Source organism: Pseudomonas sp. M47T1 (assembly GCF_000263855.1).
Lineage (GTDB): Bacteria > Pseudomonadota > Gammaproteobacteria > Pseudomonadales > Pseudomonadaceae > Aquipseudomonas.
Map to the genome: position 1 here is coordinate 1 of NZ_AJWX01000009.1, position 112,364 is coordinate 112,364.

Below are 112,364 nucleotides of genomic sequence, written 5' to 3' on the forward strand. Positions count from 1 at the left end.
AGCCCGTACGCCAAGCCGTCGGACCTGAAAGACCCGTTCGGCCACCCGTTCGGCTACCGCTTCCCCGGTGAACACGGCAGCTTCGACCTGATTTTCTATGGTCAGGACGGCCAGCCAGGTGGCGAAGGGTACAACGCCGACCTGGGCAACTGGGAATAACCCCGCGCATGCCATTGAACAGGCGCGCCTGCGGCTTCACCCTGCTGGAAATGCTGGTGGTGATCGTGCTCATCGGTGTGGCGGCGGGGCTGGTGGGCTATGGCCTGCAGCGCGGCCTGCACAGTGCCGGCGAGCGCAAGGCCGTGGCGCAGATGGTCGAGGCCCTGCGCGCTACCCGCGTGCGGGCCATTGTCACCGGGCAACCGGCGCGCACCCGGTTCGATCTGGCTCAGCGACGCTTCGCAGCACCGGGCACACCGGTGCGTGATTGGCCTGCCGACATGAACGTGCAACTGCACACGGCGGCCGAGTTGGGTTCGTCCTTCGAGTTCTACCCTGACGGCGGCGCCAGCGGTGGCCATCTGTTGCTCAATGACGGCCCCCAGCGCTGGCGCATCGACGTGTCATGGCTGACCGGTGCCGTGCAATTGCAGGCGCTGCGATGAAAGCGCAGCACGGTTTCACCTTGCTGGAAATGCTCGCCGCACTGACCGTGCTGGCGGTGTGCAGTGCCGTGCTGCTGATGGCGTTCGGGCAGGCGGCGCGCTCGCTCAAGCAGGTGCAGGCCAGCGACCGCCTGAGTGCGGCCGCGCGGTCGATTCTTGATGAGCAGGCCGACAGCCCCTTGCAGGCTGGCCGCCGTGACGGCACCTGGGCCGGCAACATTCGCTGGCAGTTGGATATCCGTCAGCTGCCGGTGGCGGCCAACCGCCTGCGGTTGTTCCAGCTCGATCTGAAGGTGAGTGAAGACCACCGCCAGGCGCACGTTGGCACCGTGCGGGTGCTGGGCCCCGAGGCGTTGCAATGACCCAGCAACAGCGCGGTTTCACTCTGTTGGAAATTCTTTTGGTGCTGAGCCTGCTGGGGGTGCTGCTGGCCCTGGTCGGCGGCGCCATTCTGGGGGCCAACCGCGCGGTGGCCAAGGCCGGGCACTACACCGAGCGCCTGGATGAAGTGCGCGCGGCCCAGGATTTTCTGCGCCGCGCCATCGGCCAGGCATTGCCGCTGGACGATGGCCAGCAACGGGTGTTCATCGGCAGTGCCCAAACTATGGCGTTCATGGCGCCGCTGTCGGCCAACCTGGGTGGCGGAATAGTGCTGCACAGCCTGGCGCTGCACGGCCGGCACCTGGATGTGGCGTTGAGCCAGAACGGCCAGCCCTGGGGCGAGCCCCAAGTGCTGTTGCATCAAGTGCGCCGCCTGCAATTCAGTTACCGCGGCTATTCCCCCAAAGGTGAACTCACTGCCTGGCTGGACAACTGGCCCTGGCCAGGGCGCCTGCCGCGCACGGTGCAGATCGCCGCGCAACTGGGCGGCCCGGTGCCCTGGACCACGGAAAGCGTGACCCTGCGGCTGGACCTGTCGACGGTGGCCGGGCAATGAATCAACAGAAAGGCGTGGCCTTGTTGCTGGTGCTGTGGGTGCTGGCGCTGCTGAGCATTCTGCTGGCTGGCCTGGCGGGGTGGGTGCAGCTGGAAAGTCGCCAGGCCTTGTGGCAACGCCAGCACACCGAGGCGCTGCTGGCGGCCGAGGCGGGGGTCAACCTGGCGGTGGTGAGCCTCACCGACCCGGCGCAGAAACGCGCCTGGGCCGCCGATGGTGGCCCCCATGCGCTGGCGTTCGAGCGGGCACGGGTGCAGGTAAGCGTGGTCAGCGAACGCGGCAAGCTCGACCTCAACGCAGCCAGTGCCGAGGACTTTGCCCGTCTGGTGCAGGCCTGCGGGGGAGCGGCCCGGGCTCGCGGCCTGGCAGAAGCCCTGGACCAGCGCCGGGGCAACGGCCAGCCGCCGTTGCGAGTCATTGAGGAACTGCGCCAACTGCCCGGCATGAACCAGGCGCTGTTCGCCTGCACCGTGCCGCAGGTGACCCTGTGGAGCGGCCAGGAACGTCCCGACCCGGCGTTCACCTCGCCCTGGCTGCGCCGGGTATTTGCCCTGCCGAACCTGAACATCACCGGTGGTGATCCCGGTCCCATCCTGACCCTGACCAGTGTGGCGCAGTTGCCTGGCGGCTTCAGCGCAACCCTGGCGGTCACCCTGCTACTCAACCCGTCCACGGAGGGGGCCCGACCGTATCGGGTCCTGCATTGGCAAGAATGAACCTGAATACACTCCACGCCCAAGGGCGCGCCGCGTTGCACCGGCACTGGCATGCCAGCCCGGCGCAGCGCCTGTGGCACGCCTGGCGCGATGAACTGCTGGGCCTGCTGCCCGAGCGCTGGCGCCAGCGGCTGACCGGCCGCATGCCATTGCAGGTGCTGCACTGGCCGCTGGACGAGCCGGCAGACCCCACGCCAGCACGGGTGCTGGTATTGCCGCGCAGCGAGGTGCTGGTACAGACCTTGACCTTGCCCCTGGCCGCCGCCCGTGACCTGCAAAACGTGCTGGGGTTCGAGCTGGACAAATACACCCCGTACCGTGCCGACCAGGTGAGCTTTTGCGCCCAGGTACTGGGGCAGGGTGGCAGCACCCTCAAGGTGCGGCTGGTGGTTATTTTACGCCAGCGTCTGGAACAGATCCTGGCCGAATGCGCCGGTTTCACCCTGCTGGGCGTGGACGTGCGTGACGGCGAGCGCTTGGGCGTCAACCTGTTGCCCGAGGCGTTGCGCCCGAAGCGTGAGCGCGGCGGGCGCCTGAATCGCGGCCTGCTGCTGGCCTGTGCCGGCTTGCTGTTGACGCTGATGGTGCTGTGGCTGCAATCACGCGATGCGTTGCTGATTGAGATGCAGGCCCAGGTGCGCCAGCAACAGGCGCAGATCGGTCAGTTGCAACAGGTGCGCGACACCCTGGCCAACACCCAGGGCGCGGCGCACTACCTGATTGCGCGCAAGGCGGCGCAACCGGCGCTGGCCAGCCTGATCGCCGATCTCAGCCATTGTCTGCCCGACGGCACGTGGCTGGAGGAACTGGAAGTGGACGACGGCGGCCAGGTTACGCTGGCTGGCCAAAGTACCCAGGCCAGCGCCCTGATCGGTCAATTGAAGCAATGCCACAGCCTGGACGACCCGCAATTCCAGGGCGTGATCCAGCCCGACGGCGAGACCGGCAAAGACCGCTTCAGCCTGCGTGCCCACCTGCATCAGGAGGCCAGCCATGCGTCGAGCGCTGAATGAACGCGAGCGCCGCGGCGCCGCACTGATTGCCCTGGCGCTGGTAGTGGCCGGCCTGTATTGGCTGTTGGTGCAAAGCTGGTTCGCTGGCCCGTTGAGTGACGTGAATGCGCAGATTGGGCAACTGCGTGAGCAGCAGCAACGCTATGCCGGGCAGTTGGCCCAGCGGCCCGCGCTGGACCAGCAACTGGCCGATGCTCGCCAGGACCCGGCCAGCAGCACCAGCCTGCTGCCCGGCGGCGACCCCAGCGCGGTGGCGGCCGACCTGATGCAGCGCATTGCCGACCTGATCAAGGCCAACGGTAACCAGGGTGCCGGCTGCGCGCTCACCCAGCGCATGCCCATCACCCCCGAGCAGGACAGCGCCCAGCCGTACCGGCAAATCAAGGTCAGCCTGACCCTGGAGTGCGGTATCGAGCCGTTGATGACGGTGCTGCACACCCTGGAGTTTCATCGCCCTTTCCTGTTTGTCGACAGCCTCAGTGTGCGGCGTGGCAACAGCGCGCCGGCCGCCGGTGGCGCCGGGCGGCTGACCGTGCACCTGCTGGTGCGCGGTTACCTGGCCAAGGCCGCCCCAGCCCAGGAGGCGCCATGAAGCCTGCCTTGAGCCCCGTGCGTGGCGGCCTGCTGCTAGTGGCGGCTGTCCTGTTAGCCGCCGTGGTGGCGGTGGCCAGTGGTGCCGGCAGTGCGCCGCAGTGGTTGCCCGCCCCCCGGCCCGGCCGGTGCCGGTGTCGCGCGCCGCCACGCCCGAGCTGCCAGATGTCAGCCTGGCAAGCCTGGCCCAAGCCTGGCAAAAGCCGCTGTTCAGCCCCACCCGCAGCCCCGACCAGGGTGCCCAGGGGCCCAGCGCCGACCTGGCCGGCCTGGTGCTGACCGGCGTGGTGGTAAACGCCGACCTCAAGATGGCCCTGCTGCGTGACGGCAGCGGCCACAGCTTGCGCGTGCATCAGGGCCAGGCCATGGCCAATGGCTGGACCCTGCAACAGCTTTCCCCCCTGGAGGCGCAATTCACCTACCAGGGCCAAACCCGCAGCCTGCGCTTGCCGGCGCCGCGTCTTCCAGCCCCTTCACGCGCGGCCATGCTCACGCTGCCGCCGGTAACTGCACCATGAAATCCTTCATTCCTGGAGTCACCCCGTTGCGCACCCCCTTGCTTTGCCTGGCCACGGCCGTCGCCCTCGGCGGCTGTGCGACCACGCCCGACCACCGTTTCCAGAATGACCCCGGCCTGATGCGCGAAGGCCTCAACGGCACCGGTGACCAACGCCAGCCCGTGGCCGATAGCACGCCAGTGCTGTCAGCGGCCAGCAATGGCCCGGTGGCGCCGAAACGGCAAATCATCAGCGGTAACCAGCGCTTCGTCCGCCCGCCCGCGGTAGGCAAGCCTTCGGCCGACGATCAGGGCAGCGGCGACATTGTCTTCAACTTCACCAACCAGCCCATCGAGGCGGTGATCAACACGGTGATGGGCGACCTGCTGCACGAGAACTACAGCATCGCCCAGGGCGTGCACGGCGATGTCAGCTTTTCCACCTCCAAGCCGGTGAACAAGAAAGAGGCGCTGTCGATCCTGGAAACCCTGTTGTCCTGGACCGACAACGCCATGATCCGCCAGGGCAACCGTTACGTGATCTTGCCCGCCACCCAGGCAGTGGCCGGCAAACTGGTACCGGAAATGACCGTGTCACAGCCCTCCGATGGCTTGTCGGCGCGGTTGTACCCGCTCAAGTACATCTCGGCCACCGAGATGCAGAAACTGCTCAAACCGTTCGCTCGTGACAACGCCTTCCTGCTGGTGGACCCGTCGCGTAACGTGTTGAGCATGGCCGGCACCCCGCAGGAGCTGGCCAACTACCAGGACACCATCGACACTTTCGACGTCGACTGGCTCAAGGGCATGTCCATTGGCGTCTACGGCCTGCAGCGCGCCTCGGTGGCGGAGTTGATGCCGCAGTTGCAGAAAATGTTTGGCCCCGACAGCGGCATGCCCCTGGCCGGCATGGTCAAATTCCTGCCCAACGAACGCACTAACTCGGTGGTGGCCATTTCCGCGCAGCCGCAATACCTGAGTGAGGTGGGCGACTGGATCAAGACCATCGACGAAGGCGGCGGCAACGAGCCGCAGATGTACGTGTACGACGTGCGCAACATGAAGGCTACGGACCTGGCCAAGTACCTGCGGCAGATCTACGGCAATGGCCAGATCAAGGACGACAGCGCCGCCAAGGTCGCACCCGGCCTGCGCACCACCACTTTGTCTTCGCTCAATGGCAGCAACAGTTCGGGCATCGGCAGTACCGGCACCGGCACCACCAGCCTGACTAGCAGCACCCAGGGCTTGAGCGGCGGCACCTCGCTGAACAACAATACCCAGCAGAACGCCGATGACGACGGCGAAGACGATCAGCAGGACGACGGCACCGGCGCTGACGCCAGCGCAGGTACCGGGCAGAAAAAGAGCCTGGACGACAGCACGCGCATCACCGCGCAGAAGGCCAGCAATCAGTTGTTGGTGCGCACCCGTCCTGCCCAGTGGAAGGAAATCGAGTCGGCCATCAAGCGCCTCGACAACCCGCCCATGCAGGTGCAGATCGAGACGCGCATTCTCGAGGTCACGCTCAGTGGCGAGCTGGACCTGGGCGTGCAGTGGTACCTGGGCAAACTGGCCGGCAATTCGTCGAGCACCACGGTGGCCAACACCAAGGGTAGCCAAGGTGCGCTGGGCAGTGGCGGGGCAGGGCTGGGGTCCACGGACACGGCGTTCTATTCCTTCGTCAGCAGCAATTTCCAGGTAGCCTTGCATGCCCTTGAGACTAACGGCCGCACCCAGGTGCTGTCGGCGCCGTCGCTGGTGGTGATGAACAACCAGCAGGCGCAGATCCAGGTGGGCGACAACATCCCCATCAGCCAGACCACTGTCAACACCAGCACCTCGGACACCACGCTGAGCAGTGTCGAATACGTGCAGACTGGCGTGATTCTCGACGTCACTCCGCGCATCAACCCGGGTGGCCTTGTGTACTTGGACGTGCAGCAGCAGGTGAGCGACGCCGACACCAGCAGTGAAACCACCACCCAGACCAACCCGAACATTTCTACCCGCTCGGTTTCTACTCAGGTGGCTGTGCAGAGCGGCCAGACGGTATTGTTGGGCGGCCTGATCAAACAGGACAACAGCGAGACCGCCTCAAGCGTGCCTTACCTGGGCCGCATCCCCGGCCTTCGCTGGTTGTTCGGCAGCACCACCAAGTCCAAGGACCGCACTGAGCTGCTGGTACTGATCACCCCACGTGTGGTGACCAGCAACAGCCAGGCACGGCAAGTGACCGACGACTATCGCCAGCAGATGCAGCTGCTCAAACCCTGAAGCCCCGGTGACGCGGCTTGCGCCGCTGCTACGGCGGCGGTGTGATCATCCGCTGCACCTTGTGCACCAGGTCGCTGATCTGGAACGGTTTGATGACCATGTCCATGCCCTGGCCCAGAAAGTCCTGGCGGCTGACGGCGCTTTCGGCGTAGCCGGTCATGAACAGTACCGGCAGCTCGGCGCGGTAGCCCCGGGCGACGTCGGCCAGGTCGCGGCCGCTCATGTGCGGCAAGCCTACGTCGGTCAGCAGCAGGTCGATGCTGGAATCGTTTTCCAGCAACGCCACGGCATGCTGCACGTCGTCGGCCTGGGTGCAGCGGTAGCCGTTATCCACCAGCACTTCGGTGACGAACAGGCGTACCGCAAGCATGTCCTCGACAATCAGAATGTGCTCGCCATTGCCCGGCCGCGATGGTTGCAGCGGCGTGCTGTCCTGGATGTCCACGTTCACCCCGGCCGGCAACAGCAGGCTCACTTCGGTACCGTGGCCCACCACACTGCGGATGCGCGCGTCACCGCCCGACTGGCGGGCGAAGCCGTAGATGGTCGACAATCCCAGGCCAGTGCCTTGGCCAAGCGGCTTGGTGGTGAAGAACGGGTCGAAAACCTTGCCGATCACCCCATGGTCAATGCCCACGCCATCGTCCTGAACGCTGAGCACCACGTAATTGCCGTCAGCCAGCTTGACGTCACCATGGGAGTGGGCGGCGAAGGTACTGACGCGGATATGCCCGCCAGTGGGTAACGCGTCGCGGGCGTTGATCACCAGGTTGAGCACCGCGCTTTCCAGCTGGATAGGGTCCACCAGGGCGATGGCCGCCTTGCTGGTCAGGTCCAGCGTCAGCTGGATGTGTTCGCCGATGGTGCGGCGCAACAGGTCTTCCAGCGACAGGATGTGCTCGTTGACGTCTGTGGGGCGGGTATCCAGGGGCTGCTGGCGGGCGAACGCCAGCAACCGATGGGTCAGGGCCGCGGCACTGGTGGCCGACCCCAGCGCAGCGTCGGTGTAGCGTAGCACGGCATCGCTACGGCCTTCGCTGATGCGTTTGCGGATCAGCTCAAGGCCCGTGATGATGCCGGTCAGCAGGTTGTTGAAGTCGTGAGCGATACCCCCGGTCAGCTTGCCCAGGGCGTCCATCTTCTGTGCCTGCAACAACTGCGCTTCAGTGCGTGCGCGCTCGGCCACTTCACGGGCTAACTGATCGTTGGCGCTGTCCAGTTGCTGGCGGTGAGAACGCTCGCGCTGGCGGTGCTCGGTCACATCCTCGATGAACACCAGGCTGTGCCCCGGCGTGCGGTAGGGCGTGATCTGCCATTCGGTCTCGCGCACCTGGCCGTCCACCAGCATGTTCAGGGTGCCGCGCCAGCGCTCACCGATGGCCAGGCGTATGCGCAGTTCGGTGAGCACGCCGTCCTGCTCGGCAGCAAAGCAGCCCAGTACATGTTCGCCGCTGCGGTTGCCCTGGATCAGTTCGCTGAAGGCCTGGTTGCACTCCACCACGTTCAGGCTTGCGTCCATCACGGCAATGGGCGCGGCGATGTTGACGAAAATCTCGCGGAAACGCGCCTCGCTCTCGCGCAACGCATGTTCGGTGTCACGCACTCGCAACAGGGTGCGCAGGGTGGCCAGCAGCACGTCCGGGTCTACGGGGTGAATCAGGTAGGCGTCGGCGCCGTTGTCCAGGCCGGTGATGATGTCGCCGGTCTGGATCGAGGCGGCCGACACGTGGATCACCGGCAGCAAGGCGGTGCGTGGCTCGGCACGCAACTGCCGGACAATGTCGAAACCGCTCATGTCCGGCAGGTTCACGTCCAGGATCAGTGCATCGAAGGTGTGCTCGGCAATCAGCGCCAGGCCATCGGTGCCGGTGCCGGCCTCCAGTATGCGATAGCCATGGCGCTCGAGGCGTCGGCGCAGGGCGTAGCGCGTGGCTGCGTTGTCGTCGACGATCAGCAGGCAGGTGTCAGCCTTCATCGGCAGTGTCCTGGGCCATGGCCAGTGGAATGATCACATAGAACGTGGAACCGACGCCTGGCTCGCTGAGCACACCGACACGGCCGCCCAGCAGCGCCGCGAACCGCTTGCACAGCGACAGCCCCAGGCCCGTGCCGCGCAGGCGTTTCTGCAGCGGCGAGTCGATCTGGCTGAAGTCTTCGAACAGCGTGTCGTGCAGCTCCGCGGGGATCCCTATGCCCGTATCGCTGACAGCGAAGCGCACCTCGTGGTCGTTTTCCAGGCGGGCCGAAACCCGCACGTGGCCGCGCTGGGTGAATTTCAACGAGTTGGAAATGAAGTTGCGCAGGATCTGCGCCAGCTTCTTGTCGTCGCCGTACAACCGGGGCAGGCCCACCGGTTCTTCGAATATCAGGTCCACGGCGGTGGCGTCGACGATTGGGCGGAACATGCCGCGCAGGGCCGAGAACAGGTCGAACATGTCGAACCAGGCTGGGGAAATGGTGATACGCCCAGCCTCGATTTTGGCCAAGTCGAGCAGGTCGTCCACCATGTCGCTGAGTTCGCGCGCCGCGCCGCTGACGAAGGCCACCTGCTTGTGCTGCTCGGGGCTGAGCGGGCCGTCCAGTTCATCGCTGAGCAGGCTGGCGATGCTCAGGATCGAGCCCAGCGGGGTGCGGAATTCGTGGCTCATGTACGACAGAAAGCGGCTTTTCAGGTCTGAGGCCTGGCGCAATTGCTCGGCCTGGTTGTCCAGCTCGGCGTACAGCGCCAACACGCCCTGGTTGGTTTCTTCCAGTTCCACGCGCAAGGCCTCTGCTTCACTTTCCAGCTGTGCGATGTGGGAGGCGTGGGCGCCGTCAGGCATGGCGGGTAAGTCAGGCATGGGGCAACTCCAGGTGTATGACCAGCACGGTCACGTCGTCGCGGCCGCGGCAAAAGTCGCGGTGCAGCACGCTGGCAATGACGGCTGGGTGGCGGAAAATCAGGCCTGGGTAATCGTGCAGGTTCCAGCGCGATTGCAGGCCGTCGCTATACAGAATCAGGCAATTTCCGCTGACCTGAGCATAGTCGAAGCTCTGTGCCTTGCGAAACTGGCCGCCGACAATGCCCGGGTGCGAGGCCAAGCCGCGCCCGCGCTCGGGGCTCAACAGGCTGCCGCCGATGTTGCCGATGCCGATGAACTGCAGGCAGTCGGCGGCGGCATCGAATTGCGCGATGGCCACCGCGCCGCCGCGGCTGCCGATCATCGCCCGGTGCAGGTCATCCAGCAGCAGCGCCGGGCTGGCGAAGGGCGCCAGGGCAAAGGCCTGCACCCCGGCGCGGGCGGCCTGCTCGGCATGTTCGCCGTGGCCCAGGCCGTCGATCATCAACGCGCTGATGCCGGCGTCGGTAATGCTCACATAAAAGGCGTCGCCGCAGGCCGGGTCGTTGTGCAGCGAGTGCTGGGTAACGCCCACGGCCAGATCCGGGGCCTTGTCGCCACGTCTGAAAAACCGTGCCAGCACCACGGCGCCACGGCTGTCGGCGTGCACATCGAACACTTCGGCCATGCGGCTAATGGCCCCCAGGCCAATGCCCTGGGTGCCACCCGTGGAATAGCCGTCGGCCAGGCAGGCGTGCACGTCGAAGCCCTGGCCGCGGTCCACGGCAATGGCTTCCATACCTTGGCCGTCGGGGCGCGGCAGCGGGCGCAGGTGCAGCTCGCCATGGCTGGCGTGCTTGAGAATGTTGCTGCACAGCTCGGTGACCACCAGGGCCACGCGGCCGGCGTCGGCTTCATCAAAGCCCAACTGCTCGGCAAGTTTTTGCGCGGTGCGCCGCGCATGGCCAATCTGACTGCTGTCCTCGATCAACAGCACCTGAGTGATCGAGCTTGGGAAAGTCACGTCCATCGTGTGATCGTTACCCGGGTGCCTGCGCCCGGGGCAGTGTCCAGTTCGAAGTCGTTGACCAGGCGTTTGGCCCCCGTCAGGCCAAGCCCCAGCCCGCCACCGGAGGTCCAGCCATCGGTCATGGCCAGCTTGAGATCGGGAATGCCCGGGCCTTCGTCGCGGAAGGTAATGCGCAGGCCGGTACGGCCATGTTCTTCGATGATCTGCCAGTCCATGTCGCCACCGCCGCCGTAGACCATGGTGTTACGTGCCAGCTCGCTGACGGCCGTGACCATCTTGGTCAGGTCAATCAGGCGCATGCCGCAGTCCTGGGCCAGTTTGCGTGCGGTCTGGCGGGCCAACACCACGTCCTGCTCGATGCGTACCGGTTGGGTGCCGCTTGAGGCCACGGTCATTGTTGAGCCACTCGTTCGCGCAGCAGTTTCATGCCACGCTCCACATTGAGGGCGGTGCTGACCCCGGGCAGGGTCAGGCCCAGTTCCACCAGGGTGATGGCCACGGCCGGCTGCATGCCCACCAGTACCGTCTCGGCGTCCATGATGCGCGACAGGCCAGAGATAGTGCCAATCATGCGGCCGATGAACGAGTCGACGATGTCCAGCGCCGAGATGTCGATCAGCACGCCGCGTGCCGAGGTGCGGCTGATGCGTTCGGACAGGTCGTCTTGCAGGGTCAGGGCCAACTGGTCATGCATGTCGACCTGAATAGTCACCAGCAGAAAGCCGCCCATTTGCAGAATCGGGATGCGCTCCATGGGCTCATACCGCCTTGCTGACGGTCATGCCCAGGCGGCGCAGGGCCAGGGCCAGGGCGTCGGCAAGGTTAGCCTTGGTTACCACGCCTTGCAGGTCCAGGCCAAGGTGCACGATGGTTTGCGCGATTTGCGGGCGCACGCCGCTGATGATGCAATCGGCGCCCATCAGGCGGATGGCGGTGACGGTCTTGAGCAGGTGCTGGGCCACCAGGGTGTCCACAGTGGGCACGCCGGTGATGTCGATAATGGCGATTTCCGAGCCAGTGTCGACGATGCGCTGCAGCAAGGACTCCATCACCACCTGGGTGCGCTGGGAGTCCAGGGTGCCGATCATGGGCAGCGCCAGCACGCCTTCCCACAGCTTCACCACCGGGGTAGACAGTTCCAGCAGTTCTTCCTGCTGGCGCTTGATCACCGCTTCGCGGGACTTCTGGAAGGTGCGGATAGTGTGCATGCCCAGGCCGTCGAGCAGCTCGGACACTTCCCAGAGCTGCTCGGCGAGGGTGGCCGGGCTGTCTTCGTATTCACGTTGCAGCAGGGTGAACAGCGGGCTTTTCAGGGAGAAAATGAACCCGGCTGTCTGCTGCGAGTCCTGGCCGGCCATGGCGCGGCTGTGGGACAGCTTTTCGAGGAATTGCCGGGCGGCGTCCCAGTTGCTGCTGCCCAGGTTCCTGGAGTCGCCGTTTTGCGAGCCGTTGACTATCAGGGTCAGGAATTCACCGGCTTGTTGGCGAACGTCGTCGTCCTTGAGGTTGCGCGTGGCGCCGCTGGCTTCCAGGTCGCGGAACCACTGGCTGCGCAGTTCGCCGTGGGCCTTGTTCAGTGCGTCTAGCGTGCGTTGCTGCAGTGCTGCCATGTCCATGTGCTCCTGAATGGTTTTTTCTTATCGGTGCGGTGTGTGGTCGTTGCACTGATTATTAGTCCAAGAGTGACAGTTTCGGAGGGAATTAGTTGTGGTGCGCTGAAATATTTTGCGGGGTGGGGCGGTGGCAACCTTCGACAGCTCTATATCGCCCCCCCTGTAGCTGCCGTCAGGCTGCGAAGGCGCGCGCAGCGTGCCCGCGATCGACATGGCGCCGGCGAAGGCCCTGCGGACCTTTTCGCAGCCTGGCGGCAGCTCGGGGGCGCTCCGTAGCAAGCTGCCGAAGGCTGTGTCAGGGGCTAGGCCGCCGGGGCGGCCGGCTGTTGCATGATCACCATCTGCGCCGGCATCGGTGCCGGGAAGCCGGCGTCGCCCAGGGCGTCCTTGATGGTGCGGTTGGTGTCGAAATACACTTGCCAGTAGTGCTCGTTATGGCAGTACGGGCGCACCGCCAGCACCGGGCCTACCAGGTTGAACTCCAGTATCTCGACGTCCACCGCAGGCTCGGCCAGCACATTGGGCAGCGCGGCGATGTGCTGCTTGAGCAGCGCCGCAGCCGCCTTCCAGTCGGCACTGCCGGCCAGCTGCGCCTTGAGCTCCACGCGACGGAAGGGGTTATGGGTGAAGTTCTGGATGTTGTCGGTGAAGATCTTGTTATTGCCCACCAGGGTGAGCACGTTGTCGGGGGTGTTGATGCCGGTGGCAAACAGGCCGATCTCGGTCACCGTGCCGGTTACGCCGCCTGCGCAGATGAAGTCGCCGACCTTGAACGGCCGCAGCACAATAATGAAAGCACCAGCAGCCAGGTTGGCCAGCAGCCCTGACCACGCCAGGCCGATGGCCAGGCCCACAGCGGCCAACAGCGCGGCAAAGGTAGTGGTCTGCATGCCCAGGTAACCGAGAATGCCAATCACCAGAATGATGTTCAGCGTTACCGTGATGGCCGAGCCCACATAGCGCAACACCGTGGGGTCGACTTTCTGTCGGCCCAGGGACTTTTGTACCAGTCCGACCGCAAAGCCGATCATCCAGCGGCCCACAATCCAGAAAGCAATTGCACAGAGAATCTTGACTGCGAAAGCGGCGCCATACTGCTGCACCAAGGCGATGAGCGCATCGAATTTCGCGGTTGTCACGTTGACAATGGTTGCGTCCATGATCGGACTCGCACATGAGGGGGTGGATTGAAGACGCTAGCACAGCGCGGCAAGCTCGCCCGTCCTGTTGACCAGCCGCTTCAACTCACTGATTTGGCAATGAAAATATTTGCACAGAAAGACGCCAGGCCGCAGCGACCCTGGCGCGTTACGGGGCCTTGAATCAAAGCCAGATCAACCGCAACGTCAAAAGCCAACGTCGCCAGGCGCGCGGCCTGATGCTGGCCATTCGTGAGGGCCATAAAAAGCCCGGCTCACAGGAGCCGGGCGATTTTGTGTGGCATCAACCGTTTCAGGCCAGTTCAGACTTGATCATGGCGATCTTGGTGTTGATGTCTTCCTTGGCAACCTCAGCTTTCTGCTTGGTCAGGTCCGCCACTTTCTTGTCGACATCGGCCTGCTGCTCCGGCGTCATGGCGTCGTACTCGTCCTGAGTGACACCGGTCAGTTGCTCACGGGCCTTTTGCGCATCGCTCTGGCTCATGTAATCGGTGAACTGCTGGCTGGCAGAGCTGGTGCTGCTGGTGCTTCCCGACAGGTCCGATGCGGCAATCGCCACGCTGGCCGAGTTGGCCTGCGAGTCCTGGGTGGCCGCAGTGGTCACTTGCGCGCCGCTGTTGTCCGCAGCCGCCACGGCCGACGCCACCGACGAGGTCGCCGCCTGGGTGGCGGTGGTGTCGTCGACGTCGTTGGCCATCGCCGCCTTCAAATTGACCATCATCTTGGCGAACGCTTCGTCGTAGCTGGAGCTGTCGCTGCTGGACGCCGACGAATCGGTGCTGCTCGACGTTGCCGCAACCGGCGTGGCCGAGGTCGCAACGGTGGTGTACTGATCCGGCTGCTGCGACGTCAGCGAAGTGACGGCCGGCGTGGTAGTTGTCGTCGTGTGACGGATGGTACTGTTGTTGATGAACATCCTTCACCTCCTGTGGTGTGTAGGTGGTGGCTTGATACAGCAAGATGAGTGCCAAGGGCGTGGAAAGATGGTTTTGCCCAGTAAAAACGGGCTTCTGGCATTTTTTGCCGGGGCTGACGGCTGGCGAAAGCGGCAGAACCTCGCCGCGGGTAGCCAGCCATTGCCGCTGTTGTCCCTCGCTGGGGGCGGCTATCCGATGCTCAGTTGCACCATGCCCCATACCACTGTCGTCACGACGCTGATCCAATACCACGGTGTGGGGGATAGATGTCCTGATAAAAAAGTTGCCAGCGACCGGCACACGCCAAAGCCCAGCAGTGTAATGACCAAGTAAGCATTGGTCAGGAGCGGTTCACTGCTGGACACGTTTTTCGAATGCCTGCCGCATGGATTCCAGGATGTCAGGAGTTGCAGGCGCGGTAGCGCGGGCGGCGCTCGATCAAGCACGCGAAAAAAAACTTTCGCCTCACACCCCAGGCCGATCAATAACGATTATTACACCCAAGGAAATAGTGATTTACGAAAACCAAACCTGATTTTTCTTGCACCAATCGCCCATTCCTATACGCTCGCGACACTCTGCCGCACCTGTTTGTGCGCCAGTTGGCTGGAAGCCACCTCGGAACCCAAGGATGACCTGCCCGGAAACCGCCGTGCAGGTTTTTTTTGGTCTGCTTCTGAAACCGGTTTCAGTCGATAAAAACAGAGCCATTATGCCGCCGTGGCCGTGCACCGCCTGACCAGGAATATACCCATGCAAACCCTTGAACCCGATCCATCGCAAACCGCCTCGTGGCATGCGCCGCTCAAGCGCCGCACGGTGTTGACGGCCTTTGCCGTGGCCGCCGTCCAGGCGGGCCTGGCCAGTACCCTGGGCTGGTCGCCGCTGGCCCTGGCCGATGGCCCGGATGTGGATGCACAAGGCTTTTTCACGGTGTCCCAGGTGCTGACCGGCTACGACGACCTCGACCCGCTGATTGCCGGCCGCATCGCCCGCGCGCTCATTGCCCAGCAGCCGACCATGACCGCGTCGCTGGCCAACCTGAGCAAGCTGGCCGCGCTGCCCGCCAACCGTGACAGCGCCGAAGCGCTGCTGGCCGCAGCCAAGGCGATCATTGAAGGCGACGCCGCGTTGGCCGTGGTGGCCGCCTGGTTCAAGGGCACCGTGGGCCATGGCCAGAGCGCAGTGCTGATTACTTATAAGGATGCATTGATGTACCGCCCTGTCAGTGATGGATTGATCGTGCCTACTTACTGCGGCAACGGCCCGCTGTGGTGGACAGCCCCCGTTCCCGATGCCAGTGCATCCATCTACGGCCCAAGGAATGCAGCATGAGAAAGCCAGTATTTGACGCCAATGGCGACGTGACTGCCGACGTGGTGGTGGTGGGTTCGGGCGTGGCGGGCGCATTGATCGCCAATCAGCTGGTGGCCGAAGGGCACTCGGTGCTGATCCTCGAAGCCGGCTTGCGCATTCAGCGCGCCCAGGCAGTGGAGAACTGGCGCAACATGCCGTTCGACAACCGCATCGGTTCGGACTTCCAGGGCCTGTATCCGCAAGCGGAGCACGCGCCGGCGCCTCTGTACTTCCCGAAGAACAACTATGTGGGCCTCAGCGGCCCGAGCGGCAGCAGCTTCCAGCAAGGCTACCTGCGCACCTTGGGCGGCACCACTTGGCACTGGGCAGCGTCGTGCTGGCGCCACCTGCCGGTGGACCTGCGCATGCAGTCCGAATACGGCGTGGGCCGCGACTGGCCCATCAGCTATGACGAACTGGAACCCTATTACTGCCGCGCCGAGGAAGCCATGGGCGTGGCTGGCCCCAGTGACCCGGACATGCAGAGCCCGCGCGAGCGCAGCCAACCATACCCCATGGACATGGTGCCCTGGGGCTACGGCGACAAGCGTTTTGCCGAAGTGGTGAACGCCCACGGCTACAAGCACATCCCCATTCCCCAGGGCCGCAGTACGCGCCCCTGGAAAGGCCGGCCGACCTGCTGTGGCAACAACAACTGCCAGCCGATCTGCCCGATTGGCGCTATGTACAACGCCATCCACACCATTGAGGAAGCCGAGCGCAACGGCGCCCTGGCGCTGACCGAGGCGGTGGTCTACAAGATCGACACCGACGAGGGCAACCGCGTCACCGCGGTGCACTGGCTGAGCGCCGACGGCAAGTCGCACAAGGCCAGCGGCACGGTCTTCGCCCTGGCCTGTAACGCCCTGGAAACCCCGCGCCTGCTGCTGCTGGCGGCTAACGAGCGCAACCCCCATGGCATTGCAAACTCCTCCGACCAGGTGGGGCGCAACATGATGGACCACTCCGGTTTCCACTGTTCGTTCATTGCCAACGAGCCGCTGTGGATCGGCCGTGGCCCGGCCCAGAGCAGCTGCATCGTGGGCCCGCGTGATGGCGAGTTCCGCTCCAAATACTCGGCCAACAAGATGATCCTCAACAACATCACCCAGGTTGCCAAGGCCACCGAACAAGCCTTGGCCATGGGCCTGGTGGGCAAGGCGCTGGAAGCCGAGATCCGCCGCCGCTCCACCCACGGCGTGGACCTGTCCATCAGCCTGGAGCCGTTGCCGGACCCCAACAACCGCCTGACCCTGAGCACCACTCGCAAGGATCCGCACGGCCTGGCTTGCCCGGACATCTACTACGACGTGGGCGACTACGTGCGCAAAGGCGCCGAAGCGGCCCACGCACAGCTTGAGCACATTGGCAGCCTGTTCGGCGCCACCGAGTTCAACATCACCACCAGCCTCAACGCCAACAACCACATCATGGGTGGCACCATCATGGGCAAGGACCCGCGGGATTCTGTAGTGAACGGCGACTGCCGTACGCACGACCATGCCAACCTTTGGTTGCCGGGCGGCGGCGCCATGGCTTCGGCCAGCGTCGTCAACACCACCTTGACCATGGCGGCGCTGGCGATCAAGGCCGCCGACGACATGAGCAAAGCACTGGCGCGGGGTTAAGCACATGACCTTTCCCCTGAAAGCCCACCTGCTGGTGGCGATGCTGGCGGCCAGTGGCCTGGCCCATGCCGAAGAAACGGTGCCAGCCCCGGCCGTGACTCCGGTGGGCGGCGTGCTGTCGCAAGAAGAGCAGGGCCGCCGCCTGGCGGTGGCCGGCGACTGCATGGCGTGCCACACCGTGCCCGACAGCGGCAAGTCATTTGCCGGTGGTTATGCGATCAACTCGCCATTCGGCTCGATCTATTCGACCAACATCACCCCGTCGAAAACCGCCGGTATCGGCCACTACACCGAGGCGCAGTTCGCCCACGCCGTGCGTGACGGCGTGCGCGCCGATGGCAGCTACCTGTACCCGGCCATGCCGTACACCTCGTACGTGCACCTGAGCGACAGTGACGTGGCGGCCCTGTACGCCTACTTCATGCACTCGGTGGCACCGGTGGACACACCGGCGCCGACCACGGCGTTGAACTTCCCCTTCAACATCCGCCTGTCCATGGCCGGCTGGAACCTGCTGTTCCTCGACAGCCGCAGTGCCACGGCGGCGCCGTTGCCGGCCCCGGAACTGGTGCGTGGCGAGTACCTGACCAACACCCTGGAACACTGCGGCGCCTGCCACACCCCGCGTAATCCGCTGATGGCGGAGATCAAGGACAAGGCCCTGTCGGGCGGCATGGTGGGGCCGTGGTTTGCGCCCAACATCACCTCCGACAAGGTCAGCGGCATTGGTGGCTGGACGGACGAAGAGCTGGTGCAGTACTTGCGCACCGGTCACGCCGAAGGCAAGAACCAGGCTGCCGGCGGCATGGCCGAAGCCGTGCAGAACAGCCTGCAGTTCCTGCCCGACAGTGACCTGAAAGCCATCGCCCTGTACCTGAAAAGCACCGTGCCGGTACGCAGCGAGGGCGAAACACGCCCCGCCTACGACTTCGGTGCCAAGCACAGCGGTGAAGACCAGGTACGCGGCATGGCGCCGTCCAACGCCCATGACAGCCTGCACTCGGGCGCCGAACTGTACAGTGGCTATTGCGCCAGCTGCCACCAGCCGGGTGGGCAGGGCAGTGCCAACCAGGCCTACCCGTCGTTGTTCCATAACACCGCCACCGGCATGGCCAACTCGGCCAACCTGATCTCGGCGATCCTCTATGGTGTGGACCGCCAGGAAGGCGGGCATCACGTATTGATGCCGCGGTTTGACGAGGTCAGCTACGTGGCGCAGTTGAACGACCAGCAGGTCGCCGACATTGCCAACTACGTGCTGCGCAACTTCGGCAATGCCTCCCATGAGATCAGCGCCCATGACGTGATGGTTGCGCGCCAGGGTGGCGAGAAGCCGCTGTTGGCGGTGGTACAGCCGTACATCATCCCGGCGATGGGGGTGGGGGTGTTGCTGGTGTTGGGCCTGCTGGCCTTGTGGCTGCGCCGCCGTCGCCGGTAACGCGGTATCTGGTGTGGGAGCGGGCTCTGCCCGCGAAAAGAGCGGCGCAGCATGTCAGATATACCGTGGCGTTGCGTTCGCGGGCAGAGCCCGCTCCCACAGGTGTCCTGTATGATTGCGCAAGCCATTCGGGACGAAGGATTTATGCCGTGGACTACTTCGCCGCACTCACCGCCTTCGTCGAAGCCGCCGACGGCAACAACTTCAGCCGCGCCGCCGAACGCCTGAATATCAAGGCCTCGACGGTGTCGCGCTACATCAAGGAACTGGAGCAGGACCTGGGCATTGCCCTGTTCAACCGCTCCACTCGCACCCTGCACCTCACCGAGGGCGGGCAGACCTTCCTGCATCACGCCCGCCGGGTGCTTGCCGAACTGGAACAGGCGCGGGCGGCCACCTCGGCGCTCAATCAGCAGCCGCGTGGCCTGCTCAAGGTCAGCGTGCCGCCGGCGTTCTCCCGTCATCATGTGCTGCCCTGGCTGGGCGACTTCCTGCAGCGTTATCCGGATATTCGCGTTGAACTGGTGCTGGACGAGGCGCGAGTCAACCTGATCGACGCCGGTATGGACCTGGCCATCCGCATCGGCACCTTGCCCGACTCCGGGCTCAAGGCGCGCAAGATCGCCGATCAGCAATGGGTGCTGTGCGTGGGTGGGGATTTTGCTGCGCGCCATGTCAAGCCTTCCGGGCCTGACAGGCTGATTGATTACCCGGCCATCCTGGCCAGCGCGCAGGGCGATGAACTGATGCTGCGCCAAGGCGAGCGCGAGCGGGCGGTCACGCTCAAAGGTGCGCTGCGCCTCAATGACCTCGACGCCCAACGCCTGGCCGCCGAGCAGGGCCTGGGCATGGCCTTGCTGCCGTTGTGGTTGGCGGCCGAGGGTTTGCGTGCTGGCCGCCTGCAACGCTGGTTACCGGACTGGCAAGTGCCCGCCGGCGAGGCGGCCTTGTGGTTCGTGTACCCGCCCAAGCGCATCGTCTCATCGAAGGTGCGCAGCTTTATCGACTTCATGCTCGAGCGCATCGGCACACCGCCTTACTGGCTCAGCTGAAGCGGATGTCCAGGGCGCGCAGGTAGGTTTGCAGGCCGGCGTCCTGGATCGGGATCAGGTACGCCTCGCGGCCGGACTCGTTGTAGTGCGCGTGCCAATACCCCGGCGGGGTGACGAACGCCAGCCCCGGGGTCCAGTCCACCCGCGTGGGGTTGCGGATCTGGCCGCTGTCGTCCAGTTCGGTGCCCACCAAGGTGTAGCAGCCTTCAGGGGCGTCGATGATGAAGTCCAGGGCAATGGACTGGTGGCGATGGGGTTTCTGCACAGAGCCCGGCGGCAGTATCCCGTACATCGCCCATAGCACGTGGGTTACCGTGCGGGTTTGCGGGAAGTGGCGGTTGCCCAGCAGGATGCTGATGCGGCTGCGGTCCTGGGCGCGCGGGTCATCGGCGGCGTCGCGCAGTTTGGTGTTGGCCACCTCGGCCGGGTACAGCGTGGCGCCGAAACGGTCCTCGCTGGGTGTGACGCCCAGGTAGCGCAGCAGCGGTTCGTCATGCACGTAGTAGAAACGGCTGTCTTCGCTGGCGCTCAGCTCGGTGGCGTGCAGGCCGGGCAGGGCGATGAAGCAGCCCCTGGTCCAATTGAATTGCTGTTCACCCTGGCGCAAGCCGCCGGCACCGGTAATCACGTACAGCACTTGCGAGGTGGCCTTGGGGGCCAGTTGCAGGGTGTCGCCGGCGTTCAGGCGGATGAAGTTGGCGCACAGCCCGGGGCCGGTGGCGGGGCCTTGGCAACCCAGGGTTTGGCTGAGGTCCAGGGGCACTACCCGCGACGGGCCATCGGCGCACAGGGCGGCGGGAAAGCTATGGTAAGGGATGCGGCTGATCAGGTTGGCGCTGATGGGGTTGGCGGCCTTGCTGTATTCGAAGTACTCGGCGTCCAGGGTGGCATCGGGTTTCACGGCGCTGTTCATGGCGGGTGGCTCTTGTTGTGGGCGATGGGGCCACTATACGAACGGCGCGCTCCGGGATTAACTGCCCGGGCGGCATAGCAGTTGTGCGAAAAAGGGCATTTGACCGCGTAGGGATGGGGGCGGGCTCTACCCGCGAAGGCCGCACTGCGGTGTACCTGAACCAACGCGGCGTCTTCTTCGCGGGTAGAACCCGCTCCCACGGCATAAATTGTCCGAAAACCCTCGGCGGGAGTCGGTTGCGCCCATTCCGGTCTGCGTTCGCGCCTTGCACACTGCGCACACATTCTCCAAGGAGCATCGCCATGAACCACATGTGCATCGAAGCCGCCGGCCGCGCCGCTGCCGACCGGATCAAAACTCCAGCGGCCGCGTCCGGGCGATACACGGTACGCGGTGTCAGGCCTTCCACGCCGACTGGCGAATTACGTCGCAGAAGTTGCCGCGCACGAACGCCGGGTCTTTGCTGGCCAGCACGTCAGCCTTGACGTTGCCGAAGGTGGTCTGGGGCTTGTGTTTGATGCCGTCGTAGAACGCCTGGATGATGTCTTCCTTGAACTGTGCGCTGCGCGGGTAGGCGCTGACGATGGCGTCACGTTCGGCGTCGCTGTACAGCGGGTAGGTCAGGCCCAGCACGTCCATCTCTACGCCGGCGGTCACCAGCGCCACCACCGGGTGCATGTGCTCGGGGATGCCCGGGGTGGTGTGCAGGGCGATGGCGGTCCACACCGTGTCGATGTCGTGCTGGTTGATGTGGTGGCCCTTGAGGAAATCACGCGCAGCGTTGGCACCATCGACTTCAAAACGCTGGCAGGCGCTGCTGCATTTATGGGTCAGGCCCATGTCATGGAACATGCAGCCGGCGTACAGCAGCTCGGCGTCGAACTTCAGCCCGCGCTTGTGGCCGGCCAGCGCGCCGAAGTGGTACACGCGGCTTGAGTGGTTGAACAACAGCTCGGATTCGGTATCGCGCACCAGCTCGGTGATTTCCCGGGCCATGGCAGTGTCGGGAATGCGGATGTCATCAAGGGAGAAGGTCATGGTGAAAGTCTCTGCGAGTGGGGGTGAGCCCAGTATCCCGTCGTCGGCTTTTGTCCTCAATTGGCGTAACACGTCATATACTGCCATTTTCCTCCTGTGGCGGACATGCCCATGACCCTTGTACGCACCATCGCCGTGGTGGCTTTGCCCAACGTGCAAATGCTCGACGTCAGCGGCCCGCTGGACGTGTTTGCCGAAGCCAACCGCGAGGCCGGCCACGAGCGCTACAAGCTGATCCTGGTGGGCTGCGCCAGTGGCCCGGTGACCAGTTCGTCGGGCACCCGGCTGTTGCCGGACACCCACATCGGCCAGCCCTTGGCCGCTATCGACACCTTATTGGTGGCCGGCGCACCGAACGCTCCCCAGGCGCTGTTCAGTTCTGCATTACTTGGCTGGCTGCGTGAACATGCGCCCCAGGCGCGGCGTTTCGGTTCGGTGTGTACCGGGGCGTTCGCCCTGGCGGCAGCGGGGTTGCTGGACGGACGCCGGGTGACCACCCACTGGGTTGCGGCCGATGCCTTGGCGCAACGTTACCCGCAGGTGCAGGTGGACGCCGACGCCATCCACGTGCGCGACGGCAAGCTGCGCACGGCGGCGGGCGTGACGGCCGGGCTGGACCTGGCGCTGGCGCTGGTGGAGGAAGACCTGGGCGAAGACCTTGCGCGGCGCGTGGCCAGCCAATTGGTGATGTTCTTCAAGCGCCCCGGCGGGCAGTTGCAGTTCAGCCGCAAGGGCGAGTCGCTGCCGGCCGGGCGCTCGGCGTTGCAGGAGGTGCAGCGCTATGTGGCGGCGCACCCGGGCGACGATCACAGCATCGCCGCGCTGGCCGAGCGCGCCGGCCTCAGCCCGCGGCATTTCGCCCGGCTGTTTCGTCAGGAAGTGGGGGACACGCCAGCCACCTGGGTGGAGCAAGCGCGGGTGCAGGCCGCCCGGGAACGCCTGGAACTGGGCCACGAAACGCCCAAGCAGGTGGCCGCCCACTGTGGTTTCGCCAACGCCGACACCTTGCGCCGCGCATTCAGCAAGGCCATGGGCATAAGCCCCGCCGAGTACCGCAAGCGCTTTGCCTCCAGTGACTGAAGCACCCCCCTGCAATCGGCATGACATCGCCGAAGGTCCATCGTACCTTTTCGCAGCCTGACGGCAGCACGCATCAATTTCACGCAAGACTGTCGTTGCGACAAGAACGAGGAATTTTGTGAGATGGGCGGTGCCAGCCTATGATGATGCACTTCCCAACCCGCACGGGGCCCACCATGAGCATCCATCACGCCGCCGACGGCTACGACAGCCAGGACATCGCCGACACCTACGCCCGCGGCCGCCCGGACTACCCGGCGGCGCTGGACGGCTGGCTGCGTGACACGCTGGGCCTGCACAGCGTCAGCACGGTGCTGGACTTGGGTGCCGGCACCGGCAAGTTCACCCCACGGCTGCTGGCCACCGGGGCGCGCGTGGTGGCGGTGGAGCCGGTGCAGGCCATGCGCGAAAAACTGCACGCCACCTTTGCCCACGTCCAGGCGCTGGACGGCAGTGCCGACGCCATTCCCTTGCCCGACGCCTCGCTGGATGCGGTGGTGTGTGCCCAGTCGTTCCACTGGTTCGCCACCGCGCAGGCCCTGGCCGAAATCCGTCGCGTGCTCAAGCCCGGTGGCTGCCTGGGGCTGGTGTGGAACATGCGTGACAACAGCGTGCCTTGGGTGGCGCGCCTGGACGCCTTGGTCAACCACTACGAAGGCGACACCCCGCGCTACTACACCGGCGCTTGGCGCAGCGTGTTCCCCTGCCCAGGCTTTGGCCCGCTGCAGGCGTCGCACTTGAGCAATGGTCATACAGGCAACCCCGAGGCGGTGATCGTCGACCGCGTGCGCTCCACCAGTTTCATCGCCAGCCTGCCATCGCCGCAGCGCGATGCGCTGACCGCGCAGGTGCGCGAACTGATTGCCAGTGAACCTCTGCTGGCCGGCAAGGCCGAAGTCACTGTCCCTTACACCACGGCTGCCTTCTGTGCAGTGAAAACGGAGACTCCATGATCAAACGAATGGCCATTGCGCTGTTGCTGGTGTCGGGCCTGGCCCAGGGTGCCGACCCCGTGCTGCACACCGACCTGCCGCTGAGTTATCTGGAACAGGCGCCCAGCGTGACCCTGGACAAGCCGTTGGTGATTTTCCTGCATGGCTACGGCAGCAATGAGAACGACCTGTTCCAGTTGCGTGACCAGTTGCCTGAAGGCTATACCTACCTGTCGGTGCGCGCCCCGCAAACCCTGGAAGAAGGCAGCTACCAATGGTTCCACAAACAGGGCGACGGCCCCTATGACGGTGTGACGGCGGACCTTGCCAGCAGCCGACAGGTGCTGCATGACTTCATTGCCAAGGCCATTGCCAAATACCACACCAAGGCCTCCAAGGTAGTGCTGGTAGGCTTTAGCCAGGGCGCGATCATGAGTTACGAACTGGGCTTGCGTGAGCCGCAGTCGGTGCGCGGCATTGCGGTGCTCAGTGGCAAGATTTTGCCGGTGCTGCAGGGTGAGCTGAAGCCGAACCCGGCGCTGGAGTCGTTGTCGATCTTCATCGGCCACGGCATGGACGATGATCGCCTGCCCTTCACCGACGCCAGCGAGGCCCAGCGCATTTTGCATGAGTTGGGGCTGACCCCGGATTTTCATGCGTATGCGGATTTGGGGCATTCGATCAGCAAGACTGAGATCGAGGATTTGAATGCGTGGTTGGGGGATGTGCTGGCGCCATAGTGTTCATGGCCCATACGAATATTTATCCGTGCGTTAGGGTGTCGGCGCCCTAGCGCCTTGCCGCCAACGAAACCGACGCTTGCCGACACCCGGCAGTCGTTATCAGCTTGGTGGATGCCATGGCGGCGTTCACACCTGCGGCGGGTGCAGCGATGACATTTGCTCCGAGTGGCGTGTTTCCAGGGGACATGCCAGTGGTAGCTACAGTAGCTTGACACGTCGACGGTTCATTGCGCTGGCTTGGGCATTTTCGGAGAACCCAGGGGCCAGCGCAGCCTTCGGCAGCGGCCACAGGATATCAGTCACGCACCGGGATAGCATGATGATGCGCCGCAACCGCCTCATCCGCCTTCGCCATCTCCCACGCATCACGCGGCTCATCCAGATCCCGGTTCAACGTCTCCGGCGTCTTGAACGTGGTGTACAAGGTAGTCGCCGTCAACAACGCCAGGTAGCACGCAATCGGCACCCAGGCACCAATACCGGCATTCACCTCACCCTCATGGGTGGCCATCACCACGGCAATGATCCCCGCGCCAATCATCGGCGCGATGCCGCCGGCGATCACCGCCGAGACTTCCCGCGCAATTGACACGCCCATGTAGCGATGACGTGAGCCGAACAGTTCCGGCATCAACGCCGCCTGGGTACCGAACATGCCCCAGGTACCGATGCCCAGGGCAATGGAAATGGCGACGATGCTGGCGGCAATGTTGCCCAGGCTCAGCACCCACCACACAGGAAAGGCCAGCGCCAGTTGCAGCAAGGCGAAAGCGCGGTACACCACCACGCGGCCGAAGCGGTCGCTTAGCTTGCCGGCGATGGGCACGGTCAGCGCGCCCAGGCTGGCGGCGCAGATCAGCGTCAACACGCCCACCGGCCCCTTGAGGCCCACCACGCCGACGATGTAGCTCACCGCCAAGGCTTGATAGATGGACGAGCCGCCGTTTTCCGCCAAACGCAGGCCAATGCCGATCAGCAAGGTGGGCTTGGAGTGGGTCATGGCGCTTTTCAGCGGGTTGGCGCACTCACGTTTCAGTGCTTTCAGGCGGATGAAGGTGGGCGACTCTTTCAGGCGCAGGCGCATGTACAGGCCCAGCGCAACGATCACCACGCTGATGAAGAACGGCACGCGCCACAGGTTGGTCTGGGTGATGTTGTCGTTGCCGCTAACCACGAAGAAGTACACCAGCGCCGCCAGGATGGTCCCCAGCTGGATGCCCAGGAACGGCAGCGCTGCGTAGAAACCACGACGGCCCTTGGGCGCATACTCGGTCATCATCACCGCCGCGCCGGCCTGTTCCGCACCGGCGCCCAGGCCCTGCAGCAAACGCAGTACCACCAGCAACACCGGCGCCAGGTAGCCCACCTGATGGAAGGTGGGCAGGGCGCCGATCAGCGTGCTGGAAATACCCATCAGCAGCACCGTGGCCGACAGCACGAACTTGCGCCCCACGCGGTCGCCGATCATGCCGAACAGCACACCGCCCAAGGGGCGGATGGCAAAGCCGAGGAAGTAGGTGCCGAAGCTGGCGATCAGGCTCATGGCGCGGGTCTGTTCGGGGAAGAACAGCGGCCCGAAGATCAGCGCCGATGCCAGGGTGTACAGGGCGAAGTCGTAGTACTCCAGGGCGCTGCCCAGGGAACAGGCCCAGGCGGCGCGGTGCAGGTCTTTCTTCACCTGCGGGTCTGGTGTTTCAGCGGTATCGGACGGCGAGCGGGCGAGGGTCATGTTCGTTCCTCCAGGCGCCTTCATGGCGTCTTGTTATTGATAGGCAACCGGATGGGTTACAGGTTCAACCGCTGAATTTCCTGGAGCATGGCCTGCTCCATCACGTCGATGGGCGCGTCATGCCCGGTGTACAGCTCAATCTGCCGACAGGCCTGGTGCACCAGCATGCGCGTGCCGGCCACGGTGCCGCAACCCAGGGTGCGGGCTTGGCGCAGCAGCGCGGTTTGCACCGGCATGAAGGCCACGTCCATGACAATCAGGTGGCTTTGCAGGCGGCCGTCCAGTGGGTTGCTGTCCGGTTGCTTGAAGCCCACCGAAGTGGCGTTGATGACGATATCGAAGGCCTTGGCGTGGAAATGCTCCACCGCGCCGCCCCACTGGGCGCCCAGGGACTGCGCCAGCTCGCTGCCGCGCTCGGCGCTGCGGTTGAACACCGTGACCTGCGCGCCGGCCTGTGTGCAGCCATACACCACGGCCCGTGCGGCGCCACCGGCACCGACGATGGCCACGCGCTTGCCGTTCAGGCGCGTCACTTCCTGCAAGGCGCGCACGGCGCCCAGGTAGTCGGTGTTATAGCCGGTGAGCACGCCGTCAACGTTATTGATGGTGTTCACGGCGCCGATCACCTGGGCCGATTCATCGATGGCGTCCAGATGCGGCATCACCGCCTGCTTGTAGGGCATGGACACGTTCATGCCGCGCACGCCCAGAGTGCGAATGGCCGTCACGGCTGCCACCGGGTCCTCGACGCCGAAGCACACAAAGGTGTAGTCCAGGCCCAGGGCCGCATAGGCGGCGTTGTGGATCTTGGCCGAGAGGGAAAACGGCGAGCCCATGATCGAGCCGCACAGGGTGGGGAGGGACTGAGGCATGCTGGCATCCTTGTAAAAAAGAGGGTTAGACGACGCTGGTCAGGCCGCCGTCGACGAACAGGGTCTGGCCGTTGATGAAGTCGGCGGCTGGGGAGGCCAGGAAAATGGCAGCGCCGCACAGCTCCTCCACCTTGCCCCAGCGTCCCGCCGGGGTGCGCTTGATCAGCCAGTCGTTGAAGGTCGGGTCATCAGCCAGCGCCTGGTTCAGTTCGGTGCGAAAGTAGCCGGGCGCCAAGGCGTTGATCTGCAGGCCATGGCCGGCCCAGTCGGCGCACATGCCGCGGGTGAGCATGCGCACCGCGCCCTTGCTGGCCGCGTAAGGGGCGATGGAAGGGCGGGCCAGTTCGCTTTGCACCGAGGCAATGTTGATGATCTTGCCGTGGCCGCGGGCGATCATATGCCGGGCCACGGCCTTGGACACGTTGAACACACCGTCCAGGTTGGTGCTCATCAGCCGGTGCCAGTCCTCGGCGCTGAAGTTCTGCAGGGGCTGGCGGTGCTGGATGCCGGCGTTGTTGACCAGAATGTCGAGGGCGCCCAGGCGTTGTTCCAGGGTGTCGATGGCCCGGGCGCTGGCGTCGTGGTCGGCCACGTCGAACACGGCGTATTCGGCGTCCAGGCCTTCGTCGCGCAGCAAGGCGCAGGCGGCCTGGGCGCGCTCGGCGTCGCGGCCGTTGAGCACCACCCGGGCGCCGGCCTGCGCCAGCCCGCGGGCAATGGCAAGGCCGATACCGCGCACCGAGCCTGTGATCAGCGCCAAGCGGTCGTCCAAGCGAAAACTTGCTGTCATGTGAGTCTCCCGGTATTGGATTTATGAGTGAGGGATGGCCTTACTTTCAACCGCTATCGCTGGGGCGTGCCAATCGTTTATGGTGATGCCGTGATCACGGTTGGTGATCACCAGACAAGGAAGCGGTCATGGAACTCAAGCATTTGCGTGCCTTCGCGGCGCTGGCCGAAGAACTACACTTTGGCCGCGCCGCCGAGCGCCTGCACATTGTGCAACCGGCCCTGAGCGCACAGATTCGCGCTCTGGAAGACGACGTGGGCGCGCAGTTGTTCGAGCGTGATCGCCACGGTGTGGAGCTGACGGAGGAGGGCGCGTTGTTTTTGCCTGAGGCCCTGGCTACCCTGCGCCAGGCCGGGCGTGCCCGCGAAGTATTGCAGCAAGCGGCGGCGGGTGAGGTGGGCGTGGTGCGCCTGGCGTTCGTGTCCTCGGTGCTGTCGCAACTGTTACCGGCCCTGGTGCGGCAGATGGAACAGCGCTACCCGCGCATTGAGCTGGAACTCAAGGACATGCCCTCGCTGCTGCAAGCCCGCGCCCTGCAGGACAACGCCCTGGACTTCGGCCTGGTGCGCCTGCCCCTGAGCGTGCCGGGCGTGCACACGCGCATGCTGTTCGAGGAGTCGCTGGTGGTGGCCTTGCACGTCGACGACCCGCTGTGCGCCCTGCGCCGCGTGCAGCCCCAAGACCTGGCCGGGCGCCCGGCGCTGGTGCTGGCACGCAAATTCGCCCCCGGCCTGCATGATCAGATGCTGGTAGGCTTTCACCGGCGCAAGGTGACCCTCACCATTGCCCGCGAAATGGGCGAATTCACCACCTTGCTGGCGCTGGTGGCGGCGGGGCTGGGTGTGGGCATCGTGCCGGCGGGCGCGGCGTCGGCGTTGCCGGCCGGGGTGGTGACGCGGCCGTTGGCGGTGGCCATGAGTGGCGCCGGCATCGGCGTGGCCTGGACCGGGCTGGAAAGCCCGCGCAAGCGGGCGTTGATGCAAGTGTTGGATGAGCTGTATCCGTGAGTTGATGCAGTAGGAGCCGCGGAGTTGCCGCCAGCCCGTAGCGGCCGCCAGGCTGCGAAGGCGCGCACAGCGGGCCCGCGATCGGCATGACACCACCGAAGATCCTGCGGACCTCCTCGCAGCCTGCGGCAGTTCGTACGGGGCCATTACCGCTTCTCACTCAGGCGGTGCCCGCCACAAACCGCATCGCCACGCCATTCATGCAATAGCGCAGCCCCGTCGGCGCCGGCCCGTCGTCGAACACATGCCCTAGATGCCCACCACAGCGGTGGCAGTGTACTTCATTGCGCTCCATGCCCAGCGAGCTGTCACGGCTGACATTCACCGCCCCCGTCAACGGCGCGGTGAAGCTCGGCCAGCCCGTGCCACTGTCAAACTTGGCATTGGACGAAAACAGCTGCAACTGGCACCCCGCGCACGCAAACTTCCCTGCGCGATGTTCATTGTTCAGCGGGCTGGAAAACGGCCGCTCGGTACCCGCCCGGCGCAGTACGTCAAATTCATCATCATTGAGCAACTGATGCCACTGCTCATCACTGTGCTGTACCTCGAACGTCTCGGCAGGCGCGGCGTCAGCGGCCATGGCCTGGCGCAGGCGACCGCTGGTCAGCACTACCGCCGACAGCGACGCCAGGGCGGCGGCCTGGAACAAAAAACCTCTTCTGGACTGCATGGTGGCTCTCCTGGTGGGCCAACGGACAGGCAAAGTGTCGGCTTCGGCCGTTCGCCAAGTCCTCACGCAGGGTTAAACGTTTTGTGACACCTTTCGCATTTCCCCTGCATTTCGTCCGGAATTAGCGAGAGGGATGCGTAAAACCAATGTCGCAGTCCTAGAATCTTGGGATCCAGGGATTAAGGAAACGGTGATGGATATGTCAGCCGCACAACTCGCCAGCGTGGTCGCGCTCAAGTCGCAGGCGCCCACGGGCACCGGATGCATTGACAAGGTGTTACGAGCGCTGCGTACCCATTTGGGGATGGACGTAGCCTTTGTGTCGCAGTTTCGTACCACGGACCGCGTCTTCGTCAACGTCGACACCGACGGCGAAGGCCCGATCAAGCCGGGCGATACCCTGTCCCTGGACGTGGGTTACTGCCTGCGGGTGGTGGAAGGCATATTGCCCGAGCTGATCGCCGACACCGCCGACTACCCCATCGCCATGGCCCTGCCAGAAACCCAGGCACTGCCCATCGGCTCGCACCTGAGCGTACCTATCTACCTGAGCGACGGCCGCCTGTACGGCACCTTCTGCTGCTTCGGCCACAACGCCGACAGTAGCCTGGGCCAGCGCGACCTGTTGGTGATGAAGGTATTCGCCGAACTGATCGCCGACCGCATCGAGGGCGACCTCACCCTGGTGCGCGACCGCGTGGCCAAGCATCGCCGCATCTCCGCCGTGCTCGGCAGCAACCAGCCCGCCATCGTCTACCAGCCCATCTTCGACTTTCAGGGCATGAGCATCTGCGGCTGGGAATGCCTGTCGCGCTTCAACGTGGAGCCCATCCGTAGCCCCGACCAGTGGTTCAAGGAAGCCGCCGAAGCGGGCCTGGGCGTGGAACTGGAATGCCACGCCATCGCTGCCGCCCTCAAGGGCATGGACGCCTTGCCGTCCGGCACCTACCTGACCATCAACTGCTCGCCGCAACTGATGCTCAGCGGCCGCCTGACTGAACTGCTCAGCCCCTGCCCGGCCAGCCGCCTGGTGCTGGAAATCACTGAGCACGCCGTGGTCAACGACTACACCGGCCTGATCCAGGCCCTCAAACCCTTGCGCCAGAACGGCGTGCGCGTGGCCATCGACGACGCCGGCGCCGGCTACGCCAGCATGCGCCACATCCTGCAACTGCGTCCCGACATGATCAAACTGGACATGAGCCTGACCCAGGGCATCGACCACGACTCGCAGAAGCGCGCCATGGCCTCGGCGTTGATCGCCTTTGCCCGGGAAACGGGCAGCACCATTGTCGCGGAAGGCGTGGAAACCCAGTCAGAGCTGGATGCATTGCGGTTGTTGGGCGCAAACAAGGTGCAGGGTTATCTGCTGGGCCGGCCGTTGACGTTGCAGGACGCGCTGGCGTTGGTGGAGCGGGTGGCGGTTAATTGCCTCGACAGCCCCATCGTCAGCTCAGCCTGAACTGATCACCCGTAGCCGCTGCCAAAGGCTGCGCTGGCCGGTGTGAACCCTGGAGATCTCCAGCGGGCCACAGCGCCAGCGCAGCCTGCGGCAGCGGCTACGTGCGGATGTAGGTAGGGGGTTTAGCACGAGCTTGTAGGAAATATCTGTTATTGCTTGGGTGCTTTGTTTCCAGGGGAAACTCTCCTTACCCTGCTTGCTGTCGCTGAATACTCAGCGATCGGGTTTGGTAGCCCGATTCAGATCAAGGCGCTCAAGGACACTTTTCATATGGATAAGCTGACGCCTGTTTCACCTGCTGCAACCCTCCAATCCCTTCTTACCGCAAGCTGCGCATTCGGCGCCCACGACGAAAACGGCGAACCTCTGTTCCAGGTACGGGCAGGCGTCGAGGCCGAAACGGCGTTGGCGCAGGTGGCGCTACTGCTCAAGTGCGCTCATGAAACGGCTTATGAATTGACGGACAACGGCTGCGAAAATCCAGGGCTGGTCTGGTCAGTGGTTCAGGCCCTCGAGAGTGCGCAGGCGCTGGTGAATTCGGTGCTGAAGGGCACGTTGCGGTTGGCGTGATCTTGTAGCCGATGCCAGCGGCGACGGTGTGTTTCGGATGTGGGATTTACAGATGTCTAAGTGTTTTCTGATCGTAACGTGGTTCTGGAAACTCAACGGGCGGATGATGGCATGAAGGTGTTGAAGGCTTTGCCAGATAAGCCTGGTCATGCTTTGGCAGATTTGTTGCGACAATGCAATTTGAGGGCGTCTGAGCCTGAAGAACTGGCCTTGTGGCACGCTATCCGTCCGGTGGGGCTGGAGGTTTGATAGATGGGCACTGTGGCAAATTCAGATTGCAATGCGTTGTCCCCCGCACTTCCACAAAGCCGTGCAGCAGCTGTCTTGAAACCGCGTTGCCTGCATCGCGACTAAAGTCGGCTCCTACGCGGATGGCGTAGGAGCCGGCCATGGCCGCGATGCAGACGACACCGGCCTGTAGCAGCAACTGTCTTGTGGAGGTCACCACTGTGGGAGCAAAGCTTGCTCGCGATGGCGCCAGTGAGTGCCCCCCGCGAGCAAGCTTTGCGTCCACAGGGTGACGGTCAGGCCATGAAGGCGGCTTCCAGCAGCTGTTGGGTGTAGGGATGCTGCGGGTCGGCAAACACCTGCGCCGCCGGGCCTTGCTCCAGCACCTGGCCCGATTTGATCACCACCAGTTGATGGCTCAACGCCTTGACCACCGCCAGGTCATGGCTGATGAACAGGTACGTCAGGTTGTATTTCACCTGCAACGAACGCAACAACTCCACCACCTGTCGCTGCACGGTGCGGTCCAGCGCCGAGGTCGGTTCATCCAGCAGAATCAGCGCCGGTTTGAGCACCAGCGCCCGGGCGATGGCGATGCGCTGGCGCTGGCCACCGGAGAACTCATGGGGGTAGCGGTGGCGGCTGTCGGGGTCCAGGCCCACTTCCTTGAGCGCTTCGATGATGGCCATTTCCTGTTCTTCAGGCGTGCCGATGCCGTGTATGCGCAGGCCTTCGCCGACGATCTGCGCCACGCTCATGCGCGGGCTGAGGCTGCCGAACGGGTCTTGGAAGACTACTTGCATCTGCCGCCGGAACGGGCGCACCTGTTCGCGGCTGAGGCCGTCCAGGGGCTGGCCGTGGAAGCGGATGGCGCCCTGGCTTGCGATCAGCCGCAGGAGGGCCAGGCCCAGGGTGGATTTGCCCGAGCCGCTTTCGCCGACAATGCCCAGGGTTTGCCCGCGCGGCAGGCTGAACTGGATGCCGTCCACGGCCTTGACGTGGCCCACGGTGTGTTTGAAGAAGCCTTTCTTGATGGGGAACCAGACCTTGAGGTTGTCCACTTCCAGCATCGGTTCGCCAGCCACGGTGGCCGCCGGTTCGCCGCGCGGTTCGGCGCCCAGCAGTTCGCGGGTGTAGGGGTGTCGCGGGTTGCTGAACAGCTGCTCGCAGTCACCCTGTTCGACGATGCAGCCTTGCTTCATCACGCACACGCGCTGGGCCACGCGCTTGACCAGGTTGAGGTCGTGGGTGATCAGCAGCAGGGCCATGCCCAGTTTCTGTTGCAGGGACTTGAGCAGTTCGAGGATTTTCAGCTGCACGGTGACGTCGAGGGCGGTGGTGGGCTCGTCGGCGATCAGCAGTTGCGGCTCGTTGGCCAGGGCCATGGCGATCATCACGCGCTGGCGCTGGCCGCCGGACAGTTCGTGGGGCAGGGCCTTGAGGCGCTGGCGCGGGTCGGGGATGCCGACCAATTCCAGTAGTTCCAGGGTGCGCGCGGTGGCGGCCTTGCCGGTCAGGCCCTTGTGCAGGCCCAGCACTTCGTTGATCTGCTTTTCGATGCTGTGCAGCGGGTTCAGCGAGGTCATGGGCTCCTGGAAGATCATGGCAATGTCGTTGCCGCGAATCTGCCGCAGGGGCTTTTCGGCCATGTGCAGCAGGTCCTGGCCGTTGAACATCACCGTGCCGGTGGGGTGGCTGGCGATGGGGTAGGGCAGCAGGCGCAGGATGGAGTGCGCGGTCACCGATTTGCCCGAGCCGCTTTCGCCCACCAGGGCCAGGGTTTCGCCACGGCGGATGTCGAAGCTGATGCCTTCCACCACGCGGGCCGAACGCTGGTCGTTGTCGAACTGGACCGACAGGTCGCGGATTTCGATCAGGTTGTCTGGGTGCATGTCATTTCCTTGGATCGAACGCGTCGCGGGCGGCTTCGCCGATGAACACCAGCAAACTCAGCATCAAGGCCAGCACGGCGAAGGCGCTGATGCCCAGCCACGGGGCCTGCAGGTTGGACTTACCCTGGGACACCAGCTCGCCCAGCGACGGCGAACCGGCTGGCAGGCCAAAGCCCAGGAAGTCCAGCGCGGTGAGGGTGCCGATGGCGCCGGTGAGGATGAAGGGCATGAAGGTCATGGTCGAGACCATGGCGTTGGGCAGGATGTGCTGGAACATGATGCTGCCGTCGCGCATGCCCAGGGCGCGAGCCGCGCGCACGTATTCCAGGTTGCGGCCGCGCAGGAACTCGGCGCGCACCACGTCCACCAGGCTCATCCATGAGAACAGCAGCATGATGCCCAGCAGCCACCAGAAGTTGGGCTGCACGAAGCTGGCGAGGATGATCAGCAGGTACAGCACCGGCAGGCCCGACCACACTTCCAGGAAGCGTTGCCCGGCCAGGTCCACCCAGCCGCCGTAGAAGCCCTGCAGGGCGCCGGTGATCACGCCCACGATGGAACTGAGGACGGTCAGGGTCAGGGCGAACAGCACCGAGATGCGGAAGCCGTAGATCACCCGCGCCAGCACGTCGCGGCCCTGGTCATCGGTGCCCAGCCAGTTCTGTGCCGAGGGCGGCGCGGGGGCGGGCACTTTCAGGTCGTAGTTGATGCTCTGGTAACTGAAGGGAATGGGCGCCCACAGGGTCCAGCTGTCCTTGGCCTTGAGCAGTTGCTGGATGTACGGGCTCTTGTAGTTGGCTTCCAGCGGGAATTCGCCGCCGAAGGTGGTTTCCGGGTAGCGCTTGAACGCCGGGAAGTACCAGCCGCCGTCATAGTGCAGGGCCAGGGGTTTGTCATTGGCGATCAGTTCGGCGCCCAGGCTTGTGACGAACAGGATCATGAACAGCCACAGCGACCACCAGCCGCGCTTGTTGGCCTTGAACCGTTGCAGGCGGCGACGGTTGATGGGGGACAAGGTCATGTCAGTGCTCCCTGCGTTCGAAGTCGATGCGTGGGTCGACCAGGCTGTAGGTCAGGTCACCGATCAGCTTCACCAGCAATCCCAGCAGGGTGAAAATGAACAGGGTGCCGAACACCACCGGGTAGTCGCGGTTCACCGCGGCCTCGAAACTCATCAGGCCCAGGCCGTCGAGGGAAAAAATCACCTCCACCAGCAAGGAGCCGGTGAAGAAGATACCGATGAAGGCGGAGGGGAAACCGGCGATCACCAGCAGCATGGCGTTGCGAAACACGTGGCCGTACAGCACGCGGTTGTTGCTCAGGCCCTTGGCCTTGGCAGTGACCACGTACTGCTTGCCGATCTCGTCCAGGAAGCTGTTCTTGGTGAGGAAGGTCATGGTGGCGAAGTTGCCGATCACCAGCGCCGTCACTGGCAGGGCCAGGTGCCAGAAGTAGTCCAGCACCTTGCCGCCCAGGCTCAACTGGTCGAAGTTGTTGGAGGTCAGGCCGCGCAGGGGGAACCAGTCCAGGTAGCTGCCGCCGGCGAACACCACGATCAGCAGAATGGCGAACAGGAAGGCCGGGATGGCGTAGCCGACGATGATGGCCGAGCTGGTCCACACGTCGAACGGGGTGCCGTGGCGGGTGGCCTTGGCGATGCCCAGGGGGATGGACACCAGGTACATGATGAGCGTGCTCCACAGCCCCAGGGAGATGGACACCGGCATTTTTTCCAGGATGAGGTCGGTGACCTTGGCGTCGCGGAAGAAGCTGTTGCCGAAGTCAAAGTGGGCGTAGTGCTGGATCATGATCCACAGGCGTTCAGGCGCCGGCTTGTCGAAGCCGTACTGCTGCTCGATTTCCTTGATCAGCGAAGGGTCCAGGCCCTGGGCGCCGCGGTAGTTGGAGCCGCCCATGGACACCTCCGCACCCCCGCCGGCGAAGCGGCTGGTGGCGCCTTCGAAGCCTTCCAGCTTGGCGATGGCCTGTTCCACCGGGCCGCCGGGGGCGGCCTGGATGATGATGAAGTTGATGATCAGGATGCCGAACAGGGTCGGGATGATCAGCAGCAGGCGCTTGCAAATATAGGCCAGCATCTCAGCGCTCCTTGCCGGGTGAATCGGTGTTGGTGGTGATGGGGATGGCCGGCGCCACGTCGGGCTTGGCCCACCAGGTCAGGGTGCCCACGTCATAGCGCGGCGACACGGCGGGGTGGCCCAGGTGGTTCCAGTAGGCCACGCGCCAGGTCTTGATGTGCCAGTTGGGCACCAGGAAATAGTTGGCCAGCAGCACCCGATCCAGGGCGTGGGCGTGGGTGATGAGGCTTTTGCGGGTGTCGGCGTTGATCAGGCTTTCGGTCAGTGCGTCGACGGCTGGGTCCTTGATGCCGATCCAGTTGTAGCTGCCGGTGCGGTCTGCGCTGCTCGATTCCCAGTATTCACGCTGTTCGTTGCCCGGCGAGTCAGACTGCGGAAAGCTGGCGACCATCATGTCGAAGTCCCGCGAGCGGCGACGGGTGACGTACTGGGAGGCGTCGATGCGGCGCAGCACCAGTTCGATGCCAAGGTCGGCGAGGTTGCGCTTGTAGGGCAGCAGCACCCGCTCGAATTCAGGCTGGGCGAGCAGGAACTCGATGCTCACCGGTTTGCCGGTGGCGTCCACCATGCGGTCGTTGACCACGTGCCAGCCGGCGTCCAGCAGCAGTTTGTAGGCCTGGCGCTGTTGGTCGCGGATCATGCCGCTGCCGTCGGTAACCGGGTTCTTGAACGCGGTGTTGAACACCGTGTCGGGGATCTTGCCGCGCAGCGGTTCAAGGATGTTCAGCTCGTCGCCATCCGGCAGCCCGGACGAGGCCAGGTCGGAATTTTCGAAGAAGCTGTCGGTGCGGGTGTAGGCGCCGTTGAACAGCTGGCGGTTGCTCCATTCGAAGTCGAACAGCAGGCCCAGGGCCTGGCGCACGCGCACGTCCTGGAACAGTGGCCGGCGCAGGTTGAAGATGAAGCCCTGCATGCCCACCGGGTTGCCATTGGGCAGTTCTTCCTTGATCAGGCGTTTTTCACGCACTGCCGGCACGTCATAGGCGGTGGCCCAGTTCTTCGCGGTCATTTCCAGCCAGTAGTCGAAGGCGCCGGCCTTCAGGGCTTCCAGGGCCACGTTGTTGTCGCGGTAGTAGTCGGTGGTCAGCACGTCGAAGTTGTACGAGCCGCGGTTGATGGGCAAGTCCTTGGCCCAGTAGTCCTTGACCCGCTCGTAGCGCACCGAGCGCCCGGCGTTCACCGCCGCCACCTTGTAGGGGCCGCTGCCCAGAGGGAACTCCAGGTTGGCGCGGCTGAAGTCGCGGGTGGCCCAGTAGTGCTTGGGCAGTACCGGCAGTTGCCCCAGGATCAGCGGCAGCTCGCGGTTGTCGCGGGTCTTGAAATCGAAGCGCACGTGCAGCGGGTCTTCGGCCACCACGTCGGCCACGCCGGCGTAATAGGTGCGGTACAGCGGCGAGCCGTCCTTCATCAGGGTGTTGAAGGTGAACACCACGTCGTCGGCACGCATGGGGTGGCCGTCGTGGAAGCGCGCCTCGGGGCGCAGGGCGAAGCGCACCCAGCTGTTGTCCGGGGCCTTCTCGATGGTTTTAGCCACCAGGCCGTATTCGGTCAGCGGCTCGTCCAGGCTCTGGCGGGTGAGGGTGTCGTAGATCATGCCGATGTTGCCTTCCGGCACACCTTTGCTGATGAACGGGTTAAGGCTGTCGAAGCCACCCGACGCGGCGGTGCGGAAGGTACCGCCCTTGGGCGCGTCGGGGTTGGCGTAGTCGAAGTGCTGGAAGTTGGCCGGGTACTTCGGGGCTTCGTTGTACAGCGTGGCGGCGTGCTCCGGGGCGGCGCAGGCCAGCCCTGACAGTAACAGGCCGCACGCGGGCAGCAACAGGGCGCGTAGACGCGTCATGGGTGAGACTCCACGGGCTTGAGCCACCACGCGTTCAGGCCCAGGGTGTAGGGCGGCGTGGCGACGAAAGCGAAACGGTTGCGATAGGCCAGACGATGGGCGTCCAGGTACCAATGGGGGATCATGTAGTGCTGGAACAGCAGCACGCGGTCCAGGGCACGCGCGGCGGTCACCTGGTCATCGCGGCTGTGGGCGGCCAGCAGGTCGTCGAGCAGGTGGTCGACCACCGGGTTGGCAACGCCGGCGTAATTCTTGCTGCCCTTGACCGAGGCCTGGCTGGAGTGGAAATACTGCCACTGCTCAAGGCCGGGGCTGAGGGTCTGGTTGAGGGTCATGACGATCATGTCGAAGTCGAATCGGTCCAGCCGCTGCTTATACTGGGCGCGGTCCACGGTGCGCAAGCGCGCGTCGACGCCGATGGCCAGAAGGTTTTCGACATAAGGTTGCAGGATCCTTTCCAGGCCCGGGTTCACCAGCAGCAGTTCCAGGCGCAGCGGTTGCCCCTGGGCGTTGAGCAGCCGCTGGCCGTCGAGCTTCCAGCCGGCGTCGGCCAATAGACCCAGGGCACGGCGCAGGGTTTCACGGTCGATGCCCTGGCCGTGGCTCTGGGGCACGCTGAAGGGCTGGGTGAACAGCGCGGTGGGCAGTTGCGCACGGTAGGGCGCCAGCAGCAGGAACTCCTTGCCGCCCGGCAGGCCACGGGCGGCGAACTCGCTGTTGGGGTAGTAGCTGGTGGCCCGTTGGTAGGCGCCGTTGAACAGGGCGCGGTTGGTCCATTCGAAATCCAGCAGCAGGCCCAGCGCCTCGCGCACGCGCACATCGCTCAGGCCGGGGCGCCGGCTGTTGATGAACAGGCCCTGGGTCTGGGTGGGGATCTGGTGGCGGATGTGCGCCTTGATCACGTCGCCGCGCAGCACAGCCGGGTAGGTGTAGCCATTGGCCCAGTTCTTGGCCTGGTGTTCCAGGTACAGGTCGAATTCATTGGCCTTGAAGGCTTCGAAGGCCACGTCGTTGTCGCGGTAGAACTCCACTTCCACGCGGTCGAAGTTGTACTTGCCGCGGTTCACCGCCAGGTCTTGGCCCCACCAGTCCTTGACCCGCTCGAACACCAGGCGGCGGCCGGGGACCACCTGGGTGATGCGGTAGGGGCTGCTGGTGACGGGCGGCTCGAAGGTGGTGGCCCGGAAGTCGCGGCCGCGCCAGTAATGCTCGGGCAACACCGGCAACTCGCCCAGGCGCAGGATCAGCAAAGGGTTGGCGCTGCGCTTGAATACGAAACGGATGCGGTGCGGGTTGAGGATATCGACCCGTTGCACTTCCTGCAGGCTGGTGCGGTACAGCGGGTGGCCTTGCGTGAGCAACGTGCGGTAGGAAAACGCCACGTCGCTGGCGGTGATGGCGTGGCCGTCGTTGAAGCGCGCTTCGGGGCGCAGGTTGAACACCACCCAACTGCGGTCGTCGCTGTATTCCACGTTTTGCGCAATCAGCCCGTAGCTGGATGCCGGTTCGTCCCCCGACGGGTCGTATTGCCCGGTGCCGACCATCAGTGGTTCGTTCAGCTCGCTCACCCCGTACTGGATGAAGTTCGGCGTGCTGACCGGGCTGGTGCCCTTGAAGGTGTAGGGGTTGAGTGTGTCGAAGGTGCCAAACGCCATGACCCGCAAGGTGCCGCCCTTGGGCGCCTGGGGGTTTGTCCAGCCGAAGTGGCTGAAGCTGGCGGGGTATTTCAACGTGCCGAACTGCGCGTAGCCATGGCTTTCGAATACCGTCGCGCCAGCGTGACAGCTCAGGACCAGGCCGAGGGAGAGCAGCAGGGGTGAACGCATCACGTCAGAGATCCGGTTTATTACCGGTACAGTAACAGTTTGTCTCTGGTTCAAGAAGTATTCACGCCAGGGGGTTACTCAGCGGCGGCTGCGCCCTGGGTCAGGGCTTTGACCTTGGCCTCGATGGCCAGGCGCTCATGCTGGGTGAGTACGCCGCGGTCCCACAGTTCCATGGCGGCGGACAGGATCCAACCATGGTAGAACGCCCGGGACAGCTCGCGGGTTTCGGCGTTCAGGGCTTCGAGCACGGCGTCGAGGTGGGCCAGTTTGCGTTCTTTGAGTGCTTCAGGGGTTTCGAGGGTCATGAAAATACCTTGATGACGGAGCTGCCGCCAGGCTGTGAAGGCGCGCACCGCGCGCACGCGATCCAGGTCACACCGCCGAAGGTCCAACGGACCTTTTCGCAGCCTGGCGGCAGCTTCCTGCGGGGCAGTGGCGCGCCTGGAGGGCGGGGCGCGGCGGTAAGGGTGTTAACGGTCGCGGTAGACCACCAAGGTCTGGCCTGGCTTCAGCGCGCGAGCGGTGTTGGGGTTCCAGCGCTTGAGGTGGTTGACCTCGACGTTGAAGCGCTGGGCCACCACGTAAAGCGAGTCGCCCTTGCGAATCTTGTAGCGAGTGGCGACCTGGCGGCCCTTGCCATTGCTGGCGGCGCTGGCCACGGCGGTGGATTTGCCACGGCCCTTGCTCACGGTGCGGGTGTTGTCCTGCATCACCAGGGTCTGGCCGACCTTCAGGTGCATGCCCGACAGCTTGTTCCAGTGCTGCAGGTCCTTGATGTCAACCTTGTTGGCCTTGGCGATCAGGCTCAGGTTGTCGCCACGCTTGACCTTGTAAGAACGACGGCGGGCCGGCAGATCGGTGCGGGCCACGTCCTCGATCAGCTTGCGCCTGGGCGCCAGGCTCAGCAGCTCCTCTGGGCCCATCTTGGCCAGGCTTTCGGTCAGCAAATGCGCCTTGGCGGTGGGCACCAGCAGGTGCTGGGGGCCGTCCACGGTGACGCGTTGCTTGAGCGCCGGGTTAAGCTGGAACAGCTCGTCTTCGTCGATGTTGGCCAGTGCCGCCACGCGGCCCAGGTCCATCTGCTGATTGACTTCCACCACCTCGAAGTACGGCTGGTTGGCGATGGGGTTGAGGTTCACGCCGTACGCCTCGGGGGACATCACCAGCTCCGACAGTGCCAGCAGCTTGGGCACGTAGTCGCGGGTTTCCTGAGGCAGGGGCAGGTTCCAGTAGTCGGTGGGCAGGCCCAGCTTTTCGTTGCGCTCGATGGCCCGGCTGACGGTGCCTTCGCCGGCGTTGTAGGCCGCCAGGGCCAACAGCCAGTCACCGTTGAACATGTCGTGCAGGCGGCTAAGATAGTCCAGCGCGGCAGTGGTGGACGCGGTCACGTCGCGGCGGCCGTCGTAGAAGCGGGTCTGGCGCAGGTTGAAGTAACGGCCGGTGGACGGGATGAACTGCCACAGCCCGGTGGCGTCGCTGCGCGAATAGGCCATGGGGTTGTAGGCGCTTTCGATCACCGGCAACAGCGCCAGCTCCAGCGGCATGTTGCGTTCTTCCAGGCGCTCGACGATGTAGTGCATGTACAGGCTGCCGCGGTCGCTGGCGTTTTCCAGGAACGAGGGGTTGCTGACGAACCACAGGCGCTGCTGTTCCACGCGCGGGTTGACGGTGATGCCGTCCTGCAGCTGGAAACCTTGGCGCATGCGTTCCCATACATCCTGAGGCGCCTGCTGGGCTTGCTGCGGGTTGGTGAACAGGGGTTTCTGCTTGATGCGCGCATCCAGGCTATGCAGCCTGACACTTTCGGCATCCGGAACCTGGCTCGTGCTTTGGCAGCCCGCCAGAATCACGGGCAGGGCCAGCGCGACGGCCTGGGCCAACCGCGTCAATGCGTCTGAATTGAAGGGCTTTCGAGTGGTGGACGACATTGGCTGGAGGGATAATCCGGGCAAAAATGTCGGGCGATTCTAGAAACTGCCCACCCCCGGGTCAACCTTTCAGAATTTTTAGACGCAAGCACAACCGCTTTAGAACTTATCTTTCCAAGCCCTCAAGGCAGCAAAAGTGGCGGCTGGAGAGGTATTTACGACGCCTGTCCGTTCGTCTGCTTTTTCTTTGACGCAGGGTTCATTCACGCGCAAAAAAGGGTTGGTGTGCAGTTCAAGGCCGATGGAGGAGGGCAATGTGATGCGATTTTCCTCGCGCAAGCGGGTAACGTCAGCGAAACGTTGGGCAAGCTGTGGGTTGCCGGGCTCCACCGCGCAGGCGAAGCGCAGGTTGCTCAGGGTGTATTCGTGGGCGCAGTACACGGCGGTGTCGTGCGGGAGGTTGGCCAGGCGTTGGAGCGATTGATGCATCTGCGCCGGCGTGCCTTCGAAAAGCCGGCCGCAACCGCCGGCAAACAGCGTGTCACCACTGAACAGCAACGGGGCGCTGCCTGCGTGGTAATAGGCGATATGGCCCAGGGTGTGGCCGGGCACGGCGATGACCTGAAACGTCAGGCCCAGCACCTGGACCGTGGCATTGTCGTCCAGCGCCACGTCGCGGGCCGGAATGTTTTCATGGGCCGGGCCATACACAGTGGCGCCCGTGAGCTGCTTGAGCTCGGCGACACCGCCCACATGGTCATTGTGGTGGTGGGTGACCAGGATGTCGGTCAGTTGCCACTCGGGATGCTGCTCAAGCCAGGCGCGCACGGGCGCTGCATCGCCGGGATCGACCACGGCGCAGCGCTTGCTTGCAGTGTCTTGTAACAACCACAGGTAGTTATCAGTGAAGGCTGGCAGTGCGTCGATCTGTATCATGGCGCGATTCGCTAAGCATTGAATAATGGTGCATCTTAGAACCTCTTGTGGCTATTGGTGAACCTCTTCGTGGGAGATGGCAATGACCGATAAAGCATTTGCGCAGGCCGACCCCGAATGGCTGGAGTTGATCGGCCAGGCTCGGGACTGGTTCGAAGGCCCGCTGGGCCAATTCCTTCTCAAGGAAGAGCAAACGCTGCTTGAAGAGGAGCTGGGCCGCTTCTTTGGCGGCTACCTGGTGCATTACGGTCCCAGCGCCCAAGTGCCGCCCCAGGCGCCGCAGGTGCAGCGCAACGTACGGTTGGGCGCGCCGTTGCCGGGGGTGGAGATTGTCTGCGAAGAGCAAGCCTGGCCCCTGAGCGAGCACGCCGCCGACGTGGTGGTGCTGCAACACGGCCTGGATTTCAGCCTGTCGCCCCATGGCCTGCTGCGCGAGGCGGCCAGCGCCGTGCGCCCCGGCGGCCACCTGATCATTGTCGGCATCAACCCCTGGAGCGCCTGGGGCCTGCGCCGGGCCTTCGCCCATGATGCCCTGCGCAAGGCCCGCTGCTTTTCCGCCTCGCGGGTTGGCGACTGGCTCAACCTGCTGGGCTTTGCGCTGGAGAAACGCCGGTTCGGGTGCTATCGTCCGCCGCTTGCGTCACCGGCCTGGCAAGCGCGCCTGGCAGGCTGGGAGCGCCGCGCCGGGCGCTGGCAAAGTGCTGGCGGCGGCTTCTATATTCTGGTCGCGCGCAAACTGGTGGTGGGCCTGCGCCCGCTGCGCCAGGTGCGTCGCGAACCCATGGGCAAGCTGATCCCGTTGCCGATGGCCAAGGTCAATCGGCGCAACAGCGAACCCTGACATCGACGGATAGGTAGTAATGAGCGATAGCGTTGAAATCTTCACCGACGGCGCCTGCAAGGGTAACCCGGGCGTTGGCGGCTGGGGCGCCCTGCTGGTGTGCAAGGGCGTGGAAAAGGAGCTGTGGGGCGGCGAAGCGGCCACCACCAACAACCGCATGGAACTGATGGCCGCCATCCGTGGCCTGGAAGAACTCAAGCGCCCCTGCGACGTGCTGCTGGTGACCGACTCCGAGTACGTGATGAAGGGCATCAACGAGTGGATGGTCAACTGGAAAAAGCGCGGCTGGAAAACCGCCGCCAAACAGCCGGTGAAGAACGCCGACCTGTGGCAGATGCTCGATGAGCAGGTAGGCCGGCATACCGTGACCTGGAAATGGGTGCGTGGGCATACCGGGCATCATGGCAACGAGCGGGCAGACCAGTTGGCGAATCGAGGGGTGGATGAGGTGCGGGCGTTGAAGCGCTGATCGACTTCATATCGGGCGCCGCGCAAGCGGCGCTCGGCCCCAGTCTTACAACTGCGTCTTCAGCGCCCGCTCCATCCGCGCAATCCCTTCCTCCAGCAAGGCCCGTGGGCAGCCGAAGTTCAAGCGCAGGAACTGCCCGCCAAGCTCATCGTCGAAGTCGGTGCCCGGGCTCAGCCCCACCTTTGCGTGCTTCAAGAAAAACGCATGCGGGTCGTTCAGCCCCAGGCCGCTGCAATCGAGCCACGCCAGGTACGTGCCCTGCGGACAGGTCATGGTCACGCCCGGCAAGCGCGTGGCCACCGCGCTGGCCAGGTAGTCACGGTTGGCTTGCAAATAAGCGACCACCTCGGCCAGCCACTCACCGCCATGGTTGAACGCCGCCTCTGTGGCCACCAGCCCCAAGGTGCTGACGCTGTCGACCATGCCCAGCCGCGCCACGTTGAAGCGGTGGCGCAGGGCCGGGTTCTTGATGACCGCGAAGGCGTTCTTCATGCCGGCGATGTTGAACGCCTTGGTGGCCGACATGAGGGTGATGGTGCGCTGGGCGATCTCGTCGTTCAGGCTGGCGATGGGAATGTGCCGACGTCCGTCGAACAGGATCTGTGCATGGATCTCGTCGCTGATCAGTAGCGTGTCGTGGGCTACGCAGGCATCGGCGATGGCCTGCAACTCGGCGCGCTCGAACACCTTGCCCAGCGGGTTGTGCGGGTTGCTGAGAATCATGGCGCCGGCCTTGCCCAGGGCCTCGTCCAGCGCGGCAAGATCGGTGGGGTAAAGGCCATTGGCATCGACGTGGAAGCGCAGGTCGATACGCGGCAGCTTCCAATGCCCGGCGGCATTGAGCAGGGGGCGGTAGTTGGGGGTCTGCACCACCACGCCGGTGCCCGGCTCCAGCAGGCCGTTGAGGGCCATGTTCACGCCGCCTTCAACGCCGGGCAGAAACACTAGCTCCTCGGGCGCCACTTCCCAGTCGAACAGCTCGCGCAGGGCCTTGATCAGGGTGCTGCGCAGGCTGTCCTGGGCCACGCTGTAGCCCAGCATTGGGTGGCTGAGGCGCTCTTGCAACGCCTGGACAATGCCCGGCGCCACCGCGAAGTCCATGTCGGCGACCCACATGGGCAAAACGTCGGCCGGGAAGCGGCTCCATTTGGTGCTGCCGGTGTTGTGGCGGTCGTGGACGGTGTCCAGGTTGAAGGTGTTGGCCACGTGGGGCTCCATGAGGGGGCGGGCGTTTAATGGTTTCATTTGACCGTTCGACGCGATGGGTTGGCAAGGGGCATTTCTACTGCCAGGGCAATGCTTCGGGCCACATCGAAGCACCAGTGGTTTGCGTTCTCTATAGTCGGTGGCTCTTCCAGCGCATCACTTGGGAGCTTGCGTGGAATCGATGATTGGCCCCGCTGTCCTGGACATTGACGACCCAGGGGGAACTGTAACGCCGGATGAGCGCTGGGTTGACATCGCTCGCAGCCCCGAGCCCATCTTATGCTAAAGTGCGCCGCTGTCCCGCAGTTGAAATAACGAGAGTGTTGCACCCATGGCCACGAGATACGTAGTCCTCGATACCGAAACCACCGGCATGCCCGTGACCGATGGTCACCGCATCATTGAAATCGGTTGTGTCGAAGTCATTGGCCGGCGCCTGACCGGGCGCAACTTTCACGTTTACCTGCAGCCGGACCGCGACAGTGACGAGGGCGCCATTGGCGTTCACGGTATCACCGACCAGTTCCTGATCGGCAAGCCGCGCTTTGCCGAGGTGGCCGAGGAGTTCTTCGAGTTCATCAAGGGCGCCGAGCTGATCATCCATAACGCGGCGTTCGACGTTGGTTTCATCAACAACGAGTTTGCCCTGATGGGTGCGCAGGAGCGTGCCGACGTCACCACCTATTGCTCGGTGCTCGACACCCTGGCCATGGCCCGTGAGCGCCACCCGGGCCAGCGCAATAGCCTGGATGCCCTGTGCAAGCGCTACGGCGTCGACAACTCGGGCCGTGAGTTGCACGGCGCGTTGCTCGACTCCGAGATTCTGGCGGATGTCTACCTGGCCATGACCGGCGGCCAGACCAGCCTGTCGCTGGCGGGCAATGCCAGTGATGGCGCCGGTGACGGCTCCGGCAACCAAGGCAGCGAAATTCGCCGCCTGCCGCCTGAGCGCCGCCCGGCGCCGATCATTCGCGCCACCGAGGCCGAGCTGGCCGAACATGCGGCGCGTCTGGAGATCATCGCCAAGTCGGCGGGCGCGCCAGCGCTTTGGAGTCAGTTGATCGAAGCCGAGCAGGGCGCCACGGCATGATGGCCGCTTGCCTCTGAGTTGTTCAGGGGCGACCTTTTGTTATACCCCCGTGTCGAGTTGCCTGACGTGCAGTCGCCCAAGCTTCTACCCTGAGATCATGGGCCGCCTTTTGCGGCCGTTCCGGGGCTGCCTGCGATGTACAAAGACCTCAAGTTTCCCGTGCTGATCGTGCACCGCGACGTCAAGGCCGATACTGTGGCCGGCGCCCGGGTGCGGGGCATTGCCCATGAGCTGGAGCAGGAAGGCTTCAGCATTCTGGTGGCCACCGACGATGCCGAGGCGCGCCTGGTGGCGGGCACTCACCATGGCCTGGCGGGCATGCTGATTGCTGCCGAAGGCGCGGGGGAACACACCCATCTGTTGAAGAACATGGTGACCCTGATTCGCCTGGCGCGGGTGAGGGCGCCGAACTTGCCGATTTTTGCCCTGGGCGAACAAGTCACCCTGGAAAACGCCTCGGCCGATGCCTTGAGAGAACTCAACCACTTGCGCGGCATCCTCTACCTGTTTGAGGACACCGTGCCGTTCCTGGCCCGCCAGGTGGCGCGCGCTGCGCGCAATTACCTGGACGGCCTGCTGCCGCCGTTTTTCAAGGCGCTGGTGCAGCATACCGCGCAGTCCAACTACTCCTGGCACACCCCCGGCCACGGCGGTGGCGTGGCCTACCGCAAGAGCCCTGTGGGGCAGGCGTTTCATCAGTTCTTTGGCGAGAACACCTTGCGCTCGGACCTGTCGGTGTCGGTACCGGAACTAGGCTCGCTGCTGGACCATACCGGGCCGCTGGCCGAAGCCGAGGCGCGGGCGGCGCGCAATTTTGGCGCCGACCACACCTTCTTCGTCATCAACGGCACGTCCACCGCCAACAAGATTGTCTGGCATGCCACGGTGGCGCGCGGCGACCTGGTGCTGGTGGACCGCAATTGCCACAAGTCGGTGCTGCACGCGATCATCATGACCGGTGCCATCCCGCTGTACCTGGCACCCGAGCGCAACGAGCTGGGCATCATCGGCCCCATCGCGCTCAGCGAGTTCACCCCGGCGTCGATCCAGGCCAAGATCGACGCCAACCCGCTGGCCCGCGGGCGGCCACCCAGGGTCAAGCTGGCCGTGGTCACCAACTCCACCTACGACGGCCTGTGTTACAACGCCGAGCTGATCAAGCACACCCTGGGCAGCAGCGTCGAAGTGCTGCACTTTGACGAAGCCTGGTACGCCTACGCGGCCTTTCACGAGTTCTTTGCCGGCCGCTACGGCATGGGCACCAGCCGCAGCACACAGAGCCCGCTGGTGTTCAGCACCCATTCCACGCACAAACTGATGGCGGCGTTCAGCCAGGCATCGATGATCCATGTGCAGGACGGCGGCTTGCGGCAACTGGACCGCGACCGTTTCAACGAAGCGTTCATGATGCACATTTCCACGTCGCCGCAGTACAGCATCATTGCCTCCCTGGACGTGGCCTCGGCGATGATGGAAGGGCCGGCGGGGCGTTCGCTGCTACAGGAAATGTTCGATGAGGCGTTGAGCTTCCGCCGCGCCCTGGCCAACCTGCGCCAGTCGTTCGCGGTCGACGACTGGTGGTTCAGTATCTGGCAGCCCGCCGGTGTGGAAGGCACCGACATCGTCAGCACCCAGGACTGGCTGCTTGCGCCTGAGGCCGACTGGCACGGCTTTGGCGAGGTGGCCGAGAACTATGTGCTGCTGGACCCCATCAAGGTTACGCTGGTGATGCCGGGCCTGACGGCGTCCGGCGCCCTCAGCGAACGAGGCATCCCGGCGGCGGTGGTCAGCAAGTTCCTGTGGGAGCGCGGCCTGGTGGTGGAGAAGACCGGGCTGTACTCCTTTCTGGTGCTGTTCTCCATGGGCATCACCAAGGGCAAGTGGAGCACCTTGCTTACCGAGTTGCTCGAGTTCAAACGCAGCTACGACGCCAATGCCGACCTGATGCAGTGCCTGCCCTGTGTGGCCCGCCTTGACCCCGTGCGTTACCAGGGCATGGGCCTGCGCGACCTGTGTGACCAGTTGCATGGCTGTTACCGCAGCAACAGCACCGCCAAACACCTGAAGCGCATGTACACCACCTTGCCCGAGGCGGCCATGACCCCGGCCGATGCCTATGACGCCCTGGTGCGTGGCGAAGTGGAAGCGGTGCCCATCGATGAGTTGCCCGGACGCATCGCGGCGGTCATGCTGGTACCTTACCCGCCGGGCATTCCGTTGATCATGCCGGGGGAACGCTTCAGCGAGTCGACGCGCTCGGTGATCGACTACCTGGCCTTCGCCCGCGCGTTTGACCAGGGGTTCCCCGGATTTGTGGCCGATGTGCATGGCCTGCAACACGAACATGGCCCTTACACGGTCGATTGCATCAAGGAGACCGAGAAGTCATGAGTACGGTCAACCCGGCCATCTCTGTGCGCCTGGCCGATGAAGCCTTCGCGCCCTACGTGCTGGACAGTGAATACGGCTTTCAGGTGCAGGGTTACGCCTGCCCGCAAATCGGCAAGCCCGTGGCGCAATGGCCGGTGCAGGCCGTGGCGCCTTACCAGAAGTGCTACGGGATAGACCCCGAGGAATTCAGTAGCTACCGCGACAAGGATGACAGCGCGATCTTCGTTGCCTGGTTGGAGGGCCGCGCGGTGGGGCATGTGGTGGTCAGCACCAATTGGAACGGCCTGGCCCATGTGGACGAGTTGGCCGTGCACGCCCCGGCCCGCCGCCACGGGGTGGCGCGGGCGTTGCTGGGGGTGGCGCAGTGGTGGGCGCGCAAGAAGCGCTTGCCGGGCATCATGCTGGAAACCCAGAACAACAATTTGGCGGCGTGCCGCTTGTACGAAGGTTTCGGTTTCGAGCTGGGCGGCATCGATCACTTGCGCTATCGCGGCATCGACCCACAGACCAGTGAGGTGGCTATGTTCTGGTACCTGATGTTCTGAGAGCCCACTGGCCGCCCTGTAGCCGCTGTGTGGCTACGGTGTTGCCGTGCCGACTAGCATTTGCGCTTTTTGGATGACAATCTCCAGCAACGCCTTGGCTGCCGCGCCGGGTTCCTGGCCTTTGAGGGTCAGGGCATACAGGGTGACCGGCACCGCCGGGGAGATCGGGCAAACGTCCAGCCCGGCCTCGCGCGCGCCGGCGGCGGTGAAGGGGTCTACCACGGCCAGGCCTTCGCCGGCCTCGACCATGCTGCGCATCATCTGGTAGTTCTGCACCCGCGTCTGCACCTTGGGCGCCGGGCGCAGGGCCTCAAGCTTGGCTTCCAGGCGCAGGCTGATGGGGTCCTGGCCCTCGAGCCCGATCATGGTCTGGCCGGCCAGTTCCTGAATGCCGAGGTATTTGTGCTTGGGCGACAGCCAGCCGTGGGGCGCCAGCAGTTGCAGTTTGCCCTCGACCAATGCCACGCAGTCGATGTCCGGGTGGTGGGGGTTGTGCAGGCTCAAACCCAGCTCGCCTTCACGCAGCAACAGGCTGCGCACGATGCTGGCCGTGGGTTGGCTGAGCAATTGGCAGGGGGTGTCCTGGAAGCGCCGGCGCAGGGCGGCCAGGGCCTGGGGCAGCAAGCGATGAGCCAGGGGCTCAGTGCAGATCACCCGCAGCGGGGTGTCCTGGTGCAGGCGCATGTCGGCGGCCAGGCGGCGAATGTGTTCCAGCGGTGCATCCAGACGGTTCAGCGCGCCCGCCAGGGCCATGGCCTCGTCGGTGGCCTGCAAGCGGCCGCGCACCCGCGCAAACAGCAACAGGCCGCTTTGGCTCTCGGCGTCCTGCAAGGTAGCGTTCACGGTGTCCTGGGGGAGTTGCAACAACTCGGCGGCAGCGCTGAGGCTGCCACCGTGCATGAGCGCCTGAATCACTTCAATGTGGCGTAGTCGCATCAGTGGAGTCCGTGCCCGGAGAGGGGAGCGTGCATGCTCGAACGGCCATTATGCCGGGCAATTCGCGCCCACCGCCAGCGGCGCGGGAAACGCATCAGGAAACGCGGGAAATCTCGACGCCGCTCTGCAACAGCCTGAATTGATCACCGCCCAGGTGTTCGACGCGATCGCCAATGGCCAGGCGATACGTGACTTTCGGCGCAGAGCCGCTGCTGCCATCAGCCTCCAGTGTGGCTTCCTGGTATTCATGCACCGGGTAGATCCGACCTTCGGCATCCCGCGCATGAAACTGTCCAACGAGTACTGCAGCCATTGAATTACAACCTCTGAATATATCCACGTGTGAAACTTGCGCCCTGTAGACCACTGTTTTACCTGGGAAGTTTTACCGTTGATGAAAAAAAACCGTCTTCCATAGGGCCGTGAGGCAAACCACGCCAGGCTCATCTATACCTACACCTCCTTTTGCCGGAAATGTTGGAGCAGTCATGAGCAAGGTGTACTCCGTCGCCGTTCTGGTCGGCAGCTTGAGAAAAGCATCCCTCAACCGCAAGGTCGCCCAGGCCTTGATCGCCCTGGCACCACCGAGCCTGTCGCTGAAGATTCTCGAAATTGGCGATTTACCGCTTTATAACGAGGACATTGATGGTACACCACCGGCGGCCTATACAACGTTTCGCAATGCGCTCGGTTCGTCGGATGCCGTGCTGTTTGTCACACCCGAGTACAACCGGTCGGTGCCGGCACCACTGAAAAACGCCATTGACGTGGGGTCCAGGCCCTATGGCAAGAGCTCCTGGGGCGGCAAGCCCGGCGCGGTGATCAGCGTGTCGCCGGGGGCGATTGGCGGCTTTGGCGCCAACCATCACCTGCGCCAGTCGCTGGTATTCCTGAATGTGCCATGCCTGCAGCAGCCGGAAGCCTATGTGGGGAATGCGGCGGCGCTGTTTGACGATAACGGCGACCTGGCGGAAAAGAGCAAGCCGTTCCTGCAAGGGTTTATCGATGCCTACGCCAAGTGGGTGGAGCAGTTCCATAAGGCTTGAATGCCTGTGCCTGCTTTTGTGTGAGCCGGCTTGCCGGCGAGCTTTGAGATACCCAAAGCTCGCTGGCAAGCCAGCTCCCACAAGGTGGGCTAGGCGTTCTGGGGCATTTCCCCGGCCGCCAGACGGCGGTTGATGTCGGCGATCACCTGCGGCAACTCATTGATGGTGTCGATCAGGTAGTGCGGGCGTGAGCCTGCAAACAGCTCGTGAATGCGTTCCCGCTCACTGGCCAGGGTGGCGGCGTCCAGCGCCTTGTAGCCCTCGTACGTCAGCCCCAGCGCGTTACCCGAACACACCAGCGCCACCGTCCACATGCCGGCACGGCGGCCTTCCAGAATGCCCGGCACGGTGTCATCCACCTTCACGCAGGCAGCCACGTCGTCGATGCCCAGGGCAATCACGTTGGCCAGTGCCTGGGCCGGCCAGGGGCGGCCGTTGGGCACCTCATCGGTGGCCACCACGTGGTCGGCGACATAGCCATTGTGCCGGGCCAGTTCCACCACCTTTTCCATCACCACTGCCGGGTAGCCCGAGCAGGAGCCAATTTTCAAACCGCCCTGGCGCAGCGCGGTGATGGTGTCCAGCGCGCCGGGAATCAGCGCCGAGTGGGCAGCGATCTTTTCGATCTGCAATGGCATGAAGCGGTTGTAGATAGCGGTGACGTCATCATCGCTGGGCGCGCGGCCGAACACCTTGGCGTAGCGCTCGCTGATGGCCGGCAGGTTGCACAGGGTGCGGATGTGGTCCCACTTGCCCATGCCCATGGGGCCACGGGCCTCTTCGATGGACACCTGCACGTCGAACTCGCCGAAGGCTTCGACGAAAATCTGCGTGGGGGCGAAGGAGCCGAAGTCGACAACGGTGCCGGCCCAATCAAGAATCACGGCCTGGGTTTTGCTCGGGTTGCTGTAGTTCATGGGTACGTCCTGATCAATGGGTTGAAAAGAGGGGGAGTCAGATGTCCAGTACTTCCATTTCGCCCAGCACCTGGGCCACGGCGTCCACGGCGGCCTGCATGCCGCTGCGGCCCACGCAGCCGATGCAGCCCACGCGGAAGGTTTCAACCTGGGTGAGCTTGCCCGGGTAGAGGATGAAACCCTTGGCCTTGACCCGTTCGTAGAAGTCCTTGAACTGGTAGCGCGGGTCTTTCGGTGCGTGGAAGGTGACGATGATCGGCGCCTGGATGGCCGCCGGCAGAAAACTGTGCAGGCCAATGGCGGCCATGCCTTCCAGCAGGGTGCGGCAGTTGTCGGCGTAGCGGGCGTGACGGGCGGCCAGGCCGCCTTCCTCGTTGTATTGCAGCAATGCCTCGTGCAGGGCGGCCACCACGTGGGTGGGCGGGGTGAAGCGCCATTGGCCGGTCTTGGCCATGTAGGCGTGCTGGTCGTGCAGGTCCATGGCCAGCGAGTGGCAGTTGCCCTCGGCCTGGGCCAACGCGGTTTTACCGGCAAACACAAAGCCCATGCCGGGCACGCCTTCCAGGCACTTGCCAGAGGCGGCGATCAGCGCGTCGAACGGCACCTGGCCGGCGTCGATGGGCAGGGCACCGAAGGAGCTCATGGCGTCGATGATCAGGCGCTTGCCATGGCGGGCCACGACCTGGGCGATCTCGGCCAGCGGGTTGAGAATGCCGGTGCTGGTTTCGCAGTGGATCAGCGCCACGTGGCTGATGTCGGCGTCTTCGTCCAGCAGGCGGTCGACGTCGGCGGCGGTGGTGGGTTGGTCTTCAGCGGTTTCGAAGGTGCTGAAGGCGCGGCCCAGCACGGTGCAGATCTTTGCCAGGCGCTGGCCGTAGGCGCCGTTGATCAGCACCAGTACCTTGCCGTCGCGGGGTACCAGGGTGCCGATGGCCGCTTCCACGGCGAACGTGCCGCTGCCTTGCAGGGGCACGCAGTGATGGCTGTCGGCGCCATTGATGATGGCAAGCAACTGTTCGCAGACACTGGCGGTGAGCTGGTTGAAGCTCGCGTCCCACGAACCCCAATCCATCATCATCGCCTGGCGGGTACGGGCCGAGGTGGTCAGGGGACCTGGGGTCAGCAAAATCGGGGCGGTGCTGCTCATGATATTCCTCGCAAGCGGTGGGCTGAACGTACGGCGCCTAAGTTGCAATTCCATGAAGCATCAATCAAATTGTTTGTTGTTATCCCAACTATAAGTCAGGCCGATTCATGAACCTGTTCCAACTGCGCGCGTTCGACGCTGTGGCCCGCGAGGGCAGCTTTACCCGCGCTGCCGAGCGGCTGTTCATCAGCCAGCCGGCGGTCACCGGGCACATCAAGGCGCTGGAAGAGCACTACCAGACCACGTTGTTGCGGCGCACCGCCCGACGGGTGGAACTGACCGAGGAAGGCACCCGGCTGGCTGCCATCACCCGAGCCATGTTCAGCCTGGCAGAGGAAGCCCAGGCGATGCTTGAGGCCAACCGCCAGTTGCTGACCGGGCGGCTGGAGGTGGCCGCCGATGGTCCGCACCAAGTGATGCCTATGCTTGCCAGCCTGCGCGAGAAATACCCCGGCATCACCGTCAACCTGCGCTTGGGCAATGCTCAGGAAACCTTGGCGGCGCTGACGTCGGAGCGTGCGGACGTGGCGGTGATGACCGGGGTAGAGCCACGCAAGGGCCTGCATTTACAGATGCTCAGCCCCTCGCAGATCTGTGCGCTGGTGCCGGCAGCGCACCCCTGGGCCGGCCAGGCCATTGACCTTGCACAGTTGCATCAGCAGATCATGGTGCTGCGCGAGCCGAACTCCATTACCCGGCGCACCTTTGACCAGGCGTGTGCCGCCACCGGGGTGGTACCACGGGTGTTGCTGGAGCTGGACAGCCGCGAGGCGGTGACCGAGGCGGTGGCCGCCAAATTGGGCATTGGCATCGTGTCGTCGGTGGAGCTCAGCCATGACCCGCGGGTGGTGGCCGTGCCGGTGCGGGGCGAGGGGCTGGTGAACCAGCACATGATCGGTTGCCTTGAGCGCCGTCGCGATCTGCGCCTGATCCGTGCTTTCCTGGGTATAGCGGCTGCCTTGTAGCCGCTGCCGCCAGGCTGCGTTGGCCCCATGCTTTGCCAAAGACCTTCAGGGTTAACGCCGGCCAGCGCAGCCTGCGGCAGCGGCGGCGATGACGGGGCAGGGCGTTACCGGGTTTTTTTGTCGATTGCGCGATTAAGGGCGTATAAACTGGCGCGATGCGCTGATCGATACCGGTATCGGCGCCAGAGAAAGAGAGTTGAAATGGGCGCACAGTGGAAAGTTAAACACAGAGAAGCAGCAGCCAACGCCAAAGGGCGTATCTTCGGCAAGCTGTCCAAGGAAATTTCGATTGCCGCGCGGGCCGGTACCGACCCCGACACCAACGCGCGTCTGCGCCTGGTCATCGAACAGGCGAAAAAAGCCTCCATGACCCGCGAGACCCTGGAACGGGCCATCAAGAAAGGCGCGGGCATCGGCGGCGACGCGGTGCACTACACCCTGGTCAAGTACGAGGGCTTTGCCCCGCACCAGGTGCCGGTGATCGTCGAGTGCCTGACCGACAACGTCAACCGTACCGTGTCGCAGATTCGCGTGCTGTTCCGCAAAGGCACCCTGGGCGCCGAAGGTTCGGTATCGTGGGACTTCAACCACGTGGGCATGATCGAAGCCACCCCGGCCAGCGCCGACGCTGACCCGGAAATGGCCGCCATCGAAGCCGGTGCGCAGGATTTCGAAGCGGGCGAAGAAGAGGGCTCGACCCTGTTCATCACTGACTTCGCCGACCTCGACGGTGTGTGCAAGGCACTGCCGGAACAGGGCTTCACCGTGGTAGCGGCAAAGATCGGCTACATGCCGAAAAACCCGGTGTCGGGCCTGAGCGAGGCAGACATGGCTGAAGTCGAGGCCTTCCTGGAAGCCATCGACGAGAACGACGACGTGCAGAACGTCTACGTCGGCCTGGCAGGCTGATGCAAGGGTCGGTCTGATATGCTTGTGTGAGCTGGCAAGCCAGCTCCCACAGGTCACGCCAGGGCTTCACTGACGCGGTTGAAATCCGGGCGCGCCAGCACGTCGGGCTGCACGCAGGCCTGCTGCAGGTCCACCCAGCGCGGATCCACCCCCTCGCAGCGCTCGATCAATTCTCCCAGCCAGATCCCGAACGCCCGCACCTCAATGCGTTGCAACGCCGTGGCCACGTGGCTGCCGTCCTGCGGGTAGAACGAGGCGGCGCCAAAATCTCCCAGCAGGCAGTCGCCCTCGGCGTTGTACAGGGTGTTGTGGCCGTACAGGTCGCCATGGTTGATGCCATGGCGATGCAGGTGTGCGCCCACCGAGGCCATGCCGCGAGCCATGGCCAGCAGCGTCGGGGGGGTAAAACGGGCGCCCTCGGGATAGACGTCGCGGCTGCAGCTGTCCAGGCTGGGCAAGGCGGCCAGGTTGGCGAAGTCGGGGCCGATCAGGTCCATCACCAGGCCGGCCACGCCCTGGGGGTGGTCCTTGAGCTTGCCTTCGATGCGGATCAGGTTGGGGTGCAGGCCGGCGGCAATGCACGCGTTCATCTCGTTGAGCGGCGTGCCATCGCTGGTGATATCGCCCTTGTAGAGCTTGATCGCCACGGGCTTGTCACCCCATTGCGCCTGATGAATGACCCCCGAGGCGCCTTCGCCCAGTTTCTGTTCCACCTGTAGCTGCGCCCAGGCGATGTCGGCGGTGATGCCGTCCTCGTCATGGGGCGTGGTGAAGTCGACGCTCATGGGGTTCCCGGCCCACGCCAGCCACGCCAGGCTTGGCAGGGTCAGCAGCCAATCGGGCAAGGCGCCCAGGCGGTTGGCTGAAAGGCGCAACAATTCGAGCTTATGCAGCTGGGCCATGCTGGCCGGCAACGCCGTGAGGCGGTTGCCCGACAGCATCAATTTCTGCATCAGGTGACAGTCGCCGATTTCATCCGGCAGCGCTTCGATGCAGTTGTCGGTGAGGATCAGCCAGCGCAGTTTCGCGCCCAGGGCGGCGGCCGGGACGTGGGTGATGCGGTTAGACCTAAAGCCCACCATGCTCAGGTTCGCGCACTGGCCAATGCAGGCCGGCAGCTCGGTGAACCGGTTGCTGGAGCAAAACAGGATCTTGAGCCGGGTCAAGCGGTGCAGGTCGTCTGGCAGGCTGCTCAGGGCATTGCCGGTCAGGTCCAGTACTTCCAGGGTATCGGCCAGGTCGAAGATCTCGCGCGGGAACTCGGTCAGGCCACAGGCCAGGTTCAGGCGGGTGCTGCCGGCCAGTTGGCCAGCCTTCAGCTGTGCAAGGGTATCCATAGGGCTCGTCTTGAAAATTCGCGATGCCCATCATAGCGGCCATACTCAGGTTTCGCCCGTCCATAAAAACAATCCAGGGTAGGATTCATGAAGTACCAGCACTGCTATCAGCACTCCCTCGCCGAGCCTGCGGCGTTCTGGGCCGAGCAGGCCCGCCAGGTGGCCTGGTTCCGCGCCCCCACCCAGGTATTGACCGAGCACGCCGACGGCACCCACGAATGGTTCGCCGACGGTTGCCTGAACTCCAGTTACCTGGCCCTGGACCATCAGGTCGAGCAGGGCCGCGGCGAGCAGACAGCCCTGGCGTATGACTCGCCGGTCAGTGGCGTGCAGCAGCGTTTCAGTTTCCGCCAGTTGCGCGCTGAAGTGGCGCAACTGGCCGGCTGGATGCGCAGCCTGGGGGTGAGCAAGGGCGACACGGTGCTGCTCTACCTGCCCATGATTCCCCAGGCGGCCATGGCCATGCTGGCCTGCGCGCGCCTGGGGGCGGTGCATTCGGTAGTGTTCGGTGGTTTTGCAGCCAATGAGTTGGCGGTGCGCATAGACGATGCGCAGCCCACGCTGATCCTCAGCGCCAGCTGTGGCCTGGAATTCGACCGAGTGGTCGCCTACAAGCCGCTGCTGGACAAGGCCCTGGAATTGGCGCGTCACCGGCCCGCGCATGTGGCGGTGTGGCAGCGCCCGCAACTGGCCGCCAGCCTGATCCCCGGGCGCGACCTGGACTGGCAGCGCGAGGTGCAGGGTGCGCAACCGGCCGCGCCGGTGGAACTGGCCAGCGCTGACCCGCTGTACATCATGTACACGTCCGGTACCACTGGCCGGCCCAAGGGCATTGTGCGCGACAACGGCGGGCACGCGGTGGCAATGGCCTTCGCGCTCAATCAGGTGTACGGCATGCAGCCGGGGGATGTGTGGTGGGGCATTTCCGACGTGGGCTGGGTGGTGGGCCATTCGCTGATCGTCTACGGGCCGTTGATGGCCGGGTGCACCAGCGTGATGTACGAGGGCAAGCCGGTGAGAACGCCGGACGCCGGCAGCTATTGGCGCATCATCGAGCAGTACCGGGTGAACGCGCTGTTTTGCGCGCCCACGGCCATGCGCGCCATCCGCAAAGAAGACCCGGAAGGCCAGTTGCTGGCCCGTCATGACCTGAGTTCCCTGCGCTGTTTGTACCTGGCCGGCGAAAAACTCGACTCCAGCACCCACGCCTGGCTGGAAGCGGTGACCGGCAAACCGGTGCACGATCATTGGTGGCAGACCGAGACGGGTTGGCCAGTGACCGCGCCCTGCGCCGGCCTGGACGGCTCGGGCGCTCGCTCAGGTTCCAGCAACCGCGCGGTACCGGGCTACGCCGTGCGGGTGATGGACGAGGAGGGGCGGCAACGGGCCGTGGGCGAGCAGGGTGATATTGTCATTGCCTTGCCGTTGCCACCCGGCTGCTGCCAGACCTTGTGGCGCGACCCCGAGCGTTACCGCCAGGCTTACCTCAGCGCCTACCCCGGCTATTACCACACGGGTGACGGCGGCTACGTGGATGAAGACGGTTTCGTCTACATCATGGGCCGCACTGACGACGTCATCAACGTGGCTGGCCATCGCCTGTCCACCGGCGAAATGGAAGACCTGGTGGCCGCACACCCCGCCGTGGCCGAGTGCGCGGTGTTCGGCGTGCATGACGAGATCAAGGGCCAGGTGCCGTTGGCGCTGGTGGTGCTCAAGGACGGCGCCAGGCAGGGGGCGCAAAGCTTGCAGGCCGAGTTGGTGGCCCAGGTGCGCGAGCATATCGGCGCGCTGGCCTGCCTGCGACGGGTGCAGGTGGTCAAGCGCCTGCCCAAGACCCGCTCGGGCAAGATTCTGCGCGCGGTGTTGCGCAAGATCGCCGACGACGAAGTGTTTGCGCCGCCGTCGACCCTGGATGACCCGGCGATTCTGGGCGAGATCGCCCAGGCCCTACGAGGTCACTGACACCGTGAAGCCTTCCTCGGCCGTGGGCAGGCTGAAGTAGCGGCTGATCAGTTCGAACTGCTCGTCGCTGGCGGCGAACTCATGTTCGCCGCCTGCATTGCGGGCCCGCAGCCGCGCCTTGCAAACGTCATCGGCAACGCCCAGCACATGCAGGATATGCTCGGCCCGGGCGTGTTCGAACAGGCTGCGCATCCACTGACGGTTGGCCGGCGTGTTGGCGGGAAAATCCAGCACCACGTTCACCCCGATGGCGAGCAACGCTTGCACGTGGGGGCCGATGGCATCGCGCAGCAGGGCGGCGCAGCGCACGTAGTCGGCCACGCTGTGCATCTGGTCCTTGTACAGCCGCGCCAGCCACACGTCCTCGCTCACGCGCACGGTGTTCGGCGCCTCGGCCAGGTGCGTGGCCAGGGTCGATTTGCCGGAAGCGATCTTGCCGCAAAGCAGGTGCAGGGTGGCCATGGAACTGTTCCTTGATCAATGAACTCTCGTGGGAGCGGCTTGCCAGCGAGCTTTTGGCGTCCTGAAAAGCTCGCGGGCAAGCCAGATCCCACAGAGGTTACAGGTGGTGTTCTTGAAGCTGCCCCAGTCGGCTGCGCGTGCGCGCCAGGTCAATGGCCCGGCCGGCCAGGGTCTCCGCCAATGGCCGGTCGCTGATGAGTACCACGCGCTTGTCTTGGTCGTAAAGCACGTCGATCAGGTTGATGAAGCGCTGCTGCACGGCAATGGAGCAGTCGTCGAACAGTGGCAGTTGGTCGATGATCCAGGTATCGAAGCGCCCGCTCAGGTCCAGGTAGTCCATGACCGCCGTGGGCTGTTCGCAAATGTCGTCGAAGGTAAAGTGAATGGTGCGCTCATGGCTCATGCGCGCACGCAGCTCGCGCTTGCCCACCGCCAGCGCAAATGGCGGAAGGTTCGCCGCAGGCAGGCTCAAGGCCTGGCGCTGTTGGGCGGTGCCGGGCCACACGTAATGGCCCAGGGTGAATTGCTGCTCGCGGGTGGCGCTGGGCAGCTCGCGGTAGTCCTGGGCGCCGCCCACTTCCATCACCTGCATCTGCGCATTGATCAGGCGGATCACCGGTAGGAAGCGTTCGTGGTACAGGGGGTTGGGCAGCAGCCCCTCGGGCGGGTAGTTGGACGTCACCACCAGGAAAATCCGGCGCGCCGCCAGCGCCTTGAACAGGCGGGTGAGCAGCATCGCATCGCCAATGTCGTGCACATGGAATTCGTCGAAACACAGCAGCCGGCAGTCGCTGAGCAGCTCGTCCAGCGTGGTCTCCAGGGCGTCGGCCTGCTCGCGGTTGCGGAACATGCCTTCGTGCAGTCGGGCGAAGAAATCATGGAAATGCAGGCGACGCTTATGGGCCATCGGCATGGCCTGATAGAAGCCGTCCAGCAACCAGCTTTTGCCGCGGCCCACCGAACCATACAGGTACAGGCTGCGCGGTTGCGCCTGGTCTTCCTGCAACAGCGGTTCCACACGCTCGGCCATGCTATCGATGACCAGCTGCTGGCCCTGGCTGAGGGTAAACCCCTGCTCGCCGGCCTTGTGCTGGAAGTAATCGGTAATCTGCGTGCCACGCCCCAGCGCACGGTGGGCGGGGGTCTTGCCCAGGCGAGACTTGAACCAGGATTTCTTTGGCGGTAACGCGGCCAAGGGGCACTCCTCATGCAGAACGCAGGCCCACGGTGGGCGTTATGGGTATTTAAGCAAATGGGGCGGGGCGCAGGCTAGCGGGGTGGGTGAAGGGCTGGGCGGTAGTCGGGCAGTTGATGGTGGCAGACGGGCGTACATGCCACTGCCGCTGCCGAAGGCTGCGCTGGCCCGCGACGGATCAATCGCGTATGGGTGCGCCTGATGGCCGACCACCAAAATACCCGCCCCGCGCATCATTACGATCTGTATAGATTCGTCCAAGTTACAATAAGTAATAATTAAGAGGCGTTAAAAAATACAAAGTTTGTGCCTGTCTCAGCAGGGTGAGGCGCATTCAGTGCTGGTGGATGGGCAGCATCGCCAGCCACTGGCGCCCTTGCAGGTGTATTCATTGCAAGGGCGTGTGTTGGAGCCCGAGGACTGCGTGCGGGTTAGCGCCCGTCCAGGTGCGTAAGCCCGGTCAAGGTGTCGGCAATTTTCTTGGTGCGCTGGGACGTGCCTTCAGTCATGCGGCTGGAGTTTTCCAGGTCGCTGAGCATCTGCTTGAGCGTGGCCACCGAGGTTGACTGCTCTTCGATCTGCGACGCCACCTTCTGGATCTCGCCCGACAGCGCGTCAATGTCCACGCCGATTTCACCGGCGTTTTTGCGGGTGATTTCCGCCAGCTTGCGCACCTCGTCGGCCACCACGGCAAAACCGCGGCCGGTCTCGCCGGCCCGCGCGGCCTCGATGGCAGCGTTCAGCGCCAGCAGGTTGGTTTGCCCGGCGATCTGCTGAATCACCTGCACCACGGACTGGATGCGCAAGCTCGATTGTGCCAGGTCACGGGCGCTGCCCACCACCTCGTCGGCGTGGCTGGACAGGCCGGCCACCGTGCTGCCAGCCTGGGCGGTGACGCTGTTCTGGTGGTCGATGGTGCTGGTCAGGTCGTCCATGGACAGGTGCAGTTCACTGGAATAGTGCTGCAACTGGCGGGCAATTTCTTCCTGTTGCTGGGTGGCGTGGGACAGCACCGTGCCCAGGTCCGCCAGGCCGTCGAACACCGGCAGCACGTTGGCGTCCAGGCCGTGGGTGTCCAGCGTGCTGGTGAAGTGATGATTCTTGAATGCCTCGATCTGCTTGACCACCACGCGGTTCAGCCCGGCCAGTTTCTGAATCTGGCGGCGCAGGAAGAACGCCTTGAACTCGCCGTAGTGGCTGGCGAAGCGGTCGATGTAGTCATCGCTGAACGTCGCGCCCTTGGCCACCTTGAAAAAGAAGATGGCGGTGAGGGTCTGGTTGAGGTTCAGGCCCAGGATTTCGCCGAAGGTGGAAAACCCTGCCACCGGCACGTTGCCGAACACCCCGGTCATTTCCCCCAGTTTGCCGGCGTTGTTGGCGCGGCGCAGGATGCAGTCGTTCAGCAGCCCCACCAGCGGCTGGCCGCCCTTGCCCTGCAGGAAGCGCTGGAAGTCGCGTTGGGTGGCGTCGCGCAGCGAGGTGCGCTTGACCATTACCAGTTCTTCGCCGGGGGCTACGTCGCAGAACAGGTGCACGGTTTCGCGGGCATAGTCGATGCGGGCGATGGAGCGCACGAACAACTCGTCGCCCACGCGAATGGCGAACGAGTATTCGGCCAGGTACTTTTCCAGTTGCGCGGGCGCGCATTTGAAGGCGTCGCACAGGGCCTGCACCATGCTCTTGATGTTGCCGGCGGCGTCGAATACCTGGTGGATGTAACGCTCTTCCAGGGACGCGGTCAGCACGCTGAACGACAGCTGGGTGGGTTCGAAATTCTGGCTTTTGAACACCCCGAAGCGCACCTGGGGCGCGCATTTGAGGAACACGATCTGTGCATGGTTCTGGTAGCTGCGCTGGCCATCGTGCAACAGGGTTTTCTGGAAGTCGTCCTTGCCACCCGCCGAGCCGCCAACGAACAGGCAGGGGAAGCGGCCCGACTCGTACAGGGCTTCCATGAAGAACGACTCCGACGCCGACAGGCCGTCAAACAGCACGTAGGCCAGGGTGTCGCGGCTGTCGATGGGCAGGTTCAAGCGGGTGCGCTTGAGTTCGGCCACCAGCTTGTCGATGCGCTCGCGCATGGCCAGGCGCTTGCCGCCGCTACGGATGTCCTCGGACAGCAGCGGCACGCTGACCAACTCGGCCGCGGCAATCACGCTGGCGTCGAACAGTTGCAGCACGATGCGATCCCAGTTGCCCTGGGCCGAGCAATACAAGGCGTCACTGCTGCTGCACAGTTCACCCGAGGTGGTGCACAGGCTCAACGTGGCATGGGGAAAGCGCTGGCGCAGTTGTCGGGCCACGGCGTCCAGGTCCAGGTGGGGCGAGACGAAGCCGGCAATGAACGTGGGCTGCAGGTGCACGGCCTGGAGGTTGCTGCCCAGCGCGCCGAAGGTGCTCAGCACGGTGGCGGTCCCTTGGGCCGTCGCAGCGGCCCGGCGGAGAAAACGGAAGGGGTTCATGGGGTTCGGGACCTATGGGCGGCAGAAAGGAAAAAAGACGCGGTGGATGCTGATCACTGCATCGACCTGCGAAGCAAGGACTTGACCGACCCGGTACGAAGGTATGACGAGAGGTAGGCTGAAACGATAAAGCCTCGGCGTGTTGACGCCGGCACGTCGCGCTGCGTCACGCGTCTGTCTTGACTTGAAATGGGTGCCGGCCGCGTCGCTGGCCCGCAAGCCTTGGGCGGTGGAACAACGCGTGGCCGTGCGCCGGGGTAGCGGTTACCTGCTGGAGTTCCCCCTGAGCCGGGTGGTGGCTGCCAGCCTGGTGCTGGTGGACGCCCAGCAGCAACACCTGGCGCTGGGCCGCAACGTGCTGCACGAGCAGAGCGGTGGCCGCACGGTAGTGGGCTGGGATGGCTTGGTCTATCTGGAAAACTTGCAGGCTCATAACAGCTTGGTGGTCAACCTGGCCGACGGCGGTCAGTGCCGCGTGCAGTTCGACCTGGATGTGCAGCAGCAGGGCGATGTGCCGCTGCTGGGGCCGCTGGTGTGCCAATGAAGCGCTGGTGGCTGGGCGCGTTGCTGCTGATGTGCGCCGGCACGGCCCGGGCGCTGTGCTCGGTGGCCACGCCCACGGCGCCGACCTTCGTCCTGATCAGCTCGGTGCTGGTGCGTACCACTGTGCAGTCCACTTCCACGCTTAATGCGGGATTGACGTGCACCGTGTCGTTGTTGACGTTGCTGGGCAGCGGCGACCATTTCTACCTCACCGTCACCGGCAGCAAGACCGGGCTGCAAGTGGGCAGCAGCGGCCCGGTGATCGGCTATACGTTGTACGCCAACAACACCACCAGCTACCCCATTGCCCGTGGCACCCAGTTCGACTTTGCGCGCAACTCGCTCATCGACCTGCTGGGCTTGCTGGGCAGCACTAATCCCAAGTCGGTGTGGCTGTACCTGCAAACCATCATCGGCAGTAACGTTCCCACCGGCCAGTACACCGAGACCCTGACCCTGGCCTGGAGCTGGAACTACTGTTCCGGCATTGGCATCGGCGCCATCTGCCTGGGCCGTGACATCGGCTCAGGCTCCATGAACATGGTGGTCAACCTGCAAGTCACCAACGACTGCCAGATCACCGCGCCCAACCTGAGTTTCGGCAGCGCGCCACTGGTGCTGGGTTTTGCCACCGTGAGCAACAGCATCAGCGTGTCCTGCACTCTGGGCAGCAGCTACACCGTGGGCCTGAGCGACGGCGGCCAGCCGGTCAGCGCGGGCGGGCGACGGCGGATGATCTCGGGCAGCAACTACCTGGCCTACGACCTGTTCAAGAGCGCGGGCAGCGTGCGCTGGGGCAGCACCGGCTCGGCGTGGCGCGACAGCAGTGATGCCGAAGTGAACCCGGGCAACGGCACGGGCACGGGGAGCCAGGTGTTCAACTACAACGCTAAAGTCTACACTGACCAGACCACGCCACCGGCGGGAAGCTACCTGGACAGCGTGATCGTGGACGTGGCGTTTTAACTGGCCCCTGAAACACCGCATCACAACCCTTGCAGCCCCTTCGCCGCCACGTCCACCGGCGCCACCATCGCGTAGTTGTAACCCGGGCCCGACCAGTAATCGGCCTGCAGCCCATCTTCACGCCGCGAGCCGCGCGGCAGCAGGTTGTTGTCCGGGCCCGGCGGGCGGATATAGAACGTGACCTTGGCACCGCGCGCGTCCTGGTACAGCACCATGGCCGCAGGGCCCTGGTCGGTGCTCAGCAAGCGCGCGCCCACGGCCTTGAAGCCGGCGTGGCTGAGGTCGGGCGGGCGCTTGGCGTTGCTGAAGTAGCGGTCCAGCCAGGGTTGCAGGGTGTCGGCGTCGCTGACCTTGAAGTCGGCCGGCAGTACATCCTTTTCAGCAAACAAATGGTAGGCCTGCAAGGCGTCGGTCATCGGCTCAACGCTTGGGTGGCGCGCCTGATGGGCTTGCCAGCCGCCAATGCCGCCCACGCCGATGGCCAGCACCAGCACGGCCGCGCGGGCCAGGTGTTGCTGGTAGCGATGGCGGCGTCGCAGGCGCACGGCCGCCGGGTCCAGTGCCGGGTTGTCGGCCAGCGGCGAACCGCCTAGCACCGAGCGCAGCAGGCGCGCGTCCTTTTGCCAGCCCTTGATCTGGGCGGCGACGTCAGGGTGGCCAGCCAGCCAGGTCTCCATGCGCTGGCGGTCGGCGGGGTTCAGGCGCAGGTCCACGTAGGCGTGCAAATCATGTTCGGTAGGGGGCAGGGTAATCATTTCAATATCCGCAGGGCAGGGCGATGAATCTCGCCTTCGTTGAGCAGGCGCAGGGCCTGGCGGGCACGAGACAGGCGCGACATGACAGTGCCGATGGGCACCTGCAGCACGGTGGCGGCCTCCTGGTAACTGAGGCCTTCCACCGCCACGGCATGCAGCAGGGCACGCTGCTCGTCACTGAGGCGGTCGAAGGACTGCAGCGCCGACTGGGCCATGACCGTGCGCTCCACCGAGGGCTGGTAGTCGTCGCGGCCGGTGAAAAACTCCAGCAGGCGCGCGTAGCGACGGGCGCGGCGGTGGTTGTCGACAAACTGGCGGTAGAGGATCTGGAACAGCCAGGCCCGCAGTTCACCTTCATCGTGTTTGTCGGCGCGGCGGCTCAGGGCCTTTTCCAGGCAGGTCTGCACCAGGTCGTCGGCGCTGCTGGGCTCGCGGGTCAGCGACAGGGCAAAGCGTCGCAGGCGCGGCAACAGGGGCCGTAGTTGTTCGTCGAAGTCGTTCATCAGGGTGGCCCGCAACTCGGTGCTCTGTTCCAAGATTAGCAAGACGAATGACGGCGCGTTTTATTCCATTGCGCCTAACCTGAAATTATTCAGCAGCGGGACAGGGAATAAAACGCGCTGGCCTTCGTCTCATAGCACCCCAACGATTGCGGAGTCGCTCATGCCTGATCCAACGCCACCCCCCTTGACCTTGTTCGACAAGGCCGTGCGCCTGCTGGGCATCGCCGCCGTTCTGGCCGTCGCCGTGGCGGCCTTTGCCTACGTCAGTGGTCGCCTGGACCCCGAACGCCTCAAACCGCGCGACCTGGTCAACGCCCTGCAGACCAACAACGGCGTGCACCCCGGCTACCGGCGCAACCACGCCAAGGGCGTGTGCGTGATCGGCTACTTCGAGGGCAATGGGCAACTGCAAGGGTTGTCCAGCAGCCCGGTGTTTGCCCAGGGACGCACGCCGGTGGTGGGGCGTTTTGCCTTGCCCAGCGGCAACCCCTACGCGCCGGACACCAGCGTGCCGCTGCGCAGTTTTGCCTTGCGCTTCAGCCTTGCCAACGGCCAGCAATGGCGCACCGGGATGAACAGCATGCCAGTGTTCCCGGTGGGCACGCCCCAGGCGTTCTACGCCATGCTCAAGGCGGGTACGCCGGACCCGGCCACCGGCAAGCCCAAACCCGACGCCATGCCGGCCTTCTTCGCCTCGCACCCTGAGACCGCGCCGTTCCTGGCCTGGGTCAAGGGCGCCAAGCCGTCGGCCAGCTACGCCACGGAAACCTATAACAGCATCAACGCGTTCTACCTGGACAACGCCGATGGCCAACGCCAGGCCGTGCGTTGGTCGGTGGTGCCTGAAGCCAACGACAGCACGCCGGCCGGCCCGGATGCCGGTGCCGACTTTCTGCAAAGTGACCTGGCCCAGCGCCTGGCCGGTGGCCCGCTGCGCTGGACATTGCGCATGACCCTGGCCGAACCTGGCGACCCCATCGATGACGCCAGCAAGGCCTGGCCGGCCGGGCGCAAGACCGTCGATGCCGGCACCGTGGTGCTGGAGCGCATGCAACCGCAGATTACCGGCCAATGCCGTGACGTGAATTACGACCCTACCATCCTGCCCAATGGCATCGAAGCCTCCAACGACCCGCTGCTGGCCGCTCGCTCCGCTGCCTACGCCAGTTCCTACCTGCGCCGTACCTCGGAAGTCGATCAACTCAGCGCCAGCGCGCCCGCCGGGGAGGCCACGCCATGAAAGCCCGTCCTGAACATTTTGCCCCGGCTGCCCGGGTGTTGCATTGGGTCATGGCAATCATGCTGATTGCCATGCTGTTTATCGGCGTGGGAATGGTCAGCACCGTGTCCGAGCGCCATGAATGGCTCCTGCACCTGCACAAGCCGTTGGGCATTTCCATTCTGGCCCTGGTCATCGTGCGCCTGCTGGTGCGCTGGCTCACCCGCCAGCCGCCACTGCCGGCGGACCTGCCGGCCATACAGAAACTGGCGGCCAAGCTGTCGCACTGGTTGCTGTATGGGCTGATGTTGGTGCTGCCGCTGGTGGGCTGGGCGATGATTTCAGCCGCCGGAGACCCGGTGATGCTGGGGGCTTCGGTGCAGTTGCCGGCGATACTGCCGGCCGAGCCACACACCTATGCGCTGCTGCGCAAGGCCCACGGCTTGCTGGCGTACCTGTTGTTCCTGACGGTGCTGGCGCACCTGGGGGCAGCGCTGTATCACGGCTGGATTCGCCGGGATGGCGTGCTGCAAAGCATGACCTCCGGGGATAAGCCCTAGGCTAGCCCCCGGTTACCCCGTAACCTGCCGCCAGGCCGTAGCTGCGGGGCGGCCATCCGCCGCCAGGCTGCGAAGGTGCGCGCAGCGGGCCCGCGATAGGCGTGACACCGCCAAAGGTCCTGCGAACCTTTTCGCAGCCTGGCGGCAGCGCCTACGTGGGTCACGTACCTGTGCCGGTGTCAGTCGCGAAGCTGGCGGGCCATCTTGGCGATCACGCTCAACACGTCCTTGCCCAACTGCGCCGAACGCTTGCCCGACCAGCCGGTGACCGCGTCGGGGTTGTCGTCGTGGTCCTTGAACGGCATTTCCAGGGTTAACGACAGGCAATCGAATTTCGCCCCCACGGCGTTACAGGCCAGGGTCATGTTGGCCTGGCCCGGTTCGTCGCGGGTGTAGCCGTGCACCTGCTGGAAGTCGGCGGTCTGCTGGCACAGCAGGTCGCGAAACTGCTGTTCCAGGCCGGCAATGCGCGGTGTGTACCCGGGGTTGCCTTCACCGGCGGCGGTGAATACGTGAGGGATTTCCTCGTCACCGTGCACATCCAGGAACAGGTCCACGCCATGCTTCTGCATCTGTTGCAGGGCAAAGAACACCTCAGGGCTGAACTCGGCACTGGCTTGCTGCCAGGCGCGGTTGAGGTCCTTGCCCATGGCGTTGGTGCGCAGGTGACCGTGGAACGAGCCGTCGGGGTTCATGTGCGGGATCAGGTACAGGTCGGCTTCGGCCAGCAGGGCATTGAGCTCGCTGTCGTCGTGCAGCGCCAGGCGCTCGATCACGCCTTCCATGAACCACTCCGCCATGTGCTCGCCGGGGTGCTGCTGGGCAATGATCCACACCTTGCGTTTGCCGGGGGCGCCATCGCCCTTGCGCAGCAGTTGCAGGTCTCGGCCTTCGGCGCTTTTGCCCACCGCCAGCAATTGCAGGCCGGCATGGCTGACCGCCTGGTTGATCAGCCAGTCATGGCGTTCACGGCTGTAGGGCTCGAAGTAGGCAAACCAGGCCTGGGCCTGTTCGGGCTGGAAATGGATGGTCAGGGCCTGGCCGTCGAAGTGGCTGGGCACGCGGAACCAGGTGGCCTGGTCGTAGGAGGCCACCGCGTTGTAGCCGGACCAGGCGTTTTTGTAGGACGATTGCCCGGCATTGCTCAGGCTGAATTGGTACTGCTCGCCCGGCACCAGGCCATGGACCTTGAAGTGAAACCACTGGAAATGGTCGCTGCGGGTATCGGGACGGATCGCCAGGCGCACCTGGCTGGCATCGCTGGCGTCGAGCACCTGGATATTGCCGCTGTCGAAATCAGCGCTGAAGGTCAGGGGGGCCACGGCCATGTTCGCTTCCTTATAAGGTGTTGTACGGTCGGTACTCTACACCCAAGCGCGACTAGCGTCAGATCCAGCCGGCCAGCCCGCCCACCAGCAAGGCGCCGACCACGGCCATGACCCAGCCCAGCAGGCCGCCGTGGCGGCGCCGGTGTTGGTACCAGCCGCCGCGGCCCAGGTGGCGCGCCGCTGCCAGCAGTTGCCGCCAGCGCAGTTCGGTGCCGTGGAAGGCTTGCAGGTGCGCGGTGTTGGCGTCCAGCCAGCGGCGGAAGTCGATGCGTTCGCTGGCGGTGGTCTGCGGGTTCTGCAGTTTCACGTACCAGGCGCTGGCGGCCTGGCTGCCCGATTGGCTGCGGCACTGCTCCAGCGCCTGCAGCATTTCCTTTTCCACCTGGGCCACGCTGATGTCAAGGCGCTGGGCGATGGCGGGGTAGGGCAGGTTATCCAGGCGGCTGAGCAGAAACACCTGCACTACCCGCCGAGGCAATTTTTTCAGGCGCAGGTACAGCGCGTCCTGGCCCTGGTCGACCGGTTGGGGTTGGAAAAGGTTGTGCAAGGGCGTGAGCAGATGGGTCATCGAAACGTCCTCCTGGCCACCAGGGGCCTGGTCGATTGCGGGCTGCGGAAGCATCCGTGATGGGGGCGTCTTCCTTGACGCTGCCGCAGCTTAGTGTTTTTGAGAGTGATTCTCAAGTGCTAAATTGCCTTCCTCAGGCTAAGCCGCTGATTTGCTAGCGTAAAATTAGCGAAGAGGTGCTTCCTTCTGGCAGAAGTCCTTTGCTATCATGCGCGCCATCGAATTCAAGCAACACCCTTCTTCATTAGCCTGAAGAACCAAAAAAAAGACCCGGCAAAAAGCCGGGTCAAAAACCGTGATTAGCCTGATGAGGAGATAATTCGAAAGTCCGACCTAAGGCCTTTCGGATTACCCAACCGATCTCGCGATCAGTTGTCTCAATAATAATCGTTATCATTTGCAAGTCAAATGATTTCTCGCCTTCCTGCCGAATTTTTTTCGAGTCAGTCCAGCGGCAATTCCGTGGTGCGTTTCACCTCGCTCATGGCGATGTTGGAATGCGCCTCCTGCACATGCGGCTTCTGCAACAGGTGGTCGCGCAGGAAACGTTCGTAGGCCGCGATGTCCTGGGCCACCACCTTCAGCATGTAGTCCATCCCCCCCGCCATGGTGTAGCACTCCAGCACCTCGGGGTAGCCGGTGATCGCCTCTTCGAATTCCGCCAGGTAGCGCCGGCCATGCCCGGAGAGCTTGACGTTGACGAACACGGTCATGCTCAAGCCCAGCTTTTGCGGGTTGAGCAGGGCCACCTTGCGTTCGATTACGCCTTCTTCCTGCATGCGGTGAATGCGGCGCCAGCAGGGCGATTGCGACAACTCCACGCGCTCGGCGATATCGGCGGCTGACAGGTCGGCGTCGTGTTGGATCAGGCGCAGAATGCGACGGTCGAGTGCGCTAAGCTTGGACTGCATGATCAATTCCCTTTTTTTGTCTTTAGCGAAACGTTCATGCGCCATAACAGCAGAAACGCCCTAATTTAGAAAGAAAAAGCCCCGCTCCCACAGGCATATTTTTAGCCACTGACTGATGAGTCATGGCCGCCATAAAAATAAGCAGGAGTGCCGCATGTCCCTAGCCGACGTCCGCCTGGACGACAAGTATCGCCTCGCCACCGGTCACCTTTACCTCACCGGTACCCAGGCGCTCACGCGCCTGCCCATGCTGCAAAAGCAGCGTGACGAGGCCCGTGGTCTCAACACCGCCGGGTTCATTTCCGGTTACCGTGGTTCACCCCTGGGCAACCTCGACAAGAGCCTGTGGGACGCTCGCGACTACCTGCAACAGAACGCCATCCACTTCCAGCCTGGTGTCAACGAAGAGCTGGGCGCCACCGCAGTGTGGGGTAGCCAGCAGGTCAACCTGTTTCCCCAGGGCAAGTACGACGGCGTATTCGCCCTGTGGTACGGCAAGGCGCCTGGCGTGGACCGCTGCGGCGACGTGTTCAAGCATGGCAATTCGGCCGGCGTTGCGCCGCTGGGCGGCGTGCTGGTGCTGGCCGGTGATGACCATGGCTGCAAGTCTTCCACTATTGCCAGCCAGAGCGAGCACGCGTTCATCGCGGCGATGATTCCGGTGCTCAACCCCAGCAACGTCCAGGAAATACTCGACTACGGCATCATCGGCTGGGAGCTCTCGCGCTACAGCGGTTGCTGGGTGGCCATGAAGGCCATCGCTGAAAACGTCGACTCCTCGGCGGTGGTCGAAGTCGACCCGCTGCGCATACAGACCCGCGTGCCCGAGGACTTCCAACTGCCTGAAGACGGCCTGCACATTCGCTGGCCCGACCCGCCCCTGGCCCAGGAAGCGCGGCTCAACACCTACAAAATCTATGCGGCGCGGGCGTTTGCCCGGGCCAACCAGTTGAACAAGGTGATGCTCGACTCGCCGCAGCCGCGCCTGGGCATCATCACCACAGGCAAGTCGTACCTGGACGTGCGCCAGGCCCTGGAGGAATTGGGCCTGGACGAGACGCTGTGCGCCCAGGTGGGTATTCGCCTGCTCAAGGTGGGCATGAGCTGGCCGCTGGAGCCGGTGTCGGTGCACGACTTCGCCCAAGGCCTGGATGAGATTTTGGTGGTGGAGGAGAAGCGCAGCGTCATCGAAGACCAGCTCACCGGCCAGCTCTACAACTGGCCCGTGGACAAGCGCCCGCGCGTGGTGGGCGAATTCGACGAACAAGGGCGCTCGCTGCTGCCCAACCTCAGCGAGCTGACCCCGGCCATGGTGGCCCGGGTCATCGCCAAGCGGCTGGCACCGATCTACAGCAGCCCGCAAGTCGAAGCACGGCTGCGCTTTCTGCAAGAGAAGGAACAAGCCCTGCAGGCACCGCTCCATACTGTGCAGCGCACCCCGCATTTCTGCTCCGGTTGCCCGCACAACAGCTCCACCAAGGTACCGGAAGGCAGCCGCGCGCTGGCAGGCATTGGCTGTCACTACATGACCATCTGGATGGACCGCGAGACTGACACCTTCACCCAGATGGGCGGCGAGGGCGTGACCTGGATCGGCCAGGCGCCGTTCACCGAGACCGCCCATGTGTTCCAGAACCTGGGCGACGGCACCTATTTCCACTCCGGCCACCTGGCGGTGCGTGCGGCGGTGGCCTCGGGTGTCAACATCACCTACAAGATCCTCTACAACGACGCCGTGGCCATGACCGGCGGCCAGCCCATCGACGGCATCCTGCGGGTGGACCAACTCAGCCGCCAGGTGTTCGACGAGGGGGTGCAGCGCATCGCGCTGGTCAGCGACGAGCCGGACAAATACCCCAGCCGCGCCGGCTTTGCGCCCATCACCACCTTCCATCACCGTCGCGACCTGGACGCAGTGATGCGTGAGCTGCGCGAGTTCAAGGGCGTCTCGGTGATCATCTATGACCAGACCTGCGCCACCGAAAAACGCCGGCGGCGCAAACGCGGGACCATGCCCGAGTTGAACAAGCGCGCGCTCATCAACCCGGCGGTGTGTGAGGGCTGTGGTGACTGCGGGGTGAAGTCCGGTTGCCTGTCGGTACTGCCGCTGGAAACGCCCCAGGGCCGCAAGCGCGAGATCGACCAGAATGCCTGCAACAAGGACTTCAGTTGCGTGGAAGGCTTTTGCCCCAGCTTTGTGACCGTGCACGGCGGGCAGTTGCGCAAGCCACAGCTGCCAGGCCAGGACCAGGCCTTTGCTGCCCTGCCCGAGCCGGTGCTACCGAGCCTGGCCAAGCCGTTCAATATCCTTCTGCCTGGCGTGGGCGGCACCGGCGTGACCACGGTCGGCGCCATGCTGGGCCTGGCGGCCAACCTGGAAGGCAAGGGCTGCAGCGTCCTCGACCAGGCGGGGCTGGCACAGAAATTCGGGCCGGTGGTCACGCATATCCGCATTGCCGCCCATCAGGGCGACTTGTTTGCCGTGCGCATCGCTGCTGGCGAAGCCGACTTGCTGCTGGGTTGCGATTTGCTGGTGGCTTCCGGCCCGGATGCGCTGGCAAAACTGAGCCTGGGCAAATCCTGCGCGGTAATCAACAGCCAGCAGACGCCGACCGCCGCCTTTACCCGCGACCCGGACGCACAGTTTCCCGCGGCCGCCATGAGCCAGACGATCGTCGATGCCGTGGGTGCGGACAAGACTCACTGTGTCGACGCCACGCGGCTGGCGGTCGGGCTGTTGGGTGACAGCATCGCCAGTAACCTGTTCATGCTGGGCTATGCCTACCAGTTGGGCCTCATCCCGTTGACGGCCGAGGCCATCAACAAGGCTATCGAATTGAATGCGGTGGCGGTCAAACTCAATCAACAGGCCTTTCTATGGGGGCGCCGTGCTGCTCATGACCTGGCAGCGGTAGAAACGGTGCTCAAGCCCACCAGCCCTATTCGCCAGGCCAACGAGCAACCCCTGGAGCAGCGCCTGGCGGCCAATGCCCTCACGCTTCGGGAGTATCAGAACCAGGCCTACGCCGATGTCTACCTGGCGTTGGTCAGTCGCGTCCGCGAAGCCGAGGCCCGTCTGCTGCCCGGCCAATCGCCGGCGCTGACCGAGGCGGTGGCCCAGTTTGCGTTCAAACTGCTGGCCTACAAGGACGAGTACGAAGTGGCGCGGCTGTACAGCAACGGTGACTTCACCCGTCAATTGCAGGCGCAATTCGAGGGCGATTACCGTCTTGAGTTTCACCTGGCGCCTTCGTGGCTGAACAAGCAGGGCAATACCGCCAAACGCAGTTTCGGCCCTTGGATGCTCAAGGCTTTCGGCATGCTGGCGCCGTTCAAATTCCTGCGCGGCACGGTGCTGGACCCGTTCGGCTACAGCCACGAACGGCGCCAGGAACGCGCGCTGATCGACGCCTACCGGGCCGACATCGATCTGATCCTGACCCACCTCACCCCGGCCAACCGCCATACGGCGTTGAGCCTGGCACGGCTTCCGGAACAGATTCGCGGCTACGGACATGTGAAGGACAGAGCCATCCAGGCCGCGGAACAGGAAGCCCAGGCGCTGCGCAAATGCCTGCGCGATGGTGAGGCGGCGGTGGTCAAGCTGTTCGAGGTCGCTGCCTGATGGGGTAACGAGCGGCCCTGTGGGGGCTGGTTTACCCGCGAGCGTTTACTGCCTCGAAATGACGCTGGCAGCATCGATTTAGCCGCTGCCGCCAGCCTGTGCTGGCCCTCATCCTCGCTGGAGATCACCAGTGTACGTAAGGGCCAGCGCAGCCTGCGGCAGCGGCTACAGAGGCGTTGGCCGAGAATGCCCCATCAGATCCCGCAATGCCTGCTGTTTCAAGGCTGACAGTGGTAACAATGGTCCAGCTCAATGTGCTCCAGAAAGTCTTCATCATGGAACGTCAGGCTAGCGTCACGTCACTCGATCATTGCCATGCAGCTTGCTTTGCAAGGTTAGTCAGGCTCCATTTCAACCAATACGCTGCCCTCGGCCACCATCTCGCCTTCCAGGCAATTCAGCGCTTTGACCACCCCTGCCTGAGGCGCGCGGATGCTGTGTTCCATTTTCATGGCTTCCAGCACCACCAGGGGCGTTCCGGCTTCGATGTGCTGGCCGGCGCTGACCAGCACCCGCACGATACTGCCATTCATGGGCGCGTTGAGACCACCTTGTTGGGTATGGCGGGCGTCGGCCTCGGCGATCGGGTTGACCAGGGTTAGGGGGTAGAGTTCGTCCTGCCAGCGCAGGAACAAGGTATCACCGCGCAAAAAGGCGCTGGCCTCGGCGGCCATGGGTTGCAGGTGGACCACTTGGCGCTGGTCGCGGCAGCGCAGGTGCAGCACCGTTTCACTGGGCAACCCCAGGCGCAGGCCGCTTGCGTGGGACCACGGGTCGTTTCCGGGCGGTTGGGTGGCTATCAGCGCATTGCCAGCCGCTTGCCAGAACGCCTCGGGCAGCGGCGCCGGTGCTGGCAGCAACTGGGCCTGGTGACGGGGAATGAAGCCGGTGTCCAGTTCGGCTTCGGCAAAGGCGGGGTGGCCGATGATGCGGCGCAGGAACGCCAGGTTGGTGCGAACGCCGCCCACGGCGAACTCGTCGAGCATGGCCAGTAGGCGCAGGCGCGCGTGTTCGCGGGTGTCGCCCCAGGCGATCAGCTTGCCCAGCATGGGGTCGTAGAAGGGCGACACGCTGTCGCCTTCGCTGACCCCGCTGTCCACGCGCCGCCCGGGCCCCGGCGTCGACTCACGGTACAGCGCCAGGGTGCCGGTGGCCGGCAGGAATTCGTTGTCGGGGTCCTCGGCGTACAGGCGCACCTCGATCGCGTGGCCGTTCAGGGCCACCTGTTGTTGGTTGATGGGCAGCGCCTGGCCTTGGGCCACGTGGATTTGCCAGGCGACCAGGTCGAGCCCGGTGATGGCTTCGGTGACCGGGTGCTCCACCTGTAAGCGGGTGTTCATTTCCATGAAGAAGAATGCGCCGCGGGCGTCCAGCAGGAACTCCACGGTGCCCGCGCCCACATAGCCGATGGCCAGGGCGGCCTTGACCGCCGCTTCGCCCATGGCTTGCCGCAACGCCGGGGACAGGCCCGGGGCAGGGGCTTCCTCCACAACCTTCTGATGACGGCGCTGGATGGAGCAGTCACGTTCATTGAGGTACAGGCAGTGGCCGTGCCGATCGGCAAACACCTGGATTTCCACGTGCCGCGGTTGCAGCACGTACTTTTCCACCAGCATGCGCGCGTCGCCGAACGATGACTGTGCTTCGCGCTGGGCGGAGGCCAGAGACTCGGCGAGTTCGCTCTCCCGTTCCACCACTTTCATGCCCTTGCCCCCACCGCCGGCGGTGGCCTTGAGCAGCACCGGGTAGCCGATGCGTTCGGCGGCGGCGCGGAAGGTATCCAGGTCCTGGGCGGCGCCGTGGTAACCGGGTACCAGCGGTACGCCGGCGGTCTCCATCAAGGCTTTGGCGGCGGATTTGCTGCCCATGGCGTCGATGGCACTGGCCGGCGGGCCCAGGAAGACCAGCCCGGCGTTGTCGATGGCGCGCGCGAACGCGGCGTTCTCGGACAGAAAGCCGTAGCCGGGGTGAATCGCCTGGGCGCCGCTGGCCAGGGCGGCGGCAATGATCTTGTCGATGTCCAGGTAGCTGTCGCCGGCCTTGCTGCCGCCCAGGTCGACGCGGATGTCCGCCTCGCGGCTGTGCCGGGCGTCACGGTCGATGGCGCTGTGCACGGCCACAGTGGTCAGGCCCATGGCCTTGGCGGTGCGCATCACCCGGCAGGCGATCTCGCCGCGGTTGGCCACCAGCAGGGTGGTGATGGAGGGTGCGCTCATGAATGCGACTCCTGCGTCTGCCAGGTGGGCGGGCGTTTTTCCAGAAAGGCGCGCAGGCCTTCCTGGCCCTCACCGCTGACGCGAATGCGGGCGATGGCGTTTTCGCAATAGCGACGCACCGCAGTGGTGGTTTCACCGTGGGCCACCTCGCGCAGCAGGTCCTTGCAGGCACGCATGGCCTGGGGGCTGTTGAGCAGCAGGTTGTCTATCCAGTGAGCCACCCGCTGTTCCAGCTCGGCGGCGGCGCAAGTCTCGCTGAGCAACCCCAGCTCATAGGCGCGCTGAGCGTCGAAACGCTCGGCGGTCAGTGCGTAGCGGCGGGTGGCGCGCTCGCCAATGGCCTTGACCACGAATGGGCTGATCACCGCCGGCGTCAGGCCGATGCGCACCTCCGACAGGCAGAACTGCGCATCCTCGGTGCCGATGGCCAGGTCGCAGCAACTGATCAGGCCCAGGGCGCCCCCATAGGCAGCCCCCTGAACCACTGCCAGGGTGGGCAGTTTCAGTTTGTTCAGGCTGTACATCAATTCGGCCAGCTCGCGAGCGTCGTCCAGGTTGGTGTTGAAGTCCAGCTGCGCCGATTGCTGCATCCAGGCCAGGTCGGCGCCTGCGCAGAAATGCTTGCCACGGCCACGTATCAAAAGGAAGCGCAGGGTGCCCGCGCTGGCAACCGCCTCCAGCGCCAGGATCAGTTCGCGGATCATCTGGGCATTGAAGGCGTTGTTCTTCTCGGGGCGGTTGAGCCACAAGGTGGCGAAACCCCGTGGGTCGTGTTGCAGTTCGAGGGTGCTGAAGTCGTTCATGATCACATCCGGAAAATGCCGAAACGGCTGGCTTCGATGGGCGCATTGAGCGAGGCCGACAGGGCCAGGGCGAGGATGTCGCGGGTTTGGGCCGGGTCGATGACGCCGTCGTCCCACAGCCGTGCGCTGGAATACCAGGGGTGCGCCTGTTGTTCGTACTGGGCCAGAATCGGTTGCTTGAGCGCGGCTTCTTCGTCAGCGCTGAAACTGCCGCCAGCGCGTTCGCTCTGCTCGCGCTTGACTTGCACCAGCACACCGGCGGCCTGTTCGGCACCCATCACGCCGATCCGCGCGTTGGGCCACATCCACAGCAGGCGCGGGTCGTAGGCGCGGCCGCACATGCCGTAGTTGCCGGCGCCGAAACTGCCACCAATGATCACGGTGAACTTCGGCACCTTGGCGCAGGCCACGGCGGTCACCAGCTTGGCACCGTGCTTGGCAATGCCGCCGGCCTCATACTTCTGGCCCACCATGAAGCCGGTGATGTTCTGCAGGAACAGCAGCGGGATGCCGCGCTGGCAGGCCAGCTCGATAAAGTGCGCGCCTTTTTGCGCGGCTTCGGCGAAGAGGATGCCGTTGTTGGCCAGGATGGCAATGGGCATGCCCTGCAGGTGAGCGAAGCCGCAGACCAGCGTGGTGCCGAACAGCGCCTTGAATTCATCGAACGACGAACCGTCCACCAGCCGGGCGATTACCTCGCGCACATCGAAGGGTTGCTTGGGGTCGGCCGGTATCACGCCGTACAGCTCGTCAGCCGGGTAGAGCGGGGCGATGGGTGCCAGGCATTGCAACCGGCCCAGCTTGCGCCAATTGAGGTTGGCCACGCAGCGCCGGGCAATGGCCAGGGCATGTTCGTCGCTGTCAGCGTAATGGTCGGCCACGCCGGAAATTTTGCAGTGCACGTCGGCACCGCCCAGCGCCTCGGCGGTGACCACCTCGCCGGTAGCGGCCTTGACCAGCGGTGGGCCAGCGAGAAAGATCGTCGCCTGCTCACGCACCATAATGGTCTCGTCCGACATGGCCGGCACGTAGGCGCCGCCGGCGGTGCACGAGCCCATCACCACGGCGACCTGCGGGATGCCCTGGGCGCTCATGTTGGCCTGGTTGAAAAAGATGCGGCCGAAATGCTCGCGGTCCGGGAATACCTCGTCCTGGCGCGGCAAGTTGGCGCCGCCCGAGTCCACCAGGTACAGGCACGGCAGGCGGTTTTCCTGGGCGATGGCCTGGGCGCGCAGGTGCTTCTTCACGGTGAGCGGGAAGTAACTGCCGCCTTTGACCGTGGCGTCGTTGGCGATGATCATGCACTCCACGCCTTCGACGCGGCCGATGCCGGCGATCACGCCGGCGGCCGGCACGGCTTCCTCATAGACAGCATGGGCGGCCAGTTGGCCGATTTCCAGAAACGGCGAGCCGCTGTCCAGCAGGCGGTTGATGCGTTCTCGCGGCAGCAGCTTGCCGCGTGCGGTGTGGCGTTGCTGGGCCTTGGCGCCCCCGCCTTCATGTACCTGAGCCAACAGGGTGCGCAGGGCCTGGACCTGTTCGAGCATGGCGGCGGTATTGGCAGCGAAATCCGCCGCGCGGGGGGTGAGCCGGGTGTGCAGAATGGCCATGGCGGCGCTCCGTCAGCGGGTTTCGTTGAACAGTTCGCGGCCGATCAGCATGCGGCGAATTTCACTGGTGCCCGCGCCGATCTCGTAGAGTTTGGCGTCGCGCAGCAGGCGGCCGGCAGGGAATTCGTTGATATAGCCGTTGCCCCCCAGAATCTGGATGGCCTCCAAGGCCATCTGCGTCGCGCGCTCGGCCGTATAAAGAATGACCCCGGCGGCGTCCTTGCGCGTGGTTTCGCCGCGTTCGCAGGCCTGGGCCACGGCATAGAGGTAGGCGCGGCTGGCATTGAGCTGGGTGTACATGTCGGCAACCTTGGCCTGGATCAGCTGAAATTCGCCGATGCTCTGACCGAACTGCTTGCGGTCATGGATGTAGGGCACTACCAGGTCCATGCAGGCCTGCATGATGCCCGTAGGGCCTGCGCTGAGCACCACACGCTCATAGTCCAGGCCGCTCATCAGCACCTTCACGCCGCCATCGAGTGCGCCCAGGATGTTGTCCTCGGGCACCTGTACATCGTCGAAAAACAGCTCGCAGGTGTTGGAGCCGCGCATGCCCAGCTTGTCGAACTTGGTGCCGCGGCTGAAGCCTTTCCAGTCGCGTTCCACGATAAAGGCGGTGATGCCGTGGGGGCCCTTTGCCAGGTCGGTCTTGGCGTAGATCACGTAGGTATTGGCGTCGGGGCCATTGGTGATCCAGGTCTTGGAGCCGTTGAGCACGTAGTGATCGCCGCATTTGTCGGCGCGCAGCTTCATCGACACCACGTCAGAGCCGGCGTTGGGCTCGCTCATGGCCAGGGCGCCCACGTGCTCGCCGCTGATCAGCTTAGGCAGGTACTTGAGCTTCTGCGCGTGGCTGCCGTTGCGGTTGATCTGGTTGACGCACAGGTTGGAGTGCGCGCCATAGGACAACGCCACCGACGCCGAGGCACGGCTGATCTCTTCCATGGCCACTACATGGGCCAGGTAACCCAGGCCTGCGCCACCATACTCTTGCGGCACGGTAACACCCAGCAGGCCCATGTCGCCGAATTGGCGCCACAGGTCGGCGGGGAACAGGTTGTCATGGTCGATCTGCGCGGCGCGTGGGGCAATCTGGGCGGCGGCGAACGCCTGCACCTGGTCGCGCAGCATGTCGATGGTTTCGCCCAGGGCGAAATTGAGGCTCGGATAGCGCATGGGAAGGCCTGCGTCTGATTGTTATTGAGTGCTTACCTTTACGTTAACGTAAACCTTGGGCAGGTAAGCTGTCAATGTCAGAAACACGAGAGTCAGATACGTTTGTGCCCCAGAAACTGGTGGCGCTGTTCAACACCGTAGCGCACCAGAGTCAGACTGGCCCCCAGCCCTTGACCGACTCCTGCAACAACAACGGGGCGGCCTGCTGCGCAAGGAAGGCAACCGCTGGGTCGCCGACCCGCGGCACAGCCAGGGCCTGCGGTTCAACCCGGCGTTCCTGGCGGCGGTCAATCAGCTCTGCCACTCGGCCGACGTGCTCTACACCGACGGTGGCATGGGCCTGGGCTTCGAGTTGCTGGACGACAGCGACACGCGCTTGCGCCTGGTGCTGACGGCGCCCGACGGGCTGCCGCTGACCTGGCATTTGCGCACGGAGCTGGGGGCAGGGCCGTTGGCGTTGCTGACGCTGCGGGGCTTCACGTTGCCGAAGCAGATCTTTTCTGGCGGCGGATTAGGTAGACGCGCCTTGTGCCTTGGGCGCCGTTACCTTGCTAAAGGCGCAAGGCCCAAACGCCAGAAAGCACTGAGGGGAGCCGAAGCTCCCCTCAAGGTCTTGTTGCTTGCTCTTTTTTTATTATTGAGGGGCGGCCTGTTGTTGTTTTTGGCGACCGTGACCCTTTACCGCGTTTCGTGTGACCCACATCCTGGGTCAAGAGCAAACGTATTTTTTTGAGCGCTGATTCGCCTGTCACCGGTACGTCGCTGCCTCGGGGCAGTTTTGTTGTTCTGTGTACGGTGTGGGGCAAGCCCCGGTGGCGCGTCCTCTCCAAAAAAATCTGTTAGCTTCGCCTCTGCCGCGATTGTTCTTGTTATGCCAGAGCCGTTACGTGTTGTTTTTATTGGGTACTGCTGTTTTATTGTTTTTGTTGTACGAGAGATATAGCAGGTCCCGTGCCAACTTTTCAAAACCCAATGATTTCGGGGCTTTCGCCGTTTTCAGGAAATTTTCACCAGGTTTTCACAACCCAAGGTGTTTCCCTGTTACCCGTTTGTGGGGGAAAAGTGCGGGTGAGGTGACACTTTGTCGCACCCTGTAACGCTCTGTCAAATCCATCCGACCTGTAACCGCCGCGTTTGAACGCCGTCTTGCCGCTGCCGCAGGGCTGCGCTGGCCCGTGTGAACGCTGCAGATTTTCAGCGCCGCACAGGGCTACAGGGCGCAGTGACAAAAGGACAGGGGAATCGCAGAAAGCACTGAGGGGAGCCGAAGCTCCCCTCAAGGTCTTGTTGCTTGCTCTTTTTTTATTATTGAGGGGCGGCCTGTTGTTGTTTTTGGCGACCGTGACCCTTTACCGCGTTTCGTGTGACCCACATCCTGGGTCAAGAGCAAACGTATTTTTTTGAGCGCTGATTCGCCTGTCACCGGTACGTCGCTGCCTCGGGGCAGTTTTGTTGTTCTGTGTACGGTGTGGGGCAAGCCCCGGTGGCGCGTCCTCTCCAAAAAAATCTGTTAGCTTCGCCTCTGCCGCGATTGTTCTTGTTATGCCAGAGTCGTTACATGTTGTTTTTATTGGGTGGTACTGATTTTATTGTTTTTGTTGTGCGAGAGATAAAGCAGATGCCGTGCCAACTTTTATAAAACCAGTAAAATCAAGGGTTTGGTGATTTCCAGGTTGATCAGCTCACGGTATCCACGGGTAAATGTGTTTCCCTGATACTCGTCTGGCAGCCAATGGGTAACACCCATTACCCACCCGCGCGCGCCTGCCCCACACGTGAGCCGTTACGGCGGCCCAGTTGTTGGCTGATGTGTTGCCCCACGCCGATCAGCGCCTCAAGATTCACCCCCGTCTCGATGCCCAGCCCTTGCAGCAGGTACAGCAGGTCTTCGCTGGCAACGTTACCGCTTGCACCCTTGGCGTACGGGCAGCCGCCCAGGCCAGCCACGGAGCTGTCGAACACGGTGATGCCTTCCAGCAGCGCCGCGTAGACATTGGCCAGGGCCTGGCCATAGGTGTCGTGAAAGTGCCCGGCCAGCTGATTGCGTGGCACCCGCGCGGCCACGGTGTCGAACAGGGTGCGCGTAGCGCCGGCGGTACCGGTGCCGATGGTGTCTCCCAATGACACCTCCCGGCAGCCCATGGCGTGCAGTTCATGGGCCACGGCCGCGACCTGGGCCGCAGCCACCGCGCCTTCGTATGGGCAGCCCAGCACACAGGACACGTAACCGCGCACCGGCACCCCGGCGGCTTGGGCTGCGGCCATGATCGGCGCAAAACGCTTTAGGCTGGCGCTGATCGAGCAGTTGATGTTGCGTTGGGAGAACGCTTCGGAAGCCGCCGCGAACACCGCCACTTCGCTGGCCCCGGCCGCCAGCGCAGCTTCGAAGCCTTGCAGGTTGGGCGTAAGGGCCGCGTAGGTAACGCCTGGCAGGCGCTGGATAGCGCTGAACACCTCGCTGGAACCTGCCATTTGCGGCACCCATTTGGGCGATACGAAGCTGCCGGCTTCTATATAGGAGCAGCCGCAGCTCGCCAACTCGTTCACCAGCTGTACCTTGTTGGCAACGCTGATGGGGTGCGCCTCGTTCTGCAAGCCGTCGCGGGGGCCGACTTCCACCAGGCGAACGCTGTGGGGCAGGGCCATGGTGTTACTCCTGTGCGGGCACGGGGTGGCGGCCGGTGTCGGCCAGGGCTTGAGTGCAGCGCTCTTCGGCAGTGTCCAGTTCCAGTTGCATCTGCTGGATATCCAGCAACTGCTGCTGCAACTGGCCGCGCCGCTCGGCGATCTTGGCCAGCATGCTGGTCAACTGTTTCTGGTTGCCGCTGGGGTCGTACAGCTCGATCAGCTCGCGGCATTCGGCCAGCGAAAAGCCAATGCGCTTGCCGCGCAAAATCAATTTCAGGGTGACCTTGTCCCGTGGCGAATAAATGCGTTCCTGGCCACGGCGCTCGGGACTGAGCATGCCCTGTTCCTCATAAAAGCGAATGGCGCGGGTGGTGATGTCCAGTTCGCGGGACAGGTCGGAAATACTGTAGGTCATGGCGAAGCTCGCAGGGGCGGTTGACGCTAACGTAAGGCTGCTTGACGTTAACGTCAAGCGAAGTTCTGACCGCTTTTCCGAGGCCGGGATGCGGGCGCTGCAATTAACTACCACCGTCCAGGGCTCCCTGACACGCTCAATACCGCTCCTCTTTCAAGGATCGATACCATGAGCACTCACGATGTTTCACCGTTGTTGTTCGGCGCATTTTGCGACGAAATCGATGTGAGCCTGAGGCACCGGCAAGTCGCCCTGCAACAGGCGGCCATCCGTCAGGTATTGGGTGACGACGGCCACCGCCTGAGCCCAGCCTGGCTCACGCTTGAGCGTCACCAGCAGGCGCTGACGCAGGCGCGCAACGATTGCCTTGCCGCCGCACGCGCGATCGTGCTGCGCGAACCGATCTGGGATGCCGTCCAGCCGGGTCAGGCGCTGTTCGACCGCCTCAGCGCTGCCCAAGCTGCGGCATTGCGTGCCGAAATGGACATGGCCCGGGCCTTGGGGCAATTGACCGACTCACAGGCCGAGCGCCTCAAGGGGTTGCTGGACAGCCCGAAGGACAGCGAGCGGCCCCCCGACGACGCGCGGGTGACGGATCTGGCGTTGCTGAACCCTGCAGGCAACGAGGTGGTGGCGGGTGTCATGGTCATTACCCATGAGCGCGCGTTGCAGGACGCCGCCGGTCAATGGGGTGTGCTGGTGTGGTGGCCGGGCGCTCACGGTGGCCTGGCCCAGTTTGATTCACTGGCTCAATTGGAGGCCAGTCTGCTATTGCCACTGGCGGAGGCGGACGCCGATCTGCGTGCGCAAACCAGTGTGTCGTTCGCTCCCATCCTTGGCGACGCCTTTGCCGTCGGCCTGAATCGCCAATGGCGTCGCTTGCGCGCGCATGCCCGGGCTATTCAGGCCGGGCAGCGGTTATATGCCGACGCCGATACGCCGGCCGCCTCGTTGCAGCGCTGGCAGCAGGAGGCCATCGAGGCGCTCAGCGCCCCGCGCCACGATGCCAGGGACCAGGCATTGAGTGATTGGCTGCACGAGCAGGAAGCCGCGCGCCTGACCGATCACCTGCCGGCCTGGCTGGGAAGGCTGGACACCGCTGGGCGCACGCAGATCAAAGGGCTGACAAAGGCCTATGTCGACGCACAGCGCCAGGCCCAGGCACTGTTGCACCGTGCCCTGGCGCCCCGTGACGAGTTCGTCGACACGCAACTGGCGCAGCGGTTGCAGGCTGACTTTGGTGTTCAGCCTGAACACCTGGTCATCGACGTGCCAGCCACGGTGAGTGCGGTCAAGCAGCTTATCGGCGGCAGTGGCGCGCCGGGCACGCCGTCGCGCCTGGTACACACGCCCAGTGAGCGCCGCGAGCAGTTGGCCCTGGCCGAACTGGCGCTATGGGGAACGGACGAGGTCATGGCGGCGCGCCTGCGGTTCGGCCACGTGCTGGGCCACGGGCTGGGCGTTGCCACAACCCTGCCCTCGGTGGCGCAACTCTGCGCGCTCATGGCGGAACTGGACCTGCCCGCGCAGTATGAACAGTGCCTGCGCCAGGCGTTCACGGGCCTGGCCCAGGAGGATGTGGCCCAGCTACGTCTACGGCGCGCCACCTTGCTGGCGCCGTGGCAGGCTGGGTTGCGCCTGCAGGGCCGCCTGGCGCAGCTTGGCGGCCGGCTGGACGAGGCGAGCCTGGTCTTGCTGCACAACCCTGAAGCGGCTATGCACTGGGTGCAATTTCGCCCTGGGCGCGGGCCGGACGGCAGCAGCCAGGCGGTCAGCCTGTCTGGCGTGATACTGCTGCAAGCAGCCGGCAGCCCCTTGACCTTGCTGTACTTGCCCGACGCCCCCAACGGCAAAGTGCTGACTCGCCATCAGGGTTTGGCCCAGGCCTGCGCCGGCCTGGCACGGATGGCATCGGACACAGGCATGACCGCCTACCTGGCCAGTCTGCCGCTGGTGGGCGACGTCGCCGAGCATGAGGGGCATATTCGCCAGGCCCTGCTCAACGGCTACGAGGGCTTTGTAGCGCCGGGGCAGCGTGTGCAAACGGCTGCCACGCTGGCCGAGCACCAACTGAACCTGCAACTGGGCCGGCTGATTGCCCGCCATCGAGCCACGGCGCGATCACAGGATCAGTTGTGGCTTGCGGCCGCTGCCCAAGGTCATGGGCAGGTGTTCGTAATCATCAAGATGCTGGTGGGGCTGGTGCCTTTCGTGGGCACGGCGGTAGGGCTGTATGATGCCTTCGACAGCGCCATGAACGCAGTGGACGCCTGGCGGCGCGGGCGGCCAGGTGACAGCCTGGATGAAATGGAAAATATGCTGGTGGCGCTGATTGGCGCCGCCATGGACGTGCTGCCGACGATGACGGCCGGGCTGCACGTGCGCAGTGGCATGCACAGGGCACGTGCGGCTCGGGGGTTGCCTGCGCCCGAGCCGGCGACGGTCAGCGGCTCGGCGTTTCATGGCTACCAGAGCCACGTCGCTGTGACCTCATTGCGCGAAGGCAGCGACGGCGTCTGCCGCCTGGGTGAGGCGCAGTACATCCTGCGCGGTGGGCTGGCGTATGAGGTGCAATGGGACGCCGCCTACCGTACCTGGCGCTTGAAAGGCTCGGCGCACAAAACCTATCGCCAGCCCGTTGTTCGTGGCGTCGATGGCCAGTGGCGCAGCCATGGTGCCGCCTACGGTCATTTGGTCGACGGTGGCCTGGCGGGCGGCGGCGCGACGGCTACGCGGCTGGCCGATGCCATGGTCGACCGCCTGCCGCTGGCGGTGCAGCGTCGCCTGCCCCGCTGGCTGGGGGACGCCCTGGTCAGGGAGGAACGGCGCATATTCAGCCGCCTGCTTACCGAGGAACGCGAGGTCACGCGCTTGTTGCGCGCCACCGAGCAGGTGCGCAGCCAGTACGCGACGCAACTGCACAACGAGTCCTTGCGTTTGGACGTGGTGAGGCTGGGCATTGAAGAAGTACAGGCCTGCGATCAGTTGCTGGCCAGCCTTGTGGCGCAACGCGGGCGTATCGACAGCCGGGTCTACCGTGACGCCTTCCAGGCCACCCGTTACCAGGCCATGGGCCGCATGCAGACGTTAGTGCGCCTTGGCAAGGACCGCTTGCGCTCACTGTCGTTCGAATACACCGAACTGCAGGCCGCCCAGCATCGGCTGGTGGTGGCCATCGAGGGCGGTGAAGGGGACTTTACCGAGTTCACCCGCCACACACTGGCCTACCTCAAGCGTGGCCGCGTGATGCGCGAGGCCATGCTGGAGCAGGCTGAGTTCATCGAGCACTGGAGCAAACGCTTCGAGGACCAGTGGCACGGCGCCTCGCTGGACGCGCCGCGGCGTGCCGATATCGAGCGGATCATGAGCGAAAGCGACTACCGCTATCAGCCACGCCTGCATCAAGTGATCAAGGCCGAAACCCTGCTCAAACTGGTGTTCAACGAAAACCTGTCCGGTAGCCCCGAGCGCCTGGAGCTGGCGCGCCTGTTCGCCCGTGACGTGCGGGCGCTGAATTCATTGCTCAGTACCTGGCGGGACATGGGCGAAGTCAGCCATTTGAGCCAGGCCCATCGCCGGCGGATTCTGGACCAGTTCGTGGGTGAGATGGAGCACTTCCGCTGGCGCCTGGAAGAGTGGACCACCGCCTACCCGGAGCATGTTGACCTGCGCTCGCAGAAGCGCGTGTTGCGCCAACTCAAGGTGTTAACGGACATGGCCCAGGCAGAGGTGTCGAGGGGGAATGTGTCGTTGCGCCGTGAACAGCCGGAGGGTGGCCCGCGCAAGCGAGTGTTCGAAACCGTGGATGACCGCGTGCTGATTGGCGTTGAAAGCGGCAAGGGAGTGGCCAGAGTCATGCAGGTGAACTTGCAGGACGGCTCGTCCCAGCACTATCAGCTGGCCGAGGGTGGCAAGTGGCGGTTGCAGGAAGGGGCTGCTGAGCCATTACCGTTGTCCACTCTGAAGGACCAGGCGCTGGTGCGTCTGGATAAAGTCTCGGGGCTGGTGTTGCGGGCCGAGGGCTATTGGCGCCGGGGCATGGCCCTGGCCAGTGTCGATGACCTGCTGGGGAACGAAGGGCGAAGCCTGATTGCACTGGGCACCCGCATCGAGTCACTGGGGCAGGGCGGCAAGGAGGTCGCGGCGTTGGTACAAAGGCTGCGCGACAGCGGCCAGCACCTGACCGCCCAAGCCACGGCCTTGCGCGTACGCCTGAGCAAGGCCAGCCAGCAACCGACCATGGCGCAAGTGCACTACCTGCTGGACCAGGCACAGGTGCGCCTGGAACGCCGCGGTGGTCGAGTGCCTGAGGGTTTCGAGGGGCAAAGTTTCCTGCAGGAATACGCGGTGGTCGATGCGGTGAGCGGTGATGACCTGTGGTTTGCCCACTTCCATTACCAGAAACAACGGCATGCCTTCGACGGCTTCAGTGCCGCGCACCTCAAGCGTGCCGACCAGCGCCTGCTGGGTGCCCAATGGGAAGCGCAGCACCCCCCGCAGCGGGTGTGGCGCAGCCCGATCAGCGCCGCCCAGGCGCGGCAGTTCTTTGAGCCGTTGAACTGATGCCTGTGGCCGTCAGCGCGCTGGGCTGGCGGCCGCGGAGGATGGGTCGTTGCGGGTCACCAGTTGGCCCAATTCGATCATCTGCTCGCGCATCCAGCGGTTGGCCGGGTCCTGGTCGGTGCTCTCGTGCCAGTACAGGTGAGTTTCCACCGGGGGCACGTCGTTGACCGGCAGTGGCACGTAGTTCAGGTCGTGGCGCCGGGCGAAACGCTCCGGCACGGTCATTACCATGTCGGTCTGTTGCAGCACCTGAGAGGCCATCAGGTAGTGCTGCGAGCGCAGGGCAATCTTGCGCTGCAGGCCCATCTTGCCCAGCGCCAGGTCTACGTAGCCCAGGCCGTTGCGGCGGCTGGAAATATGGATGTGGGTGAGCGCCAGGTAGTCATCCAGGTTGATCTTGTCCTTGTTCAGCGGGTGACCCTTGCGCAGGGCGCACACGTACTGGTCTTCCATCAATTTGACGTGGCGCACCTGGGGGTCGGTGTTCAGCGGTGCGTCGACAGCGAAGTCCAGGCGCCCGGCGGCCAGTTCCTTGGTGGTCTCCCGGCGCTTGCACAGGAAGCTCTCGATCACCACCGCAGGCGCCAGGCGGCGCAGGCGCTGGAACATCGGCGGCAGTATCACCGCCTCGGTGAGGTCGGTCATGCTGATGCGAAAGGTCTTGTTCGCCTGCAAGGGGTTGAAGATACGGCTTTCCTGTACCGACACGCGCAGCAGCGACAGGGCATTGCGCACCGGGCCAATGATGTTCTGGGCCATGGGCGTGGGCACCATGCCCTGGGCGGTGCGCACGAACAGCGGATCGTTGAAGGTTTCGCGCAGCCGGGCCAGGGCGTTGGACACCGCCGGCTGAGTGATGCCGACGATCTGCCCGGCGCGCGTCAGGTTGGCTTCGGTATAGATGGCGTCGAAGACGATGAACAGATTCAGGTCGACCTTGCTCAGATTCATGAGGCAGCGCTCTTGTTGTGGTTATGCCGATGCATCGCGTCATCCTATATCGGTGATGAATGATAATAGACGCCGAGAATAGGTTAGATAAATCTTGGTGCCTGTTCTAGCATCGAATCCATGCCAACGACAACCCTTGATGAAAGGTAGCCGCCCCATGGATTTCGCTTATTCGCCCAAGGTTCAGGAATTGCGTGAACGCGTCACTGCGTTCATGGATACGTACGTCTATCCCGCCGAGGCCGTGTTTGAACGCCAGGTTGCCGAAGGCGACCGCTGGCAGCCTACCGCCATCATGGAAGAGTTGAAGCGCAAGGCTCGCGCCGAGGGCCTGTGGAACCTGTTCCTGCCCGAGTCTGAGCTGGGCGCTGGGCTCACCAACCTTGAATACGCGCCGTTGGCGGAAATCATGGGCCGCTCGCTGCTGGGGCCGGAGCCGTTCAACTGCTCGGCGCCGGACACCGGCAATATGGAAGTGCTGGTGCGTTATGGCACCGAGGAACATAAGCAGCGCTGGCTGGAGCCGCTGTTGCGCGGCGAGATCCGCTCGGCCTTTGCCATGACAGAACCTGACGTTGCTTCGTCGGACGCCACCAACATGGCCGCCCGCGCCGAGCGTGACGGCGACGAGTGGGTGATCAACGGCCGCAAGTGGTGGACGTCGGGTGCTTGCGACCCGCGCTGCAAGATTCTGATCTTCATGGGCCTGAGCAATCCGGATGGCCCGCGTCACCAGCAGCACTCCATGATTCTGGTGCCGGTGGACACCACCGGGGTGAAAATCGTCCGGCCGCTGCCAGTGTTCGGGTACGACGATGCGCCCCATGGCCACGCCGAAGTGCTGTTCGACAATGTGCGCGTGCCATATGAGAACGTGCTGCTGGGCGAAGGTCGTGGTTTCGAGATTGCCCAGGGCCGGCTGGGGCCTGGCCGCATCCACCACTGCATGCGTTCGGTCGGCATGGCCGAGCGTGCACTGGAGCTGATGTGCAAGCGTTCGGTGGAACGCACGGCGTTCGGCCGGCCGCTGGCTCGCCTGGGCGGCAACATCGACAAGATCGCTGATTCGCGCATGGACATCGACATGGCGCGCCTGCTGACCCTGAAGGCCGCCTACATGATGGACACTGCGGGCAACAAGGTGGCCAAGAGCGAGATCGCGCAGATCAAGGTGGTGGCGCCCAACGTGGCCTTGCGGGTCATCGACCGAGCCATTCAGATTCACGGTGGGGCGGGGGTGAGCGGTGATTTCCCGCTGGCCTACATGTACGCCATGCAACGCACCCTGCGCCTGGCCGACGGCCCGGACGAGGTGCACCGCGCCGCGATCGGCAAATACGAGATCGGCAAATACGTGCCCAAGGAACTGCTGCGCAGCAACCGTGAACACGGTTGATCGGTAACCGATGTAGCGCTGTCGCGACCGTGTAGCCGCTGCCGAAGGCTGCGGCTACACCGGTTATGCAGTGGTCCGCAGGGTCAATACACCCACACCTCCACCCGCCGGTTCTTGATACGGCCTTCGTCCAGGTCGTTGGCGGCTACCGGCATCTCCGCGCCCAGGCCGCGTATGTCGCGCAGGACTACGCCATTGCGCACCAGCTCGCGGCGCACGGTCATGGCGCGCAGGCGCGATAGCAGCAGGGCGCGGGCGTCGTCGTCCTTGGTGTCGCCGAAGCCCACCAGCGTCACGTCCTTGTACGTCTTGCCGTGCACCCGCAGGTAATCCAGCACCCGTTGCACGTCCGCCAGGGCCTTGTTGTCCAGGCTGGCGCTGCCTTCGGCGAAGCGGAAGTTCACGGAAAGACGTTGGGCCTCGCCCGCCAACTGACGGTAGTCAGCGGGCATGTTGGCGGTAGCCGGCACCTGGATGGCTTGCACCGTCTGTGAAACAAAACCGTACTGGGCCACGATGGCCTGGCCCTTGTCGCTCTGGGTAAAGCGTATTAGCGCCTGGGCCCAGGGGTTGTTGCGCGCCGGCGGCAGGTAGAAGTACAAGCGCCGCGACAGCGGGTAGTCCTCGGTGGCGATCAGGCTGATGCTGGGGGGCATGGCCTGGGCGGCGCCATCGCCAATGGCCAGGGCGCGGGCATGACGCACATAGGGCAGGCCAATGAAGCCGATGGCCTGGGGGTCGCGGCTGACTTCGTCGGACAATTGCTCGCTGGACTCAAGGCGCCGGGCGTTGGCGGCCAGGGTTTTGTCGCGCGCGGTGAGCACCAGTTCCTTGAAGGTGTCCCAAGTGCCGGACTGATCATCGCGGGCAAACAGGTGGATGGGCCCATGGCCCAGGCCCACCGATGACCAGTCGCGGACCTCGCCGGAAAAGATCTGCGCCAATTGCGCGGTGCTCAGTTGCCGCAGCGGATTATCGGGGTGCACGATCACCGCCACGCCATCGATGGCGATCACCTGTTCGGCCTCGGCGCTTTTCAGGTCGCCCAGCTTGTCCAGGGCCACTAATTCACGGTCCTTGATGGGGCGGGATGCGGCGGCAAGGTCCGCTTCGCCGTTCTCCAGCGCGGTAAAGCCGGTGCTGGAGCCGTGGGCGTCGATCTCGATGCGCAGGTGCTGGCCGTCTACCGTCAGTGCCGACACCTGTTGCTCGTTGGGCTGCGGTCCACTGTCGACCTGCACCTGCCTGAGCCCTTGGTCCAGCAACATGGCCTTTACCAGTGCCGGCCCCAGTTCCGCGCCGATGGTGTTGGAGCCCTGGATACGCAGCACGGGCACGTCGGCCTGGGCGCCCAAGGGCAGGGCCAGGCAGGCGAGGCTGAGCAGGAGGCGGGGGAGGGTGAGCATGGTTCTCGCACCAGGGAGCCCAGGGGGCGGTGCGACGAGAATAAGACAGAGGGATTACGGCAATGTGACGCGGTGACCAGGTGGGGCAACTGCTTGTGTGGGAGCGTGCTCTGCCCGCGAAAAGATCGCCGCGATCAGCCGGACCCGATGCGGCGCTGCCTTCGCGGGCAGGGCCCGCTCCCGCAAACGACAGTTGCAGCTTCGGTTCAGCTCAACTTCAACCAAATCGGCGCATGATCCGAAGGCTTCTCCATCCCCCGCAACTCATAATCCACGCCCGCATCCGCCACCCGAGGCAGCAAGCCGTTGGATGCCATGATCACGTCAATGCGCAGGCCGCGCTTGGGTTCGTCCTCAAAACCGCGGCTGCGGTAATCGAACCAGCTGAAGCGGTCGGCCACCTCAGGGTTCAAGTGACGGAAGCTGTCCACCAGGCCCCAGTTTTTCAGGCGGGCCATCCACTCGCGTTCTTCGGGCAGGAAGCTGCACTTGCCGGTCTTCAGCCAGCGCTTGGCGTTGTCCGGGCCGATGCCGATGTCGCAGTCCTCGGGTGAGATGTTCACGTCGCCCATTACCACCAGCGCCTGGTCGTTGCTGAACTGACCTTCCAGCAAGGCTTGCAGGTCTTCATAGAAGCGCTGCTTGGCCGGGAACTTGGTGGGGTGGTCGCGGCTTTCACCTTGAGGGAAGTAGCCGTTCATGATGGTCACCGGGTTGCCATTGGCGTCGGCGAAGGTGCCCCAGATGAAGCGGCGCTGGGCGTCTTCTTCATCGGTGCTGAAGCCCTTGTGCAAGGCCAGCGGCGGCTGGCGCGACAGCAGCGCCACGCCATAGTGGCCTTTCTGGCCGTGGTAGTGCACGTGGTAGCCCAGGGCCTCGACGTCGGCCAGCGGGAACTGCTCGTCGCTGACCTTGGTTTCCTGCAGGCCGATGACGTCGGGCTGGTGTTTTTCGATCAGCGCCGCCAGCTGATGGGGCCGGGCGCGCAGGCCGTTGATGTTGAACGAGACAATCTTCATGGAGGCGGCAGTCCTGGGTAAAACGCCGATGCTAACGGATGGGCCGCACCAACGCGAGCCTCGTGCTAGTGTACGGTCTCCGAAATAAGCTGTTCACTTTTGACGGCGTCTGTCGTTACCAGGCGGCGTTACGACTCCTCGCCATAGCCCTGCTATGACTCGTCGCCGCGCCTCGCCTGGCAACAACAGCCACTCGTCAAAAGCGCACGTATTTCTCAGAAAGGACACTAGGGTCAATTACAGGGAACCTCAGCTGACGGCCACACCCCAATACAAGAATGCGCCGCATCAGCGGCGTCGTGCTGCAAAGGAGCTTGATCATGTCCCAGACTGCCAGCGAAACGGCCAGCATTGTGTTGTTGGACGGTGGCTACGCCAGTGAAGTGCGCTCCTTGCTCTTTCATGCCTACCGCCACGAGCCAACCTTCGCCTATGTGTTCGAAGCCGAGCGCCCCGGCTACGAGCAGCGCGTGCGGGCCACGGTGCGTGAACTGGTGAAGCAGCACTTTCTGCAGGATTTGCCGGGCATCGGCCTGCTGCTGGAGGATCGCCTGGTGGGCGCGGCCCTGATCGCACCGCCACAACGGCGGCTGGGTATCACCGAAAGCTGGGCCTGGCGCCTGCGCATGTTGCTCAGTACCGGACTGCGCTGTACGCGTCGCTACCTGGAATATTATCAGTCGGTGTTGGCCTGCCTGCCCAGCGACGCGGTGCACCTGCTGCCGCTGTTGGCTATCCACCCGCAATACCAGGGTCACCACCTGGGCGAGCAACTTTTGACCGCCGTGCACAACTGGTGCGCCGATGACGAGCACTCCGATGGCGTGGTGCTGGACACTGGCAACCCGCGTTATCTGGACTTCTACCAACGGCAGGGCTACGAGGAAATCGGCGAAATTGCCGTGGGGCCGGTGCGTGAACATGTGTTCTTTCATGCAAGCCCGCAACATTTAGAACATATTCGCGTCTAGTATCAGAATCTTGCGAGGGCCGAACCGCTCTTAAAACGCCGCTTGACCGTGATAGCATCCGCGCCATGAAGTTTTCAGGACGATTTACCCGCGGTCTGGTTTTGCTGTTCACGAGTTTCGCTGCCCAGGCGCAGACCGAACTGGTGGTGCAGGTCAAACCGGCCAATGCCGAGCTCAAGGCCAACGTCGAAGGTTATATCGGCAGCCTGGGCGACCGTGATGCCGAGGCACTCGAGCGCTTCAGCCATGGGGCCGAGGAGCAAGCCGCCAAGGCTGCCCAGGCCTTGGGCTATTACCAGGCGCACATTGCCGCTCAGGTGAAGGACGGCAAGAACCCGCAACTGGTGCTGAGCATCGAGCCGGGTGAGCCTATTCACCTGCGCAATGTAACCATTCGCGTGGAAGGCCCCGCCAGCCAGTTCAAGCGCTTGCGCCTGCCCGACAGCGCCGACCTGCTGCCTGGCGCGGTACTCAACCACGGCCACTATGAAGACGCCAAGCACCTGATCCTCAACCAGGCCTCGCGCTTCGGTTATTTCAAAGGCCATTTCACCCAGCAGAAACTGGCCGTGGACCCCCAGGCAGGTGTGGCCGACATTGAACTGGTGTACGACAGCGGCCCGCGCTACACCCTGGGCGCCGTGCATTTTGAAGGCGACACGCCCTTCGACGACGACCTGCTGCAACGCATGGTGCCGTTCAAACCCGGCACGCCCTACGACTCGCAACTGGTGGCCGAGCTCAACCAGGCGCTGCAATCGAGCGGCTATTTCGAAAGCCTGCGGGTGGACGCGGCGCCCACGTCCGCCGATGGCCAGGTCATCCCCGTGAACGTGCAGTTGAAAACCCGCAAGCCGCGCACGATCGGTATCGGCCCGGGCTACTCCACCGACGTCGGCCCGCGCGTCAAGGCCAACTGGACCCGGCACTGGGTCAACTCCCACGGCGACAGCTACGGCGCCGAGGCGGAAGTATCGGCGCCCCGGCAGAACATCGGCCTGTGGTACGACACGCCCCTGGACCCGCCCCTCACGGACAAGCTGCGCTGGGCCGCCGGCTACCAGTACGAGGAAATCGCCGACACCGACAGCCTGAGCAAATTGCTCACCGTGGGCCCCGAATGGCACAGCAAGCTGCCCAGCGGCTGGCAGCGGGTGATTTCGCTCAAATGGCAACGCGAAGAATACCGCCTGGGCAATGACAGCGGCCTGAGCACGCTGCTGATGCCCGGCATCAGTTACGGCTACCTCAAGAGCGACAACAAAGTCGACCCGCACAACGGCTACCGCTTGCAGTTCGACGCGCAAGTGGCGAAAGAGGGGTTGGGCTCGGACGCCAACCTGGTCCACGGCAACGTGCTGCTCAAGGGCCTGACCACGCTGGGCGAGAACCATCGCTTGCTCGGCCGCGTGCAGTTTGGCGGCAGCGTCACCAATGGCTACAAGGACATCCCGCCGTCGCTGCGCTTCTTTGCCGGTGGCGACCAGAGCGTGCGCGGTTATGACTACCAGACCTTGTCCCCGGAGAATTCGGACGGTGACAAGATCGGCGGCCGCTACCTGGTGGCCGGCAGTGTCGAGTACCAGTATTCGATCGCCGAGAAATGGCGCATTGCGACCTTTGTCGACGAGGGCAACTCGTTCAACAACCTCGAACTGCCCAGCCTGAAGACTGGTGTGGGCGTGGGTATCCGCTGGGTATCGCCGGTGGGGCCGATTCGTGTCGACCTGGCGCATGCGCTGGAAGACCCGGGCGGTTTTCGCATTCACTTTGCCATAGGGCCTGAGCTTTGAATCGGCTGTTGAAACGCGGCCTGCTGTGGGCCGGGAGCGGCGTGCTCGCCGTGGTCGGGGTAGTGCTGGTGAGCGCCGTGTTGGTGCTGGAAACCACGGCCGGCAGCCGGTGGGCCCTGGCGCGGGTGCCCGGTCTTGCCGTGGACAACTTCCAGGGCCGCCTGGGCGGCCATTGGCGCGCCGACGCGGTGCGCTGGGAGCAGGGCGGCACGCGCCTGCAACTGCAAACGCCGTTGATGGAGTGGTCGCCCTCGTGTTTGCTGCACATGACCCTGTGCATCGAGCGCCTGGAGGTGGAACAGATCAGCCTGACCTTGCCGCCCAGCGCGCCATCCGCCGACAGCGGGCCACTGACGTTGCCGGACCTGAAACTGCCCATTACCCTGCAACTGGGCGAGGTGTACCTGGGCAGCCTGACCATCGACGGCAGCGAGCAGGTGCAGAAGCTCAAGCTGGCGGCCCAATGGACGAGCGAAGGCCTGCACATCGACACCCTGCATGCCCAGCGCGATGACCTCAGCCTGGACCTGAGCGGCACCCTCACCCCCGGTGGGCGCTGGCCGCTCAAGGCCCAGGCCCAGGTGCAGTTGCCCAAGGTGGATGAACAACCGTGGCAGTTGGCCCTGGACATCAATGGCAACCTGCTGGACAGCTTGCACCTGCAAGGCCAGAGCAGTGGTTACCTGCCCGCCGACGTGACGGGTGAACTGCAGCCGCTGGCCGACAATTTGCCGGCCCAGTTGCACATCACTTCCCAGGCCTTCAAGGCCGCTGCGGCGTTGCCGGACACCTTGCAGCTCAACCAGCTGGACCTGAGCGCCAAGGGCGACCTGAAGGCGGGCTACCAGATCGTCGGCAAGGCGCAATTGCCCGCCGAAGGCGCGCCCATGAGCCTGGCCCTGAGCGGCGTGGCCACCGCCCAGGGCGCGCAGGTCCAGGCGCTGCAACTGGGCGTGGATGACGCCCAGCGGGTCAAGCTCGATGGCCAGGTCAGCTGGCATGACGGCCTCAGCGCCGACGCCAAGCTCGACTGGCTGGATTTTCCCTGGCATCGCCTGTACCCCGACATCGCCGAACCCCAGGTCAGCGTGCACCGGTTCAGCACCCAGGTGAGCTACCGCAACGGCCATTACATCGGAAACTTCAGCGGCGACTTCACCGGGCCGGCCGGCGTTTTCAGCCTGCTGAGCCCGTTCAGTGGCGACCTGGGCGCGGTGTACTTGCCACAGCTGGAACTGAGCGCGGGCAAGGGCAAGGCCACGGGCAGCCTGACGTTGCAGTTTGCCGATGGGCTACGCTGGAACGCGGCCCTGGACCTGAGCAACCTGGACCCGGCCTTTTGGGTGGCCGAACTGCCGGGCAACCTGGCCGGCCCCTTGCGCAGCAAGGGTGAATTGATCAACGGCGCCCTGCACCTCGACGCCGACCTGGACCTAAAGGGCCGTTTGCGCGGCCAGCCGGCGGTGTTGCAGGTCAAGGCCCAGGGCGCTGACCAGCGCTGGACCCTGGCCAACCTCGACGTACGCCTGGGCGACAACCACATCAACGGCAGCGGCAGCCTCGACCAGCGCCTGGCCGGCCGCGTGGACCTGGACCTGCCACGCCTGGGCCAGTTGTGGCCACAGTTGCAGGGCCAGTTGAAGGGCCGCATTGACGCCGCCGGTACCCTGCAGGCGCCTCAGGGCGAAGTGAGCCTGCAAGGGCAGAACCTGGCGCTGGGCGACAACCGCTTGCAGGGCATTACCCTGGGTGCCAGCCTGGACAAGGCCCAGCAAGGCAACCTGACGCTGTCGGCCAGCGGCATCCGCACCGGGGCCACCGTGTTGGGCACCCTGACGGCCAAAGGCAGCGGCGACCTGCGCCGCCAGCAACTGCAATTGGACCTCAAGGGCCCGCAACTGCTGCTAGCCCTTGGCCTGGACGGCACGTTGGACAAAGGCAACTGGCGCGGCCGCCTGGCCAGCGCCGACGTTCAGGCCGGCGGCCAGGACTGGCGGCTGGCCAACCCGGCCAAACTGGAGCGGCTGGCCAACGGCACGCTCAATCTGGGCGCACACTGTTTCCAGTCCGCAGGCGCCAGCCTGTGCGGCGAGGACCAGCGCCTGATGCCCGAGCCGAAGATCCGCTACCACCTCAAGCAGTTCGCGCTGCAAAGCCTGGCGCAATGGCTGCCCAAGGACTTCGCCTGGCAAGGCCTGCTCAATGCCGACCTGCAATTGGACCTGCCGGCCAGCGGGCCCAAGGGCCAGGTGCTGGTGGACGCCAGCGGCGGCACCCTGCGCCTGAAGGACAAGGAGCAGTGGCTGGACTTTCCCTACCGCACCCTGCGCCTGACCAGCAGCCTGGGGCCGCGCCGCATTGACACGCAGCTGCAGTTCGAGGGCGAGCGCCTGGGGCAACTACAGGTCAATGCACGCATTGATCCCCTGGCGCGCAACAAACCGCTAACAGGGGATTTCCGCCTGCAAGGGCTGGATGTGGGGATTGCCCGTCCGTTCGCGCCCATGGTCGAGAAATTGGCCGGGCACCTGGACGGCAGCGGCCAGTTGGCCGGCACCTTGGTGGCGCCGCAGGTCAACGGCAGCTTAAGGCTCAGTGGCGGCGAGATTGCCGGGGCGCAGTTGCCGGTCAGTTTCGAAGGCCTGCAATTGCAGGCGCAGATCGCCGGCGAAAGCCTGCACCTGCAAGGTGACTGGAAAAGCGGCAAGGCCGGGCAGGGCAGCCTCGGCGGCCAGGTTCAGTGGGGCCAGGCATTGATGGCGGACATCAGCCTCAAGGGCAGCCGCCTGCCCGTGACCGTGGAGCCCTACGCGGAACTGGAAGCCGCCCCCGACCTGCACGTGCAAATGGCGGACAACAAACTGGCGGTGACCGGCAAGGTGTTGATTCCCACCGGCGCCATCACGGTGCGCGAGTTGCCGCCCTCCACGGTCAAGGTGTCCGATGACACAGTGATCATCGGCCACCAGGCACCTCCCGATGCCGCGCCGATGGCCATGGCCATGGACATCAATGTCGAGGTGGGGCAGGACAAACTGAGCTTTACCGGTTTTGGCCTGACAGCCAATCTGGCCGGCCATGTGCACATTGGCGATAACCTCGACACCCGCGGTGAGCTCACCCTCAATGACGGACGCTACCGCGCCTACGGCCAGCGCCTGACCATCCGCCGCGCGCGCCTGTTGTTCGCCGGGCCCATCGACCAGCCGTACCTGGACATCGAGGCCGTCCGCCAGACCGACGACGTGATCGCCGGCATCCGCCTGAGCGGTAGCGCCGAGCAGCCCACCACCGAGGTGTTTTCCGAACCCACCATGAGCCAGGAGCAGGCCTTGTCCTACCTGGTGCTGGGCAGGCCGTTGAGTTCCACGGGCGACGACAACAACATGCTTGCCCAGGCCGCCCTGGGCCTTGGGCTGGCGGGTAGTTCCGGGGTGACCGATCACCTGGCCAAGGACCTGGGTATCCAGGACTTCCAACTGGACACCCAGGGCAGCGGCACGACCACCAGCGTGGTGGCCAGCGGCAACCTGTCGGAGAAGCTCAGCCTGCGTTATGGCGTGGGGGTGTTTGAACCGGCCAACACCATTGCCCTGCGCTACAAGCTGAGCAAGAAAGTGTATGTCGAGGTGGCCAGTGGCGTTGCCAGCTCGCTCGACATCTTCTACAAGCGCGATTTCTGACGTGAAGACGACGCCCTGGGGCGTCGTCGGTTTGCTGCGCGGGGGGTGGGTCAGGTGCAGTCGGCCGACGCGCCTGCTTCCTGGCGCCTGATGTTGCCGATCTGGCGCAGGCTCAAGCCGTACTTGTCGGCCAATTCGCTGCGTGAGCTGCCCTTGGAACTTTCCTCCTGAATTTGCCGGTTGCGCAACTGCCGGCAGAAATGATCGGCCTTGGGAATCTCCAGGGCCAGGCCTGCGAACCGCTCGATCAAGCGCTCCAGTGCCTCGCGCGGCAGGTGCTTGGCCAGCGCGGTGCGCTGCGGGTGCTTGGGGATGTACTTGGGGCGCCCACCGTACAGGCAGGTCAGGTGGTAGGCATGCTCCACGCCGATGCAATCGATCAGCCGTTGCAGCGAATGGGGCAGTTGGCTGATGTCGACTTGCTTGAGGTCATTGATATCCATGTTGACGTCCTTGTAATGGCGATAGGATTTTCGTGGCGACCGTCACGTTGCGCGGCGCTTGGTCAAATTCTATGTGGAATCGCCGGGCACTACAGACGGCAACGGTGATAGAGGCGGTAGGAAAATGGGCGTTGTGTTGTAGCAGTAATCGCCAAGGGCGGTCTGGAGGGCGTGAAACTGTGGAAAATGGCGTTAAGCCATTGCGCAGGGGGTGGGGCACCCATCGGGCGCTGTAATCAATAATTGCTGCCCAGCGACGCGATACCGCTCTGCTTGGCATGCGCCCTCCATTGTTTCCAAGGCTTGCGCCATCCGCGCGACGTACCGCTTGACCCAAGAGCCTCCAGCTCAGTGTTCATCACGTAGAAAAAAAGCGAGCCCTGGGGCTCGCTTCTGGAGTCAACGTCCTTGCATGAAACCGGGGCCGCCACCGTGGCCGCCTCCGAAGCCGCCACCGCCGCCGCCACCACCGCCGTGGCCGCCGCCACCGCCCGGTGGCATGAACATCCAGCAACCGCTCAGCGATACGGTCATGAGAAGGGGAATCAGCAGTGTGATTCGACGCAACATGGGTAAATCCTCATAGAGTGAAGCACCCGTCCACAAAGCAGGATGGGCACTGTACTATGAGACCCTGAAAACCCCGGTGCATCCCCGCAATCGAGTATGCACCTGGTGTGTCCACGGACACCGAACCGATACAAATGAACCAGGAAACCGCAATGACTCAGAAGCAACGCCTGATCTACTCCGTCATCATCTCCCTTGTCGTGCTGGCCATCATGCTGGGCTTGTCGTGGATGCAAAAGGACGGCCTGATCAGCGAAAAGCTGTTCCAGTACATCGCCATTGGCGTGGCCGTGGTAGTGGTCGTGCTCAACGGCGTGATGCGCCGCAAGGTCAAGCCCTGACCCGCCTGCCTCAAGTTGTCGCCCAGGGCGACAACCTGGTGGCACGTAGGGGTATCAGGAAAGGGGGAAGGGGCGCAGCAGGCCCAGCGCGTGCTGGCTGAGGCCGTAGGTCTTGTCGGCACGCATGTCGATCACGCCCTCACTGCACAAGCGCTTGAGCACCTCGCGTACACTCAGGAACGACAGGGGAATGTCCAGCTCCTGCAAGTGGGTGTGCACGGCGCGCACGCCGATGGTTTGCCCTGCGCGTTCGGCGCCCAGCAAGGCGTCGATGACCTTCAGGCGGATCAGGCTCGTGCGCAGCCCGTAGTCCTTGAGCAAAACCTTGATCTGGCTGTTGCTGCAGCGGTCCGCAGCGGGCGCTGCGCTGGGCAGGTGGTGGGTTGCAGCAAGGGCGGGGGAAGGCATTGGCGAGTTGTGCATGCAAAGACTCCTGTTCCAGAGCAGGTCCGGTTTATTGTCGCTCCTACGTATAGGACGAGTGGACTGCTTGAATCATGAACCCTGGACTGTTGAAAATGTGTGATTTTCACGTGTACAGAATGATAAAACTTCGCGGCTACGGCTGCGACGGGATGCTGTTGAGCACTGTGTCGCCGTCATTGTTCTGGGTCAGGTAGATGGGCAGCACCTTGGGTAGGCTGTTGGCCAGCGTCTTGAGTCGCGCGGTGTCATACACGCCACCGATGCGGATCCGCGCGCTGTGGTCATCGCCCAGCACCAGCGGTTTTTCCAGGTAGCGATTGATCAACGGCAAGGCATCGACCAGCGGCAGGTTATCCAGGATCAGCTTGCCGTCGCGCCACGCAAGGCTGGTATCGCCGGCGTATGTCTGGAGCAGTTGCGGTTCGTAATCACCGGCCTTGTAGCGCGCCTGCATGCCCGGGCTCAGGCGGAAGCCGCCATCCGGGTCGGCATTGATGCTGCTGACCAGCACCGAGCCTTCGACCAGGGTGACGCGCACCTGGTCCTGGTATTTCCACACGTTGAAGCGTGTGCCGGTCACCTTGACGCGGCCCTCGGCCGCCTTGACCACGAAGGGATGCAGGGCGTCGTGGGTCACCTCGAAGAACGCTTCGCCGCGGGTCAGGCGTACCTGGCGGCGGTCCTTGAAATGGGTGTAGGTCAGCTCGCTGTCCAGGTTCAACTCGACCTTGCTGCCGTCACCCAGCACCACCTGGCGCAGGCTGCCATGGCTGCTTTCGTGCTGGTAGGTATCGGGTAGCCACCCGACGTTCCAGCCGGTAAAGGCGGCCAGCGGCAACGCAACCAGGCTGATGGCCGCCGCCACCGCCCAGCGTCGCAGCGCCTGGGGACGACGCTTTAAGGGCAGTGCCGGCGTGGCGCGCGGCAGTTGATCGGACAGGGCCCAGATATCCTGCATGGCGGCGAACTCTTCGCCATGCCGGGTATCGGTGGCCAGCCAGTGCTCGAACTCCAGGCGTTCCTGGGCCGTGCAATCGTCGGCGTTCAGGCGCATGCACCACTGGGCGGCGGCCTCGGCGATGGCATCGGAGTGAGCAGGATTGGCGGGCATTTCGATGATGGGCTCCAGCGAATTTGCGCCATTCTAACCTTTGACCCTGAAATGCTGAAACCCGTCAATCGTGGCAATTGTGTATCGCAGCCGAACAAATACTCCCTCGGGCGTCCCCAGGCATCATTCGCCCTCGTACGGAAAACGTTCGGCCCCCAGTCGCGTGGCCAAAAAGGCAATGGAGTCCGCGTTCATCAAAATGATGCTGGCGCGAACCTCGTCGTCGCTGTGAAAACGTTCGCGCACGTCGGCCAGCGTCTGGGCGCCGCCAATTTGCAGCAGGCCGTCATAGCCCATGTCGGTCTTGCTGGACGGGTCGCGCAGTTTGCCGGTGTCGGGGTCGGCAACCTTGAATAATTTTCTGCGCGGCGCCTTCTTCCTGAACGCCAGGCGCTGCTCAAACAGTTGGCTGCGCAGCACCTGCTGCGCGAAGGTTGAGTTGCCCAACGCTTTCATCAGCGGTGCTTCGGCACCTACGTAAGCAAAGTCATCGGCCATGCAGGCCAGGTGCGCCACTTCATGAATCAGCACGGCTGCCTGAAAGTGCAGGGTCACCGGAAAGGTCGAGCCGCTGGCCAGGTTGGCCTTGAAATCAGGTGGAGCATCAAAGAATCGCTCGCTCAGGAAGATCTGCTGCTTCATGTCGCCACGAATGCTGAACGCCGTGACACGCGAGCGCCCGGGCTTGTTCTCACCCGTCACGTACCGCTCCGAGTGGCCGGGGCTCATGGCCGGGTCCAGCAGGAAGGTCAGGACCTGCTCCAGCCGTTCCATCACCTGCTGGCGCAGAGGCTCTGGCGGCGTGGGCACGTCGAAGGTGGTGTTCAACAGTTTGTCGACGTAAGGCGGGCGTCTGCCCGTGGTGGCTTCGCCCTTGAGGTTCAGGCGGGCCACACGCAGGTAATTCACCGCACGGCGGTGGGCCGCCTCGATGCGCTGGGCCTTTTCCAGGTCCTTGAGGTAGATGTCGCTCATGCCCCTGGCGTTTACCGTGAATACCCGGTTGACGAACTGGTTGACCTCGCCGTCAGTGAACGGCCCTGCCAGCTTGCCGATGCGCACCGGCATACCGCCGAACAGGCCCAGCCGGACACCGGGCTTCCACTGGTTGTCGGTGGCATCCCAGGCAATGGGCGGACCAAATTCCTGGCCGTTGTACACATGCCAGGTATCGTCCACCTTTTTCACCCGGTACGCGCGCCCCTGGATGATCGCGTAATAGCGGTCACCGTGGTGGAACACGTGCTGCGTGGTGTCGCGCTCCAGTCGGCTCAAGGTGAGATCGCGCACCTCGAACGGCGTCAGCCGATTGCTCGGTGCGCTGCGGTCCTCGGCAGCGAGGGGCAGGGGGCGCTCCTCCGGCTCGTCGTCTGACCTGAGCGGTGCCTGCTCCCCTGGCTCGCTACCTTGGCGGGCGCTGGCAAGCAGGCTCAGCGCAGCGGCGAATTGCGCCACGGCCTGGCCCCATTGATGCTGCGCGGCCGAGGCGTAGGAGGCCACGAACCAATTTCTACTCTCCCAGGCATTGATCAGCAGGGCAGCCGTGTGGGGCACCGCCATCAATACCTGATCCACTAGCTGTGTGCGCAGGTAGCGGTGAGCGGTCAGGCCCGCCTCCGCCGTGGTCACCGTGGCCGCGTGGATAACCAGATGAAGCATCTCGAGGTTGTCGCGAAACAGGTGTTGCAGTGCATTGCTGTTGATGGGGGTGGTGTCCAGCGTGACAGGGTCGGCCACGGGCGCAATCGCCAGGCCGTCGGAGCCAAGCCATGGTTTGTACAGGTTCGGGTGTTGGAAGCCGCCGTTCGCATACACCCGGCGAGCGGCGGGGGCCAGGCGCTCGAGCACGGTGCCTTGCAGTACAGGGCTGGCGAGGATATCGGACAGCAGCGCGTCGCGGTTCGGGTACTCGCATAGGTCCTGTTGCGCGGTATTGACGATGTAGAGCACCACCGGCCCCTTGTCTGCATCGCGAGGCGCAATCACGTGCATGCCAGTGACCTTGTCGGCAGGAACCCCCGGCTCACGTCGCAGGCGCAGGGGGAACAGTACCAGGGGCTCGCCATCGGCAGAGGCCCGTGCAGCCGGGTCGGGCATCGACAGCATACGCTGCACGTACTCCTGCGCCGTGGCCGACAGCTTTTTTTGCAGCCTTAGCGCATAGGCAGTTTGCTGCAGCGCCGCTTGCAGCACCTGGCAAAACAGTGTCTGGCGCGCCGGATAGTCGGGGTCGCCGGTGGCCAGTTTTTCGGCCAGCAGGGTGCGGTATTGCCGGGCGATATCCAGCTTGGCAAACAGCGTGCGTACATAGGGTACCGTCAGCTTTTCCGGGACCGTGGCCGAGGCATCGGCCATGTGCAGGCTGACGACTTCGCCAGTATGGTGGGCGAACTGGTCAGGGGCGCTTTGGGTGAGTGTTCCATTGTTGACCACTGTGGCCGCAGCGGTCATGACGATGGGCATACCCGGCGAGGCTGGGGCACTGATCAAATGGGTGAACTGCACCATCACGTTATCAGGGTTGGGCGCCGCCTGGCCAAGGTCTTTCTTGAGTGCGGCGCTGAGTAGCCGGTGGCTGAATTCGGGCAGGGTCTCGATGCCGAACAGGTAGTCGTGGTCATCGCCTGCGACCCTGCCGCATCGCTCCATCAGGTCGGCGTAGGTGTGCAGCTCGCGAACTGTGGCACCGCTTATCCACGCGGGCAGGACGCCTTCCAGAAATTGGCTTTCAAGCATCACCTGCAGGCGCGTAAACACTGGAAACAGTGCGTCGCCCTGCTGTTGCCAGTCGACGTAACGGTGCCAGAGCTGGCCGCTGGCCGCCGTGTCGGTGGCCATCCGGGCGGCGATTTCGCTGGACAGGACGCGTTGCGTGAACGCTTCGTTCTGCAGGTGTAGCCACACCGGGAGGGTGATCAATTGTGTGCTGAGTGTGATGGGGGCGGCGGCGGTGTCGCGCAGCGCTGCATAGAGTGCGTCCTTTTGACGGGGGTGCAGCAATGAAGGCCACAGCGCCGATTCGGACGGCGCGCGCAGCCGTATGCTGACCCACTCCTTCAGGGCTGCCAGGCAATCGAAGCTGCGCAGCTCGCCAATGGCTGACCACAGCAGCACGGGCCCGGACGCGGCCCCCGTTTCATGCACCACCAAGCAGTTGCTCAGGGCCGCATGGGGTTCGCTGCCTGGGAACGTGACGGTCAAGGTATGGGCCACTGCCACCTTGCCCTTGAGCGCTACACGTTGCAGGTGCAGCGGGTAGTCCAGCAGCTGTTGCAGCAGGTCCAGGAGGTGGCTGGCTGGCCCGGGTTGCCGACGTTGTGCGGCCAACTCCAGGCGCAGCAGGCGTTGGCGGATGTCGGCGAACGTTTCCTGGGGCCACTGCCACAGTCCTTGCACAGGGCGGCCGTTGCTGCGCCTGGCAGCGGCCTTGAAATACGTTGGCCATCGGGCCGAGGCCAGGCTCAGCAGCGCGTTGGCCAGAGCCTGCGGCAGGGCTTGGAGCGGTTCGCCATAAGCATCCACCGGTGCGGGCCGCGGGAGCGTGCGGGGGCGGCCAAGCGATTCGAGCACGGCATCGCCCAGGTTGAGCTGCATGGCCACCTTGCCCTGCGTGGCGGCCTGGCTGAAAAAAACGTTCTCGCACGTCAGCTGTCCATTGACCACCGCCAGGTAGGGGTTGATCAACTCACCCAGCCAGTCACCGACCCCAGGCTCGCTGTCATGCAACGCACGGAAGCGATTTACCTGGCGGTGCAGATGCTTCAGTGCCTCGGCCCGTGGGTCCAGATTGCCGGCAACCGCTTCCAGGGCGGTCTGGCCCCGCAGCGGTCGAACCCGCCAGCGGTTGGCCGGGTCAAGGCTGAGCTGGCGTGGGTCGATCATGCGTCGCAAGTCCAGGGCCTGGTCAACACTGACCATAATGCGCGCGATATCGTGCGGCTGGGCCTTCTTCAGGGCGGTGGCCAGGTTGCGGCGCTGCCACTGGGCGATGTCATCGACACAGTCGAGCCAGGTTGCCTTGCTGCTGCGGGTGATGGCGGCTACCGGTGTGTGTTGAGCATTCAAGGTGGTCAGCGCTTCAGTGCTGAGCCCCGAAGGGCCGGGGCCCGAGAGGTTGATGTAAGCGTCGATGGACTCGTTGGCGCCCACGCGCTGCAAACCGCGCAGCGCGTTATAGATAAACATGTGGGTGTGCGGCTCAAGCGTGATCAACAGTGTGCCGGCCACCTTGAACTGGACGGGGTTGTCGACGGTTTCCGCCAGGCTCAGCAGTTTGATCCGGCCTTCGTCGGCGGCCGTGGCCAGCAATGCCCAGTCATCGGGTTCCAGCGAAGCGTTTTCGTGCGCCTGCAGCAGTGCCTGGTAGAACGCAGCGGCGAATGCCTGGGCCAAGGCGTTGCGCTGCTTTTTCCAGGCCAGCGTCAAGGCCTCGATGAAGTCGCTGGGCACTGCCGATGCTGCCTGGTCAATCAAGGCCTCCAGACGCACCCGGTCAGGTGGCAACATGACCGCCCCAAGTGGGTCCAGCCACTGCAAGGTGCAGTGGGCGGGCAGTGGTTGCCTGGCGTATACCTGCCGTACGCGTTGCGCCAGGTTCAGCAGGTACTGGGTGGTTGCGCTGGCCGTGTCCACTACCTGCGCCCAGTATTGCTGCGGTTGCCTGGGGCCATCGGCAAACGTCGCTGGCAGCCGGCGGCTCAGGTGGGCTTGCAACTGGCTGTCCAGTGACGGCAGTTCGCCCAGCCATGTGGCGGTGGCACTGAGCTGGTGCGCGCGTTCTTCCACGTACCCCATCATCAGGGCATGAAATACCTCGCCCTCCAGAGCCTTGAGCTCGAAGTCGGCCATGGGCGCGCCCTGTAACGTGCGCAAATGTGCGTGCAGCAGCTCGCGGTTGTTGAAGGCCTTCAGCCCCTGCAGCGGGGTCCACAGGTAGACAGCCTCGTGCTGGGGGGCGGTAAGGCTCAGTAGCAGGGCACAGGCCAGGGTAGCGTCGCGTTCGGCGCCATCAATGAGTGGGGTGTCGGCGCGCAGGTGGTCCGTCAGGACGTGCCCAAACGTGAGCAATTGCAGTTCGGCAGCACTGATGCGCTCGCCCTCGAAGGCTGACTGAAGGTCGGTCAGGTAACGTGCGCGCAACGCTTCGTCGTGGAAAAAGGGCAGGGTGACAGCAGGCATGGTGGCCTCCGGTTTTTCTAAGGAAGCGAACGGTAGCGGGCTCATGCCTGGGCGCGGCGGTACATATTCACGCCCGCCATGGGCGGCGGCGTGCGCTTGACAGTCGTTGCGGGGGGGTGCGATTAATCGCGTACCCGCTCAGGAGTTTTTCGATGTCCGATGCCATCAGCCAGACCCTGCCATTTGCCGAACTGGTGCAGTTGCTGCAGCAGATTTTCCAGCGCCACGGCGCCTCGCCCGGGGTCGCCCAGGTGCTGGCGCACAACTGCGCTACCGCGCAGCGCGACGGCGCCCACAGCCATGGCGTGTTTCGCGTGCCTGGCTACATTTCGTCCATGGCCAGCGGCTGGGTGGATGGCACGGCGGTGCCGGTGGTGGAAGATGTGGCGTCCGGCTTTGTGCGGGTTGACGCTGGCAATGGCTTTGCCCAGCCGGCATTGGCCGCCGCGCGGCCGTTGTTGGTGAGCAAGGCTCGCGAGGCGGGGATTGCGGTGCTGGCCATCCGCAATTCGCATCATTTCGCCGCTTTGTGGCCCGATGTCGAGCCTTTCGCCCGCGAGGGGCTGGTGGCCTTGAGCGTGGTCAACAGCATGACTTGCGTGGTGCCCCAGGGTGGCCAGAAACCGCTGTTTGGCACCAACCCCATCGCGTTCTCGGCGCCGTGCGAAGGGCATGACCCGATTGTGTTCGACATGGCCACCAGCGCCTTGGCTCATGGTGATGTGCAGATTGCGGCGCGCCAGGGCGAAACCGTGCCTGAGGGCTCAGGTGTTGACCGCCATGGTCAGCCCACCACCGACCCCAAGGCGATCCTCGACGGCGGTGCGCTATTGCCGTTTGGCGGTCACAAGGGCTCGGCTCTGTCGATGATGGTGGAGCTGCTGGCGGCGGCCTTGACCGGGGGCAATTTCTCGTTCGGTTTCAACTGGAGCGGCCACCCGGGTGCTCAGACGCCCTGGACCGGGCAGTTAATCATCGTGATCGATCCCGCCAAGGCTGCCGGCAATGACTTTGCCGCGCGCAGTCGTGAGTTGGTGGAACGCATGCAGCAGGTGGGCGTGACGCGCATGGCCGGCGATCGGCGTTACCGTACGCGGGCCAAGGCTGAGGTGGAAGGCGTGCAGGTGGGCCGCGAAGAACTCAGCCGCTTGCGCGCACTGGCGGGGTGAGCGCCGTGACCCTGTAACCGCGCCGCAAGACGCAGCCTGCCGCAGTTAAAGGGGCGATGGCCGCAGGCGCTGCCGTCAGGCTGCGAAGGCCCGCACAGCGGGCCTGCGAGCTCCGGGTGAATCAGTTACGGCGGCCAAGCAGCAGGCCGACCACCAGGCCGAAGCCGGCCGAGATGGCCACGGTTTGCCATGGGTGGCCACCGATGTAGTCCTGGGTGGCTTCCACCACTGGTTGAGCGCGGTCGCGAACGCCGCTCACCGACTCCCGGGCTTGCTTGAGTTTCAGGCTAACCTGTTCGCGCCAGGTTTCGGCTTCTTCACCCACCAGGTCAGCGCCATTCTTGAGCAGGGCTTCGGATTCCTCGATAAGCGACTGCAGTTCACTGAAGGCCTGGTCCTTGATCTGGTCGGCGGCTTGCGAGGCAGTTTTACGGGCCATATGCGGTGCTCCTGGTAATTGATGGCAGTGAACAATGGATTGCAGGCGCTGGCGAAAGTTGCAGCGGTGTTCAGGTGACCCGACTCAACCGTGTAAGATAGGCCCCAATTTTCACGCTGCAGGATGTTCCGATGAGCTTCAATCTCGCCAACAAGACCCTCGCCGAACGGGCCATGATCGAGGACGAAAAGTCCCGTCTGTTCGACCTGTGGCAGGCCAACCTGGGCAAGGCCAAGGCCGATGCGGCGCGCCTGATCGGCGAAAAATCCAAGCGCAAGGGCCGCTGGGCCGAATGGGTGCGCGCCGAGCTGGACGGCATGTCGCCGCCCGAGTACGCCAACATGGTGCGCGCCGAGGTTAACCGGTTGATGGCGGCCAACAAGTAACGTCGCTTGCACGTTACGCTAACGCCGCAGGCGATACCTGTGCGCAGCAATCGGCGCTCGATAGGCCCGTTGAAATACCGGTTAATTTCGCGGTATCTGCGTCTTTATTCACCGATAGGCCGCTATCGTGAGGCGTTGTCAGCAACATGAGAAACGATTTATAGTCGCCGAAACCTGCTAGAAATCATCGCCTATCATGAGCCTCTCCAACCTTGCGGCCCTGCGGTTTTTCAACGTTGCGGCGCAGACCCAGAGCTTCGTCAAAGCCGCACAATTGCTCAACGTCACCCATGGTGCGGTCAGCCGTCAGGTGCGCCTGCTGGAACAGTCCCTTGGCCTTGAGCTGTTCGAGCGGCGCAACCGGGCGATTTTTCTCAACGCGGCCGGGCACACGCTGTACCAGGCGACAGCTCCCCTGTTCGAGCAGTTGCACCGCACCATCGACCAATTGAAACAGCACGTGCAGGACGGAGTACGGGTGGTGTCCTGATGGCCAACCTGGTGCGCAGTGATGAATCTCACTGGGACACCTCGGTGCACGGCGCCCTTTCGACGATCAGCGTAAATGCCAGTATTTTCACCAGTGGTTGCAAGCGCAATCGACGAAGCATGCCCACGCCGGCATGACTGTACGGGCAACGCGGGAGGCGCCTGAATGGTGGCTCTTTGGAATATTTCACTGAACCAACGATCAACTGTCATTAAACCGAAATATTCAAAGCATTAAATCGTCACGGCCAAACCCGTGTGGGTAGGACCCACTCAAACCAATTTGCCGAGGTGTTGCCGTGACGCTGCTGAATAAAACTCGTCTGTCGCTCTTGCTGGCCTCCATGTGCCTCACTGGCCTGGCCCATGCGACCGATGTAACAGGTGCGGGCTCCAGCTTTGTGTACCCTGTGCTGTCCAAGTGGTCCCAGGACTACAGCAAAGAGAAAGATAACCGCATCAACTATCAGTCCATCGGTTCGGGCGGTGGCATCGCCCAGATCAAGGCAGCCACCGTTGATTTCGGCGCATCGGATGCCCCGCTCAGCGCTGACGACCTCAAGGCTGCCGGCCTGGGCCAGTTCCCTAGCGTCATCGGCGGTATCGTGCCTGTGTTCAACGTCGAAGGCGTTGAAGGCGGCAAGCTGAAACTGGACGGCCAGGCACTGGCTGACATCTTCCAGGGCAAGATCACCAAGTGGAACGACAAGGCCATCGAGGCCCTGAACCCCGGCGTCAAGCTGCCTGAAACCGCGATCACCGTGGTGCACCGTTCGGACGGCTCGGGTACTTCGTTCAACTTCACCAACTACCTGTCCAAAGTCAGCCCTAGCTGGGCTGAAACCCTGAAGTTCGGCACCACCGTGGCCTGGCCAGTGGGCGTGGGCGGCAAGGGCAACGAAGGGGTGGCTGCCTACGTGAAGCAGATCAAGGGTTCGATCGGTTACGTCGAATACGCCTATGCCCTGCAGAACAAAATGGCCACTGCCCAGCTGAAGAACGCCGCCGGCAAATTCGTCGAGCCTAACGCCAAGGCCTTCCAGGCCGCCGCCGATACCGCCGACTGGGCCAGCGCCAAGGACTTCAACCTGATCATGACCAACGCGCCTGGCGACAACGCCTGGCCGATCACTGCCACTACCTGGATCATCATGTACAAGCAGTCCAAGAACGCCGAGCAGAGCAAGGCCGCCTTTGACTTCTTCAAATGGTCCCTGGAAAACGGCCAGCAACAGGCCAGCGCCCTGGACTACGTAGCGCTGCCCAAGTCGCTGGTGGACAAGATCGAAGGCTACTGGAAATCCGATTTCGCCCATTGATGTGACGTAAACCGGTGCGCCCCTGCCAGACCTTGACGGTATGGCGGGGGCGTTGCCTTGCGAGTGGATTGCCATGACAGAAAACACCCAATACATGACTTCAACCAGCAGCACTACCGACGCCAGCGAAGCCCGCGCCGCCCGCGACCACCGCCATGACATGTGGTTTCGGCGGACGATGATGGGTGCCGGTATGTTGGTGCTGGTGCTGTTGCTGAGCATTGCCGGTTCTACCCTGTGGGGCGGCAGTGAAGCGTTTCGTACCTTTGGTTTCGGCTTTTTGACCAGCACCCAGTGGGACGTGGTCAATGGTCAGTTCGGTGCCGTGGTGCCTATTTTCGGTACCCTGGTGACCTCGCTTTTGGCGTTGCTGATCGCCGTTCCGGTGAGTTTCGGCATCGCCATTTTTCTTACTGAAGTGGCGCCTGTGTGGCTGCGCATGCCCATTGCCTCGGCCATCGAGCTGCTGGCCGGCATCCCGTCGATCATTTACGGCATGTGGGGCTTGTTCATCTTCGGCCCGTTCATGGCCGCGCACCTGGCCCCCTGGATCAATGATCACCTGGGCGCCCTGCCCGTGGTGGGTTCGCTGTTCCAGGGCCCGCCACTGGGTATCGGCATGCTCACCGCCGGTATCGTGCTGGCGATCATGATCACGCCGTTCATCACCTCGGTGATGCATGAAGTGTTCCGCAGCGTGCCCACCACCCTCAAGGAATCGGCCTACGCCTTGGGTAACACCACCTGGGAAGTGGTGTGGGACATCGTGCTGCCTTACACCCGCTCGGCGGTGGTCGGTGGTGTTTTCCTCGGCCTGGGCCGTGCCCTGGGTGAAACCATGGCGGTGACCTTCGTGCTGGGCAACGCCCACCAGTTCTCCGCTTCGCTTCTGATGCCCAGCAGCTCGATTGCCTCGGTCATCGCCAACGAGTTCAGCGAGGCCTACACCGACCTGCACCGTTCGGCACTGATCGCCCTGGGCTTTCTGCTGTTTGTTGTCACTTTCGTGGTGCTGGCTGCGGCCCGCCTGATGTTGATGCGCCTGTCGCGTAAAGAGGGACTATGAACGACAACGAGCACGAGCGGCTGTACCGCGTTCGCCGCCTGAAAAACCGTATTGCCATGGTGCTGAGCTGTGGTGCCACGGCATTTGGCCTGTTGTGGCTGGTGTGGATCCTGCTCACCACCATCATCAACGGCTTCCAGGCCCTCAACCTGAACCTGTTTACCCAGATGACCCCGCCGCCCGGCACTGAGGGTGGCCTGGCGAACGCCTTCTACGGCAGCGCCCTGATGTCGGTGATGGCCCTGCTGATCGGCACGCCCATTGGCCTTGCCGCGGGCATCTGGCTGGCCGAGTTCGCTCGCCATTCCAAGCTGGGCAACACGGTGCGCTTCATCAACGACATTCTGTTGTCGGCACCCTCGATTGTGCTGGGCCTGTTCATCTACACCGCGGTGATCCTGCCGCTCAACCACCTGACCAACCACCAGGTCGGCTTCTCGGCCTTCGCCGGTGCCCTGGCCCTGGCGTTGCTGGTGATTCCGGTTGTTGTGCGCACCACCGATGAAATGTTGCAACTGCAACCCTCGACCATGCGCGAAGCCGCGCTGGCGCTGGGCGTGCCGCAATGGAAGCTGACCCTGCAGATTGTGCTGCGTGCCGCCAAGGCGGGCGTGGTTACCGGTGTGCTGCTGGCGCTGGCGCGCATCACCGGCGAAACCGCGCCGCTGCTGTTCACCGCGTTCGGCAACCAGTTCTGGAGCAGCAACCTGCTCAAGCCGATTGCCAGCGTTCCGGTGGTGATCTTCCAATATGCAATGAGCCCGTTCGACGACTGGCACGCCATCGCCTGGGCCGGCGCCCTGGTGCTGACCCTGTTCGTGCTGTGTCTGAGCCTGCTTTCCCGATTGATCCTTTTGCGCAATAGGTCTCACTGATGACAAGTCTTGCCCAGGAACGCACCAAAATCCGCGTGCGCAACCTTGAATTTTTCTATGACCAGCAGCGCTCGTTGAAATCCATCGACATGGACATCCCCGAAAAGCGTGTGACGGCCATCATTGGCCCGTCCGGCTGCGGCAAGTCCACGCTGCTGCGGGTGTTCAACCGCATCTACGCCATGTACCCCAAGCAGGAAGCCAAGGGCGAAGTACTGCTCAACGGCGAAAACATCCTGGCACCCAGCTATTCCATGAACCGCCTGCGCAGCAACGTGGGCATGGTGTTCCAGAAGCCGGTACCGTTCCCGATGTCGATCTATGACAACATCGCCTACGCCGTGCGCCACCATGAAAAACTCGGTCGCCGCGAAATGGACGACCGCGTCGAACAGGCGCTGCACGGCGCCGCGCTGTGGGGTGAAGTGAAGGACAAGCTCAAGCAAAGCGCCCAGAGCCTGTCTGGTGGCCAGCAACAGCGTCTGTGCATTGCCCGCACCATCGCCTTGAAGCCCCAGGTACTTCTGCTGGACGAACCGACCTCGGCGCTGGACCCGATCTCCACCGGGCGCATCGAGCAGTTGATCACCGAGCTCAAGGAACAGTTCACCGTGATCATCGTGACGCACAACATGCAACAGGCCGCGCGCTGCTCGGACTACACCGCGTTCATGTTCATGGGCGAACTGATCGAGCATGGCGACACCGACACGCTGTTCACCAACCCGGCCAAGACCCAGACCGAAGATTACATCACCGGTCGTTTCGGCTGATTCACTTTGCTGCTTTGCAGTGGTGGGAGCGAGCTTGGCCCGCGAAAAGCGCGCCGCGGTTTTTCAGTAACACCGCGATGTGGCCTTCGCGGGTAGAACCTGCTCCCACAAAGGCTGTTGGTTTATACCCGCACAATCAATCGAT

Annotated in this window: 98 protein-coding genes and 2 pseudogenes (1 of these 100 running past the window's edge); 48 read left to right on the forward strand and 52 right to left on the reverse strand. The window is 64.0% G+C overall.

The features are described 5' to 3' along the window. The 9 genes from PMM47T1_RS11660 to gspD all read left to right on the forward strand — a co-directional run. On the forward strand, window positions 1-159 hold a 159-nt coding region (locus PMM47T1_RS11660), incomplete at its 5' end, for a type II secretion system protein GspG (protein WP_008368846.1). 8 nt (window positions 160-167) lie between these two features. Beyond that, the gene (locus tag PMM47T1_RS11665; protein ID WP_008368848.1) at window positions 168-605 is read left to right on the forward strand and encodes a type II secretion system protein; all 438 of its coding nucleotides are present in this window, start codon (window positions 168-170) and stop codon (window positions 603-605) included. Beyond that, window positions 602-967, forward strand: a complete 366-nt coding sequence (locus PMM47T1_RS11670; protein WP_008368851.1) for a type II secretion system protein — start codon at window positions 602-604, stop codon at window positions 965-967. The genes PMM47T1_RS11665 and PMM47T1_RS11670 overlap by 4 nt, the downstream gene beginning before the upstream one ends. Further along, window positions 964-1,542, forward strand: a complete 579-nt coding sequence (locus tag PMM47T1_RS11675) for a prepilin-type N-terminal cleavage/methylation domain-containing protein (protein WP_008368852.1) — start codon at window positions 964-966, stop codon at window positions 1,540-1,542. Before PMM47T1_RS11670 ends, PMM47T1_RS11675 begins: the two co-directional genes overlap by 4 nt. Next, window positions 1,539-2,258 carry a general secretion pathway protein GspK gene (locus PMM47T1_RS11680; protein ID WP_008368855.1) on the forward strand — a complete coding sequence of 240 codons (720 nt, stop codon included), beginning with the start codon at window positions 1,539-1,541 and terminating at the stop codon, window positions 2,256-2,258. The genes PMM47T1_RS11675 and PMM47T1_RS11680 overlap by 4 nt, the downstream gene beginning before the upstream one ends. Next, window positions 2,255-3,271, forward strand: a complete 1,017-nt coding sequence (locus tag PMM47T1_RS11685) for a PilN domain-containing protein (protein ID WP_008368857.1) — start codon at window positions 2,255-2,257, stop codon at window positions 3,269-3,271. Before PMM47T1_RS11680 ends, PMM47T1_RS11685 begins: the two co-directional genes overlap by 4 nt. Further along, window positions 3,252-3,863, forward strand: coding sequence for a type II secretion system protein GspM (gene gspM / locus PMM47T1_RS11690; RefSeq protein ID WP_043300946.1), 612 nt, complete (start codon window positions 3,252-3,254; stop codon window positions 3,861-3,863). Before PMM47T1_RS11685 ends, gspM begins: the two co-directional genes overlap by 20 nt. A gap of 100 nt (window positions 3,864-3,963) precedes the next feature. Further along, a complete protein-coding gene (locus PMM47T1_RS11695) occupies window positions 3,964-4,380 on the forward strand; it encodes a hypothetical protein (protein ID WP_008368863.1) in 417 nt (138 codons plus the stop codon). Beyond that, window positions 4,377-6,635, forward strand: coding sequence for a type II secretion system secretin GspD (gene gspD / locus PMM47T1_RS11700; RefSeq protein ID WP_043300934.1), 2,259 nt, complete (start codon window positions 4,377-4,379; stop codon window positions 6,633-6,635). The genes PMM47T1_RS11695 and gspD overlap by 4 nt, the downstream gene beginning before the upstream one ends. A 28-nt stretch (window positions 6,636-6,663) precedes the next feature. On the opposite strand, the gene PMM47T1_RS11705 is transcribed toward gspD, so the two are convergent. The 8 genes from PMM47T1_RS11705 to PMM47T1_RS28620 form a co-directional block, all read right to left on the reverse strand. Further along, window positions 6,664-8,610 (reverse strand): response regulator, encoded by a 1,947-nt coding sequence (locus PMM47T1_RS11705; RefSeq protein ID WP_008368867.1) that lies wholly within the window; start codon window positions 8,608-8,610, stop codon window positions 6,664-6,666. Continuing rightward, window positions 8,600-9,475, reverse strand: coding sequence for a sensor histidine kinase (locus PMM47T1_RS11710; protein WP_008368868.1), 876 nt, complete (start codon window positions 9,473-9,475; stop codon window positions 8,600-8,602). The genes PMM47T1_RS11705 and PMM47T1_RS11710 overlap by 11 nt, the downstream gene beginning before the upstream one ends. After that, the gene (locus PMM47T1_RS11715; RefSeq protein ID WP_008368870.1) at window positions 9,468-10,484 is read right to left on the reverse strand and encodes an ATP-binding protein; all 1,017 of its coding nucleotides are present in this window, start codon (window positions 10,482-10,484) and stop codon (window positions 9,468-9,470) included. Before PMM47T1_RS11715 ends, PMM47T1_RS11710 begins: the two co-directional genes overlap by 8 nt. Beyond that, on the reverse strand, window positions 10,475-10,879 hold the full coding sequence (locus PMM47T1_RS11720; protein ID WP_008368872.1) for an anti-sigma regulatory factor: 405 nt from the start codon (window positions 10,877-10,879) through the stop codon (window positions 10,475-10,477). The genes PMM47T1_RS11715 and PMM47T1_RS11720 overlap by 10 nt, the downstream gene beginning before the upstream one ends. Continuing rightward, a complete protein-coding gene (locus tag PMM47T1_RS11725) occupies window positions 10,876-11,238 on the reverse strand; it encodes an STAS domain-containing protein (protein ID WP_008368875.1) in 363 nt (120 codons plus the stop codon). The genes PMM47T1_RS11720 and PMM47T1_RS11725 overlap by 4 nt, the downstream gene beginning before the upstream one ends. Window positions 11,239-11,242: 4 nt before the next feature. Then, on the reverse strand, window positions 11,243-12,094 hold the full coding sequence (locus PMM47T1_RS11730; RefSeq protein ID WP_008368876.1) for an STAS domain-containing protein: 852 nt from the start codon (window positions 12,092-12,094) through the stop codon (window positions 11,243-11,245). A gap of 305 nt (window positions 12,095-12,399) precedes the next feature. Next, window positions 12,400-13,260: a mechanosensitive ion channel family protein gene (locus PMM47T1_RS11735; protein WP_043300935.1), complete on the reverse strand. Its 861-nt coding sequence runs from the start codon at window positions 13,258-13,260 to the stop codon at window positions 12,400-12,402. 289 nt (window positions 13,261-13,549) lie between these two features. Then, complete coding sequence (locus PMM47T1_RS28620; protein ID WP_008368881.1) at window positions 13,550-14,173, reverse strand: hypothetical protein; 624 nt, start codon at window positions 14,171-14,173, stop codon at window positions 13,550-13,552. Here PMM47T1_RS28620 and PMM47T1_RS29755 point away from each other — a divergent pair. The 5 genes from PMM47T1_RS29755 to PMM47T1_RS11760 all read left to right on the forward strand — a co-directional run bounded on the left by PMM47T1_RS29755 (window position 14,166) and on the right by PMM47T1_RS11760 (window position 19,648). Continuing rightward, on the forward strand, window positions 14,166-14,507 hold the full coding sequence (locus PMM47T1_RS29755) for a hypothetical protein (protein ID WP_157212984.1): 342 nt from the start codon (window positions 14,166-14,168) through the stop codon (window positions 14,505-14,507). The two genes, PMM47T1_RS28620 and PMM47T1_RS29755, sit on opposite strands and share 8 nt — an antisense overlap. 420 nt (window positions 14,508-14,927) lie before the next feature. Further along, entirely contained in the window at window positions 14,928-15,509 is a 582-nt protein-coding gene (locus PMM47T1_RS11745) for a sugar dehydrogenase complex small subunit (RefSeq protein WP_008368884.1), read from the forward strand. After that, window positions 15,506-17,158 (forward strand): GMC family oxidoreductase, encoded by a 1,653-nt coding sequence (locus PMM47T1_RS11750; RefSeq protein ID WP_008368886.1) that lies wholly within the window; start codon window positions 15,506-15,508, stop codon window positions 17,156-17,158. The genes PMM47T1_RS11745 and PMM47T1_RS11750 overlap by 4 nt, the downstream gene beginning before the upstream one ends. 4 nt (window positions 17,159-17,162) lie before the next feature. After that, a complete protein-coding gene (locus tag PMM47T1_RS11755; protein ID WP_008368889.1) occupies window positions 17,163-18,596 on the forward strand; it encodes a c-type cytochrome in 1,434 nt (477 codons plus the stop codon). A gap of 149 nt (window positions 18,597-18,745) precedes the next feature. Further along, window positions 18,746-19,648: a LysR family transcriptional regulator gene (locus PMM47T1_RS11760; protein WP_008368891.1), complete on the forward strand. Its 903-nt coding sequence runs from the start codon at window positions 18,746-18,748 to the stop codon at window positions 19,646-19,648. Here the strand turns inward: PMM47T1_RS11760 and PMM47T1_RS11765 are convergent. Next, entirely contained in the window at window positions 19,641-20,561 is a 921-nt protein-coding gene (locus PMM47T1_RS11765; protein WP_008368892.1) for a cupin, read from the reverse strand. The two genes, PMM47T1_RS11760 and PMM47T1_RS11765, sit on opposite strands and share 8 nt — an antisense overlap. A 396-nt stretch (window positions 20,562-20,957) precedes the next feature. Then, complete coding sequence (locus PMM47T1_RS11770; RefSeq protein ID WP_008368894.1) at window positions 20,958-21,599, reverse strand: HD domain-containing protein; 642 nt, start codon at window positions 21,597-21,599, stop codon at window positions 20,958-20,960. A 111-nt stretch (window positions 21,600-21,710) separates the two neighbouring features. Between PMM47T1_RS11770 and PMM47T1_RS11775 the strand changes: the two genes are divergently transcribed. The 3 genes from PMM47T1_RS11775 (at window position 21,711) to PMM47T1_RS11785 (ending at window position 24,351) form a co-directional block, all read left to right on the forward strand. Continuing rightward, on the forward strand, window positions 21,711-22,679 hold the full coding sequence (locus PMM47T1_RS11775; RefSeq protein WP_008368896.1) for a GlxA family transcriptional regulator: 969 nt from the start codon (window positions 21,711-21,713) through the stop codon (window positions 22,677-22,679). Window positions 22,680-22,855: 176 nt separating this feature from the next. Further along, complete coding sequence (locus PMM47T1_RS11780; protein ID WP_043300951.1) at window positions 22,856-23,632, forward strand: class I SAM-dependent methyltransferase; 777 nt, start codon at window positions 22,856-22,858, stop codon at window positions 23,630-23,632. Next, window positions 23,629-24,351: an alpha/beta hydrolase gene (locus PMM47T1_RS11785; protein WP_008368900.1), complete on the forward strand. Its 723-nt coding sequence runs from the start codon at window positions 23,629-23,631 to the stop codon at window positions 24,349-24,351. The genes PMM47T1_RS11780 and PMM47T1_RS11785 overlap by 4 nt, the downstream gene beginning before the upstream one ends. A gap of 298 nt (window positions 24,352-24,649) precedes the next feature. On the opposite strand, the gene PMM47T1_RS11790 is transcribed toward PMM47T1_RS11785, so the two are convergent. Genes PMM47T1_RS11790 through PMM47T1_RS11800 form a run of 3 tightly spaced genes read right to left on the reverse strand, consistent with a single transcriptional unit; the run spans window position 24,650 to window position 27,745 of the window. After that, window positions 24,650-26,083, reverse strand: a complete 1,434-nt coding sequence (locus tag PMM47T1_RS11790; protein WP_008368902.1) for an MFS transporter — start codon at window positions 26,081-26,083, stop codon at window positions 24,650-24,652. Window positions 26,084-26,139: 56 nt separating this feature from the next. Continuing rightward, on the reverse strand, window positions 26,140-26,955 hold the full coding sequence (gene aroE, locus PMM47T1_RS11795; RefSeq protein ID WP_008368904.1) for a shikimate dehydrogenase: 816 nt from the start codon (window positions 26,953-26,955) through the stop codon (window positions 26,140-26,142). Between the two features lie 25 nt (window positions 26,956-26,980). Next, complete coding sequence (locus tag PMM47T1_RS11800; protein ID WP_008368906.1) at window positions 26,981-27,745, reverse strand: glucose 1-dehydrogenase; 765 nt, start codon at window positions 27,743-27,745, stop codon at window positions 26,981-26,983. A 128-nt stretch (window positions 27,746-27,873) separates the two neighbouring features. Here PMM47T1_RS11800 and PMM47T1_RS11805 point away from each other — a divergent pair, with 128 nt between their 5' ends. After that, a complete protein-coding gene (locus tag PMM47T1_RS11805) occupies window positions 27,874-28,752 on the forward strand; it encodes a LysR substrate-binding domain-containing protein (protein WP_008368908.1) in 879 nt (292 codons plus the stop codon). 160 nt (window positions 28,753-28,912) lie between these two features. Here PMM47T1_RS11805 and msrB read toward each other — a convergent pair whose 3' ends face one another. Further along, window positions 28,913-29,425: a peptide-methionine (R)-S-oxide reductase MsrB gene (gene msrB / locus PMM47T1_RS11810; RefSeq protein ID WP_043300936.1), complete on the reverse strand. Its 513-nt coding sequence runs from the start codon at window positions 29,423-29,425 to the stop codon at window positions 28,913-28,915. 193 nt (window positions 29,426-29,618) lie between these two features. On the opposite strand from msrB, the gene PMM47T1_RS11815 reads away from it, so the two are divergent. Beyond that, complete coding sequence (locus tag PMM47T1_RS11815; protein WP_008368912.1) at window positions 29,619-30,887, forward strand: sensor domain-containing phosphodiesterase; 1,269 nt, start codon at window positions 29,619-29,621, stop codon at window positions 30,885-30,887. Between the two features lie 270 nt (window positions 30,888-31,157). Continuing rightward, window positions 31,158-31,457, forward strand: coding sequence for a DUF3077 domain-containing protein (locus PMM47T1_RS11820; RefSeq protein WP_043300954.1), 300 nt, complete (start codon window positions 31,158-31,160; stop codon window positions 31,455-31,457). Between the two features lie 524 nt (window positions 31,458-31,981). On the opposite strand, the gene PMM47T1_RS11825 is transcribed toward PMM47T1_RS11820, so the two are convergent. The 8 genes from PMM47T1_RS11825 to gloB form a co-directional block, all read right to left on the reverse strand. Beyond that, window positions 31,982-33,577, reverse strand: coding sequence for an ABC transporter ATP-binding protein (locus PMM47T1_RS11825; protein WP_008368916.1), 1,596 nt, complete (start codon window positions 33,575-33,577; stop codon window positions 31,982-31,984). Window position 33,578: 1 nt separating this feature from the next. Further along, entirely contained in the window at window positions 33,579-34,598 is a 1,020-nt protein-coding gene (locus PMM47T1_RS11830) for an ABC transporter permease (RefSeq protein ID WP_008368919.1), read from the reverse strand. Window position 34,599: 1 nt separating this feature from the next. Further along, window positions 34,600-35,673, reverse strand: coding sequence for a microcin C ABC transporter permease YejB (locus PMM47T1_RS11835; RefSeq protein ID WP_008368921.1), 1,074 nt, complete (start codon window positions 35,671-35,673; stop codon window positions 34,600-34,602). 1 nt (window position 35,674) lies between these two features. Beyond that, window positions 35,675-37,513 carry an extracellular solute-binding protein gene (locus PMM47T1_RS11840; RefSeq protein WP_008368923.1) on the reverse strand — a complete coding sequence of 613 codons (1,839 nt, stop codon included), beginning with the start codon at window positions 37,511-37,513 and terminating at the stop codon, window positions 35,675-35,677. After that, complete coding sequence (locus PMM47T1_RS11845; RefSeq protein ID WP_008368925.1) at window positions 37,510-39,339, reverse strand: extracellular solute-binding protein; 1,830 nt, start codon at window positions 39,337-39,339, stop codon at window positions 37,510-37,512. The genes PMM47T1_RS11840 and PMM47T1_RS11845 overlap by 4 nt, the downstream gene beginning before the upstream one ends. A 74-nt stretch (window positions 39,340-39,413) precedes the next feature. Further along, complete coding sequence (locus PMM47T1_RS11850) at window positions 39,414-39,644, reverse strand: hypothetical protein (protein ID WP_008368928.1); 231 nt, start codon at window positions 39,642-39,644, stop codon at window positions 39,414-39,416. Between the two features lie 165 nt (window positions 39,645-39,809). Next, window positions 39,810-41,267 carry a transglycosylase SLT domain-containing protein gene (locus tag PMM47T1_RS11855; protein ID WP_008368930.1) on the reverse strand — a complete coding sequence of 486 codons (1,458 nt, stop codon included), beginning with the start codon at window positions 41,265-41,267 and terminating at the stop codon, window positions 39,810-39,812. 99 nt (window positions 41,268-41,366) lie between these two features. After that, window positions 41,367-42,143, reverse strand: coding sequence for a hydroxyacylglutathione hydrolase (gene gloB / locus PMM47T1_RS11860; RefSeq protein WP_008368932.1), 777 nt, complete (start codon window positions 42,141-42,143; stop codon window positions 41,367-41,369). An 82-nt stretch (window positions 42,144-42,225) separates the two neighbouring features. Between gloB and PMM47T1_RS11865 the strand changes: the two genes are divergently transcribed. After that, window positions 42,226-42,984: a class I SAM-dependent methyltransferase gene (locus PMM47T1_RS11865; protein ID WP_008368934.1), complete on the forward strand. Its 759-nt coding sequence runs from the start codon at window positions 42,226-42,228 to the stop codon at window positions 42,982-42,984. A gap of 19 nt (window positions 42,985-43,003) precedes the next feature. Next, on the forward strand, window positions 43,004-43,453 hold the full coding sequence (rnhA, locus tag PMM47T1_RS11870; RefSeq protein WP_008368936.1) for a ribonuclease HI: 450 nt from the start codon (window positions 43,004-43,006) through the stop codon (window positions 43,451-43,453). Between the two features lie 45 nt (window positions 43,454-43,498). Here the strand turns inward: rnhA and PMM47T1_RS11875 are convergent, their stop codons facing one another. Continuing rightward, window positions 43,499-44,698: a MalY/PatB family protein gene (locus PMM47T1_RS11875; RefSeq protein WP_238536614.1), complete on the reverse strand. Its 1,200-nt coding sequence runs from the start codon at window positions 44,696-44,698 to the stop codon at window positions 43,499-43,501. Between the two features lie 292 nt (window positions 44,699-44,990). Between PMM47T1_RS11875 and dnaQ the strand changes: the two genes are divergently transcribed. The 3 genes from dnaQ to PMM47T1_RS11890 all read left to right on the forward strand — a co-directional run bounded on the left by dnaQ (window position 44,991) and on the right by PMM47T1_RS11890 (window position 48,685). Then, on the forward strand, window positions 44,991-45,749 hold the full coding sequence (dnaQ, locus tag PMM47T1_RS11880) for a DNA polymerase III subunit epsilon (protein ID WP_008368941.1): 759 nt from the start codon (window positions 44,991-44,993) through the stop codon (window positions 45,747-45,749). A 135-nt stretch (window positions 45,750-45,884) separates the two neighbouring features. Beyond that, complete coding sequence (locus tag PMM47T1_RS11885) at window positions 45,885-48,140, forward strand: Orn/Lys/Arg decarboxylase N-terminal domain-containing protein (RefSeq protein ID WP_008368943.1); 2,256 nt, start codon at window positions 45,885-45,887, stop codon at window positions 48,138-48,140. Further along, entirely contained in the window at window positions 48,137-48,685 is a 549-nt protein-coding gene (locus PMM47T1_RS11890) for a GNAT family N-acetyltransferase (RefSeq protein ID WP_008368945.1), read from the forward strand. Before PMM47T1_RS11885 ends, PMM47T1_RS11890 begins: the two co-directional genes overlap by 4 nt. Window positions 48,686-48,718: 33 nt before the next feature. Here the strand turns inward: PMM47T1_RS11890 and PMM47T1_RS11895 are convergent, their stop codons facing one another. Together PMM47T1_RS11895 and PMM47T1_RS11900 are read right to left on the reverse strand one after the other, a co-directional pair. Next, entirely contained in the window at window positions 48,719-49,621 is a 903-nt protein-coding gene (locus PMM47T1_RS11895; RefSeq protein ID WP_008368948.1) for a LysR family transcriptional regulator, read from the reverse strand. A gap of 94 nt (window positions 49,622-49,715) precedes the next feature. Continuing rightward, window positions 49,716-49,934 carry a hypothetical protein gene (locus PMM47T1_RS11900; protein ID WP_008368950.1) on the reverse strand — a complete coding sequence of 73 codons (219 nt, stop codon included), beginning with the start codon at window positions 49,932-49,934 and terminating at the stop codon, window positions 49,716-49,718. 175 nt (window positions 49,935-50,109) lie between these two features. Here PMM47T1_RS11900 and PMM47T1_RS11905 point away from each other — a divergent pair, with 175 nt between their 5' ends. Continuing rightward, window positions 50,110-50,667 carry an NADPH-dependent FMN reductase gene (locus PMM47T1_RS11905; protein WP_008368952.1) on the forward strand — a complete coding sequence of 186 codons (558 nt, stop codon included), beginning with the start codon at window positions 50,110-50,112 and terminating at the stop codon, window positions 50,665-50,667. Window positions 50,668-50,756: 89 nt separating this feature from the next. Here the strand turns inward: PMM47T1_RS11905 and phnX are convergent, their stop codons facing one another. Next, complete coding sequence (gene phnX / locus PMM47T1_RS11910; protein WP_008368954.1) at window positions 50,757-51,584, reverse strand: phosphonoacetaldehyde hydrolase; 828 nt, start codon at window positions 51,582-51,584, stop codon at window positions 50,757-50,759. Between the two features lie 37 nt (window positions 51,585-51,621). Further along, the gene (locus PMM47T1_RS11915) at window positions 51,622-52,731 is read right to left on the reverse strand and encodes a 2-aminoethylphosphonate--pyruvate transaminase (protein ID WP_008368955.1); all 1,110 of its coding nucleotides are present in this window, start codon (window positions 52,729-52,731) and stop codon (window positions 51,622-51,624) included. A 107-nt stretch (window positions 52,732-52,838) separates the two neighbouring features. On the opposite strand from PMM47T1_RS11915, the gene PMM47T1_RS11920 reads away from it, so the two are divergent. Both PMM47T1_RS11920 and PMM47T1_RS11925 read left to right on the forward strand, forming a co-directional pair. Then, complete coding sequence (locus tag PMM47T1_RS11920) at window positions 52,839-53,696, forward strand: LysR substrate-binding domain-containing protein (protein WP_008368957.1); 858 nt, start codon at window positions 52,839-52,841, stop codon at window positions 53,694-53,696. Between the two features lie 201 nt (window positions 53,697-53,897). Then, window positions 53,898-54,605: a YebC/PmpR family DNA-binding transcriptional regulator gene (locus PMM47T1_RS11925; protein ID WP_008368961.1), complete on the forward strand. Its 708-nt coding sequence runs from the start codon at window positions 53,898-53,900 to the stop codon at window positions 54,603-54,605. Between the two features lie 53 nt (window positions 54,606-54,658). Here the strand turns inward: PMM47T1_RS11925 and PMM47T1_RS11930 are convergent, their stop codons facing one another. After that, a complete protein-coding gene (locus PMM47T1_RS11930; RefSeq protein ID WP_008368963.1) occupies window positions 54,659-55,942 on the reverse strand; it encodes a leucine-rich repeat-containing protein kinase family protein in 1,284 nt (427 codons plus the stop codon). Window positions 55,943-56,029: 87 nt separating this feature from the next. Here PMM47T1_RS11930 and PMM47T1_RS11935 point away from each other — a divergent pair, with 87 nt between their 5' ends. Next, complete coding sequence (locus PMM47T1_RS11935) at window positions 56,030-57,907, forward strand: propionyl-CoA synthetase (protein WP_008368964.1); 1,878 nt, start codon at window positions 56,030-56,032, stop codon at window positions 57,905-57,907. Here PMM47T1_RS11935 and PMM47T1_RS11940 read toward each other — a convergent pair. The 3 genes from PMM47T1_RS11940 to PMM47T1_RS11950 form a co-directional block, all read right to left on the reverse strand. Next, a complete protein-coding gene (locus PMM47T1_RS11940; protein ID WP_008368966.1) occupies window positions 57,893-58,369 on the reverse strand; it encodes an AAA family ATPase in 477 nt (158 codons plus the stop codon). The two genes, PMM47T1_RS11935 and PMM47T1_RS11940, sit on opposite strands and share 15 nt — an antisense overlap. Window positions 58,370-58,466: 97 nt before the next feature. Then, window positions 58,467-59,564, reverse strand: a complete 1,098-nt coding sequence (gene zapE / locus PMM47T1_RS11945; RefSeq protein ID WP_008368968.1) for a cell division protein ZapE — start codon at window positions 59,562-59,564, stop codon at window positions 58,467-58,469. Between the two features lie 431 nt (window positions 59,565-59,995). Then, window positions 59,996-62,026, reverse strand: coding sequence for a methyl-accepting chemotaxis protein (locus PMM47T1_RS11950; RefSeq protein ID WP_043300938.1), 2,031 nt, complete (start codon window positions 62,024-62,026; stop codon window positions 59,996-59,998). 229 nt (window positions 62,027-62,255) lie between these two features. On the opposite strand from PMM47T1_RS11950, the pseudogene PMM47T1_RS11955 reads away from it, so the two are divergent. Further along, window positions 62,256-62,570 (forward strand): annotated as a pseudogene (locus PMM47T1_RS11955) (FimD/PapC C-terminal domain-containing protein); the annotation flags it as partial. Further along, window positions 62,567-63,535: a Csu type fimbrial protein gene (locus PMM47T1_RS11960; RefSeq protein WP_008368974.1), complete on the forward strand. Its 969-nt coding sequence runs from the start codon at window positions 62,567-62,569 to the stop codon at window positions 63,533-63,535. The pseudogene PMM47T1_RS11955 and the gene PMM47T1_RS11960, both read left to right, overlap by 4 nt. Before the next feature lie 20 nt (window positions 63,536-63,555). Here the strand turns inward: PMM47T1_RS11960 and PMM47T1_RS11965 are convergent, their stop codons facing one another. Next, the gene (locus tag PMM47T1_RS11965; RefSeq protein ID WP_008368976.1) at window positions 63,556-64,290 is read right to left on the reverse strand and encodes an anti-sigma factor family protein; all 735 of its coding nucleotides are present in this window, start codon (window positions 64,288-64,290) and stop codon (window positions 63,556-63,558) included. After that, window positions 64,287-64,793, reverse strand: a complete 507-nt coding sequence (locus PMM47T1_RS11970) for a sigma-70 family RNA polymerase sigma factor (RefSeq protein WP_043300955.1) — start codon at window positions 64,791-64,793, stop codon at window positions 64,287-64,289. Before PMM47T1_RS11970 ends, PMM47T1_RS11965 begins: the two co-directional genes overlap by 4 nt. 160 nt (window positions 64,794-64,953) lie before the next feature. Between PMM47T1_RS11970 and PMM47T1_RS11975 the strand changes: the two genes are divergently transcribed. Further along, entirely contained in the window at window positions 64,954-66,033 is a 1,080-nt protein-coding gene (locus tag PMM47T1_RS11975) for a catalase family peroxidase (protein ID WP_043300940.1), read from the forward strand. Continuing rightward, window positions 66,030-66,572 (forward strand): cytochrome b, encoded by a 543-nt coding sequence (locus PMM47T1_RS11980; RefSeq protein ID WP_008368983.1) that lies wholly within the window; start codon window positions 66,030-66,032, stop codon window positions 66,570-66,572. The genes PMM47T1_RS11975 and PMM47T1_RS11980 overlap by 4 nt, the downstream gene beginning before the upstream one ends. A gap of 179 nt (window positions 66,573-66,751) precedes the next feature. On the opposite strand, the gene PMM47T1_RS11985 is transcribed toward PMM47T1_RS11980, so the two are convergent. The 3 genes from PMM47T1_RS11985 to PMM47T1_RS11995 all read right to left on the reverse strand — a co-directional run bounded on the left by PMM47T1_RS11985 (window position 66,752) and on the right by PMM47T1_RS11995 (window position 69,379). Next, window positions 66,752-67,900 carry a M14 family metallopeptidase gene (locus PMM47T1_RS11985; RefSeq protein ID WP_008368985.1) on the reverse strand — a complete coding sequence of 383 codons (1,149 nt, stop codon included), beginning with the start codon at window positions 67,898-67,900 and terminating at the stop codon, window positions 66,752-66,754. Window positions 67,901-67,958: 58 nt separating this feature from the next. Continuing rightward, complete coding sequence (locus PMM47T1_RS11990; protein WP_043300956.1) at window positions 67,959-68,468, reverse strand: sigma factor-like helix-turn-helix DNA-binding protein; 510 nt, start codon at window positions 68,466-68,468, stop codon at window positions 67,959-67,961. 443 nt (window positions 68,469-68,911) lie between these two features. Further along, window positions 68,912-69,379, reverse strand: a complete 468-nt coding sequence (locus PMM47T1_RS11995) for an Lrp/AsnC family transcriptional regulator (protein WP_008368989.1) — start codon at window positions 69,377-69,379, stop codon at window positions 68,912-68,914. 154 nt (window positions 69,380-69,533) lie between these two features. On the opposite strand from PMM47T1_RS11995, the gene PMM47T1_RS12000 reads away from it, so the two are divergent. Further along, the gene (locus tag PMM47T1_RS12000; RefSeq protein ID WP_008368991.1) at window positions 69,534-73,004 is read left to right on the forward strand and encodes an indolepyruvate ferredoxin oxidoreductase family protein; all 3,471 of its coding nucleotides are present in this window, start codon (window positions 69,534-69,536) and stop codon (window positions 73,002-73,004) included. A gap of 335 nt (window positions 73,005-73,339) precedes the next feature. Here the strand turns inward: PMM47T1_RS12000 and PMM47T1_RS12005 are convergent, their stop codons facing one another. The 4 genes from PMM47T1_RS12005 to PMM47T1_RS12020 are packed head-to-tail and all read right to left on the reverse strand — an operon-like array spanning window position 73,340 to window position 78,809. Continuing rightward, window positions 73,340-75,220 (reverse strand): acetyl/propionyl/methylcrotonyl-CoA carboxylase subunit alpha, encoded by a 1,881-nt coding sequence (locus PMM47T1_RS12005; protein ID WP_008368994.1) that lies wholly within the window; start codon window positions 75,218-75,220, stop codon window positions 73,340-73,342. Next, complete coding sequence (locus PMM47T1_RS12010) at window positions 75,217-76,023, reverse strand: gamma-carboxygeranoyl-CoA hydratase (RefSeq protein WP_008368996.1); 807 nt, start codon at window positions 76,021-76,023, stop codon at window positions 75,217-75,219. Before PMM47T1_RS12010 ends, PMM47T1_RS12005 begins: the two co-directional genes overlap by 4 nt. A 2-nt stretch (window positions 76,024-76,025) precedes the next feature. Then, the gene (locus PMM47T1_RS12015; RefSeq protein ID WP_008368998.1) at window positions 76,026-77,633 is read right to left on the reverse strand and encodes a carboxyl transferase domain-containing protein; all 1,608 of its coding nucleotides are present in this window, start codon (window positions 77,631-77,633) and stop codon (window positions 76,026-76,028) included. A 12-nt stretch (window positions 77,634-77,645) separates the two neighbouring features. Beyond that, window positions 77,646-78,809 (reverse strand): isovaleryl-CoA dehydrogenase, encoded by a 1,164-nt coding sequence (locus PMM47T1_RS12020; RefSeq protein ID WP_008369000.1) that lies wholly within the window; start codon window positions 78,807-78,809, stop codon window positions 77,646-77,648. Between the two features lie 169 nt (window positions 78,810-78,978). Here PMM47T1_RS12020 and PMM47T1_RS29045 point away from each other — a divergent pair. Then, window positions 78,979-79,320, forward strand: a pseudogene (locus PMM47T1_RS29045) (hypothetical protein); the annotation flags it as partial. 1,235 nt (window positions 79,321-80,555) lie between these two features. Here the strand turns inward: PMM47T1_RS29045 and PMM47T1_RS12030 are convergent. Next, a complete protein-coding gene (locus tag PMM47T1_RS12030) occupies window positions 80,556-81,455 on the reverse strand; it encodes a hydroxymethylglutaryl-CoA lyase (RefSeq protein ID WP_008369004.1) in 900 nt (299 codons plus the stop codon). A 4-nt stretch (window positions 81,456-81,459) separates the two neighbouring features. After that, window positions 81,460-81,852, reverse strand: coding sequence for a MerR family transcriptional regulator (locus tag PMM47T1_RS12035; RefSeq protein WP_008369007.1), 393 nt, complete (start codon window positions 81,850-81,852; stop codon window positions 81,460-81,462). 168 nt (window positions 81,853-82,020) lie between these two features. Between PMM47T1_RS12035 and PMM47T1_RS12040 the strand changes: the two genes are divergently transcribed. Beyond that, window positions 82,021-86,415 carry a hypothetical protein gene (locus tag PMM47T1_RS12040; RefSeq protein ID WP_008369009.1) on the forward strand — a complete coding sequence of 1,465 codons (4,395 nt, stop codon included), beginning with the start codon at window positions 82,021-82,023 and terminating at the stop codon, window positions 86,413-86,415. Window positions 86,416-86,427: 12 nt separating this feature from the next. On the opposite strand, the gene PMM47T1_RS12045 is transcribed toward PMM47T1_RS12040, so the two are convergent. Then, window positions 86,428-87,366, reverse strand: coding sequence for a LysR family transcriptional regulator (locus PMM47T1_RS12045; RefSeq protein WP_008369011.1), 939 nt, complete (start codon window positions 87,364-87,366; stop codon window positions 86,428-86,430). A gap of 157 nt (window positions 87,367-87,523) precedes the next feature. Between PMM47T1_RS12045 and PMM47T1_RS12050 the strand changes: the two genes are divergently transcribed. Next, entirely contained in the window at window positions 87,524-88,762 is a 1,239-nt protein-coding gene (locus PMM47T1_RS12050; protein ID WP_008369013.1) for an acyl-CoA dehydrogenase, read from the forward strand. 83 nt (window positions 88,763-88,845) lie between these two features. Here the strand turns inward: PMM47T1_RS12050 and PMM47T1_RS12055 are convergent, their stop codons facing one another. Then, window positions 88,846-90,168 carry a substrate-binding domain-containing protein gene (locus PMM47T1_RS12055; protein ID WP_008369016.1) on the reverse strand — a complete coding sequence of 441 codons (1,323 nt, stop codon included), beginning with the start codon at window positions 90,166-90,168 and terminating at the stop codon, window positions 88,846-88,848. A 206-nt stretch (window positions 90,169-90,374) separates the two neighbouring features. Then, window positions 90,375-91,187: an exodeoxyribonuclease III gene (gene xthA, locus PMM47T1_RS12060; RefSeq protein WP_008369018.1), complete on the reverse strand. Its 813-nt coding sequence runs from the start codon at window positions 91,185-91,187 to the stop codon at window positions 90,375-90,377. A 320-nt stretch (window positions 91,188-91,507) separates the two neighbouring features. Between xthA and PMM47T1_RS12065 the strand changes: the two genes are divergently transcribed. From PMM47T1_RS12065 to PMM47T1_RS12075, 3 genes are all read left to right on the forward strand, one after another. Then, window positions 91,508-92,158, forward strand: coding sequence for a GNAT family N-acetyltransferase (locus PMM47T1_RS12065; protein WP_008369020.1), 651 nt, complete (start codon window positions 91,508-91,510; stop codon window positions 92,156-92,158). Between the two features lie 65 nt (window positions 92,159-92,223). After that, complete coding sequence (locus tag PMM47T1_RS12070; protein ID WP_008369022.1) at window positions 92,224-93,951, forward strand: autotransporter assembly complex protein TamA; 1,728 nt, start codon at window positions 92,224-92,226, stop codon at window positions 93,949-93,951. 8 nt (window positions 93,952-93,959) lie between these two features. After that, window positions 93,960-97,634: a translocation/assembly module TamB domain-containing protein gene (locus tag PMM47T1_RS12075; protein ID WP_008369024.1), complete on the forward strand. Its 3,675-nt coding sequence runs from the start codon at window positions 93,960-93,962 to the stop codon at window positions 97,632-97,634. 50 nt (window positions 97,635-97,684) lie between these two features. On the opposite strand, the gene PMM47T1_RS12080 is transcribed toward PMM47T1_RS12075, so the two are convergent. Both PMM47T1_RS12080 and PMM47T1_RS30090 read right to left on the reverse strand, forming a co-directional pair. Then, complete coding sequence (locus PMM47T1_RS12080) at window positions 97,685-98,077, reverse strand: Mor transcription activator family protein (protein ID WP_008369026.1); 393 nt, start codon at window positions 98,075-98,077, stop codon at window positions 97,685-97,687. Window positions 98,078-98,476: 399 nt separating this feature from the next. Beyond that, the gene (locus PMM47T1_RS30090) at window positions 98,477-98,647 is read right to left on the reverse strand and encodes a hypothetical protein (protein ID WP_008369028.1); all 171 of its coding nucleotides are present in this window, start codon (window positions 98,645-98,647) and stop codon (window positions 98,477-98,479) included. A 152-nt stretch (window positions 98,648-98,799) separates the two neighbouring features. On the opposite strand from PMM47T1_RS30090, the gene PMM47T1_RS12085 reads away from it, so the two are divergent. Next, a complete protein-coding gene (locus PMM47T1_RS12085; RefSeq protein ID WP_008369031.1) occupies window positions 98,800-98,988 on the forward strand; it encodes a hypothetical protein in 189 nt (62 codons plus the stop codon). Window positions 98,989-99,042: 54 nt separating this feature from the next. On the opposite strand, the gene PMM47T1_RS12090 is transcribed toward PMM47T1_RS12085, so the two are convergent. The 3 genes from PMM47T1_RS12090 to PMM47T1_RS12100 all read right to left on the reverse strand — a co-directional run bounded on the left by PMM47T1_RS12090 (window position 99,043) and on the right by PMM47T1_RS12100 (window position 105,703). Then, window positions 99,043-99,411, reverse strand: coding sequence for a hypothetical protein (locus tag PMM47T1_RS12090; protein WP_008369032.1), 369 nt, complete (start codon window positions 99,409-99,411; stop codon window positions 99,043-99,045). A 136-nt stretch (window positions 99,412-99,547) separates the two neighbouring features. Beyond that, entirely contained in the window at window positions 99,548-100,534 is a 987-nt protein-coding gene (locus PMM47T1_RS12095; protein ID WP_443216094.1) for a FecR family protein, read from the reverse strand. A 114-nt stretch (window positions 100,535-100,648) separates the two neighbouring features. Continuing rightward, the gene (locus tag PMM47T1_RS12100) at window positions 100,649-105,703 is read right to left on the reverse strand and encodes a dermonecrotic toxin domain-containing protein (protein WP_008369034.1); all 5,055 of its coding nucleotides are present in this window, start codon (window positions 105,701-105,703) and stop codon (window positions 100,649-100,651) included. Window positions 105,704-105,855: 152 nt separating this feature from the next. Between PMM47T1_RS12100 and PMM47T1_RS12105 the strand changes: the two genes are divergently transcribed. Next, the gene (locus PMM47T1_RS12105; RefSeq protein WP_008369035.1) at window positions 105,856-106,872 is read left to right on the forward strand and encodes an Ldh family oxidoreductase; all 1,017 of its coding nucleotides are present in this window, start codon (window positions 105,856-105,858) and stop codon (window positions 106,870-106,872) included. A gap of 121 nt (window positions 106,873-106,993) precedes the next feature. Here PMM47T1_RS12105 and PMM47T1_RS12110 read toward each other — a convergent pair whose 3' ends face one another. Continuing rightward, window positions 106,994-107,311 (reverse strand): DUF883 family protein, encoded by a 318-nt coding sequence (locus tag PMM47T1_RS12110; RefSeq protein WP_008369036.1) that lies wholly within the window; start codon window positions 107,309-107,311, stop codon window positions 106,994-106,996. Between the two features lie 131 nt (window positions 107,312-107,442). On the opposite strand from PMM47T1_RS12110, the gene PMM47T1_RS12115 reads away from it, so the two are divergent. The 6 genes from PMM47T1_RS12115 (at window position 107,443) to pstB (ending at window position 112,219) form a co-directional block, all read left to right on the forward strand. Beyond that, window positions 107,443-107,697 (forward strand): hypothetical protein, encoded by a 255-nt coding sequence (locus PMM47T1_RS12115; RefSeq protein WP_008369037.1) that lies wholly within the window; start codon window positions 107,443-107,445, stop codon window positions 107,695-107,697. Window positions 107,698-107,893: 196 nt separating this feature from the next. Next, complete coding sequence (locus PMM47T1_RS30580) at window positions 107,894-108,187, forward strand: LysR family transcriptional regulator (protein WP_008369038.1); 294 nt, start codon at window positions 107,894-107,896, stop codon at window positions 108,185-108,187. Between the two features lie 298 nt (window positions 108,188-108,485). Next, the gene (pstS, locus tag PMM47T1_RS12125) at window positions 108,486-109,505 is read left to right on the forward strand and encodes a phosphate ABC transporter substrate-binding protein PstS (protein ID WP_008369039.1); all 1,020 of its coding nucleotides are present in this window, start codon (window positions 108,486-108,488) and stop codon (window positions 109,503-109,505) included. A 73-nt stretch (window positions 109,506-109,578) separates the two neighbouring features. Beyond that, the gene (gene pstC, locus PMM47T1_RS12130; protein WP_043300942.1) at window positions 109,579-110,571 is read left to right on the forward strand and encodes a phosphate ABC transporter permease subunit PstC; all 993 of its coding nucleotides are present in this window, start codon (window positions 109,579-109,581) and stop codon (window positions 110,569-110,571) included. After that, the gene (gene pstA, locus PMM47T1_RS12135) at window positions 110,568-111,446 is read left to right on the forward strand and encodes a phosphate ABC transporter permease PstA (RefSeq protein ID WP_008369041.1); all 879 of its coding nucleotides are present in this window, start codon (window positions 110,568-110,570) and stop codon (window positions 111,444-111,446) included. The genes pstC and pstA overlap by 4 nt, the downstream gene beginning before the upstream one ends. Beyond that, a complete protein-coding gene (pstB, locus tag PMM47T1_RS12140) occupies window positions 111,446-112,219 on the forward strand; it encodes a phosphate ABC transporter ATP-binding protein PstB (RefSeq protein ID WP_008369042.1) in 774 nt (257 codons plus the stop codon). Before pstA ends, pstB begins: the two co-directional genes overlap by 1 nt. 122 nt (window positions 112,220-112,341) lie before the next feature. On the opposite strand, the gene PMM47T1_RS12145 is transcribed toward pstB, so the two are convergent. Further along, a protein-coding gene (locus tag PMM47T1_RS12145; RefSeq protein ID WP_008369043.1) for a class I SAM-dependent methyltransferase crosses the window boundary here: on the reverse strand, window positions 112,342-112,364 show its 3' portion. Its footprint extends 586 nt past the window's final position; only the last 23 of its 609 coding nucleotides appear in the window; its start codon lies beyond the right edge, outside the window; its stop codon occupies window positions 112,342-112,344.

What these genes read in the sequence shown, in the direction of transcription:
- PMM47T1_RS11665 (WP_008368848.1), top strand. Translation starts at nt 168, where the DNA reads ATGCCATTGAACAGGCGCGCCTGCGGCTTCACCCTGCTGGAAATGCTG.
- PMM47T1_RS11670 (WP_008368851.1), top strand. Translation starts at nt 602, where the DNA reads ATGAAAGCGCAGCACGGTTTCACCTTGCTGGAAATGCTCGCCGCACTG.
- PMM47T1_RS11675 (WP_008368852.1), top strand. Translation starts at nt 964, where the DNA reads ATGACCCAGCAACAGCGCGGTTTCACTCTGTTGGAAATTCTTTTGGTG.
- PMM47T1_RS11680 (WP_008368855.1), top strand. Translation starts at nt 1,539, where the DNA reads ATGAATCAACAGAAAGGCGTGGCCTTGTTGCTGGTGCTGTGGGTGCTG.
- PMM47T1_RS11685 (WP_008368857.1), top strand. Translation starts at nt 2,255, where the DNA reads ATGAACCTGAATACACTCCACGCCCAAGGGCGCGCCGCGTTGCACCGG.
- gspM (WP_043300946.1), top strand. Translation starts at nt 3,252, where the DNA reads ATGCGTCGAGCGCTGAATGAACGCGAGCGCCGCGGCGCCGCACTGATT.
- gspD (WP_043300934.1), top strand. Translation starts at nt 4,377, where the DNA reads ATGAAATCCTTCATTCCTGGAGTCACCCCGTTGCGCACCCCCTTGCTT.
- PMM47T1_RS11705 (WP_008368867.1), bottom strand. Translation starts at nt 8,610, where the DNA reads ATGAAGGCTGACACCTGCCTGCTGATCGTCGACGACAACGCAGCCACG.
- PMM47T1_RS11710 (WP_008368868.1), bottom strand. Translation starts at nt 9,475, where the DNA reads ATGCCTGACTTACCCGCCATGCCTGACGGCGCCCACGCCTCCCACATC.
- PMM47T1_RS11715 (WP_008368870.1), bottom strand. Translation starts at nt 10,484, where the DNA reads ATGGACGTGACTTTCCCAAGCTCGATCACTCAGGTGCTGTTGATCGAG.
- PMM47T1_RS11720 (WP_008368872.1), bottom strand. Translation starts at nt 10,879, where the DNA reads ATGACCGTGGCCTCAAGCGGCACCCAACCGGTACGCATCGAGCAGGAC.
- PMM47T1_RS11725 (WP_008368875.1), bottom strand. Translation starts at nt 11,238, where the DNA reads ATGGAGCGCATCCCGATTCTGCAAATGGGCGGCTTTCTGCTGGTGACT.
- PMM47T1_RS11730 (WP_008368876.1), bottom strand. Translation starts at nt 12,094, where the DNA reads ATGGCAGCACTGCAGCAACGCACGCTAGACGCACTGAACAAGGCCCAC.
- PMM47T1_RS29755 (WP_157212984.1), top strand. Translation starts at nt 14,166, where the DNA reads ATGAACATCCTTCACCTCCTGTGGTGTGTAGGTGGTGGCTTGATACAG.
- PMM47T1_RS28620 (WP_008368881.1), bottom strand. Translation starts at nt 14,173, where the DNA reads ATGTTCATCAACAACAGTACCATCCGTCACACGACGACAACTACCACG.
- PMM47T1_RS11745 (WP_008368884.1), top strand. Translation starts at nt 14,928, where the DNA reads ATGCAAACCCTTGAACCCGATCCATCGCAAACCGCCTCGTGGCATGCG.
- PMM47T1_RS11750 (WP_008368886.1), top strand. Translation starts at nt 15,506, where the DNA reads ATGAGAAAGCCAGTATTTGACGCCAATGGCGACGTGACTGCCGACGTG.
- PMM47T1_RS11755 (WP_008368889.1), top strand. Translation starts at nt 17,163, where the DNA reads ATGACCTTTCCCCTGAAAGCCCACCTGCTGGTGGCGATGCTGGCGGCC.
- PMM47T1_RS11765 (WP_008368892.1), bottom strand. Translation starts at nt 20,561, where the DNA reads ATGAACAGCGCCGTGAAACCCGATGCCACCCTGGACGCCGAGTACTTC.
- PMM47T1_RS11770 (WP_008368894.1), bottom strand. Translation starts at nt 21,599, where the DNA reads ATGACCTTCTCCCTTGATGACATCCGCATTCCCGACACTGCCATGGCC.
- PMM47T1_RS11775 (WP_008368896.1), top strand. Translation starts at nt 21,711, where the DNA reads ATGACCCTTGTACGCACCATCGCCGTGGTGGCTTTGCCCAACGTGCAA.
- PMM47T1_RS11780 (WP_043300951.1), top strand. Translation starts at nt 22,856, where the DNA reads ATGAGCATCCATCACGCCGCCGACGGCTACGACAGCCAGGACATCGCC.
- PMM47T1_RS11785 (WP_008368900.1), top strand. Translation starts at nt 23,629, where the DNA reads ATGATCAAACGAATGGCCATTGCGCTGTTGCTGGTGTCGGGCCTGGCC.
- PMM47T1_RS11790 (WP_008368902.1), bottom strand. Translation starts at nt 26,083, where the DNA reads ATGACCCTCGCCCGCTCGCCGTCCGATACCGCTGAAACACCAGACCCG.
- aroE (WP_008368904.1), bottom strand. Translation starts at nt 26,955, where the DNA reads ATGCCTCAGTCCCTCCCCACCCTGTGCGGCTCGATCATGGGCTCGCCG.
- PMM47T1_RS11800 (WP_008368906.1), bottom strand. Translation starts at nt 27,745, where the DNA reads ATGACAGCAAGTTTTCGCTTGGACGACCGCTTGGCGCTGATCACAGGC.
- PMM47T1_RS11805 (WP_008368908.1), top strand. Translation starts at nt 27,874, where the DNA reads ATGGAACTCAAGCATTTGCGTGCCTTCGCGGCGCTGGCCGAAGAACTA.
- msrB (WP_043300936.1), bottom strand. Translation starts at nt 29,425, where the DNA reads ATGCAGTCCAGAAGAGGTTTTTTGTTCCAGGCCGCCGCCCTGGCGTCG.
- PMM47T1_RS11815 (WP_008368912.1), top strand. Translation starts at nt 29,619, where the DNA reads ATGGATATGTCAGCCGCACAACTCGCCAGCGTGGTCGCGCTCAAGTCG.
- PMM47T1_RS11820 (WP_043300954.1), top strand. Translation starts at nt 31,158, where the DNA reads ATGGATAAGCTGACGCCTGTTTCACCTGCTGCAACCCTCCAATCCCTT.
- PMM47T1_RS11825 (WP_008368916.1), bottom strand. Translation starts at nt 33,577, where the DNA reads ATGCACCCAGACAACCTGATCGAAATCCGCGACCTGTCGGTCCAGTTC.
- PMM47T1_RS11830 (WP_008368919.1), bottom strand. Translation starts at nt 34,598, where the DNA reads ATGACCTTGTCCCCCATCAACCGTCGCCGCCTGCAACGGTTCAAGGCC.
- PMM47T1_RS11835 (WP_008368921.1), bottom strand. Translation starts at nt 35,673, where the DNA reads ATGCTGGCCTATATTTGCAAGCGCCTGCTGCTGATCATCCCGACCCTG.
- PMM47T1_RS11840 (WP_008368923.1), bottom strand. Translation starts at nt 37,513, where the DNA reads ATGACGCGTCTACGCGCCCTGTTGCTGCCCGCGTGCGGCCTGTTACTG.
- PMM47T1_RS11845 (WP_008368925.1), bottom strand. Translation starts at nt 39,339, where the DNA reads ATGCGTTCACCCCTGCTGCTCTCCCTCGGCCTGGTCCTGAGCTGTCAC.
- PMM47T1_RS11850 (WP_008368928.1), bottom strand. Translation starts at nt 39,644, where the DNA reads ATGACCCTCGAAACCCCTGAAGCACTCAAAGAACGCAAACTGGCCCAC.
- PMM47T1_RS11855 (WP_008368930.1), bottom strand. Translation starts at nt 41,267, where the DNA reads ATGTCGTCCACCACTCGAAAGCCCTTCAATTCAGACGCATTGACGCGG.
- gloB (WP_008368932.1), bottom strand. Translation starts at nt 42,143, where the DNA reads ATGATACAGATCGACGCACTGCCAGCCTTCACTGATAACTACCTGTGG.
- PMM47T1_RS11865 (WP_008368934.1), top strand. Translation starts at nt 42,226, where the DNA reads ATGACCGATAAAGCATTTGCGCAGGCCGACCCCGAATGGCTGGAGTTG.
- rnhA (WP_008368936.1), top strand. Translation starts at nt 43,004, where the DNA reads ATGAGCGATAGCGTTGAAATCTTCACCGACGGCGCCTGCAAGGGTAAC.
- PMM47T1_RS11875 (WP_238536614.1), bottom strand. Translation starts at nt 44,698, where the DNA reads ATGAAACCATTAAACGCCCGCCCCCTCATGGAGCCCCACGTGGCCAAC.
- dnaQ (WP_008368941.1), top strand. Translation starts at nt 44,991, where the DNA reads ATGGCCACGAGATACGTAGTCCTCGATACCGAAACCACCGGCATGCCC.
- PMM47T1_RS11885 (WP_008368943.1), top strand. Translation starts at nt 45,885, where the DNA reads ATGTACAAAGACCTCAAGTTTCCCGTGCTGATCGTGCACCGCGACGTC.
- PMM47T1_RS11890 (WP_008368945.1), top strand. Translation starts at nt 48,137, where the DNA reads ATGAGTACGGTCAACCCGGCCATCTCTGTGCGCCTGGCCGATGAAGCC.
- PMM47T1_RS11895 (WP_008368948.1), bottom strand. Translation starts at nt 49,621, where the DNA reads ATGCGACTACGCCACATTGAAGTGATTCAGGCGCTCATGCACGGTGGC.
- PMM47T1_RS11900 (WP_008368950.1), bottom strand. Translation starts at nt 49,934, where the DNA reads ATGGCTGCAGTACTCGTTGGACAGTTTCATGCGCGGGATGCCGAAGGT.
- PMM47T1_RS11905 (WP_008368952.1), top strand. Translation starts at nt 50,110, where the DNA reads ATGAGCAAGGTGTACTCCGTCGCCGTTCTGGTCGGCAGCTTGAGAAAA.
- phnX (WP_008368954.1), bottom strand. Translation starts at nt 51,584, where the DNA reads ATGAACTACAGCAACCCGAGCAAAACCCAGGCCGTGATTCTTGATTGG.
- PMM47T1_RS11915 (WP_008368955.1), bottom strand. Translation starts at nt 52,731, where the DNA reads ATGAGCAGCACCGCCCCGATTTTGCTGACCCCAGGTCCCCTGACCACC.
- PMM47T1_RS11920 (WP_008368957.1), top strand. Translation starts at nt 52,839, where the DNA reads ATGAACCTGTTCCAACTGCGCGCGTTCGACGCTGTGGCCCGCGAGGGC.
- PMM47T1_RS11925 (WP_008368961.1), top strand. Translation starts at nt 53,898, where the DNA reads ATGGGCGCACAGTGGAAAGTTAAACACAGAGAAGCAGCAGCCAACGCC.
- PMM47T1_RS11930 (WP_008368963.1), bottom strand. Translation starts at nt 55,942, where the DNA reads ATGGATACCCTTGCACAGCTGAAGGCTGGCCAACTGGCCGGCAGCACC.
- PMM47T1_RS11935 (WP_008368964.1), top strand. Translation starts at nt 56,030, where the DNA reads ATGAAGTACCAGCACTGCTATCAGCACTCCCTCGCCGAGCCTGCGGCG.
- PMM47T1_RS11940 (WP_008368966.1), bottom strand. Translation starts at nt 58,369, where the DNA reads ATGGCCACCCTGCACCTGCTTTGCGGCAAGATCGCTTCCGGCAAATCG.
- PMM47T1_RS11950 (WP_043300938.1), bottom strand. Translation starts at nt 62,026, where the DNA reads ATGAACCCCTTCCGTTTTCTCCGCCGGGCCGCTGCGACGGCCCAAGGG.
- PMM47T1_RS11960 (WP_008368974.1), top strand. Translation starts at nt 62,567, where the DNA reads ATGAAGCGCTGGTGGCTGGGCGCGTTGCTGCTGATGTGCGCCGGCACG.
- PMM47T1_RS11965 (WP_008368976.1), bottom strand. Translation starts at nt 64,290, where the DNA reads ATGATTACCCTGCCCCCTACCGAACATGATTTGCACGCCTACGTGGAC.
- PMM47T1_RS11970 (WP_043300955.1), bottom strand. Translation starts at nt 64,793, where the DNA reads ATGAACGACTTCGACGAACAACTACGGCCCCTGTTGCCGCGCCTGCGA.
- PMM47T1_RS11975 (WP_043300940.1), top strand. Translation starts at nt 64,954, where the DNA reads ATGCCTGATCCAACGCCACCCCCCTTGACCTTGTTCGACAAGGCCGTG.
- PMM47T1_RS11980 (WP_008368983.1), top strand. Translation starts at nt 66,030, where the DNA reads ATGAAAGCCCGTCCTGAACATTTTGCCCCGGCTGCCCGGGTGTTGCAT.
- PMM47T1_RS11985 (WP_008368985.1), bottom strand. Translation starts at nt 67,900, where the DNA reads ATGGCCGTGGCCCCCCTGACCTTCAGCGCTGATTTCGACAGCGGCAAT.
- PMM47T1_RS11990 (WP_043300956.1), bottom strand. Translation starts at nt 68,468, where the DNA reads ATGACCCATCTGCTCACGCCCTTGCACAACCTTTTCCAACCCCAACCG.
- PMM47T1_RS11995 (WP_008368989.1), bottom strand. Translation starts at nt 69,379, where the DNA reads ATGCAGTCCAAGCTTAGCGCACTCGACCGTCGCATTCTGCGCCTGATC.
- PMM47T1_RS12000 (WP_008368991.1), top strand. Translation starts at nt 69,534, where the DNA reads ATGTCCCTAGCCGACGTCCGCCTGGACGACAAGTATCGCCTCGCCACC.
- PMM47T1_RS12005 (WP_008368994.1), bottom strand. Translation starts at nt 75,220, where the DNA reads ATGAGCGCACCCTCCATCACCACCCTGCTGGTGGCCAACCGCGGCGAG.
- PMM47T1_RS12010 (WP_008368996.1), bottom strand. Translation starts at nt 76,023, where the DNA reads ATGAACGACTTCAGCACCCTCGAACTGCAACACGACCCACGGGGTTTC.
- PMM47T1_RS12015 (WP_008368998.1), bottom strand. Translation starts at nt 77,633, where the DNA reads ATGGCCATTCTGCACACCCGGCTCACCCCCCGCGCGGCGGATTTCGCT.
- PMM47T1_RS12020 (WP_008369000.1), bottom strand. Translation starts at nt 78,809, where the DNA reads ATGCGCTATCCGAGCCTCAATTTCGCCCTGGGCGAAACCATCGACATG.
- PMM47T1_RS12030 (WP_008369004.1), bottom strand. Translation starts at nt 81,455, where the DNA reads ATGGCCCTGCCCCACAGCGTTCGCCTGGTGGAAGTCGGCCCCCGCGAC.
- PMM47T1_RS12035 (WP_008369007.1), bottom strand. Translation starts at nt 81,852, where the DNA reads ATGACCTACAGTATTTCCGACCTGTCCCGCGAACTGGACATCACCACC.
- PMM47T1_RS12040 (WP_008369009.1), top strand. Translation starts at nt 82,021, where the DNA reads ATGAGCACTCACGATGTTTCACCGTTGTTGTTCGGCGCATTTTGCGAC.
- PMM47T1_RS12045 (WP_008369011.1), bottom strand. Translation starts at nt 87,366, where the DNA reads ATGAATCTGAGCAAGGTCGACCTGAATCTGTTCATCGTCTTCGACGCC.
- PMM47T1_RS12050 (WP_008369013.1), top strand. Translation starts at nt 87,524, where the DNA reads ATGGATTTCGCTTATTCGCCCAAGGTTCAGGAATTGCGTGAACGCGTC.
- PMM47T1_RS12055 (WP_008369016.1), bottom strand. Translation starts at nt 90,168, where the DNA reads ATGCTCACCCTCCCCCGCCTCCTGCTCAGCCTCGCCTGCCTGGCCCTG.
- xthA (WP_008369018.1), bottom strand. Translation starts at nt 91,187, where the DNA reads ATGAAGATTGTCTCGTTCAACATCAACGGCCTGCGCGCCCGGCCCCAT.
- PMM47T1_RS12065 (WP_008369020.1), top strand. Translation starts at nt 91,508, where the DNA reads ATGTCCCAGACTGCCAGCGAAACGGCCAGCATTGTGTTGTTGGACGGT.
- PMM47T1_RS12070 (WP_008369022.1), top strand. Translation starts at nt 92,224, where the DNA reads ATGAAGTTTTCAGGACGATTTACCCGCGGTCTGGTTTTGCTGTTCACG.
- PMM47T1_RS12080 (WP_008369026.1), bottom strand. Translation starts at nt 98,077, where the DNA reads ATGGATATCAATGACCTCAAGCAAGTCGACATCAGCCAACTGCCCCAT.
- PMM47T1_RS30090 (WP_008369028.1), bottom strand. Translation starts at nt 98,647, where the DNA reads ATGTTGCGTCGAATCACACTGCTGATTCCCCTTCTCATGACCGTATCG.
- PMM47T1_RS12085 (WP_008369031.1), top strand. Translation starts at nt 98,800, where the DNA reads ATGACTCAGAAGCAACGCCTGATCTACTCCGTCATCATCTCCCTTGTC.
- PMM47T1_RS12090 (WP_008369032.1), bottom strand. Translation starts at nt 99,411, where the DNA reads ATGCACAACTCGCCAATGCCTTCCCCCGCCCTTGCTGCAACCCACCAC.
- PMM47T1_RS12100 (WP_008369034.1), bottom strand. Translation starts at nt 105,703, where the DNA reads ATGCCTGCTGTCACCCTGCCCTTTTTCCACGACGAAGCGTTGCGCGCA.
- PMM47T1_RS12105 (WP_008369035.1), top strand. Translation starts at nt 105,856, where the DNA reads ATGTCCGATGCCATCAGCCAGACCCTGCCATTTGCCGAACTGGTGCAG.
- PMM47T1_RS12110 (WP_008369036.1), bottom strand. Translation starts at nt 107,311, where the DNA reads ATGGCCCGTAAAACTGCCTCGCAAGCCGCCGACCAGATCAAGGACCAG.
- PMM47T1_RS12115 (WP_008369037.1), top strand. Translation starts at nt 107,443, where the DNA reads ATGAGCTTCAATCTCGCCAACAAGACCCTCGCCGAACGGGCCATGATC.
- PMM47T1_RS30580 (WP_008369038.1), top strand. Translation starts at nt 107,894, where the DNA reads ATGAGCCTCTCCAACCTTGCGGCCCTGCGGTTTTTCAACGTTGCGGCG.
- pstC (WP_043300942.1), top strand. Translation starts at nt 109,579, where the DNA reads ATGACAGAAAACACCCAATACATGACTTCAACCAGCAGCACTACCGAC.
- pstA (WP_008369041.1), top strand. Translation starts at nt 110,568, where the DNA reads ATGAACGACAACGAGCACGAGCGGCTGTACCGCGTTCGCCGCCTGAAA.
- pstB (WP_008369042.1), top strand. Translation starts at nt 111,446, where the DNA reads ATGACAAGTCTTGCCCAGGAACGCACCAAAATCCGCGTGCGCAACCTT.